A 115,343-nucleotide genomic window follows, 5' to 3' on the forward strand; every position below is an offset into this window, starting at 1 on the left:
GCAGGTGTGTCGATCTGCCGTCTGACGGCCAACACCATCTCCCAGTCGAACGTCAGCTTCCCATCCGGCCTGATCGGTGTGGACTGCTCGCGGGGTCGTGGCACCGGGACATCCTCCAAGACGAGCCGGTCCACACGCCGCGGATGCTCCGCGGCGAACAGATAGGCAACGATCCCGCCCATCGAGTGCCCCATCAGATCCACCCGGTCAAGAGCCAGTGCATCCAGAAAACCGAGCACGTCGTCCCGCATCAGTTGCAGCGAGTAGTCCCCCGGCCAGTCGCTTCGGCCATGACCGCGAAGATCAAGGGCATAGACCCGCCAGCTGCGGGCAAGGACGGGCGCCACGACATCCCAGTCCGCAGCATCCTCGCCCAGTGCATGCAACAGGACGAGCGGTGGAGCTTCCGGCGGACCCGAGACCTCATAGGCGAGCCGAATCCCACCAACGTCAACCGAGCGGTGATCAACCATGTCCGAAACCTAGCCGGGGACCGCCATCGCGGACGCGGCGTTCACCAACGGCCAAACCAGCCACCAGCAGCCTGGTGACAACCAGCCTGCCTTTGTGACAACTGTCGCGCCTCGGCTCAGTACGGGCGGTACGGGCCGGCTGGGGTCAGAACGCGAAGTCGACGTAGTCGATGTCGGTGAACTCCACCAGCAGACCGCCGGCGCGCGCGCCGTTGTCCTTGAAGTAGATCTCCTGGAGCCCCTCCGCGGCGATGGCGCGCAGCTGAGCCTCGCCGGCGCCCGCCTCCTGGGCGGCGAACAGGCGTCCCGCGTACTCCGGCGGCAGGTGCTGGGTGATGCGGCGCATCCGGCCGTCGTCGGTGGTGCCGGGCGCGGCGGTGAAGCCGAAGCGGGCGCGGGTCTCGATGACCAGGCCGGTCGTCTGCGCGGCCCGGGCGCGGGCGCGCTTGCGGACCAGGGGCTGCCAGCGCCGGCGCACCTCCGACTCCAGGCGGGCGGCGAGCGCCGGCTTGGGCTGCCTGATCTGGTCCCTGACGTAGCGCTCGACCGTGCGCTGGGAGATGCCGAGCAGCCGTGCCGCTTCGCGGGTGGACTTCAGCTGCTTGACGAGGAACCGCATCTGGGCGCCCGCCGACTTGGGGACGGCACGGGTGAAGTGCTGCTCGTCGGCGCGGGTCAGGCTGTCGTCGATCTCGGGCATGTCTGCTTATTCTCCGTCGGCTGCCGCGTCGTGGCCCTTGATGTGGCGGGCGGGGTTGAGACCCTGGTCGAGCATCTCCACGGCCCACAGGAGGGACTGGGTGCCCTCGTGCTTGACCATGCCGGGGCTGACGCCGAGACGGAAGCCGCCGGGGAGCGGCTTGCCCTCGGGGGTGCGGGGCAGGAAGTCGAGGGGGCTCGGGCCGTCGGAGAGGTACACGGCGCAGTCGGAGAGGACGGCGACGGGGTACTGGCCGGCGGCCGTGGCGAGTTTGTTCATCTTGCGGTGCATGTTGACCCGGGCCGTGGAGATGACGGCGGCACGGATGTCGGGGCGCCAGGTGGGCCGTTCGAGGGCGGGCCAGGGTTCGCCCGGGCGGTAGGCGGCGCCCTGGGGGCGTTCGCGGAGCTTGCCGATGCCGCCCTTGACGGTGGACTTGATGGCGGAGAGGACCGGTTTCAGGACGGGGTCCGGGTGGTCCTGGAGTTCGGCCATCGCCGCCAGGAACTCGGGCTCGGTAAGTGCCGAGGTGACGCCGAGATCGGCCATGGTGGCCACGTACGCGTCCCGCAGGCGGGTGTACCAGGCGTCCAGGTACGGGCCGTTGTCCGGGCGGAGCCAGGCCTCGACGGGGTGGACGGGGTGCCCGAGCTCCTGGGCGTAGGCCAGGGTCGGGGTCGCGTACCAGGCGGGGCCGGTGGGCGGCCGGCCGGTGGGGGTGAAGGGGCTGGGGAGGCGAGGGTCGAGGGCGAGGCCGGAGAGGTCCGCCAGCCAGCAGCCGGGGGTCTTCGGGTCGAAGCGCGGGCTCGGGGTGTGGACGGCGGGTCCGAGGCCGACGAGGAGGCGGTTGGCCGCCGCGGCGAACGCCATGTTCACGTCGATGCCGACGGCGTGGGTGCGGGTGCACTCGGCGTCGGTGAGGAGCTGGGGGTCGCGGATCCAGTCGTACGCCTCTTCGTCGAGGACCTGGTCCGGGGTGCGCTGGTGGGAGCGGGGGTACAGGGCGGCGACGACCGGGTGCTCGTCGGGGGCCTCCGGAGGGGCCGGGTCGACGGGGCGCAGGAGCGAGCCGGGGACGGGCGCGGACTCCCAGACCTGGGTGTCGGGGTTGCGGGCCGCGCGGGTGGGCGGGCGCAGGGCCGTCATCAGCTCCAGGCCGGACACGGCGGTGGAGCCGCGGGGGGTGAGGACGCGGGAGGCGTACGTGGTGAGCAGCGCGGCGAGTTCCGGTGCGGGGAGGTCGGCGGTGTGCTCGCCCCAGGCGCGGGCGTCGAGGGCGCCCCAGGGGAGGATCGCGAGCTGGACGCACTGGCGGCCGGTGGTGGGTGAGGCCGGGCGGTAGATGCGGGGCCAGGGGCCGAAACCGCGGCGGGTGAGCTGCCACTTGTTCTTGGCCAGGAGCTTGAGGGTGGGGTGGTTGTCCGGAAGGCGGAGGGTGCGGCGGTCTTCGAGGGCGGGGGGCAGACCGAGGGCCTCGGTGGCGGCGGGGGTGAGGACGAGGAGGGGGTCGCCGTCCTTGCCGTTGCGGTGAAGACGGGGGGAGCGCAGATCGGCGTCGGGGCCGAGGGCCCAGGCGATGAGGGTGGGGAGGTCGGTGCGGGCCTTGGGGGGGAGGGGGAGGAGGAGGCCGGATGCGGCGTGGGCCTTGTCGGTGCCGTCCAGGACGACGAGCGGGCCGTTGCCTTCCAGGGGGGTGGGGGCGGGGGTGCGGGGGCGGGTGGGCTTGTGGGGGGCGGTTGCGGGCTGCGGGGACCGGGGCTGCGCGCCGGAGGCCGGTTCCGGGGTGAAGGCCGGGGCCACGGTCGGAGCGTTAACGGCGTTAACGGTGGACGGTTCCGGCGGAGTCGTGGGCGCCTCCGGTGCCGGGGCGTTAACGGCGTTAACGGTGGACGCGGCCGGAGGCGCCGCCGGGGTCGCGGCGTCCTGTGCCGGAGCGGGAGCGTTAACGGCGTTAACGGTCGGCGGAGGTGCCGGGAACGGGGACGGGGGAGAGGTGGGGGCGTTAACGGCGTTAACGGTCGGTGCTGCCGGGTCTGGGACCGGGGTCGGGGCCAGGTCTGGAGACGTGGGCGGTGCCGGGGCGTTAACGGCGTTAACGGGGTGGAGGGTGGCAAGGCCTTCCAGGAGGCGGGCGTAGGCCGCGCGCTTCGGGGCGCGGGGGGCCGTACGGCCGGTCTCCCAGGACGTGACCGTTTCACGGCGGACGGAGAGGGCCTTGGCGATCTGCTCCTGGCTCAGGCCTGCGGCCTCGCGCAGGCGCTTGCGCTCGTCGGGGTGCGGGAGCGGATCTTGGGCGGCTTCCTCGAGCAGCGCGTCGACCGCTGCGAAGAGGCTCTCTTGTTCGTCGGGCATCGGTACTACCTCCGAGTGCAGCCTAGGCGAACCGCACGGTCGAACGCACATGAAGCGCACGTGGGGGCGTGGACGGCGTCAACCGCGTTGACGGCGTTAACGGCGTTAACGCCCCCGGCGTGGGTACCCTTCAGAGGCGCTGCATCAGGAGCTCCGTGACGGCCTTGAGGTCGTCCGGGGTGAGGTGTGCCGTCAGGGCGTCCGCGATCGTTTCCGGGGAGTCCGTCGCGATCGAGATCCGCGGAGCCGCGGGTGTGGGGGTGGCGCCTGGTGCCCGGGTCGGTGCCGGTGCAGGCGCCGGGGTCGGTGCGGGAGCGTTAACGGCGTTAATGGTGGGCGGCGCCGGGGGCTGAGCATTAACGGCGTTAACGGTCGGCGGGGGCGTGTGCGTGCGCTGCCTCGGCGGGTTGACGGCGTTCAGGCTCTCGTCGGCCGCCGCCTCCTGCTGTTCCTGCGGGAGGCGTCCGATCCGGCGGGCCGGTTCAACCTTGAGCTCGCCCGTGTCGACCTTCTCCTGGAGGGCCGGGGTGAGGTTCAGGAGGGTCAGGCGCTGCGAGACCCAGGCCGCCGTCTTGCCCAGACGCTTGGCGACCTGGGCTTGGGAGCCGTGGACGTCGACGAGTTCCTGGAGCGCACGGGCCTGGTCCATGGGGGCCACGTCGACCCGGTGGACGTTGGCGATCAGCGCCGATTCCAGGATGTCCGCCGCGGACGCGGACAGGGCGTCGTTCACGTGGATGTGCATGGTCTTCAGGCCGGCCAGCTGGGCCGCCGCGAGGCGGCGGTTGCCGTCGATGACCACGTATGGGGCACGGCCCAGGCCGTCGGTCTGTCCCGGGTGGGCTTCCATGAAGGCCATGCGGGTGGCGACCGCGAGGGGCTGGAGCTGGCCGCGGGAGAGGAGCGACTGGGCCAGCTCGTCGAGTTCGGTGAGGTCCTCGCGGAGGTTGAACGGGTTGTGCGCGAGTGCCTCGATCGGCACCTCGGACGGGGCCGCGATACCGGACGTGGGTGCTCCGGTGGCCTCCGCGATGGCCGCACGGCGGGAGCTGACGCTGACGGGCTGGGCACGTGCGAACGATGCCGAGACCCCGAGTTTGTCGGCCTTGCTCATGAGATCTCCCTGGCGAGGGCGCGCATCGCGATGGCTTGGTCGCCCTTGGGCGAGTACACGAACAGCGGCTGCTTCACGCGGACGGCTTCGCGCTGTTCCTTGAGGTCGGGTACGACGGCGACGACACGCGGATCCTTTATGTCCATCCAGGCCTGGAGCGAGGAGGTCGCGATGTAGCCGCGACGGCCGTCGTAGAGGTTGACAACGAGACCGAGGTAGTCGATTTCAAGGCTGAGGTCGTCGCGCAGGTCGTTGATCTGCGAGGTGAGGAGGTCGTACGCGTCGGCCGACGAGTCCTCCGCCTGTACGACGATCAGCGCGCCGGAAGCGCCCTGCTGCTCGGTGTGGCGGCGGCGCCCGTAGTAAATCGCGGCGTCCATGCTCAGGCCCAGGCTCGGCGGGCAGTCGATGAGGATGACGTCGTAGTCGGATTCGACGGGGGACAGGGCGCGTTCGAGGGCGGCCTCGCGGGCGCGGACGGTGGAGAGGCGGACGTCGAGGAGGAAGGCGTCCGTGCAGGCGGGCAGGAGGTGCAGGCGGTTGCCGAAGCGCTGGTCCGGGATGGGGACGATCAGATCGGCGAGGGGGCCCTTGGACTCGCCGGCCATGTGGCAGGTGAGGCTGTCGCCGCCGATGGGCAGCGGCTGCTGACCGAGCTGCTTGGTGAGGTGGCCCTGGGGGTCGAAGTCGACCAGCAGGACACGCATGCCGAGACCCGGGAGGTCTTCCAGGTCGAGGGAGCTCGTCTCGGCGTGGTGGTGCGGCTGCTGCCGACCGCCGTCCTCACCCTCCTCGGCCGCGGACATGCGGGCCAGCTGGCGGGCGATCCGGACCGGGTGGAGGCTGTCCGGGTCCTCGGCGAGGGCCTCGGCCGTGCCTGCGGTGATGGCGGTCTTGCCGACGCCACCCTTCTGGTTGCACACGATGATGCGGCGCACCACGGAGGGCCGCTTGACCGTCGGGGCCGGATTCATCTCCAGCCAGAGGCGGACCGCTTGGGCGAGACCCTGGATGAGGGAGACGCCGCGGTCCTTGGAGTCGGCGCGGAAGGACTCCCACTGGCCGGCGGGCAGCCAGGTGGAGAACGATTCGGCGCCCGCGGTGTCGACGGGGGAGGGGGCGGAGGCGAGGGCGCTCCACTGAGCGATGCCCTGGTGGACGGCGTCCTGGATGTCGACCCGCAGTTGGGCGGTGCGGATCTTCAACTCCTGGCGGAGCCACGGGGGGAGCTTGGAGACGACCTTCTCCCGGTCGTTCTGAGATGAGGGCGAAGTCATGAGAGGGACTTTACTAACGTTCGCGGGCTGATGTGGGCGCCACGCTTGGGTTTTGCTAACGAAATGGCGTGAGAAGCATTCCAATCGGCCCCTGGGTACGCCACAGGGCGGCCTCGCACACGCCGTAGCGAGCACCCCCGTGGTTCGCCACGGCGTATGCGAGGCCGCCCTGGATACGCCGTCAGCCGACCGGAACCGCCGGGGAGTCCGGCGCGTTCAGCCCGAGTTCGGCCCGGCACTCGGCTGAGCCGGCCGGGTCGAAGAGGGGGATGCGGTCCGCGGGCACGATGCCGGGGAGGAGGAAGTTCCAGAGGTCGATGACCCGGGTGTGCAGGTCGTCGCGGCCGGTGCGGACGTGGGAGGTGACCTGGATTCCGGTGAACGAGCCGACGAGGAGCGTCGAGAGGTCGTACAGGTCGAGGAAGGGGAAGACGTCGCCACGGTCCTGGGCCGGCTTCAGGCAGCCGTGGCAGGTGTCGATCCACGCGTTGTAGGGCGTCGGGTCCGGGTTGGTGAAGGAACCGAACTCGATGACCAGGCGGATGCCGGCGCGGATGCGGACGTTGGCGCGCAGGCCGTACGCCATCTGGTGCGTCAGGTCGATGACCGTCTGCAGGCCCGGGTCCTCGATGGCCGGGACACCCGCGGAGACCTGGAACTGTTCGTCCATCAGGGTGCGGGCGAGGGCTTCCTTGGACTGGAAGTGGAAGTACAGGGCCCCCTTGGTCACTCCGGCGTGCTTGACCACGTCGCTGAGGCTGGCACCGCCGAAGCCGAAGCTGTCGAAGGCGATTGCCGCGCCGTCGAGGATCGCCTGCCGCGTGATTTCGGCACGTTCCTGCCGGGCCCTTGCCATGTGGGGGTTCTCCTGCCGCTGGTGCCGTGCCGCTGCCGCGTGCCGCTGCCGTGTGGGGGATGGGGTCGTCGGTGGTTCAAGGATCAATCTAGTGGGACGGAGGGAAAGAAAACCAGTCGACAAGTACTTTTTCGTTGACGGCGTTAACGCCGTTAACGGTCTGCCGGGCCGGGCGCCGAGCCGACTGGGGCGTTAACGGCGTTAAGAGTCTGGCCGGGAGGGCGTGGGGGGCGTCAGGCCGGGGGGCGTTAACGCCGTTAACGGCGTTAACGGTCGGCCGGGCTGGGATGGGGGTCGGCCAGCAGAAGCGTTAACGGCGTTAAGGGTCCGGCCGGGAGGGGGCCGGGCGTTAACGGCGTTAACGGTCGGCCGCGGGCGCCCCTAGCATGCGGGGATGAGTGATCTTGGGGAGTGGGCGCAGGCGTTCCGGGTGGATGTGGCCGAGCGGGAGCTAGAGGATCTGGCCGAGCGGCTGGACCGGGTGCGCTGGCCCGATGAACTGCCGGGGGTCGGGCGGGCGTACGGGATGCCGCTCGGGGAGATGCGGGAGCTCGCGCGGTACTGGCGGGACGAGTACGACTGGCGGGCGGCCGAAGCACGGTTGAACGAGTGGCCGCAGTACACCACGGTCATCGACGGGGCCCGGGTGCACTTCGCGCACGTCCGCTCGCCCGAGGCCGGTGCCACGCCGCTGTTGATGACCCACGGCTGGCCCGGGTCGTTCGTGGAGTTCCAGAGGGTGGCCGGGCCGCTGACCGATCCCCGGGCCCACGGCGGGGATCCCGCGGACGCCTTCCACCTGGTGCTGCCGCACATCCCGGGCTTCGGTCTGTCCGGGCCGACCCGGGAGAGCGGCTGGGAGTTCAAGCGGACCGCTCGGGCCTTCGCGGTCCTGATGGAGCGGCTCGGGTACGCGGCGTACGGGGTGCAGGGCGGCGACTGGGGGGCGGCCGTTTCGCGGGAGCTCGGGAGGATCCGGCCGGGGAACGTGCTCGGGGTGCACCTGAACCTGCTGCCCGGGGGAGGGGCGACCGAGGAGCCGCGGGCCGAGGAGCTGGCCGGGCTGAGCGCGGCCGAGCGGGAGCGGACGCTGGCCTCGTGGGAGAGGTACCGGGTCTGGGCGCGGGACCGGCAGGGGTACGCCGACATCCAGGCGACCCGGCCGCAGACCCTCGCGTACGGGCTGAACGACTCGCCGGTCGGGCTGCTCGCCTGGATCGGGGAGAAGTTCGCCGAATGGAGCGATCCCGGGTGTCCGATCGACCGGGACCAGATGCTGACCAATGTGATGCTGTACTGGCTGACCGGGACGGCGGGGTCTGCCGCGCGCATCTACTACGAGCGCGCGCACGCCGACTACCACGGACGGCCGCCCGAGGTGTCGGCCACGCCGACCGCGCTGGCCGACTTCCCGCGGGACAACTTCATCCCGCTGCGGCACGTCGCCGCGCGCACCGATGCGGTCGTGCGCTGGACCTCGTACGACCGGGGCGGGCACTTCCCCGCGATGGAGGTGCCGGAGCTGCTGGTCGGGGACGTCCGGGCGTTCTTCCGGCAGCTGAGGTCCGGTCTCTGAAATGTCGTGCGGGCGCCGCCGTGTGGCTGTGAGTTCCACGTGGAGAACGCCGGCACGCGGACCTGTTGCGCGAGGCGATCGACGGGGTGACGGGGGAGTGGGCGCGGCTCATGCGGAATGCGCGGTGCCGGCGGCGTCCAGGGCGGTGAGGGCCACCGGCCACGGGAAGTGGGCCGGGGCGTCGGGGCCGGCCGGGCCGGGGACGAAGCCGCCCTCGCCGTAGAGGACGGTGACGCCGGCACCGCGCAGGGTGGCGAGGGACTGGTCGAACTGCGGGTGGGCGGCGAGGGCCGCGTTCGCGCAGGGCATGGTCACCACAGGGGTGCCCTTTCCGATGGCCTCGGCGGCGACGCCGACGGCGAAGCGGTCGGTGAGACCGAGGGCCCAGGCGTTGAGGGAGTTGAAGGTGGCCGGGGCGAACAGCAGTGCGTCGGCCGCGGGCCACACGTCGGGCTCGCCGGGGAGCTTGTACTGCCAGCGCACGGGGTGCCCGGTCAGGGCGGCCAGGCCGTCGAGGCTTCCGGCGAGCCAGTGCGCGGCGGTCGGGGTGAGGCCGAGACAGACGTCCCAGCCGCGGGCCTGGGCGTCCTCGATCACATGGGCCACGTCGAAGACGGGCGGGGCGGCGGAGCAGAGCAGGTAGAGCGTTCTCGTGGGGGTCATACCGACATGTGATCACATTGCTTGATCTCTGCCCTAGTTGAGGTGGAGTGATCGGCTGGATGTGAGTGATCGGGTTTCATCGCCTCGGCCGCGAGGAACCCGGTCACGATGGCGTTGAAGGCCCCGGGGCGGTCGAGGTGGACGTCGTGAGCGGCGCCCGGTACGCAGACCGCCGTCGTGGGCGGGCCCGGCGGGGTCAGCATGCGCTGCGACTCTTCCGGTCGGATGATCCCCTTCTCGCCGAACACGAGCAGGGTCGGGCACGCGACCCGCTGCCACTCGGGCCACCAGTCGCGGGTGGTGTTCTCCGTGATGGCGGCGACCATGACGTCCCGTTCGAAGCGGGGGTACCAGCCGTCCGCGCGTTGTTCCAGCCCGGCCGCCCAGGCCTCACTGCCGAGGAACGCACGTGCGGCGTCGAGGGTGGGGAACGGGAGCGGCCAGGAGTCGAGCATGGCTCCGATCTCGTCCGGGGTGGCGGGGTCGGCGGCCGCCGCGCCCGCCTCGACGAGGACGAGGGCGCGGACCAGGTCCGGGTGGGCGGCCGCGGTGAGCAGGGCGGTGTGGCCGCCGAGGGACTGGCCGATCAGGACCGGCCGATCCAGGCCCAGTTGTGCGGTGACGGCGAGGACGTCGGCGACGTGGGCCGCGCGGGAGACGTCCGCCGGGCGGCGTTCGCTCGCTCCGTGGCCGCGCTGGTCCACTGCCACCACCCGGTGGTGCGGGGAGAGGTGCCCGGCGGTCGCATCCCATTCGCCGGCGTGTCCCGCAAGGCCGTGCAGGAGGACGACCGGGACGCCGGTGCCGCCCCAGTCCCGGCAGGAGAGGCGGACGCCGTCCCGCGGGCTGGTGACGATGCGTTCGGTCCAGGTCGTGGTCATCGGGACATCTTCCAGGATTTTCCGGTGGTGGGCGATGAGTTTCGGTCGGGAGCGCAGTCCTACCCTGTGACCGCGCAACACGACGCATCCACCGACAGGAGCACCGCAGACATGAGCGAGCCGGTGAAGGGCCCCGCCAGCTACTTCCCTTCGATCGAGAAGAAGTACGGACGCCCCGTGGCGGAATGGAAGGACCTGATCCGGTCCTCACCGCTCAGCAAGCACATGGAGCTCGTCTCCTGGCTCAAGGCCGAGCACGGGCTGGGGCACGGCCACGCCAACGCCCTCGTGGCGCACACCCTCGCCGAGGACGCGGGCCGGGCCTGACGGCTCGCGGCCTGACGGCTCGCGGCCGGCGGGTGGGCCCGAGCCGGCGGCCGGACCGGCGGGCGGACCGGCGGGCGGACCGGCGGGCGGACCGGCGGGCCGGCGTGGACGTACGCGTATGCGGCTGAGCTTTTCGGCGATGTTCCGTCTCGCCGGCAAGGGCTTGACTGAAGCCATGACACAGACACCGCAGGCATCGCAGACACAGACCCTCGTCATCGGGGGCAACGGCAAGACCGGGCGCCGCGTCGCACAGAAGCTCCGGCTCCGGGGTCTCCCGGTGCGGATCGGTTCGCGCACCGGAGCCCCCGCCTTCGACTGGAACGCCCCGGGCACCTGGGGGCCGGCACTGGAAGGCGTCGACCGGGTGTACGTGACCTACTACCCCGACCTGGGCTTCCCGGGGGCCGCCGAACAGATCGGCGCGTTCTCCGAGGCGGCCGTCGCCGCCGGGGCGCGCCGTCTGGTCCTGCTGTCCGGGCGGGGCGAGGAGGCCGCGCAGCGCGCCGAGGAGGCTCTGAAGGCGTCCGGCGCCGACTGGACGGTCGTCAGGGCCAGCTGGTTCGCCCAGAACTTCGACGAGGGCTTCTTCCTGGAGTCCGTACGGGCCGGGGAGATCGCCCTGCCGACCGCGGACGCGGTGGAGGCCTTCGTCGACACCGACGACGTCGCCGACGTGGCGGTGGCCGCACTGACCGAGGACCGGCACATCGGCAGGACGTACGAGCTGTCCGGGCCGCGGCTGATCAGCTTCACCGACGTCGCCGCCGAACTGTCGAAGGCGACCGGGCGCGCGATCACGTACGTGCCCGTCTCGAACGAGGAGTACCGTGCGGTGCTCCGCGAGAACGGCCTTCCGCAGGAGTTCGCCGACCTGTTCACGCTGATCCTGGACGGGCGCAACGCCCACCTCGTGCACGGGGTGGAGGAGGCTCTCGGACGGGGGCCCAGGGACTTCGCCGACTACGCCCGCGAGGCGGCGGCCACCGGTGTCTGGGACGTCTGAACTCCTGCCGCGGGGCGGGACGCCGGGGGAGGATGGGCCCATGGACACGCTGACCGGCCTCCTCGAAGGCCCCAAGGCCCGGGGCGCCTTCCTCCTCAAGTCCGTCTTCAACCCGCCCTGGGCGGTACGGATCGAGGACCGGGCCCCGCTGTCGGTGGTCACGATGGTGCACGGGACCGGCTGGCTGCTCCCCGACGGGGGCACACCGGTGCTGATCGGCCCCGGGGACGTGGCCGTCGTACGGGGGCCCGAGCCGTACACGGTGGCGGACGCGCCCGGGACACCGGTCCAGATCACGGTGGACCCCGAGCAGCGGTGCAGCACGCCGGGGGGCGAGGACGTCAGTGAGTCGATGGCACTGGGCGTGCGGACCTGGGGCGCGGAGCACCAGGACGCCGGGTCGGCGGTGATGCTGAGCGGTACGTACATGGCGCCGAGCGAGATCGGCCGCCGGCTGCTGGCCGCGCTGCCGACGATCCTGGTCCGGCCGGCGGCGGCCGCGGACGCCACGCTGATCGGACTGCTCGGCTCGGAGATCTCCCGGGACGAGCCCGGCCAGGAGCTCGTCCTGGACCGGTTGTTGGACCTGCTGCTGATCGGCGTGCTGCGCACCTGGCTCGCGGACCCCGGCTCGGGGGCCCCGGGCTGGTACCGGGCGCAGGGCGATCCCGTGGTCGGCCGGGCGCTGCGGCTGCTGCACGAGAACCCGGCGCACGGCTGGACGGTGGAGGAGCTCGCGCACAAGGCCGGGGTTTCCCGGGCCTCGCTGGCGCGGCGGTTCACGGACCTGGTCGGGGAACCGCCGATGGCGTACCTGACGGGGTGGCGCCTGGCCCTGGCGGCCGACCTGCTGCGGGAGCCGGACGCCACGGTCGCGACGGTGGCCCGGCGGGTGGGCTACGGCTCGGCGTTCGCGCTGTCGACGGCGTTCAAAAGGGTGCGCGGGATGAGCCCGCAGGAGTTCCGTACGGGGGCCGCGGCCGTGACCACCGGTCCGGTGGCTGCGGGGCCCTCGCGCACGGTAGTCCTGCCGGATGACGGGGCCTAGTCGGCCCGGAGGTCCAGGACGGCGACGGTCTGGCCGCCGCTGAGCTCGCCGGTGAGGCGGAAGCCGAGGCCCAGGTAGAACGGCTCGGGGGTGCCGGGGCCGCGCTCCCAGGTGACGTACACGCGCTCGGTGCCGCGGCTGCGGAGCTCGGCGGTGAGGGCCTGGACCGCGAAGCGGCCGTAGCCCTTGGCCTGGTGGTCGGCGGAGACGTTCAGGCGCCAGATGCCCGAGCGGATGTCGGAGGGGTCCCGCTCCGGGTCCCAGGCGATGTCGACGAAGGCCATGACGAAGCCGACGACCTGGTCGCCGTCGACGACGGCGCGCGGCCAGGCGGTGTCCCCGTGGACGTAGGCCTCGGCGAGGGACTTGACCACGGGGGAGACGAGACGGGCCTGGTCGGGGCGTACCTGTACGGCGCACACCGCGTCGAAGTTGGCTGCGGTGACCGGCTCCAGGCGGAGGGCGGAGGTGCTCATGGCCGCACCCTACCGGGGGCGCGTCCCGCCCGGGCAAGGGGATTGACGGCCGGCCGGACGGCTGGTCAGGCGGATGACAGAGGGATGACCGGAGGAGCGTTTCATGCACGGGAACACAGCCGGCGGGAGCCGGATCGCGACCGCCCTTCTCACGGTGTCGGCCGTGCTCATGGGTCTGATGGCGGGGCTGTTCTTCGCCTTCGACGTCTCGGTGATGCCGGGGCTGGCCCGGGGCGACGAGCGGACGTACGTCACCGCGATGCAGAACATCAACGCGGTCATCGACGGGAACGGGCTGTTCGGCACCGTCTTCGTGGCGGCCCTGCTCGCCACCGCCGCCTCGGCGGCGGTGGAGTTCCGCGCGGGCCGGCGCGGGGTGGCGCCGTGGGCGGGGGCGGCGGCCGCGCTGTACCTCGTCGTCCTGGTGATCACCTTCACCGTGAACATCCCGCTGAACAACGAACTCGCGGACGCGGGCGACGCGGCGGGGCTGACCGACTTCTCGATCGTGGAGAAGTTCAAGGGGACGTGGGTGACCACGAACATCATCCGCACGCTGCTCTGTACGGCGGCCCTGACGGCCCTCTCGCGGGCGCTGGTGCTCCACGGGCGGGCCGCCGCCACCCGGTGACGTCCAGCGCGTCCGGTGCCGCCACGGCCAGCGCGACGACCGGGGCGTCCGGTGACGTCCGGGGCCTCAGAGGTGGCCGTTCAGGACCAGGGCCCAGGCCAGGCAGCCGAGGGCGACCGTGCACAGCAGCGTCCGCAGACGGTTGGCCGGCACCCAGCGCGACTCGAAGGCCCGGCGGACGGCGGCCGGATCGGCGATGTCCTCGACGGGGCCGGCCTGCTCCAGGGCGTTGTTGAGCGGGATGTTGACCCCGCCCGTGACGCCGAGCTGTAGGACGTACGCGACCAGCGCCACGACGAGCGGCACCGCCACGGCGCCCCCGCTGGAGGCGAGGTGCAGGGCCAGCGCGAGGCCGGTGAACAGCAGGGCGCCGAGGAAGCCGGTCAGGAACCAGCCGTTGACGATGGCGAGGTTGACGCGCTGCATCACCCGGATCAGCGTCCGGTCGTCCGAGCGCCGCAGCGCCGGCATCACCGACACGTCGAAGGCGAAGAACAGGCCGGCCATCAGGCCCGTCGTGACCGTCGCCGCGATGAGTGAGACGAGTCTTGCGATGTCCACGTCCGTTGCTCCCCTGCTGGTCGTCCGGTGGTCGTCCGGTGGTCGTTCGCCGGTCGGTCCGCTGATCGTCCTGCCGCGGTCATACCCCGCGGAGGGATTTTTGTCCGCAGGGCAGAAGCCTTGCCCAGAGCGGTGCTGCGCACGATAGCCTCCGAAAAGGGCCGTGATCCGGAAAAAACTTTCCGAAAATGCACGTACGAGAGGCGCTCCGCTCGGAAGCGACCGGTACTCGCGGACCTGCAGGCACCATGCACCTGCCGTCGTCTACGCACCGCGCACTCCCTGGAGGGACATCCGTGAAGGACTCGAAGGACAGGCTGGAAGCACTGCGGGCCGAGATCGAGCGCCGCAACCCCGCACAGCCGGAGTTCCACCAGGCGGTGCGGGAGGTGCTGGAGAGCCTGGCGACCGTCTTCACCGCCCGGCCGGAGTACGCGGACCCGGCGGTCGCGCTGGTGGAGCGGCTCACCGAGCCGGAGCGGCAGATCCTGTTCCGGGTGCCGTGGCAGGACGACCGCGGTCGCGTCCACGTCAACCGCGGCTACCGCGTCGAGTTCAACAGCGCGCTAGGCCCGTACAAGGGCGGCCTGCGCTTCCACCCGTCGGTCGACATCGGCGTGGTGAAGTTCCTGGGCTTCGAGCAGATCTTCAAGAACGCCCTGACGGGGCTGGGGATCGGCGGCGGCAAGGGCGGCAGCGACTTCGACCCGCACGGCCGCTCCGACGCCGAGGTCATGCGGTTCTGCCAGTCCTTCATGACCGAGCTGCACCGCCACATCGGCGAGCACACCGACGTGCCCGCGGGTGACATCGGCGTGGGCGGCCGCGAGATCGGCTTCCTCTTCGGCCAGTACCGGCGCATCACCAACCGCTGGGAGGCCGGAGTCCTGACCGGCAAGGGCCAGAACTGGGGCGGCTCCGCGATCCGTCCCCAGGCCACCGGCTACGGCAGCGTCCTGTTCGCCGCGGAAATGCTGCACGTGCGCGGCGAGTCCCTCGACGGCCTGACCGCGGTCGTCTCCGGCTCCGGCAACGTCGCCCTCTACACGATCGAGAAGCTCCAGCAGCTCGGCGCGAACCCGCTGACCTGTTCCGACTCCCAGGGCTACGTCGTCGACGACAAGGGCATCGACCTCGCGCTGCTGAAGCAGATCAAGGAGGTCGAGCGCGGCCGCGTCAGCGAGTACGCGGAGCGGCGCGGCGCCTCGGCACGGTACGTGCCCGGCGGCCGGGTCTGGGAGGTCCCCGCGGACGTGGCCTTCCCCTCCGCCACCCAGAACGAACTCGACGTGCAGGACGCCCGCACGCTCATCGCGAACGGCGTCAAGGCGGTCTCCGAGGGCGCCAACATGCCGACCACTCCCGAGGCCGTGCGCATCCTCCAGGAGGCCGGGGTCGCCTTCGGGCCCGGCAAGGCCGCCAACGCGGGCGGAGTCGCCGTCAGCGCCCTGGAGATGAGCCAGAACGCCGGCCGGGTGGCCTGGAGCGCGGAGCGCGTCGAGGACGAGCTCGCCGCCATCATGCGCTCGATCCACGCCGTCGCGTACGAGACCGCCGAACGGTACGGGGCCCCGGGCGACTACGTGACCGGCGCCAACATCGCCGGTTTCGAGCGGGTCGCCGACGCGATGCTCGCGCAGGGCGTCATCTGACCGACGCGCTGTCGGGGCGACGGGCCGGTGGGCTGTCGGGCTGACGGGCTGACGGGGCGATCGGCCTGACCGGCGTGACCGGCCTGACCCGGCCGGCCGGCCGTCGGGGCGTGCGGGGTCCGGGGCTGTGGCTCCGGGACCCGCACGGCTCCGCCGGGGCCGTAGCCTGGGCCCCGACCTGGCCGGATGACCACCGAGGGGGACGAGACCGTGCTGACGGCATTGGACGGGGTGTACGGGGACCGCAAGGACGCGATCGAGGTCGCGGGGCGGACCGCCTCCTACGAGGACCTGCTGGGGGCGGCCCGCGCTGTGGCCGCCGACGTGGCCGGGGCGAAGGCGTTCGCGATGACCGCCACGGCCTCCCTGGAGACCGTCGCCGCCGTGGTCGGTGGGCTGCTGGCCGGGGTGCCGTTCGTACCGCTGCCGCCGGATGCCGGGCCCGCCGAGCGCGAACACGTCCTGCGGGACTCCGGGGCGCAGCTCGTGGACGTGGACTTTGCCCGGCGCTCCGACCGGACCGGGCCCGCCGCGGCGCCCGAGGACCCGGCGCTCGTGCTGTACACCTCCGGGACGACGGGGGCGCCCAAGGGCGTGGTGCTGACCGCCGCGGCGCTCGCCGCCGACCTGGACGCGCTCGCCGGGGCCTGGCAGTGGAGCGCCGAGGACACACTGGTGCACGGCCTGCCCCTGTTCCACGTGCACGGGCTCGTGCTCGGCGTGCTCGGCGCCCTGCGCACCGGAAGCCGCCTCGTCCACACCGGACGGCCCACGCCCGAGGCGTACGCGGCAGCGGGCGGGAGCCTGTACTTCGGGGTGCCGACCGTGTGGTCCCGCATCGCCCGGGAGCCGGCGGCCGCGGGCGCACTGTCCGGGGCCCGGCTGCTGGTCTCGGGCAGCGCCGCGCTGCCCGCGCCCGTCTTCCGGGACCTGGAACGGCTGACCGGGCTGCGGCCCGTGGAGCGGTACGGGATGACGGAAACGCTGATCACGATCAGCGGCCGTGCGGGCGGCGAGGTCCGGCCCGGGACGGTCGGGACCCCGCTGCCCGGCATCCGGACCCGGATCGCCGCCGAGCCGGGCGCCGAGATCGGGGAACTCCAGCTGACCGGCCCGACGTTGTTCGCGGGGTACCTGGGCCAGCCGGATGCCACGGCGGCCGCGTACACCGAGGACGGGTGGTTCCGTACGGGCGACATCGCGGCCGTCGATCCCGCGGACGGGGTCCACCGGATCGTGGGCCGCGCCTCCATCGACATGATCAAGTCGGGCGGGTACCGGATCGGCGCCGGGGAGATCGAGAACGCACTGCTGGACCACCCCGCGGTCAGCGAGGCGGCCGTGGTGGGGGTCCCGGACGCGGACCTGGGGCAGCGGATCGTCGCGTTCGTCGTCGCGGAGGGCGTCACGGGCGCCGAACTCACGGACTTCGTCGCGGCGAACCTGTCGGTGCACAAGCGGCCGCGGGAAGTGCGGTTCGTCTCCGCGGTGCCGCGGAACGCGATGGGCAAGCCGCAGAAGAAGCGGCTGTTGGAGCAGTACGGGGCCTGAGCCCGGCCCCGGAGCGCCCGTGCGGCGCCGGCACCGTTGCGGGGGTGCTGCCCCGAACCCTCCACCGGCTACCGCTGGGCGTCCACCCGGCGCCCCGAACGCCGGGGGGAGGGGGCTGGATCTGCCCGGTGGCGTTCAGTCGCCGGTGGGGTGCGGGTGGGGTCCTGGTGGAGGCGGGGTTCAGGGGGCCTTGAGGGGGCTCGCGAGGCGCAGCGACTGGCGCGGAGCGACTGAGCGACGCTTCGGTCGCTTCGGTCGCTGGAAGAAAAGGGCAGGTCAGAGGGGTCGTTCAGAGGGAACAGCGACTGAAGCGACTCAAGGTCCGGGTATATGGAGACATTGGCGTGCGTGCGCGTGTGCGCGTGTGCGCGTCATATATGGGGGTCTTGAGTCGCTTCAGTCGCTGTTTGTGCTTGCGCAGGCCTGTGACCTGGTGTTCTGTGAGCTACTCAACGAGCGACCGAACGACGCCGAGTCGCTGTCCCTTCAGTCGCTCGGTCGCTGGTGCCTTCGCCGGGACCTTCGCCGGGACCTTGGGCGGATACGTACATCCGTTCTGGCTCGTACGCCTCTCCTCTCCCGGTGGTTTCGCTAATCTGTTGTTGGGCGTTGAGTCGCTTCAGTCGCTGATGGGGGAAGTGAATGGCAGCTGAGCTGCGGGTTTCGCGCAGCGACCCAAGGCGGTCACAGCCTCTGGCGACTGCCGAGTGGTGCGCGCGCCAGGGGTGGCCGGTTCACCCCCTTGCGCCGGGCCGCAAGACGCCCGTCGGCAACTGCGACGCGTGCCGCGCTCCGGGCCATGACCGGGGCGCGTGCGACTGTCTGCGGGCGGGCCGCTGGTGCCACGGGTTCCACGCCGCCACGCTCGACTCCGAGCGGATCCGCCAGTGGTGGGGTGCCCGTCCCGATCTCGGGGTCGGCGTCGCCACCGGCCCCGCAGGCCTCGTCGTGATCGACATTGACGCGCACGCGCGCGAACTGCCCGGCCGCGAACGGCTGCTGCCCGGCGTCGGGATAGCCGACACCGTCGACCTGACCGGGCTGGCCAACGGATTCCACACCCTGGGCGTGCTGGCCGCCTTACGCGGTGCCACGAGCCCGGCGGACGACGAGACGACCCTGCGCGTGCGCACCCCCTCCGGCGGCCTGCACGTCTGGTACCGCAACGGCGGCGGCCGGCGCTGGCAGTGCTCCGCCGGATCGGGGAGCGGCCGGGCCCTCGCCTGGCAGGTCGACGTACGGGCGCACGGCGGCTACATCGTGGCCCCGGGGACCGTCACCCCCGCCGGGGTCTACCGCCCCCTGGGAGCCGTACGGATGCCCGCGCCGCTGCCGGGCTGGCTCGCCCGCGAACTGGAGCGCACCGGGCACCTGCCCGCCGCGGCCGCTCCCGGGCCCCGGCCCGTGCCGCCCCGGGCCCGGCAGGCCGTCATCGCGGCCGGAGGGGGACGCGGGTCCTCGGACAGGGTCCTCGCCGGAGTGCTGGCCGAGGTGGCCGACTGCGGCCTCGTACCCGAAGGGGCCGCGTTCTCCGAGAAGTTGAACCGCGCCGCCTACACCGCCGGGGGACTCGTCGCCGCGGGCCACGTCACCGAGGCCCAGGCCCTGCGGGCCCTGGAGGACGCGGCCGGCCGGGCCAGGCCCGGGCAGGAGCGCCGTTGCCGCGCCATCATCCGCAGCGGGCTGAGTGCGGGCCTGGCGCGTCCCCTGGCCCTCCGAGGCCGCGGGTGAGCGTGGAGAACGACAGCATGCTGGCCGGCTTCGACGTGCAGGCCGTCGCGGCCCAGATCCTCGCGCAGCCCGTTCCGGCGCCGCGGGGCTCGGGGGAGTGCCTGGGCTCAGAGGAGGGCCTGGAGTCCGAGCAGGGCCTGGAGTCCGAGCAGGGCCTGGAGTCCGTCGAACGCTCCACAGGCCGGGAGACGGCCGTACAGGGCCCCTCAACCGTCCTGACGGCGGCCGGCGGTGAGGCGACGGCGGACGGTGGGGCGAGAGCGGACGGTGAGGCGAGAGCGGACGGTGAGGCGACGGCGGACGGGCTGCTGCCCGACACCCTCACCGACCGCGGCAACGCCAAGCTGTTCGTCAAGCTGTACCGCAACGACTACCGGAACGTTCCCGGCATCGGCTGGTACCGCTGGGACGGCACGCGCTGGCAGATCGACGAGGACGACACCGTCATGTGGTCCGCGGGCGACCTCGCGGAATCCATCGCCGGCACGGACCCCCGGGGCGTCCACACCACGGCCGCACTCCAGCAGCACCGCCGCCGCACCCTCAGCACCAGCGGGATGAACGCCATGCTCACCCAGGCGAAGTCCGCCCCGGGCATGGTGCTCAACGCGGCGCGCCTGGACGCCGACCCGTACGCGCTGTGCACACCCGCCGGGGTCGTGGACCTGCGGACCGGGCGCGTCCGCCCCGCCGAGCCGACGAAGGACTTCCACTCCCGCTCCACCTCGGCGGCGCCGCAGCCGATGCCCACGCCGCGCTGGAACCGCTTCCTCACCGACACCTTCGGGGAGGGGACGGAGGGCGCTGAGATGATCGACTTCCTCCAGCTGCTGCTCGGCTACTCCGTCACCGGGGACGTCGGCGCCCAGGTCATGCCGTTCCTGTTCGGCTCCGGGAAGAACGGCAAGTCCGTGCTCCTGGACGTCCTGATGAAGCTGCTCGGGGACTACGCCGACGCGGCGCCCCCCGGGTTCCTCATGTCACGGCCGTACGAGGGGCACCCGACCGACCTCGCCGAACTGCACGGCCGCCGCGTCATCGTGTGCAGCGAGGTCAAACCGGGCGACCGCTTCGACGAGGCCCGCGTCAAACTGCTCACCGGCGGCGACCGCATCAAGGCGCGCCGGATGCGGCAGGACTTCTTCAGCTTCGAGCCGACCCACAAGATGTGGCTGCTGGGCAACCACCGGCCCGAGGTGGGCACCGGCGGGTTCGCGTTCTGGCGGCGCATGCGGCTGATCCCGTTCGAGCGGGTCGTCTCCGACGACCGCAAGATCGACAACCTGGCCGACGTCCTCGTCACCCAGGAGGGCCCGGGCATCCTCAACTGGCTGATCGACGGGGCCCGTCGCTACCTGAGCGGCGACCGCGACCTCACGGGCCCCGAGCGGGTCCGCATCGCGACCACGGCGTACGCGGAGACCGAGGACCACACCGGGCGTTTCATCGGCGAGACCTGCCGCCTGGAAGCCGATCTGAGGGCCGAACAAGCGCAGCTCTACGCGGCCTACAGGGGCTGGTGCCAGAATGAAGGGGCTCCGGCGATATCGTCCCGGGCCTTCGCGGCACGCGTCCGCGAGTCGGTGGGACTTGCCTCGCCGAAGGAAATGATCCTGTCCAACCAGCGCAAGTACTACCCGGGCATCGGCCTGCTCGCGGACGAGGAGACAGCATGAGCGCCCTCATCGCAGAAGACGAGATCATCCACGAGGTGGACCTCGTCTGGCTGGAGGACATCAGCCGGCTCGACTACGTCCGCCAGAGCCTGGACCGGCTGCCGACCCGGCGCGGCCGGCCCGCGTACCACCGCGACGGGCGGATGGTCGGGTACGCGCTGCTGGGGCCGAAGGCCAAACCGTCACGCTCCTCGGGCACGTTCCGGCGGCGGGTGTTCTGGCTGCTCCCGCACGACCGGGACACCGCCCCCGACGGGCTGTACGCGACGGGGGCGCCGGCCGAGGCCGTGGACGCCCGGACGCTGGCACCGGGCAACAAGGGGCGCAAGACGGAGCGTTCGGAGGGCGGCCCCATGTCGTCGGCGCTCCGCGGCCTCCTGCCGTAGCCCTGCGGGTGGCTCCGCCGTTGCCAGGGCGTTGCTCTGGCGTAGCTCTGGCGTGGTGCCCCGTCGGGGCTCTCGCGGTGGCCTCGTGCCGAGCCTGGGGCGGTGGCCTTGTGCGGGTCGGGCCGCGCCTCTTGCCGTGCCTCTTGCCGTGCCTTGTGCGGTGGCCTTGGGCGGTGGGGTCGTTGCCGAGCCGCGTGCGGCGGTCTCCTGCGGCGGTCTCCTGCGGTGGTCTCGTGCCGCGCCTCCGACGGCCGCGGCAGGGCCCCTCAACGGGTCCCCGCCTCAACCGGTCCCCGTCGGCAGCTGGCCCGGCGCGGCGCGGCCCGTGGGCTTCTGCGGGGATGCGTCCAGTGCCCCTCACGGCCTCGGCACGGACCGCCCGCCCGGAGTGGTCGGCGGCCCGCCGGGCCCCGAGGGGTGCCCGGCCCTGCCCGGCGCAGGCCACGGCCCCGGCACAGGGCCCACCGATGGCTGTGGGTTCACACCCTGCTGCACAGCTGCGCGTGGACTCGGAGCAGGCGGCAGCTCGCTTCGGTGCCCGGCCGGGGGCGCCCGGGCCGCGCCGGGAGCCGGGGGCAGCCCCCGCACAGGCTCCCGAGTGGCTGCGCGGACAGTCGTCTGCCTGCAGCGCTGCACCCGCCCGGTGGCCTCGGAACGGCTGGTGGCCCGACACCGTGCCGGGTGCCGAGACGTGGCTCTGTCCGGCGCCGGGCACGGCCGCGGCACAGACTTCTGGTGGCTGTGGCCCCATTACGCCGTCGCGCCGCTGCCCGTGGCCCCGGCGTGGCCGGCCGCCCTTGGGGCCCGAACAGGGTGCCCGCCCCTGCCCGGCGCCGGGCAGGGCCCCGCAGCCCCCGGTGGCTGCGGGGCCATTACCCCGCTGCAGCATTGCGCGTGACCGGATGCCCGCCGGGAGTCCGGCTGGGGCGTCAGGCGCCGGGCCCGGCCCGCCCAGACTCCCAGGCCGCTGTGGGCCATCAACCTGCTGCGCCGTGCCTTTGGCGCGGCCGGCTGCCCGCCGGGAGTGTCCGGCCGGAGCGCTCGGCGCCGAGGCGCACCCCGCCTGGTGCCGGGGGCGGCCCCGGCCCGGACTCCCGGATGGTCGTGGGGCCACTCCCGCTGCCCAGCCCGTGCCCCGGGCGCGGGTGGCCGCGCGGTCTCGCCCAGCGGCTCCGCCACGGCGGAACCGCGTCCGGCCGCGCCCTACGCCGGGACCCGCGCAGACCTTCGGGTGGCGCGGGTCCACCCCACGGCACCGCTTTGTATGGCCTCGCCGGGCGCCCGGTGAGGGCGCAGCCTCACGCGGTCCCGCCGCAGCCCCGCTGGCTCCGCGTGCGGCTTTGCACGAAGCCTCCCCGCGGGCTGCGGGGCGACCCTCGTGCTGCACCGCTGTTGTGGCCCGGGCCTGGCCGGTCACCTGCCGGGTGTCCCTCCCTGTCGGGTGGCGGATGCCCGGCACGCCCTCCCCGGGTGGCTGCGGGTCCATCGGCCTGCTGCACCGCTGTCTGTGGCCTCGGCGCGGCCGGTCACGTCGGGTGTCCGGCCCTCTCCGGTGTCGGGCACCCGGTACAGACTGCCCCGTGGACGAGGTCCATCAGCCTGCTGCACTGCTGCACTGGCTGTCTGTGGCCTGGGCGTGACCGGCTACCTGCCCTGTCCGGTGGCGGGCGACCGGTACGGCCTGGGTGGCGCCACAGTCCATCACCCCGCTGCCGCGCGTGGACTCGGAGCGGACGGCTGCCCGCTCGGCGCCCGGCCGGGGGCGCCCAGCCGGGCCGGGGGTCGGGGGCAGCCCCCTGCCCAGAGTCCCGGGTGGCTGCGGGGCCTTCGGCCCGCTGTAGCGCTGTGCCGACTGGGGCGTCAGCGGCCACTGGAGGTCGGCGCAGAGCCTCCCGTGGCCGATGACCACCATTCCGTCGTACCGCTGCCGGTACGGCCGCAGCCGTGGCCGCCGTCCTCGCTTGGACCGCGACCGCAGAGGGTGGCCTCGGCGTGGTGGGGGCCGGAGCCCTCGGGGACGCGGTTCGCGTCATCCGGCTTGCCGGGTGCCGGAGTTGATCGGGTCAGCCATGGAAAAGAAACGGGACACCCGGTATATTTCTGTGTCGTACGGAGTCGGGCCAATGGGGGAGGCGCCGCTGTGCAGCGGGAGCGTCGTATGCGGGTGCAGGTGGCGGTGGTCGGCGGGGGGCCCGTCGGCATGTTGGTGGCGGCCGAGTTGGCCGCGTACGGGGTCGACACGGTGGTCCTCGAATCCCGGGCCGGGGTGTCCGACCGGCCCAAGGCGACCACGCTGCACGCCCGGGCCGTGCAGTGCCTGGCCCGCCGCGGGCATCTGCCGGAGCCGGCGGCCCCGTACGGGCGCGCCCGCGCCGGGGGCAGCCCCTTCCACTTCGCCGGGCTGCCCGGCCTGGTCATCACGGCTCCCGACACCGAGCCGGAGCCGATCCTCAAATGCCCCCAGGCGCAGCTGGAGCGGCAGTTCGAGGCCCGGGCCGCCGCGGCCGGTGCGCGGATCCTGCGTGAGCACCGGGTCACCGCGCTGGTCAGGGAGCCGGACGGGGTGCGGATCGAGGCGGAGGGGCCGCACGGGCGCGTCGTCTGCACCGCCGGGTACGTGGTGGGGGCCGACGGTGCGCGCAGCACCGTCCGCGAGCAGGCGGGCATCGGCTCCGAGACCCACCCGGCCACGGTCTCCGCGCTGATGGGCGCCGTCACGCTGCCGGAGCCGGACGCGCTGCCCGCGGGCTGGCACCAGACCCCGCGCGGCTGGATCGTCGCCAGGCGGGACCCGGACGGGAGGACGCACCTGCGCACGCTCAACTGCGCCGGGGCCCACGCAGACCGGCACGCTCCGCCCACGCTGGAGGAACTGCGCCGGGAGGTGTCCTGGATCGCCGGGCGCGAGATCGCGATGGAGGAGCCGCGCTGGCTCGGCAGGTTCAGTGATTTCACCCGGCTGGCCACGGCCTTCCGGGCGGGACGGGTGTTCCTGGTGGGGGACTCGGCGCACGTCCATTTCCCGATCGGCGGGCAGGGGCTGAGCACCGGCGTGCTGGACGCCCTCAACCTGGCCTGGAAGCTGGCGCTCGCGGCGCACGGGCAGGCGGGCCCGGGCCTGCTCGACACGTACGACGCGGAGCGCAGGCCCGTCGCCCGGCGGGTCATCGAGAACACGCGGGCCCAGCTCGCCCTGATGCGGCCGGGGCCCGAGCTCGACGCCCTGCGCGGGGTGTTCAGCGGGCTGTTGGCGCAGGACGCGGCCCGGGGACACCTCGGCGGCCTGATCAGCGCGCAGGACACGGTGCTGCCGGAGCACACCGGCGGGCACTGCGCCGGCCCAGGTGCAGGAACGTTTCTGCACAATGCCCTGCTGACCACCTCGACCGGCGACGCCGATGTGATCGGGCTGCTCCGGGCCGGCCGGCCGCTGCTGCTGCTCCTCGGGGAGAAGGGCGAGCGCCACCGCGAGGAGGCCCGGGCCTGGGACGGGATCCTGCGCGTGGTGCGGGCCCGGCCCACCCCCGAAGTGCCGTACGAGGCGCTGCTGGTGCGGCCCGACGGCTATATCGCCTGGACGCCGGGCGGTACCGGTCTGGCCGCCGCGCTGTCGGTGTACTTCGCCGTGGGCGCCCGCGCGGTGCGCCCGTGACGGAGCCCGGCTCAGCCGACGGCGGCCGCCAGTTCCAGCTCGTCCGCGGCCTTGCGTGCCTCGGCGTAGACCGCGGCCCCGCGGGCCTCGGTCAGGTCGAGCGAAGCCAGGACGGAGGGCACGGCGATGCTGGGCAGCAGGTGGCGCATCAGGGCGGAGGCCCTGGCCGCCAGGTCGCGGTAGTCGCAGATCGCCTGGGACATGGACTGGACGCCCGCGAACGTACCCACCACGACGTCGGCGGTCTCGACCGGTACGACGTGCGGCAGCAGTTCGCCCTGTTCCTGGGCCCTGCGGAGCGTCAGGGTGGTGACCTCGGCCCAGCGCAGGAACGGGCCGCTGCGGTCCAGGCCCTGGGCCAGCTGGTCCATGGTCAGCCGGACGCCGGCGCGCACCATGGGGTCCGTCTGCAGGCGGTAGGCGTGGAGCATCACCATGTCCACGATCTCCTGCACCTTGGACGCCCGCTCTGGGACCATGATCCGCTGGTCCTGCTCCGCGAGGACTCCCTGGGCCAGGTCGTCCTTCGACTGGAAGTGGAAGTACAGGGCTCCCTTGGTCACACCGGCTTCGCTGAGGATCTGGGAGATGGTGGCGGCTTGGTAGCCGTGTTCCTCGAAGATCTTGGCCGCTGCCGTAAGGATCGCCTGCCGTGTGCGGATGGCCCGGACTTGCTCAGCCACGCTGCCTCCTCCCTTCCCTGGTGATGGGGCTCAGTAAAAAACCGCCCAGTTCGTATCTTACAGCGGGTGACGGTCATCGGCTGATGTGCCGGACGAAAAATGTCAGGTCAGAGAGGGAAAATCATGATTCTGGTCACCGGTGGCACGGGGACGGTAGGGCGTGAAGTGGTCCGTCGCATCCCTGCTGACCTGCGCGTTCGCATGATGTGCAGGAATCCGGAACGAGTTGTGGAGGCATCGGCGAGGTATGAGGCCGTATACGGCGACTACCGGGATCCGCAGTCGCTCGTACACGCCCTGCGCGGGGTGCGCACGGCCTTCCTGGTGACCACGGGGGTCGGAGGGGATGAGGATGCGGTCTTCATTCAGACCGCGCGGTCGGCCGGCGTGCGGCACGTCGTGAAGCTCTCCGCCGCCGCCGTCGAGGACCCCGGGGCGAACGACCTGATCACCCGCTGGCAGCGGCGCAACGAGGAACTGCTGCGCTGCTCCGGGATGGAATGGACGCTGCTGCGCCCGCGGTCGTTCATGTCCAACACCCTGTCCTGGGCGTCCTCCCTGCGCTCGGACGACGTGGTGCGGGCCCTGTGCGGGTCTTCGGCCAACGCCTGCGTCGATCCCCGGGACATCGCGGACGTGGCGGTACGGGCCCTCACCGGGGACGGGCACGCGGGCCGGGCCTACACGCTGACCGGGCCGGAGGCCATCACCGCAGCCGAGCAGACTGCCCAGCTCGGACGACTGCTGGGCCGTCCGCTCCGTTTCGAGGAACTGGAACCGGAGCAGGCGCGCACCGCACTGCAGGCACGCCATCCGCACGACGTCGTCGAGGCGCTCCTGGACAGCGCGCAGCGCCAGCGTGCGGGGGCGAAGGCGCGGGTGGACCCGGCGGTGCCCGCGCTGCTCGGACGGCCCGCGGGATCCTTCCGCGCATGGGCGGGGGAACACCTGGGCGCCTTCCGGTGAGGTCGTGCCGGCACCTCCCTGCCCCTGCTGGGTACCGGCCCCTGCGGCCGCTTCCGGCCCTCCGGCGCGGTCGGGCCTTCCGGCGCAGGCTGGGTACCGGCCCTTGCAGCCGCTTCCGGCCTGCCGGTGCGGTCGGCCCCCAACAGCGCGGTCGGGCCTTCCCGGTGCGGCCGGTCAGAGGTCGTACGAGGCCGCGGTCACGATGGAGCTGAACACCCGGCTGCCGTTCTGGTGCCCGGTCACCCGGACGGCCTTGCGGTTCTCGGGGACCGCTCCCGCGGGGAGCTCGTGCGCCTCGATCATGCAGGGGGCGTCGAGTTCGGCGTACAGGTCGAACGTGCTGTCCATGCCGAGCGGCAGGAAGGCGAAACGTTCCAGCAGGGCCGAGGTGGCCTGTCGGGCGGCCTCCAGCAGCACCATGCCCGGGATGTGGTCGACGGGGTGGTCGAAGAGCACGGGGTGGCGCGTGTCAGCCCGCAGGAACCAGCGGTCCGACTGCTCCGTGGGGGACAGGACCACGTCCATGGGGGATATGCGTCCGACGCTCTGCGGAGCGGCCGGGGCGGTGAGGGGCAGCCGACGCTGCTCACCGCTCAGCGGGCGGTCCCCGCGCAGCCGTTGGTAGACCGCCGGCGCGATGCAGGTGTACGAGGCGGCCGCGGTCGCCGCCAGCCGGCCGTCCCGGCGCAGGGCGGCCTCGTAACGCAGTCCCACCAGGCGGCCGCCGCGCCGTTTGACTTCGGTGCAGGTGACGTCGATGTCGATGGAGGCGGGCGCACCGCCCATTTCGAGCTGCTCGTGCTGCACCGTGATGGAGAGGTCCTTCATCAGGAACTGGTGCCCGAAGGGGACGCCGAACTCCGCGTGCCCGAGCAGGGCGCCGACCTGGCGGAAGGTCTCGACGGCCATCAGAGGATCGTGATGGGTGCCGTGGACCGGGGTGAAGAAGCTGTGGCCGCGGGGCCACTGGGCGGTCACCGTGAAGTGGGTGTCGTCCCGGCGCTCCCAGTCGGTGAGCATGACCTCGGCGACGGCGGCTCGGTGCACTAATTCCTTGGGGACGGTGGTGGTCCACGTGGACGGGGCCCCGGGTCTCGGCGCCACCCCGGTGGCCCGTCTCGTCATTTCTCCGTCGAACCCGGTTCGTTCAACTTGAAACGTGCTCGCAGACATTGCTCCCCCTGGGCTCCGCTGGCGAGAAGGGCGTGTGTGCCTCTGGCCGGGAAAGATACATACCAACCGGTTTAATTTCTAGCGGTATCCGACCATCCGCTCGGGCAAACGGCGGATGATTTTCTTCCGAAAAACACGTTTCCGCTGGTCGGAGCGGTTCTTCCAGCCTCTGCCCCACTCTAACCGCACCCGCCGCGCCCGGTGGTGTCCCCGGGTGAGTCGAGTGTCGCCAAAGCGATCCTCGAGTCGGGTGATCAACGGTGTCCGAATGTCTTCGGCAGATCGGCCCGGCTCGGGCCGCTGTGGAGGCCCTGGGGGCACCCACCAAAAACCGCACAGACGGTTTGTTATAGTGGGGGTTGGAGCACGTGATGGTCGGGAGCGCGTGGCGGTCGCGGGGCGGCCGACGCACGGAGCTCCGCAGCAAGCACCCGCCGGCCTGCCCTTCGCGGGCGCGGCAACCCCTCGCGATGACGGAGCAGTCGATGGTCAAACAGGAGCGCGCAGCACGTACGCGCGAAACCCTGATCCGGTCCGCAGCCGAGACCTTCGACCGGGACGGGTTCTCGGTGGCCTCGCTCACCGCGATCAGTTCACTGGCAGGGGTCAGCAACGGGGCGCTGCACTTCCACTTCCCCAGCAAGGCCGCGCTGGCGAACGCCGTCGAAGAGGCGGCGCTGGTCCGGCTGCTGGCCCTCGCGGGCGATGTGCCGTCGGCCGGCGACGGCCGCCGCGTACAACTGCTCATCGACGTCACCCACCGGCTCGCCGCGGCGCTGCGCGCCGACCCGGTGCTGCGGGCCGGGTTCGCGCTGAGCGGCGAGCTGCCCCGGCCGCGCCGGGGCGACCTGCGCGGGCGCTGGCGCGGCTGGGTCGAGGAGACGCTGCAACAGGCCGAGGCGGAAGGCGAGTTGCGCCCCGAGGCGGCGGCCGGGGACGTGGTGACCGCCGTGGTGGCGGCGACCGTCGGATTCGAGGTGCTCGGCGCCCGGGACGGGGTGTGGCTCTCGGCGGCCACGGTGACCCGCTTCTGGCGGCTGCTGCTGCCGACGCTCGTACCGGCGGACCGGCTCGGCGGCTTCGAGGCCGCCGGAAGCCGGGCCCTGTAGGGATGGACGGGACGGCGCCCCGGCTCTCCACGCACGCGCGTGGAGAGCCGGGGCGCTTCTGTGTTCACCCGCGTCGTTCACCTCCACCGTCCGGAGACTTTACGGTTTGTTTTGCCAAATCTAGGGCCGTTCTGGAGGGGGTGCGGAGTGGGACTGAACCGTCCTCCGCTCCCGATGGATTGGCAAAATCGCAGGTCAGCAGCGCGACTTGAGTGGACGTCAGGGCCGCCAGGACATAAAACAGCACGGTCGGTTTCATATTGACAAACCGCCGGTCCTGTTTTTTACTGGCGAAGGCTCATCCACGGACAGGGGAGTACGGCGTGGACATCGAAGTACTGGGCACACTGGCGGTGCGGGAACACGGAGTCTCCGTTACGCCGACCGCCCCGAAGCCGCGACAGGTGCTGGCACTGCTGGCGCTCCATGCCGACCAGGTCGTCCCGGTGTCGGCGCTCATAGAGGAACTGTGGGCGGGAGCACCGCCGCGCAGCGCACGCACCACCCTGCAGACCTACGTCCTGCAGCTGCGGGCCCTCATCGCGACCGCCCTGGAACAGGGCGAGGCCGCCGGTGACGGCGAGGGCGGGACGGCCCCCGCGGGCCGGCGCACCGCCAAGGACGTGCTCGTCACGCTGCCCGGCGGCTACCTGCTCAACAGCGGCGGCGGCACCAGCGACGTCCGCGAGTTCGACCGGCTCGCCGGCATGGGGTACCGGGCGATGGACGCGGGCGACTTCCCCGGCGCTGCCCGGCTGCTGCGCGAGGCGCTGTCCCTGTGGTCCGGACCGGCCTTCGCCGACGTACACGGCGGAATCCAGCTGGACATGGAGACCCGGCGGCTGGAGGAGACCCGGCTCTGCGCGCTCGACCAGCGCATCGAGGCGGACCTGCGGATCGGACGGCACCGCGAACTGCTCGCCGAACTCACCGTCCTGGCCAGCCGGTACCGCACCCACGAGAACCTGCACGGCCAGTTCATGCTCGCCCTCCACCGCTCGGGCCGCCGAGGCGAGGCCCTCGACGTGTACCAGCGGCTGCGCGCCACGCTCGTGCGCGAGCTCGGGCTGGAGCCGTCGGCCGCCCTGCGCCGGCTCCAGCGCTCGATCCTGATGGCCAGCCCCGAGACTCCGGTGGTGGCGGAGACCAACAGCGAGCGACTCGTCCGCGTCGGCTGAGATGGCCGCACGTGACACCAGGAGCGCGGCCGCGACCGGCTCGCCCGGCCGTACGCGCGTCCGGACCACCACGGGCCGAGGAGGCAGCGCGGTGCAGGAGAGGTCGGAGCGGACCCGCAGGAAGCTCGTGCACGCGGGGGCCGAGATGTTCCACCGCAACGGCTACGCGAACGCGACCCTCGGGGAGATCGCGGCGTACGCCGGAGTGACCAAGGGGGCGCTGTACTTCCACTTCGCCTCCAAAGACGAACTGGCGGAGGCCGTCCAGCTGCGCGGCTGCGAACTGCTGCGCGCGGCGGTGCGGGAACTGCGTGCGGCCGGCGGCTCCCCGCTCCAGACCCTGGTCGACACGACGCACTGGCTCGCGCTCAGCCTGCGCGAGGAACCGGCGGTCCCGGCCGGTTTCCGCCTCGCCAAGGAGTGCGCGGGGTCGCCCGCACCCGCCACCGACTTCCACCACGTCTGGCTCGCGGAGGTCTGCGGGCTGCTGAGCCAGGCCCGGGACGCGGGCGAACTCCGCGCCGAGGCCCGCTGGGAGAGCATCGAATCGCTGGTCGCCGCGGCGGCCTGCGGCATCGAGGCGCTCGCCGCCACGGGCATGCCGTACGCCGAACTCCAGCGACGGGTCTCGGGACTGTGGGCGCTCCTGCTGCCCAGCCTGGTGCCCGAGGGCGCGGAGCGGGACTTCCAGGTGGGGATGCCGGATCCCGACACCGCGCCCCGCCGGGTGGGCGACGTACGGGGCGGCGACGTGCCGGGCGGGGTCCTGGGCGGGTTCCCGGGCGATGTACGGCCGGTGTTCTCCGGCAGCACCGCGTGACCGTGTGCCAGCGACGGCTTGGAGGAGCCTGCGATGATGAATGAACACCCTGCGGACGTACTGACGGACCTCATCGGAGTGCTCGGCGACGTCCTGCGGGTCAAGGCCGAGAAGATCGACCCCGAGCAGACCTTCCAGTCCATGGGGCTCGACTCCCTGCTGGTCGTGGAGTTCGTGGCCGTCGTCAACAGCCGGTACGGACTGCGCGTCCTCGCGACCGACCTGTACGACTTCCCCACGCCGGCGTCCTTCGCGCGGGAGGTCGCGCGGGCGGCGGCGGAGAGTGCGGTCGCCGCAGCGCCCGCCGTCGCACCCGCCGTCGCACCCGCCGGCGTGGCCGTTCCCGCCGCGGCCGGCGTTGCGGCGGCCGCCGCGGGGTACGAGGCGCCCGCGCCCGCCGCCGCCCCGGCCCGGCAGTCACCGGCGGCCGCCGCGGCGACCGGGATCGCGGAAGTGCTGCGCGAACAGCTCGCGGGGATCCTGTGCTGCGACCCCTGGGACATCAACACCACCGCCGCGTTCAACGTGCTCGGCGTGGACTCCATGGTGGGCGCCGAGTTCATCGCGGTCGTCAACCGCACCTTCGGCCTCCAGGAGCGGTCCGTCCTGCTGTACGAGCACCCCAATCTGGCGGCCATGGCCGCCTACATCGCGACGCGGACGGGTGCGGCCGCACAGGCCGTGCAGGCGGCGCGGGCCGCACAGACCGGGCACTCCGTGCCGGAGATCGGCGCGGCGCCCCGGACGCCGGAGCCGGCGTTCCGTCCGGTCGCCGTCGCCGTGGCCCCCGCCGTCGCCCCCGCCCCCCGTGCCGTACGGCCCCTTCCGGCCGGCGACCTCGACGTCCTGCTGGACGCGATCCGCGACGACCGGCTCACCGTGGACGAGGCACTCGTGCTGCTCGGCCGCCGCGGCTGAAGCCGTATTTCCATCCCCAGAAGGAGCGCGTCCAGATGGACGAGAAGGAAGTCCTGACCCGGTTCAAGAACGGCCATCTGGACCGGGCCCAGGTGGCCGCGCTGCTGACCGGCGCCGCCACCGGTGCGGGACCCGTCGTCCTCGAACGGCCGGAGCCTGCTCCCGCGGCGCCGCGACCCGCCCCCGGCCGGGGCGGCCCCGGCTCCGAACCCGCACGGCGCGTCGGCGCCGCCGCGCACGGCCCCGCCGGACCGGCCACCGCGGCACCGACCGCTGTGGGCGGGGCGGATGCCGGAGCGCACACCGTTGCCGGGGCGGCCTCCGTGGGCGGGCCGGGTGTCGGGGCGGGCGGCGGTGCCGGGGCGGGCGCCCTGGCCGGGGCGGGTGCGGGGCCGATGACCGTGGGCGCCTCCGGGGCCGGGGCCGTTGCCGTCGTCGGGTTGGCCGGGCGGTATCCCGGGGCGCCCGACCTCGGTGCGTTCTGGCGGCAGGCGCGCGGCGGGCACGGCGGTGCGTCGGCCCCGCCGGCCGGGCGGCCCGGCGACGAACCCGGCCACTACCTGGAACGCGTACAGGACTTCGACCCGGAGTTCTTCGGGATCGACGCGCACGAGGCCGCCCTGATGGACCCCCAGGAACGGCTGTTCCTGGAGACCGCCTGGGAGGCCCTGGAGGACGCCGGCTGCACCGGCGGCCGTCTCGACGCGCTGACCGCCGCCGACGGGACGCCGCGCAGCGTCGGGGTGTTCACCGGCGCCGGGACCGGCGACTACGCCCTGCTCGCCGCCGCGAGCTGGCGGCGCGAGCGGCCCCGGCCGATGCCGGACGGGGGCCAGTGGAGCCTGCCCAACCGGCTCTCGTCCCTGCTCGGCCTCACCGGCCCCAGCCAGGGCGTGGACACCGCGGAGTCCTCGGTGCTCGTCGCCCTCCATCAGGCCGTCGCCGCCCTGCACCGCGGTGAATGCGCCGCCGCGCTCGTCGGCGGCGTCCGGCTGCTGCTGCACCCCTCCGGCCGGCGCCCCGGCGCCGGCGAGGGCGTCGGCGCACTGCTGCTCAAGCCCCTGGCCCGGGCCCTCGCCGACGGCGACGACGTGCACTGTCTGGTGCGCGGCAGCGCGGTCGGCCACACCGCGCCCGATCCCACGGCGGGCGGCCCCGGCCGCAGGTCCCGGTCCGGCGGGCGTACGGGGCCCGCCGGACCGGCCCGGACGTTGGCGGCGGACGCACCGGCGGACGCACCGGCGCCGCGCGTGGTGCGCGAGGCGCTGCGCGCGGCCGGCGTCGACGCGTCGGCCGCCGCCGTCCACGAGGACGCCGGTTCGGTACGCGCACTCGTCGGCGACGCCGGCGCGGCGACCGGCGCAGCGGCCCTGACCCGGGCCGTGCTCCAGCTGCGCCACCGGACCCTGGCGCCCGCGCCGGGGCGCGCCGAGGCGCAGCCCTGGCAGGCCGACGGGGACGTGCCGCGCCGGATCTGCGTCGGCGTGCGCGGGGCCGGCGGCGCGGACGCCCTGGTGGTCCTGGAGGAGTACCCGCCCGCCGCCACGGCGCACGGCGCGGAGCCGGCCGGTGGCGGCGGCGCCGAGCTGTTCGTGCTGTCCGCTCCCACCCCGGCCCATCTGGCCGCCACCGCCCGGCGGTTCGCGGAGCTGCTCGGCGGGTCCGGGCCGGTGCCCCCGCTCGCCGGGCTGGCCCGCGCCCTGCGCACCGGGCGGGCCGCCATGGACTGCCGGTTCGGGGCCGTCGTCGGCGACACCGCCGAACTGCTGCGGGTGCTGGAGCAGTTCGTCCGGAACGGTGCGCCCTGCGCCGATCTGCGGGACGGCGGCGCCGACCCGCTGGGGCTGGGCTCCGTACCCGAGACGGACGGGTACCTCGCCGCGCTCTGGCAGGCCGGCCACCTGCACCAGCTGCGCGGCCTGTGGCTGTCCGGGCTGGACGTCGACTGGTCCGCACTGGAGCCGGTCCGCGCCGCGGCCGCCGCCGGGGTGCCGCTGCCCCCCTCCGCGTTCCTGCGCGTTCCGCTGTGGCTGGGCGCCGAGGAGGGCCCCGCATGACCACGCCGCCCCTCGACCCGGCCGGCCCGGGGGAGAGCGAGCCGGCCCCGGTCAACCTGTGGTTCTGCCCCAACGAGGACCTCGCGCCGGGGATCGCCGCGACGCTGGCCTCGTACTGGCTGGACGAGAACGAACAGGAGGTGGCCGGCCGCTTCCTGTTCGAACGCGACCGCCGCCAGTACCTCGTCGCCCACGCGCTGGTACGGCGGGTACTGGCGCTGGAGACCGGCATCCCCGAAGCCGAGGCGGTCATCTGGCGCTCCTCGCGCGGGCGGCCCTTCCTGCAGACGCCGGCCGGAGGACTGCCGCGCGGGGCGGACGCCCTGGACTTCAACCTCTCGCACGCCAACGCGTACAACCTGCTGGGGGTCTCCCGCGGTTTGCGGATCGGCGTCGACGTGGAGCGGCTGGACCGCGGTGAGCGGGGACTGGACAACATCATCGCGACCTTCGCCGCCGAGGAGCAGGAGTGGATCGCCCGGGCCGCGCCGGGGCGGCCGCGCGACCGGCGGGCGCTGCGGCTGTGGACGCTGAAGGAGGCGTACTCCAAGGCGCGCGGACTGGGGCTCGGCCTGCCCTTCGACTCCTTCGCGTTCACCCTGGCCGAGGACCGGGGCGTCCTCGCGTTCCGGCCGCCGGCCGACGACTCGGCGATGCGGTGGCGGTTCCTGGAGGTGGAGCCGGTACCGGAGGTGCTGGCGGCGGTGGCGGTCGAGGTCGATGCCGCGCGGCCGCCGGCGGTCCACCTGCACCACGGCTTCCCCTGGGGCCGTGCAGCCCCCCGCCGCCTGGTCCTCCCGGAACCGGCGGGGGTCTGACCCGCCCGGCCCCCGGCTTCCTCGCGGTCGTCCTCGCCGCCGCCCCCGGGCGGCGGCTTCGGCGTTCCACGGTGCGGGAGCACCGGCTCGCGGCCGAACACCGCCGGCCCGGCCCGATCCGGACCGGCCGGGCCTCGTGGCCGGCCCCACGGGCGGGCCGGTGGTTTTCTGTTGTGGCCGGAAACCGGCGGGTTGGGAATTCGCTTGAAATGCGATGGAGATGGACCCGGAAAACGGCGACGGGGATGGAATTCGACGGGAATTCCAGGAGGAATCGAGTGGGGGCTCGGTGCTCCGGTTGAGAATTCTCCTCGGAGATCTTCGAGGAAGAGGTGGGCCGTGCGGGGCATGGGTGGTGTGGTCGAGGTCGGGGACGGGGTCCACGCGTACGTGCAGCCCCCGGGGGGCTGGTGCCTGAACAACGCCGGCATCCTCGTCGACGGCGGACACAGTGCGCTCGTCGACACCGCCGCCACCGAGAGCCGGGCACGGCACCTGCGGCAGGCTGCGCTGGGACTGGCGCGGCGGGCTCCGCGGGCGCTCGTCAACACGCACTTCCACGGCGACCACACCTACGGCAACTCCCTCTTCCCCGAGGCGCTCACCATCGGGCACGAGCGGACCCGGGCCATGGTGCAGGCGGCCGGGCTGCACATGGCCGGGCTGTGGCCCGACGTGTGCTGGGGGGACATCGAGGTCCGGCCGCCCGAACTGACCTTCCGGGACCGGACGACGCTCCACGTGGGGGACGTCCGGGCCGAACTCATCCACATCGGACCGGCGGCCCACACCACCGACGACACCGTCGTGTGGCTGCCCGACCAGGGCGTGCTGTTCACCGGCGACCTCGTCATGAACGGGGTCACGCCGTTCTGCGTCATGGGGTCCGTCGCGGGGAGCCTGCGGGCCCTGGAGCGGTTGCGGGAGCTCGGGGCCACCACCGTCGTCCCCGGCCACGGGCCCGTCGCGGGGCCCGAGGTGTTCGACGTCAACGCGGGGTACCTGCGCCGGATCCAGAACCTGGCCCGGGAGGGCGTGGCGGCCGGGGTGACCCCGCTGGAGCTGGCCCGCGCCACCGATCTCGGTCCGTACGCCGAACTGCTGGACACCGAGCGGCTGCTGCCCAACCTGCACCGCGGCTACGCCGAGGAGCAGGGGCTGCCCGAGGGCTCGCCGCTGGACGTCGGAGCGCTGTTCCAGGAGATGACCGTCCATCACGGGCGGCCGCCGGAGTGTCACGCCTGAGGGGGCCCGCTGCCGTCCGGGGCCGCGGCCGTCAGGAGGTCGAAGCGCCGGATCAGGGCCTGCTGCTCGCGGCCCAGGGCCTCGATGCGCTCGCCCAGGCGGGCTATCGCACGGCCCAGTTCGTCCACGGACGACGGCCCGGGGTCCGGCGGCGCGGCCACGGGCGCGGCCACGGCCACGGGCGCGGCCACGGGCGCGGGCGCGGCCACGGGCGCGGGCGCGACCAGGGCGAGGGCCGGCGCATGGTGCAGGATCGCCTCCATCCGCTCGCGCAGGGCCGGGCCGGGCTCCACGCCGAGTCCGTCCCTCAGGCGCCGGCGGGCCCGCTCGTACACGCCCAGCGCCTCCGTCTGGCGGCCGCACCGGTACAGGGCGAGCATCTGCAGGTCGTAGAGCCGCTCGCGCGTCGGGTGGCCGGCCGTCAGCCGCTCCAGTTCCGCCGCCGCCTCGGCGTGCCGGCCGCTGCGCAGGTTCGCGTCGTACAGCGTCTCCAGCGTGGTCAGCCGCAGCTCCTCCAGCCGGTCCGCCTCCGCCGTGCACAGCGGGCCCTGCCCGCTGCCCTCCAGTGCCGGGCCGCGCCACAGGGCGAGCGCCCCGTCCAGCAGCCGTGCCGCGCGGACGGGATCGGCGCCGAGCGCCGCCCGGCCCTCGGCGGACAGGCGGTGGAAGCGCTGCGCGTCCGTGCCGGCCCGGCCCGGGCGCAGCAGGTAGCCCATGGAGCGGGTGGCGATCCGCTCCCGGCCGCCCGCGCCCTCCAGCAGCCGGCGCAGCCGGGCCACGTGGGCGTGCAGCGCGTTGGCCGCGCCGGCGGGCGGCCGGTCGCCCCACAGCTCGTGGATGAGCCGGTCGGCGGGCAGCACCTGGCCGGCCCGGACCACGAGGGCGCCGAGCAGCGCCCGCTGTTTGGCGCCGGAGGGCACGACGTACGTCCCCGAACGGCGGTCGAGCACCTCGACCGGGCCCAGGACGCGGTAGTCCGCCCCGGTGTCGTCCATGGTGCGCGCCCCCTCCCGGCGAAATTGACGATGTGCCGGTTTTAATCCCCTGGGCGGAATCTACCAGCTTGCATTCACCCTGCAACCGTGTGGGCGGAGGGCTGCTCGACGCCTGCTCAAGAATTCCGGAACACCGCAATGGACACCGCTACCGTGCCGGAGTCGAAGGCTGAAAATCGATGGGAACTCGACGAAATGCGGAGGACACCGTGAAGATTCAGGTTCTGGGTCCGTTGAGTGCCGAGGTCAACGGGGGCTCGATTGTTCCGACGGCTGGCAAGCCGCGCCAGATCCTGGCGCTGCTCGCGCTCTATCCGGGGCGGGTGATGCCCGTACAGACCCTCATGGAGGAGATCTGGGGCACCGACCTCCCGCAGAGCGCGCTCACCACGCTGCAGACGTACATCCTGCAGCTGCGCAGGAGACTGGGCACGGCCATGGGACCGGGCGTCCCGGGCAGCGCGAAGGACGTGCTCGCGACCCGGCACGGCGGCTATCTGCTGCAGATACCGCCGGACGCCGTGGACGTGCACGCGTACGAGACCCTCGTGGTCGGCGGACAGCACGCGTACGAGGAGGGGGACGACGAGCGCGCGGCGGACATGCTGCGCAGGGCGCTCGGACTGTGGAACGGCCCGGCGCTGGTCGACGTGCGCGTGGGACCGATCCTGGAGATCGAGGTCATGCGGCTGGAGGAGAGCCGGCTCGTGACCGTCGAGCGGCGCATCGACGCGGACCTGCGCCTCGGCCGTCACGTCGAGGTCATCGCCGAGCTGACCGAGCTGATCGCCCGGCACCCGCAGCACGAGGGCCTGCACTCGCAGGCCATGGTCGCGCTGTACCGGTCCGGCCGCCAGGCCACCGCCCTGGACGTCTACCGCAGGCTGCGCAACCGCCTGATCGACGAACTCGGAGTGGAGCCTTCCCCGCAGCTGCAACGCCTGCACCAGGCGATGCTGACGGTGGATCCGGCACTGGACGTGGTGGCGGGCCCGCGCCGCGGATCGACGTTCGACCTGTACGCCGCATAGGGCCCGGCCCAGCCGCCGCCCGCCCCGAGTCCCCTCCCGGGAGGGGCCGTACACACGGGTTCGAGCCGGTCTCAAGTGAGGTCGGTGAGATTCGAGACCTACGTGGTGCGGTTCCTGGGAGGTGGCGATGGGCGACGGACGGGCCGTGCGGCTGCACTGTTTCGCACACGCGGGGGCAGGAGTGTCCTCGTTCTACCGGTGGGACAAGGTCGCCGGGAGCGCGGTGTCGACCACGCCCTGGCTGCTGCCCGGACGCGACGAGCGGCGCCGTGAGATCCGGCTGACCGGCCGCGACGAGCTCCTGGCCGACCTCAAGCCCCTGTTCGAGCAGATCGCCGGCGAACCCGGCGCTCCCTACATCCTCTACGGGCACAGCCTCGGCGCGACCGTCGCCCTGACCGTCGCCCACGCCGTCCGGGAGTACGGGCTGCCGATGCCCGCCCTGCTGGCCGTCGGCGCCAGCCCGCCGCCCGACCTGCCGGCCGCCCTCGCGAACTCGGCCGAGCTGCCGGACGCCGAACTGCTGCGCGTCCTGGACCGGTTCGACGCGCTGCCACCCGGCGCGCAGCCGGGCGACGTGTGGTTCCGGTCCGTCTTCCCCGTGCTCCGCGCCGACCTGCGGCTCGCCCGCAACCTGCGGGCCGCCGCCACCGGCCCGGGCGCACCCGGCCCGCTGCCCGTGCCCGTCCTCGCCGTCACCGGCCGCGAGGACCCCCTCGTCGGCGCCGAGGCCGCCGCGGGCTGGCAGCGCTGGACCACCGGACGGCTCGTCCGCCGGACCGTGCCCGGCGGGCACTTCTTCGTCCGGGGCGGCGAACTGCCCCGGATGCTCGGCCGGGCCGCGCGCATCGTGCTGCGCGGCCACCGCGACCAGACAGGACAGGGGGAAGGGCGATGAGACGAGTCGTCATCACGGGCATCGGGGTCGTGGCCCCGGGCCGCCCGGGCACCAAGGAATTCTGGTCGCTGCTGACCGACGGCCGTACGGCCACCCGAGCCATCACCCTCTTCGACGCCTCCGCGTTCCGCTCCCGGATCGCCGCCGAGGCGGACTTCGACCCGCAGGAGTCCGGACTGAGCGCCGAGCAGTCCGGCCGCCTGGACCGCGCCGCCCAGTTCGCCGTCGTCAGCGCCCGCGAGGCACTCGCCGACAGCGGCCTGGCCGGCTCGTACGACGCCGCGCGCACCGGGGTCACCCTCGGCAGCGCGCTGGGCTGCACCACCGGCCTCGACGCCGAGTACGGCGTCGTCAGCGAGCAGGGCACCCGTACGCTCGTCGACCACACCAAGGCCGTGCCGCACCTGTACGACTACTTCGTCCCCAGCTCGATGGCGGCCGAGGTGGCCCGTACCGTCGGCGCTCAGGGGCCCGTGGCGCTCGTGTCCACGGGGTGCACCTCCGGACTCGACGCGATCGGGCACGCCGTCGACCTCGTCCGCGAGGGCAGCGCCGACGTGATGGTCACCGGCGCGGCCGAGGCGCCCATCACGCCGATCACCGCCGCCTGCTTCGACGCCATTCGCGCCACCTCCACCCGAAACGACGATCCGGAGACCGCCTCGCGGCCCTTCGACCGCACGCGCAACGGGTTCGTCCTCGGCGAGGGCTCGGCCGTCCTCGTCATCGAGGAGTACGAGCACGCCCGCAGCCGCGGCGCACACGTCTACGCCGAGATCTCCGGTTTCGCCTCCCGCAGCAACGCGTACCACATGACCGGACTGCGGCCCGACGGAGTCGAGATGGCCGCGGCCATCACGGCCGCGCTCGGCGAGGCGGGGCTGGGACCCGAGCACATCGACTACATCAACGCACACGGCTCCGGCACCAAGCAGAACGACAAGCACGAGACCGAGGCGTTCAAGCGGAGCCTGGGACAGCGGGCGTACGAGGTCCCCGTCAGCTCCATCAAGTCGATGATCGGACACTCGCTCGGCGCGATCGGGGCGCTCGAAGTGGCCGCCTGCGCCCTCGCCATCGAGCACGACACCGTGCCGCCCACGGCGAACCTGCACGAGCCCGACCCGGCCTGCGACCTCGACTACACCCCGCTGACCGCCCGCCGGCAGCGCACCGACGCGGTCCTGACCGTCGGCAGCGGCTTCGGCGGGTTCCAGAGCGCGATGATCCTGACCAGCCCGAACCTGAAGGCGGACCGATGACCACCGCAGTCACCGCCCCTGCCCCTGCCCCTGCGCTCGTTTCCGTACCCGCTGCCACCGGCTCGCGGACCGCGGCCCCCGTCGTCACCGGCATCGGCGTCGCCGCCCCCAACGGGCTCGGCACCGAGGCCTGGTGGTCCGCCGTCCTGCACGGCCGGTCCGGCATCCGGCCGGTCAGCCGGTTCGACGCGAGCGGCTACCCGGCGAAGCTCGCCGGGGAGGTGCCCGGATTCGTCGACGCCGAGCACGTGTCGAGCCGGCTGCTGCCGCAGACCGACCGGGTCACCCGGCTCTCCCTCGCCGCGGCGAAGGAAGCCCTCGACGACGCCGGGGCCGACCCCGCGCAGCTGCCCGAGCACGCCGCCGGCGTGGTCACCGCCAACTCCTTCGGCGGCTTCGAGTTCGGCCAGCAGGAGCTCCAGGCACTGTGGAGCAAGGGCGGCCAGCACGTCTCGGCGTACCAGTCCTTCGCCTGGTTCTACGCCGTCAACAGTGGCCAGATCTCCATCCGGCACGGCCTGCGCGGCGCCTCCGGAGTGATCGTCTCCGAGCAGGCCGGCGGCCTCGACGCGATGGCCCACGCCCGCCGCCAGATCCGCAAGGGCGCCGAGCTCGTCGTCACCGGCGGCATCGACTCCGCCCTGTGCTCCTGGGGCTGGGCCGCCTACCTGGCCGGCGGCGGGCTGACCGACCGGGAGGACCCCGCCCGCGCCTACCTGCCGTTCGCGGAGGACGCGAGCGGTCACGTCGCGGGCGAGGGCGGCGCGCTCCTCGTCCTGGAGGGCGCCGAGGAGGCGCGCCGGCGCGGCGCCCGCGTCTACGGCACCCTCGCCGGACACGCCGCCACCTTCGACGCCGACGGGACCTCCCGGCTCGGCGCCGCCGCACGGCTCGCCCTCGCCGACGCGGGCGTGCACCCCGACGAGGTCGACGTCGTCTTCGCCGATGCCGCGGGCGAACGCGGCGCCGACCGCGCCGAAGCCGAGGCGATCACCGCACTGTTCGGCCCCCGCGGGGTGCCCGTCACCGCGCCCAAGTCGATGACCGGGCGGCTCGCCGCCGGCGGCGCGGCCCTCGACGTGGCCGCCGCCCTGCTCACCCTGCGCGACCAGCTGATCCCGCCGACCACCGGGACCCGGCTCCCGGCCGAGGAGTACCGGCTGGACCTGGTCACCGGAGCGCCCAGCCCCGCCCTGGGGCTGCCGCTGCGGACCGCGCTCGTGCTGGCCCGCGGCCGCGGCGGCTTCAACTCCGCCGTCGTCGTCCGCGCCGCGGACGCCTGATCACGGACGCCTGATCACGGACGCCCGATAACCGCTCACCCCCACCATCACCCACCAGAACAAGAGGGAGACCATGGACCGGCTGGAACTCGACGACCTGAAGCGCATCCTGCGCGAGTGCGCGGGCGAGGAGGAGGGCGTCGACCTCGACGGCGACGTCCTGGACATGAACTGGTTCGAGCTGGGCTACGACTCGCTCGCCGTCCTCCAGACCACCGGCTACATCGAGCGCGAGTACGAGGTCCTGCTCGACGAGGAGGCCCTCGACGACGCCGACACCCCCCGCCGCTACCTCGCCATGGTCAACGAGGTGCTGTCCGCACGGGCCGCGGTCTGATTCCGGTGCGCGAACAGGCAGCCACCGCCCGCCCCCCGGCCGGCGCCGACGACGCCGTCGACACCGACGTCTGCGTCATCGGCGCCGGACCCGCCGGGCTGGCCCTGACACTCATGCTGCTGCGCTCGGGCGTCCGGGTCACCCTGGTGGAACGTTCCACCGCGTTCCACCGCGACTTCCACGGCGAGATCCTCCAGCCCGGCGGCCAGCGGATCCTCGACGAACTCGGCGTGCTCGCCGCGGCCACGGCCCACGGCGCGGCGCGCCTGGAAGGGTTCCAGGTACGAGAGCGGGAGCGGGTGCTCCTCGACATCGACTACGGGCGGCTGCCCGCCCCGTACGACCACCTGCTCGCCCTCCCGCAGCCGCACCTGCTCCGGGAGCTCCTCGCCGCCTGCCGGCGGCTGCCCGGTCTCACCCTGCTCGAAGGCCACCGGATCGCAGCCCTCCGCCAGAGGCGGCGGTACGGACCCTGCACGGGCGCCATCGTGAACGGCCCCGACCGCAAGCCCGTCACCGTGCGCGCCCGGGTGGTCGTCGGCGCCGACGGCCGGTTCTCCAAGACCCGCGCGCTCGCCGGGATCGACGCCGGCCGCCGCGAGTCCTTCGCCCACGACGTGGTGTGGTTCGCGCTCGACGCCCCCGGCCGGGCCACCGGGCGGGTACGGGTGCACCGCGCGGACGGCAGCGCCCTGCTCGTCCACGACACCCACCCCGACCGGCTGCGGATCGGCTGGACCCTGCCGCACGGCGCCTGGCGCGGCGTCGTCCGGCGCGGCATCGAGGACGTCCGGCGGGAACTGGCCGCGGCCCTGCCCCCGTTCGCGGACCTCATACACGATCAGATCACCTCCCTGGCCGACCTGACCCTGCTCGACGTGTTCGCCTCGCACGCCGCGGAATGGGTGCGCGACGGGCTCGTCCTGCTCGGCGACAGCGCCCACACGCACGGGCCGATCGGCGCCCAGGGCATCAACCTGGCCCTCCAGGACGCCGCCGCGCTGCACCCCGTACTCGTCTCCGCGCTGTCCGCGGGGGAACCGACCGCACAGCGCCTCGCGGCCTACCGGGACCGGCGCGCCCCCGCGGCGGCCGCCGTGCACCGCATGCAGGTCGTGCAGGCCCGCATGATGTTCGGCGGGGGCGGGACCGCCGCCGACTTCCTGCGGGCGCGGGCGGCGGCGCTCGTCACCCGCACCCCCATCGGCGCGAAGATCACCCGGAGGGTCGCGCACGGCTCCGACCCGGCCGGGGTCCGCACCGACCTGTTCACCGCGCTGCCCGCCCGCCAGGACGCGTAGCCCCCGAACCCGCCCCGGGCGCGCCGGCCCCGGGCGGGTCGTCCCCGGGCGGCCCGGCCCCCCCCGGCGTGCCGGTCAGGGCAGGTCGTCGCGCGTCACCACGCGGTGGGCGACCTGCCAGCCGCCGGGCCCGGGCACCAGTACGTCCTCCATCACGCACACCCGGTGCACCTTCGACTCACCGCCCCGCGGGGTCAGGTACACCAGGGCGTAGCTGCGCGTGTGCACCGAGCCGTCGGGCTGCGGCCGCGCGTCCAGCATGCCGAGCCAGTGCCGCAGCTGCTCACCGCTGCCGGCCTGCACCTCCGCGTTGCGCCGGACGTTCGCGGCGAGGGCGGCGCGCCCCACCACCGGCGCCGGCAGCGTCGGCACGTCGAAGACCGCATCCGGCGTGAACGTGTCCGCCCACGGCTCGGCCTCGAAGGAGTCGAACAGCTGCATCTGGCGGGAGTAGAACTGCTGGACCTCGGCGTACAGCAGTGCGGACTCCCGCTCCCGGGGCGGGCGCAGGGACGCTTCGGCGGCGGTCGTCGTGGTCATCGGGGACTCCGTTCCATCGGTTCCCCGCAGCATCTGCGGCGCGGATCGAGCGCTCTTCGAAGACTCCTCAAGCGCCGCTGCCCAGGCTGGGCCGACAGGGTCTGGGGTGCCGCCGCAGCCGCGGCCGCCCGTTCGGGAGCCAGGAGGAGAGCACCATGCCGAGATTCGTGTACCCGGAACTCCCGCTCGACGGCCTGCTGCGCCGGGCGGCGGTCCGCGACCCCGCCGGGCGGGCGATCCGGACCGCGACCGGCGCCGGTGTCACGACGACGGTGACCTTCGCCGAGCTCGACGCCCGGGCCGACCGCTTCGCCGCGTACCTGGAACACACCCTCGGCCGGCGCGGGGCGCGGATCGGCGTCGCCAACGTCCTCGACCCCGTCTTCGCCGCCGCCTACTACGGGACCGTGCGCAGCGGGAACACGGTGGTGCTGGTCAACCCGCTGATCAAGGAGGCGGGCCTGGTCCACGTCCTGCGGACCGCCGAGGCCGAGGTGGCGTTCGTACCGGCCGGCACGGCCGAACTCCTGGCCAAACTGGGCGACCGGCTGCCGCACCTGCGGTCCGTCGTCGTCACCGACGCGCCCGACGGCGTGGTTCCCGGTGACGCCGTCCCGCTGGCCGTGGCCCTGGAGTCGGCGCCGGAGCGGACGGAGCTGCCCGGGGCCGTCGACCTCGACGGCGACGTGTGCATCCAGTTCACCACCGGCACCACCGGTCGCCCCAAGGGCGTCCGGCTCACCCACCGCAACCTGGTGGCGAACGCCGCCCAGACCGCCGCCGCGCACGACCTCGGCAGCGACTCGGTCACCCTCAACCACCTGCCGCTCTACCACACCATGCACCTCAACTCGGGTGTGTACGCCGGCGCCTGCCAGGTGCTGTACACCGACCCCGACCCGGTCGCCTCGCTCGCCGCCGCCGCGCGGGCGGAGGCCACTCACTACTACGGGCTGCCCGCCCGGCTGCACCGGCTGGCCCAGGACGAGCGGCTCACCCACGACTTCCCGGCCGGGCGCCGCCTCACCGCCGTCCTCTCCGGCGGCACCGCCCTGTCCCCGACCGCCGCCCGCACCCTGCGCGCACGCCTGGGCGTGCCCGTCATCCAGGGCTACGGGCTCGCCGAGCTCTCCCCGCTGTCCCACAGCCAGGACCCGCATCACCCCAAGAGCGGCTCGGTGGGCGCCGCCGTACCCGGCACCGAGTGCCGGATCGTCGCCGTGGACTCCAGCACGCCGCTCGACGTGTACGCCACCGGCGAGGTCCAGGTCCGCGGGCCGCAGGTGATGGCCGGCTACCTCGACGACAGCCTGCCCCCGCCCGTCGACGCGGACGGCTGGTTCGCCACCGGGGACGTCGGCTACCTGAGCGAGGACGGCGTGCTGTTCCTGGTCGACCGGCTCGACGACGTCTTCAAGTACGACAACGAACTCGTCTCGCCCAGCGGGGTCGAGGACGTCATCGGCGCCGACCCGCGCGTCGCCGAGTGCATCGTGGCCGGCTGGCCGGACCCGGTCCACGGCGCTCTCGTCTGGACCGGCATCGTGCTGCGCGACCCCACCGCGCCCGGCCTGCTCGACGTCGTCGACTCCATCGTCGAGCGCGCCAACGCCCGCCTCAACGACTTCGAGCAGATCCGCCGCGTCGAGGTGCTCGACGCCGTGCCGCGCAACCACGTCGGCAAACCCGAGCGGCGCGCGCTGCGCCAGAGCCTGCGCGGCCGCGCCTCCGCGGAGGCCGCGGCCGTCTGACCCCGGCCCCCGACTTCCCCTTCGCAACCCGTACGACCAGAGGAGCAGCCACGTGGCGAGCAGTACCGGCACACCGTCCGGGGGCGGACCCGCCCGGGTCCTCGTGGTGGGGGCGGGCCCCGTGGGCCTGACCGCCGCCCATGAACTGGCCCGGCGGGGGCTGCGCGTACGCCTCGTCGACGGGGCCCCCGGGCCGGCCCGCGAGAGCCGGGCCGTGGCCGTCCACCCGCGCACCCTGGAGACGTTCGACCAGATGGGCGTCGTGGACGGGGTGCTCGCGCGGGGCCGCAAGAACCGGGCCTTCACGATGTACGCGCGCGGCAGCCGCCTGGTCCGCCTCGACGCGGACTACCGCACGATGCCCACCCGCTTCCCGTACAGCCTGATCATCGGGCAGGCGGAGACGGAACACGTGCTCCGCGAGGCCGTCGCCCGGCTCGGCGTCACCGTCGAATGGGGGGTGCGGCTGGCCTCGTTCGAGCAGGACCGGGCCCGGGTGCGCGCCCGCCTGGAGCACCCCGACGGCAGCACCGAGGAGTACGAGGTGCCCTGGCTGGTGGGCTGCGACGGCGGCCACAGCACCGTGCGCAAGCAACTCGGGCTGCCGCTGATCGGCGAGTCCAGCGAGACCTGGGCGCTCGCCGACGCCCCCGTCTCCACCGACCTGCCGCCCGACACGATCTACTGGGTCCACACCGGCAGCCAGGCCCTGATGATGGTCCCGTACCAGCGCGAGGGGTACTGGCGGCTGCTCGACACCGCCCCCGGAGCCCGGCCCGGGGATGCGGCGCAACGCTTCTCGGAGAAGCTCGGCGCCGGGCTCGGCCGCCCGGTCCGGGTCGGGGAACCCGAGTGGACCTCCGTGTTCACGTTCCAGCAGCGGATGGTGCCGCGCATGCACGACGGCCGCTGCTTCGTGGCGGGCGACGCGGCCCACGTGCACAGCCCCGCCTCCGGGCAGGGCATGAACACCGGCATCCAGGAGGCCTACAACCTGGCCTGGAAGCTCGCCATGGCCGCCCGGGGGCAGGCCGGCCGGGAGCTGCTGGCCACGTACGGGCAGGAACGGGTCCCGATCGGCGAGGCCCTGATCGGATCGACCCGGAAGGCCACCTTCCTGGTCCAGTTCAAGAACGCCCTGGCCGGGCTCGCCCTGCCGGTCGTCTTCACCGTCGTCCGCACCGTCGGACCACTGCGCCGGGCCATCCAGCGCAAGGTCCTCGGCGGTATGTCCGGCCTGCTCCTGTCGTACGGGGACAGCCCGCTGAGCACCGCCGACCCGCTGATGGGGCTGCCCGCCGGGACCCGGGCCGCGGCGGCGGCCGACCGGCGCGGAGACCCCGGCTCCGAGGCGCTGCGCGCCGAACTGCGCGACCCCCGCTGGTCTCTGGTGTGGGAGGCGGGCGGCCCGGGCGGGGTCGGCGCGGCCGTGGCGGCCGCCGCCGCCCGCACGCACGGCGCCTGGCTGTCGGTGCGGACGGTGGAGGACGGCCCGGCCGGGGACTGCGTGGACGGTGGCGGGCCCCGGCCGCTGGGGGATCCGGAAGGGGTGCTGCGGCGTGCGCTGGGGATGCGGCCCGGCGGCTGGCTGCTGATCCGGCCCGACGGCTACGTCGCCGCGGGCGGCGCGGCCCTGACCCGGCGCGCCCTCGCGCAGGCCCTGGCGCCCCTGGGCCCCCAGGCCGCCCCGACGGCTGCGGACCCCGGCGCGGGAGAACCCGTACCGGCCCTCGATCCCGCTTCCACCGCACCTCCAGTGCTCCGCGACACGGTCGAACTCCCACCACGGGTTCTGGAGGCTCAACGATGACCACGACGTCCACGACGGCCACGACGGCCACGACGACAACGGGGCGGCCGGTGGTGCCGACGGCGCCGGACAGGCCGGTCGCCCTCGTCACCGGCGGCACCAGCGGTATCGGCCTGGCGGTCGTACGGGACCTGGCCGGCCGCGGACACCGGGTGTTCCTGTGCGCGCGGACCCCCGAGAACGTCAAGCGGACCGTCGAGGAGCTGCGCGCCGAAGGCCTGGACGTCGCGGGCACCGCCGCCGACGTCCGCTCCCGCGAAGCGGTCGCTGAGCTGGTGGCCGCCGCCGTCGCGGAGTGGGGGGCCCCGGTCTCCGTCCTCGTCAACAACGCCGGGCGCAGCGGCGGCGGTCCGACCGCGGACATCACCGACGAGCTCTGGTACGACGTCATCGACACCAACCTGAACAGCGTCTTCCTGCTCACCCGGGAAGTCCTCAAGCACGGCGGCCTCGGCGGCGCCCCGTGGGGCCGGATCATCAACATCGCCTCCACGGCCGGCAAGCAGGGCGTCCTGCTGGGCGCGCCCTACTCGGCGTCCAAGCACGCCGTCGTCGGCTTCACCAAGGCCCTCGGCAAGGAGCTGGCCCCGGCCGGGATCACCGTCAACGCCGTGTGCCCCGGCTACGTCGAGACGCCCATGGCGCAGCGCGTCCGGGCCGGCTACGCGGCCGCCTGGGACACCACGACCGAGGACGTGCAGGAGCAGTTCGAGGCGAAGATCCCGCTGGGCCGCTACGCGACCCCGGAGGAGGTGGCGGCCATGGTCGGCTACCTGACCACGGACCTCGCCGCCTCCGTCACCGCGCAGGCGCTGAACGTCTGCGGCGGGCTGGGGAACTTCTGATGGCGGCCGAGCGGGTGCACCGCACCGTGCACGAGACCGAGGTGGCCGCCCCCGCGGGCGTGGTCTACGGACTGATCGCGGACCCCGTGCAGTGGCCGCTGTACTTCCCGCCCAACGTGTACGTGGAGCGCCTGGAGTTCGACGGCGTCCACGAGCGGCTGCGGATGTGGGCGACGGCGAACGGCCGGGTCAAGTCCTGGACCTCGCGCCGGGTCCTCGACGCCGCCGCCCGGCGCATCGAGTTCCGGCAGGAGGTCCCCGCTTCCCCGCTGTCGGCGATGACCGGCACCTGGATCGTCGAGCCGCTGGGCGCCGAACGCTCCCGGCTGGTCCTGCTGCACGACTTCTGCGTCGGGGGCGACCGGGCCGAGGACGTCGAGTGGGTCGAGCGCGCCACCGACACCAACAGCCGTGCGGAGCTGGCGAACCTGGCCGCGCTCGGCGAGCGCTGGGGCAGGCTCGACGACCTCGTGATGTCCTTCGAGGACACCGTCCGCGTCGACGCCCCGCCGGAGCTCGTCTACGCCTTCCTGGAACGGGCCGAGCAGTGGCCACAGCTGCTGCCGCACGTGTCGCGGCTGGAGCTCACCGAGCCCGACGAGCTGCCGGGCGTCCAGGTCATGGCCATGGACACGCTCACCGCCGACGGGTCCTCGCACACCACCGAATCGGTGCGGGTGTGCTTCCCGGCGGCCGGCCGCATCGTCTACAAGCAGACCCGCACGCCCGCCCTGATGTCCGCCCACACCGGGGTGTGGACGGTCACCGGCGGCGCGTACGGCTCGACCGTCACCTCGCAGCACGGCGTCGTGCTCCGCGAGGAGGCGGTGCAGCAGGTGCTGGGGGCCACGGCCGACCTGGCGGCGGCTCGCCGGTACGTACGGGAGGCGCTCGGCCGCAACAGCACGGCGACGATGACGTACGCGAAGCAGCACGCGGAATCGGCGCTCGCGCGCTGAGGCCCGCACTCCAGGGCGTTTCGAGCGGAGTTCAGGCCGGTACGGACAGACTTTTGATCACTTGTGAGGGAAGGGTGTGGCGATGTCGGTCCAGCAGGTGCACCGCACGTCCTATTCCGTGGACGTGAACGCGCCCCCGGGCGTTGTCTACGGGCTGCTCGCGGACACCACCCGGTGGCCGCTGTTCTTCCCGTCGGTCATCCACGTGGAACGGCTCGACTTCGACGGCTCCCAGGACCGGTTCCACATCTGGGTCACCGCGAACGGGACCGTCAGGTCCTGGCTCTCGCGCCGCACCCTGGACGCGCCCGGGCTGCGCATCGACTTCCGCCAGGAGGTCCCCGCCGCCCCCGTCGTCTCGATGGGCGGCAGCTGGATCGTGGAGCCGCGCGGCACCGGCCGCTCCCGGCTGGTGCTGCTGCACGACTTCGCCGTCGCCGGCGACCGGCCCGCCGACGTCGAATGGACCAAGGAAGCCACCGACACCAACAGCCGCGCCCAGCTGGCCACGCTGAAGGAGGCCGCGGAGCGCTGGACCCGGCTCGACGGCCTCATGCTGTCCTTCGAGGACTCCGTACGCGTCAACGGCCCCGCGGAACTCGTCTACCAGTTCCTCTACGGGGCTGCAGACTGGCCGGAGCGCATCCCGCACGTGGCGCGCGCCACCGTCACCGAGGACGAGCCCGGCGTCCAGCTGCTGAGCATGGACACGGTGACCGCCGACGGCTCCGCGCACACCACCGAGTCGGTGCGGGTGTGCTTCCCGCACGCCGGCCGCATCGTCTACAAGCAGACCGCGACCCCCGCCCTGATGGCCGCGCACACCGGCGAGTGGTCGCTGATCCCCGACGAGCGCGGCGTCACCGCCGTCTCCCAGCACAGCGTGCTGCTGCGGGAGGAGGCGGTCGAGCGGGTGCTCGGCCCCGGCGCCGACCTGGCGGCGGCCCGCCGGTACGTGCGCGAGGCACTCGGCCGCAACAGCACCGCCACGCTCGGCCTGGCCCGACGGCACGCGGAGACTGCCGTCCGCACCCTCTGACGCCGGGGCGCCCCGCGCACGGCCCTGCGCTCCGCCGGGACTCCGGCGGGGTGTCAGGCCCGCGTCAGCGAAATGTGGAACCCCCGCGCATACTCGACCCCTTTGAAGTGCGAGGCCGAGACGAGGGGGAGAGGATGAGCGTCGGCTCCGAGCAGACCGGCCCGCCCGCACACCCCGGGCCCGGACGCCCGGACCCCGTACACCCGGGGCCCGGACTGCCCGCCGGGGCACGGCAGCGCGAGGTGCTGCTCGATGCCATGGCCGCCCGGCCCGGCTCCGGACTGCACGTCGGACAGCTGCACTGGCGCTGGTACGGCTCCCTGGACACCCGGCGGTTCCAGGCCGCATGGCAGACCGTGTACGACCGCGAGGCGGTGCTGCGCGCCGCGTTCGCCCCGTACGGGACCCGCGGCGGACCGCGCGTCGTCGTGTACCCGCGGGTCGTCGCGCAGCCGGTGCGCCACCCGCAGGGCTCCGCCGACTGGCAGGCCCTGCTGCTCAGCGAGCGGCAGCGCGACTTCGACCTGACGCGGCCCGGGCCGCTGCGCATCGCACTGCTCGACGAACAGTGCGGTGCGGGCGGTGCGGGCGGTACCGGGGGTGCGGGCGGTGCGGGTGGTCCGACGCGGGTCATCCTGACGTACCACCAGGCCCTGCTCGACGGCCGCAGCGTACGCCTGCTGCTGCGCGCCTTCGCCCGGGCCTACCTCGCCGAAGGTGCCGCCACCGGCGGCGAGCGCCGCCCCGACCTGCGGGACCACCTGCGCTGGCTGGCCGGCCAGGACCTCGGCCCGGCCCGCGCGTTCTGGTCCGCGGCCGCGCCGCCCGCCGGATCGGCCACCCTGCCGCCGACCGGGGACGCAGGACGGCCGCGGGCCCGGACCGGACCCGTGCGCACCACCGTCCGGCTGGACCCGTACGAGGCCTCCCGGCTGCGGGACTGGGCCGCCGTGCGGGGCGTCACCGAGAGCACCGCCCTCCAGGCGGCCTGGGCCCTCCAGCTGCGCCGGGCCGTCCCCGACGCGGGCCCGGTCACCGTGGCGTTCGCCATGGCCGTGTCCGGCCGCGGCATCCCGCTGGACGGGGCCTCCCGGCTGCCCGGCCCGCTGCGCAACCCGCTGCCGATGTCCGTGGACGTCGACCCCGGTGAGCCGTTCGCCCGGCTGCTCGCCGACCTCGGCGACCGGGCGTTCGACCTCGCCGCGTACGAGTGGGTCTCCATGGGACAGGTGCACGCGTGGAGCGGCCGGGAGCCGGACGAGCCGCTCACCGGGACACTGCTGGCCTTCGACCCGCCGGCGGCGAGCGGCCCGGATCCGCTGGACGAGGAGTTCGCCGCCCAGGGGATCCGGGTGACCGCGCCCGAGACCGTCGACGCACACAGCGGCTTCGCCCTGTCGCTGACCGCGCACCACGACCGCGACGGCGGCCTGGTGCTGACCGGGGTGCACGACCGGACGCGGATCGCCGACGCGGCCGACGCCGCGGACGCCGTCCACCGGACCGCGCTGCTGCTGCGGGAGTTCCCCGCCCGCGTACGGGAGTCGACGACCGTCGGCGAGGCCCTGCGGCTGCTCGGCCCCCGGCCGCAGCCGCCGCTGCCGCGACCGGCGGGCGGTGCACGCCTGGTCCTGCTCCGCCCGGCCACCCGCCCCGGAGCCGGCACGGTGGTCCTGGTCCCGTCCCCGGACGCGCCCGCCGCCACCCCGGCCCCGGCCGAACCGGGGCACCGCCGGCTGGTCGCCCTGGACGGCCCGGCGGACGCCGCGGACTGCCTGGCCGCGCTGCGCCCGGTCCTGGCGCGGGGCGAACCCCTGACCCTGAGCTGCCCCCCGGCCGCGGCCCCCCTGGCCCGCGAACTCGCCCACCGCATCACGGCCCACGCCTGGCCCACCCCACCGATCACGATCACCCCGCCCGACGCCCCCTGACACATCGGCCCCGCCCCACCGGCCCGAAGCCCGGTCGCCCGGCGCGCCAGGCCATGACGGGCCGGTGCGGCCATCCGCCGTCGACGCCCGCGCGCGCGTCGCCCGCTGGGGCGGGCGTGGCGGACCGGGAGGGCGAACGCCCTCGGCGTACCCGCGGGGTGGGGTGTCGCGCGGCGGGTGGGCTGCTGCGCCGCTGGTGGGCTGCCGGCGGTGGCTGTCGCGCCAGCGGTGGGCTGTCGCGCGGCGGGTGGGCTGGCGCGGGGCCGATGGGCTGTCGCCGGTGGTGGGTTGCCGGTGGTGGCTGTCGCGCCAGCGGTGGGCTGCCGCGCGGCTGGTGGGCCGTCGCTGGTGGGGCCGAGGCCCTCGTTCGGCCGCCCGCGGCGCCGGGCGGGGGCCGTCACCGGGGTCGGCGGGCGCGCCGGGGGACAGGGTGCCCTGGGCTCGGTTTTCGGCGACGGGCGACCGGCAGGTGCGGCGTTCGGCTGGGCTTGTCGCGGCGGCGCCGCTGCCGGGGCCCGGCGCGGGCGGCGGGAGGCGGCGAGGCCCGGTGGCCGCTGCTGTCGTGGCCCGTCCGTGCTGCTGCCGCACCTGCCCGTCAGGGGGCGGCCTCCGCGCAGAGGAGGCCCGCGTCGCGCATCTCCTCGATCCAGACGTCCAGATCCGCGCGGGCGTTCTCGGGGCCGGTGTTCCAGAGGCGGGCGAGCAGGGCCGCCGCCGCCGTGCTGTCGCCGTCGTGCTGGCGCAGGGCGATCCACATGGCGGTGCCCACCGGCCCACAGCGGTAGCTCTCCGGGCCGGTGGACGACGCGGCCAGCAGTTCCAGACGGCCGTCGGCGTCCACGGAGGTGACACGCACCCCGGGCATCGGTCGGATCCGCACGGGCACCTCCGGGGCCGGCTCGGCGCCGGCCTTCGGGCCGGTCGAGGAACCCTCAAGCTATTACGGAAGCCGGGCAGGATCCATGGGACCGGCCGCAATCTGGGGTTCCCCCCACGACACCCCCTGTGGGCCCACATTCAGGAGTTAGGGGGGTTTACCGGACCGCCACGCCGGGCTCCGGCCGGTTCCCGTGCACCCTGGAGAAGGGGTCGAGCCGTCTTCCAGGGCTCTTCGAGCCGCTCCGCCGAGCGTGGCATCCGCAACCCCAGTCCCCCAGAACCCCACACAGGGCGGCGACCCCGCCGTGGCAGACCCGAGGAGCCCTCATGGTGACCTTCGTCAACAAGCTGACCGTCCACGGCGACATCGACCGCTTCCTGGCCGTCAAGGACCGCCTGACCGCGTACATGAGCAGCCAGCCCGGCTACATCGGCCACGAGGCCCTGCGCCACCTCGGCGACGAGCGGATCTTCCTCGAACTCGCCGTGTGGCAGGACGCCGAGGCCCACCGCAATGCCGTCCGCAGCGAACAGTTCCAGGCCCTCGTCAAGGACCTGGGCCCGCTGGCCACCCCCGAGCCCGGTCTGTACGAGACCGTGGAGGCGGCGCCCGGTGTCCGATGACGCGGCCGCCCTCCTCGCCCGCCGGCCCCGCGGGCCGCATCCGTCGCGGCGTTCCGCGGCCCCGCCGCTGACCGTCCTGTTCACCGGTCACGCGGGCCGGCGTCTCGCCCTCGGCCGTGAGCTGTACTGCTCGGTCCCCGACTTCCGGGCCGCGTACGACGTCGTGCGCGACGCACTGGACCCCTGGCTGCGGCTGCCCCTCGCCGCCGTGGTGTTCGCCCCCGAGGGCGGCGTCGACTCGGGCCTGATCCGCCGGGCGGAGTTCGCCCAGCCGGCGCTGTTCGCCTTCCAGGTGGCCGTGTACCGGCTCTGGCAGAGCTGGGGGCTGCGCGCCGACGCCGTGGCCGGACAGGGCGCCGGGGAACTGACCGCCGCGCACGTGGCGGGCGTGCTCAGCCTGGCCGACGCGGCCCGGCTCGTCGCCGCGCTCGGCCGGCTCGTCCCGCCGCGGCCCGCACCCGGCGCCGCCCGGGCCGCCGAGGGCGAGTTCCTGAAGGCGGCCCGCGAGAGCGCCCCCGCGCCACGGTCCTCCGTCGACCTCGTGTGCACGGCGACCGGCCGGGCCATCGGCCCCGGGCCGGACGAACGCCGGCTGCGGCCCGAGCGGCTGCTGCTCCAGGCCCACCAGGTCATCCGCACCGCCGATGCCGTACGCACCCTCGAAGCGGCCGGGTTCACCCGCCCCCACCCCTGCGGACCCGACCCCGAGGACACCCTCCCGGGCTGTGAACTGCGCGCCGCCCGCGCGGTGCTGCTCCACATCGAGGGACGCACCGCGGACCGCCGCCACCGGTGACCCCGGTGGCCGGTCTGCGGCCGTGCTGTACGAAGCCTCAAGCGGGCATCGAGTCGACGCCCGCACGCTGAAGATCCGCGCACGAGGACGGACCAGCCCCGCGGGCTGCGTACAGCGCAGGCCGGGAGTCCCGGACGAAGGAGCTGATCTCCGCCACCATGGCCACCACCACCGAGACCACCACGCGTCCCGAGAGCGGGCCCGCCGGTCATGCCCCCGGGGGCCGGGCCGCCGGGCGCGCCGCCGAGGAGACCGAGGCGTTGCGCCGGGCCGCGCGCCTCGAAGCCCTGCTGGGCGACCCCTACGATCCCGCGAACCCGCACGGCCTCGGCGCCCTGTTCGCCGCCGACGAGCGGCGCGAGCCGCCCGCGGCCACCGAGCGGCTGCTGGTGGGGGCGGGCCTGGGCGCCGAGTTCGTCCCCGCCGAGTTCGGCGGCCGGCTTACCCGCGCCGACCTGCTCGTCAAGGTGCTGCGCCCGGTCTTCCGCCGCGACCTCGCCCTGGGCTTCGGCTCCGGCATCACCTCGCTGTTCGCGACGTCCGCCGTCTGGGCGGCCGGCAGCGCCGTGCAGCGCCGGGCCACGGCGGACATCCTGCTCGGCGGCGGCCGCGCCTCGATCGTCCACCACGAGCTCGCCCACGCGAACGCCATCCTGCGCGACGAGTTCACCGCGGCCCCCCGCCCCGGCGGCGGGTTCTCGCTGAGCGGGCGCAAGGACGTCATCATCAACGCCGCACGGGCGGACGCGTACGTCGTCTACGCCCGGACCGACCGCGCCCGCAGCCCGCTCAGCCACTCCGTGCTGCTCCTCGACCCGGACGCTCTCGCCGCCGCCGGCGGTCTCGCCCACCTGCCGCGCGTCCCGACCGCCGGCATGCGCGGATCCCTCTTCTCCGGACTGCAGTTCACCGACTGCGAGGTCCCGGAGGGCGCCCTCGTCGGCCGGGTCGGCGAAGGCGTCGCGCTGGCGCTGCGCACGTACCAGGTCAACCGCTGCGTGATCTCCGCGACCGCCGTCGCCGCCGCGGGCACGGTCCTGCACTCCGCGGTGCGGGCCGCCACCACGGGCCGCAGCCGTCCCGTGGCCCGCCGCTTCCACAAGCCCCTCGCCGGGGTCTTCGCGGACCTGCTGGCCTGCGACAGCATGGCCACCGTCGCGCTGCGCGCCCTGAGCCTGCTGCCCGACCGCACCCACGTGCTCGCGGCGGCGGTCAAGTACGTCGTCCCCGACCTGCTCCGGGAGAGCCTGGAGGAGCTGGCGGCCGTGCTCGGCTCGCGCGGATACCAGCACGGCACCCCCGAGTACGGCGCGCTGGACAAGCTCTCCCGGGACCTGCCGGTCGCCGGGCTCGGGCACGCCGGGACCGCCGCCTGCCAGGCCGTGATCGTGCCCCAGCTGCGCGCCCTGGCGGAGCGGGCCTGGTTCAAGGAGGAGGAGCCGCCGCCCGAGCTGTTCCGCTCCGCGGCGAGCCTGCCGCAGCTCGACTACCGGCTCCTGGGCATCGCCGACGGCGGGGACTTCCTCGCCGCCTCGCTCGTCGGGTCGGCCGCCCGGCTGGCGGAGGTCCGCGGGGTCGGCGGCCAGCTCGCCGTCCTCGCCGACCTCGCCGAGGCGTTCGTCACCGAACTGCGGGCGCTGCGCGAGCAGTGCCGGGCGATCCCCCAGGGCGCGGCCGCCCTCGCCGATCCCGCGTGGTGCGTGCTCAGCGACCGTTACGCGCTGGTGCTCGCCGCGGCCGCGGTCCTGGGCACCTGGGAGGGCCAGGACGGCAGCGAGCCGTTCCTCGCCTCACCGGCGTGGGCCGTGCTCGCGCTGACCCGGATCGGCGGCCGGCTCGGCATCCCGGTGCCGGAGCTGCCCGACGACTGCCTCGGGCAGGTGCTGGAGGAGCTCGTGCGCCGCTACCGGGCGGGCCGCAGCTGCGACCTCGACGCCACCGAACTGGCCCAGTGAGCCGGGGGACACGCGATGAACCACCACGACCGGTACGAGCGGCGCAACTCACCGCTGCTGAGCGCGCCCGTACACGCCGCCGGACCCGACGGGCCCTGGGCGGACGTGGCCGCGGGCATGGTCCGCAACGGCAACGCCTGCGTCCACACCACCTGGGACGAGTGGCCCGCGGAGCCGGCCTCCGGGGCCGGGCTGCGCCGCCTGCTGGGCCGGGACTGGCTGCGCTACCGGGACACCGCCGACCCCACCGCCCGGCACCGCTTCGTCGCCTCCCGGCTGGCGATCCGGTACACGGCCGCCGCCGCGCTGGGTACCGGGCCCGCGGAACTCGACCTTTCGTACAAGCCCGGTGGACGCCCGTACCTGCGCGGCTTCGACCAGATCGACCTGAGCCTGACCCACACGGACGATCTGATCGCGGTCGGCATCAGCCGCAACGGCCGCATCGGCGTGGACACCGAACCCGCCGACCGCAGGCTGGCCTTCGACCTGCTGCAGGACCAGGTCTGCACCCCCGCCGAGCGCGCCGAGCTCGCGGCGCTGGGGGAACGCGGGCGGGCGGCGGGCATGCTGCGGCTGTGGACACTGAAGGAGGCGTACACGAAGGCCCTCGGGCAGGGCCTTCGGATGGGCTTCTCCGAGTTCGGCTTCGCCACGGCGACCAGCGGGGAGACCGGCCTGCTCGCCCCCGACGGCTCGCCCGCCACGCACGGCGAATGGGCCTTCGCCACCTTCCCCGTGGCCGGGCGCTACCTGCTCAGCGTGGCCTGCCACGACGCCGGACTGGACACGTCCCGGGACAGTGCCGTGGCCACCATGCTCGACGAGGGTTTCGTCGCCATGGTGTCGGCGGCACTCCTGGACCCGGCCTGACCGGGGAGGGGGAGTCCCGGCCGCCCCGCCGGTCAGGCCGTTGAACGCCCGGAAGCAGGGCACATGACACAAGAAACGTGCCAAGTTCCCTGGGGAATCAGACAATCCGATGCCTGAGGCATGTTGTTTGACCTCCTTTTGCCTTATTCTTGACTTCGACTTGACTCGCCTGCTTCAGGGGCGTTTCCGTGGCGTGCGAAGGGAGGAGGGCCGATGGACGACGCCATCACCGTGGTGATCGCCCCCGGCACGCCACCCGCACTCGACCTGGTCGGGCCCCTGGACGCCCCGGTCATGGCCACCGCCCTCGTCATGGCGGCGTCCTGCGGGCCGAAGCTGCGCCGCCACACCGCGACCCACCACACGCTCCAGCTGACCTGCCGGCCGGGCGAAAGGCCCACCGACCGGCCCTCCCTGGCCGGCCGGCTCGCGGACCTGCTCACCGACCCCGCCGCGCGCGACGGCCGCCCGGCGCGGCCCGGTCCGCTGGCCGCCCTGCCGCAGCAGCCCGCTCCCGGCCGGGCCGCACACCTCGCCGGCCCCGCCCCCGGGCTGCCGGCCTCCGCCCGTCAGCGCGAGATCCTCCTCGACACCATCACCGCCCCGCCGGGGCCGCAGCTCCACGTCGGACAACTGCACCTGCGCTGGTACGGGCCGCTGGACCGGCGCCGGTTCGATGCGGCCTGGCAGTCCGTCACCGACCGCGAGGCCGTCCTGCGCGCCGCGTTCGCCCCCGGCCCCGGCCGGGGCGGCAGCGGGCCCGTCGTCAGGGTGCACGAGCGCGTCGAGGCCCGGGTGCGGCACGCCCCGTACGAACCCGACGGGCAGGCCGACTGGGCGGACGTGCTCCGCGGCGAGCGGGAGCGGTCGTTCGAACCGGGCCGGCCCGGCCCGCTGCGCATCCTCCGCGCCGACGGGGAGCCCGGCGCCCACGGCCCCGACGCCCGGATCGCCCTGACCTACCACCAGGCCCTCCTCGACGCCCCGAGCGTACGGGCGCTGCTGCGCGCCTTCCTGCGGGCGTACGCCGCCGACGGCCGCCCGGCGGGCGGCGAGCGGCGCCCCGGGATACCGGACCACCTGCGCTGGGTCGCCGGGCAGGATCCGGGCCCGGCCCGGGAGTTCTGGTCCCGGGCCACCCCGCCCGCCGACGCCCACACCCTCCCGGCGGCCCCGGTCGCCGGTCCGGTCCCGGCTACGGGGTACGGCCACACCCGGGTACGGCTCAACCCGTCCGAGGCGGCCCGGCTGCGCGGATGGGCGGCCGCGTGCGGGGTCCCGGAGAGCACCGCCCTGCACGCCGCCTGGGCCCTCCAACTGCACCGCGCGGCCGCGGCGACCGGCCGGGGCCCCGTCCCGTCCACCGTCGCGTTCGGGGTGACCGTCTCCGGCCGCGGCATCCTGCTCGACGGCGCGGACCGCCTCCCCGGACCGCTCGGCAACCCGCTCCCGCTGTCCGTGGACGTGGACCCGGCGGCCCCGCTGACGCGGCTGCTGACCGACCTGCGGGACCGTGCGCTGGGCCTGTCCGCGTACGAGTGGGTCTCCGCCGGGCAGATCAGCCGCCGGGCCGGGCGCTCCGCACGGACACCGCTCACCGAAACGCTCCTCACCTTCGAACGGCCGCCCGCCGCCCCCGGGCCCGACGGCGCCGCGGACCCGCTGGACGAGGAACTGGCCGCGTCCGACGTGCGCGTGGCCCCGCCGGAGACCGTCGAGGCGCTCACCGGACTGCCGTTCGCCCTCACCGCCCGCCACGACTGGGCGGGCGCCCTCGTACTGACCGCAGACAGCGACCGGACCCGCCTGAGTGACGCCGAAACGGCCCGGATCCTCGGCCACACGGCCCTGTTGCTGCGCGGGCTCCCGGCGGCCGGCCCCGCCGGGACCACCGTCGCCGACGCACTCGCGCTGCTCGACGGCCTGCCCGTACCGGATGCGGTGGCGGTGCCGTACGAGTCCGTGCCCGCGCTGGTCACCCTGCGTCCCGCCGCGCACCCCGGCGCCGGGACGGTACTGCTCGTACCGCCGCCGCAGGCCCCGGACGACTGCTACGCGGCCGTGGCCCGCGCCCACCGGGGCCCGCAGGCGCTCGTCACCCTCGACGCGCCGGCCGGTGCCACGGCCTGCCTGGCGGCGCTGCGGCCCCTGCTCTCCGAGGCGGAACCCTTGCTGCTGGGCTGCTTCTCCGGTGGCGGAGCCGTCGCGTACGAGGTGGCGGAGCGCATCGGCGCCCAGGGCTGGAGGGCCCCACTGGTGTCGATCGGCGGCAGCGCCGACGGCAGCCGGGCCTCGGCCCGCGACCTCGCCCGCGCCCTTTCCGCGGCCATCCGCCAGGAGTCCTCGTAGGCCGTCCCGCCCCGCGGCGGCGGTGCACCCGTACGGGTGGCCGGTGCGCGTGTCCCGGAGGGGATCTGCCAGGGTGGTGGGCCATGTGGACCGGCGGGGTCCTGATGAATGCGAGAGGGGAACTCCATGACCGAGGCCGAACTCAGGGCGCTGTTCGACGAGATCGACACGGACGGCGACGGGCGGATCAACATCGTCGAACTGGCCGAGGGATTCAAGGCCGAGGGCGCCCAGGGGCACCTCGCGGAAGAGGTCAGGAAGGCCATGGCGGCCGATGCGAACGGTGACGGCGTCCTCGACTTCGAAGAGTTCAAGACCCTGCTGAAGTAACGCGATGTAGCGGCATCCGGACAGCCCCCGTCGGTCCCGGCAACGGTCCGTACGGGGGCTGCGTGTCCGGCGCGGCCCGTTACGCGCGGAGGCGGCGGCGGGGGCGCAGGGAGAGGGCCGTCAGGAGGGCCGCTCCCGCGAAGGCCGCACCCGCCGTGAAGCCCGCGGACATCGTCGCGGAGAAGTCGGAGCGTCCCGAGGACGCCGTCACCATCAGGGCGATGCACAGGGAACCGCCCACCGACTGGAGGGCGTTGAGGACGGAGGCCGCGGACCCCAGCTCCTCGGCGCGCAGACCAGACGTGGCGAGCACGGTCGGCGGGATCACGCAGAACGCCATGCCCGCGCCCAGCAGGACCAGCGCCGGCAGCACCCCCGTCGGGTAGGCGCCGTCGGGGCCGAGGGCCGACAGCCACAGGTTTTCGAGGACCAGGGCGGCCGTGCCGATCGCCATCGTCGTCTTCGGGCCGATCGCCCGTTCCACCCGGACGGCCACACCGGCCGTCGCGGCCATCGTCACCGGCACCGGCAGCAGACCGAACGCCGCCTCCAGCGGGGACCAGCCGTGGTGCTGCTGGAAGGACTGGCTCAGGAAGAAGTACGCCCCGATCAGCGCACCGGGCAGGACCAGCATGCTCGCGAAGGCCAGGGCCCGGTCGCGGTCCCGGAACAGCCCGAGGCGCACGATCGGCTCGGCGGCCCGCCGCTGCGTGGCGACGAACGCCGACAGCAGCAGCAGGCCGGCGAGCAGGGGACCAGCGACGAGGGCGTCGCTCCAGGGGCGTTCGGCCGCCTGGGACAGCCCGTACACGAGCGAGGCGGCGCCCAGCGCGGACAGCAGCGCGCCGCGCAGGTCGAAGCGACCCCGGACGCGTGCGGTCTCCGCGATCACCCGCGGCGCGAGCAGGACGACGGCCAGGCCCATGGGGACGTTGAGCAGCAGCACCCAGCGCCAGGAGCCCGCCGAGGTCAGCGCGCCCGCCAGCAGCAGGCCGCCGGCGGTGGAGGCCGCGCCCACGGCGGTGCAGACGGCGATGGCCCGCTTGCGGGCCGGCCCCTCGGCGAACGTGCTCAGCATCAGCACGAACCCGTTGGCCGCGGCGAAGGCGGCGCCGGCGCCCTCCACGGCCCGTACGGCGATCAGCAGTTCACCGGTCGGGACCACCGACCGGACCGCGGCGGCGGCCGTGAACAGCACCACGCCCGCGACGAAGACCCGGCGCCGCCCGAGGATGTCTCCGGCCCGGCCGCCGAGCAGCAGCAGGCCGCCGAACGCCAGCAGGTAGGCACCGACCACCCAGGACGCGGCGAGCGCCGACAGTCCCAGATCGGCGCGGATGCCGGGCAGGGCGATGTTCATGATGGGGTCGTCGAGCTGGATCATCGCGTTGCAGCCCGCGACGACCGCGAGCGCGAGCGCCTGCCGTGCGGGGTGCGGGGCGGGCGCGGCCGCCGGCGACGGGGTCGCCGTCCCGGCCGCCGCCGCGGCGGGGCGCTCGGTTACGGACGCGGACATGCGCTGCCTCCCGTGGTGCACTCGACATCCCGTTGAGGGGGAGTCCTCACGCTTCCAAGGGCCGCTGGAGAAGTGGTGCAGCGCGCACCGAGGGAGGGGGGACGGGTACGGGCGGGGCGGGTGCGCGCGTCGGGACGGGTGCGCGCGGGGCGGGTGCGCGTGGGGACGGGTTCAGGACGGACCGCGCCGCGGCCGGTGCGCCCGTCTACGCGTCGGCCGGTGCGCCGTCTACGCGTCGGCCGGTGCGGCCGACGGTGCGTCGGCCGCCGCCTCGGCCGGCTCCTGCGCCGGCTCGCCCTCGCGGTGGCCGGCCGTCCGGCGCGCCCAGGCCACGGACGGCCCGATGGCCGCCGAGCCGGCCAGGAAGACGGCGCCCATCGCCAGCCAGCCCAGCGAGTCGTCGGCCGACACCAGGAACGACACCACGGCCGGGCCCAGCGTGGCCTGGACGACCACGTGCAGGTGGAAGGCGCCCAGGTACTCGCCCCGGTTCGCGTCGGGCGCCAGGCCGAAGCCCAGCCCGAACCCGCTGGCGGACTGCCACAGTTCGGCCGCGGTGAACATCAGGACGGCCACGATCGCGGCCACACCGGTGAGCCACGCCCCGGTCCAGCCGGCCACCGCGAGCGCCGCGCAGGCCGCCACACTGACCAGGCCGGCCTTGCGGGCCGCGCCGACGGCGCCGTCCAGCGTGTCCGCGCCCTTGGCCGCGGCCACCTGGCACAGCACCACCAGCACCGTGTTCACCGCGAGGATCAACGGCACCATGCCGCGCGGCAGGTCGGTGGTCCGCACGATCCACAGCGGGATGCCGACCAGCAGGACCGCGCTGTGCAGGGCCAGCAGGCTGGACGCGCCGATCACGCTCAGGAAGGGCCGGTCCCGCAGCACCTTGAAGTGCCCGCCGCCGCCCGCGTTCGGCCGGGCCTGAGACGCGGGCAGCCGCAGCACCAGCGCCGCGGCCGCCAGGAACGTCAGGCCGTTGCCGAGGGGCAGCAGCTCCAGCCAGCCGCCGCCCAGCCCGATCAGGGCGGCCGAGGCCAGGGCGCCCCCCGAGAAGCCGACGTTGAACAGGGACCGCAGCGCCGCCCGGGCGGTGACCCGCTCGGCCTCCGGCACCAGATCCATGATCAGCGCGCCGAAGGCGGGCCCGCAGCCGAACTCCAGTGCCCCGATGGCGATCACCACCGGGAAGAACGTCCAGGCCGACCCGACCAGCGGGTACAGCACGTACAGCCCGGCCAGCAGCGTGAGCAGCACGGCCAGCATCTGCCGGGCCCCGAACCGGTCGGCGACCCGGCCCAGCAGGATGCTGGAGACGAACCCGCTGAACCCGGCGAGCGACAGGCCGAGGCCCACCGTCGTGACGGGCAGCCCCGCGACGACGACGAAGTACACCGCCGAGCCCGCCATGAACAGGCCGCTGCCCAGGCTGTCCACGAAGTGCAGGGCGCCCAGGGTCCGCGCCGGGCCCCGCAAGGAGGCGAAATTGCCCTGGAGGAAGGATTTCAGCACGGCAGGTCCGATCGTCGCATGCGGTCAGGAGGGGGAGGGGAGGGAGCGCACCGGCGGCAGCCCGTCGGCCGGTGCCGGGGCCACCAACACGCCGGTGAGGCCGGGCTCCAGCAGGTACGTGCGGGCAGCGCGCGCCACGTCCGCGGCGGACAGCGCCCGCACCCGTTCCTCGTAGCCGCCGAGCCACCCCGGGGGCAGGCCGCTGACCAGCGTCCCGGCGAACACCGAGGCCAGCCCCGAACGGGACGAGCAGGCCATCGCCATCGAGCCCACGGTGAAGTTCTGCGCGCCGAGCAGCTCGGCGGCGCCGAAGGCCCCGGCCGCCAGCCGTTCCAGCTCCTCGTCGATCAGGGCGAGGGCCCGTGCGGCGCCGTCGGGCCGGACATCGGCCTCCAGGGTGAACGCGGCCGAGCCGCCCAGCGGGTCGAGGACCGCGCGCGGGGCGTAGGAGAGCCCCTCGCGCTCGCGCAGCACGGCGGTCAGCCGGCTGCCGAAGTAGCCGCCGAGCATGAGCACGGCCACCTGGAGCGCCGGATAGTCCGGGTGGACCCGCCCCGGCACGTGCCCGCCCAGCCGGATCAGCGTCTGGGGCACACCGGGGGAGAGCAGGGTGGCCGTGCCGCCCGCCGGGCGGCCGTGCGGCGCGGCGGCGGCCCGCGGGGCGAGCCGCGGCGGGGCGGGCAGCAGGGGGCGCGCCGCGTCGAGGAGTTCGCCGGCCGGTCCGCGCCCGACGACCACGGCCCGCCGCGCCGTGACCGGGGCCCCGGCCAGCAGGGCGGCGAGGGCCTCGCCGGTCACCCCGGGCAGGCGGGCGGCGGTGGCCGTGCTCCCGTAGGCGTGGCTGCCGTACACGGCGGCGAGGAAGCCCGCGCGGGCGACCACCGTGGGGTGGCGCTCCGCCGCGGACAGCCGGGCGGCCACCGCGGCCCGGGCCCGGTCGACCCGCTCGGCGCCGAACAGGCCGCCCGGTCCCGGGTCGTGGGATCCCACGCCGCCCGCGCCCCGGTCCTCGGCGCCCGGCCCCTCGGAGCCCAGGCAGGCGCCGATCCGCGCGCACACCTGCGCGAGGTCGCCGGTGAAGGAGCGCGCCGAGACCACGATCCGGTCCGGGCGCGCCTCCGCCCGTACGACGGCCAGCGCGCCGGCCGCCTCCTCCAGTGCCTCGCGCAGCGCCTCCGCGGCCACGTCGACCTCGGTGGCGTGCGCCGCCGCGGGCCCGGGTACCAGCGGCAGCAGCAGCCGGGCCTCGGCGAGGTCGCCGGTGCCGGCGCGGTCCACGGCGACGAGGGTGCCGCGGTCCAGCCCGTGCTCCCGGTGCGCGGGAGCGGTGAAGTGCGGTACGGGTGCGTGCGTGGCCGGGTTCGCAGTCGTCGTGGCCGTCATGCCGGGGCTCCCGTGGTCGTGGGCATCGGTTCCGGTACGGGCTCTGCGGCCGCCGGGAGGCTGGTGATCCGGGCCGCCGGGGCAGTCGCGTACACCCCGGCGAGGCGGGCCACGTCGGCCGCCGACACCGCGTCGACCGCGGCGGGCAGTGCCGCCAGGTGGCCCGGGTCCCCGTGCACGGCCGCGCCGACGCCCAGCCAGGACGCCTGGCCCGCCACCGAGTCCAGCTCGGCGTGCAGGTGCATCGCCAGCCTGCGGCGCAGGGTCGACAGCGGGGCCTCCACCGGCAGGGACCCGTCGGCGATCCGTGCGAAGACGGCGCGCAGGCACTCCTCGGCCGCGTCGGGGGAGGTGTCCACCGGATGCGGGAACTCCACCGCGAACAGCGAGGCGCGGGCGACGTCGAACGGGTTGCCCGTCCGGTTCACGCGGGCCCGGAACGCGCCCCAGGGGTGCCGCCCCGCCTCGTGGCGGGCGCAGTCGCCGCCGACCGTTTCCAGCAGCTCACTCAGCAGGACGGTCGCCAAATGGTCCGCGGGCGCCGCCTGCGGATCGGGGACCCGCCAGCCGAGCACCGTACGGCCCGCGGGCGCCACCTTCTCCGCGCGCTGCCCGTACCGGCTCCCCGCAAGCGGGGACTCGACGGCCGGCCCGCGCTGCCAGGTGGGCCGCGCCGGCACCGGGCCGAGCAGCCGCTCGACCAGCTCCCGGGCCCGGCCGGGGTCGAAGTCGCCGACGACCGCGAGGTGGATGTTGCCGGGTGCGTACGACCGGTCGAAGAAGGCGCGCAGCTCTGCGGGGCCCAGCGACTCCAGCGCCTCGATGTCCCCGTAGCCGTTGTGCCGGTTCTCCCAGGTGTCGTGCAGCAGCTCGGGGAGGTCGAACAGGACCAGTCCGCCGTGCGGGCGCTGGAGCACGTTGCGCCGGATCTCCGCCTGGACGACGGCGATCTGGCCGCGGACGTGCTCCGGGCTCAGGTCCGGTGCGGTCAGCCGGTCCCGCTCGATGCGCAGCCCCAGCTCCAGCCCGTCGGCGGGCAGGATCTGCGTGTACTGGGTGTGGTCGGCGGAGGTCCGCGCGTTCATGGTGCCGCCCATGGCCGTCACCGCCGCGGTCAGCGGCCCGTCGGCCGTGGAGCCCTGGACCAGGACGTGCTCCAGCAGGTGGGCCGCCCCGGCGACGGGCTCGTTGCGGAAGCCGGTCCCCACGTGCAGGCAGGTGGCGACGACCTGGCAGCCGGGCAGCGGCTGGAGCAGCACGCGCATCCCGTTCGCCAGCGTCAGGTCCGTCAGGTCCGCGGTCTCCGTCATGACATCCCCTCGTCGCCGCGCAGGATCGAGAACAGCACCTGGTCGTGCCAGCGGCCGCCCCGCCACTGGGCGGCGCGCAGCAGGCCCTCCCGGGCGAAGCCGGCCTTCTCCAGCGCCCGCTGCTCGGCGAGATTGCGTACGTCGGTCCACGCCTGCACCCGCTCCGCCCGCGTGTGGTCGAACAGGTAGCGGGCCAGCTGCCGCTGCGCCTGCGTGCCGAAGCCGCGGCCGCGGGCGCCGGGTACCAGGCCGATGGCCACCGTCCAGCAGAACGAGGTGTCCATCCGGCCCCAGGTCGACTTGAACCACTCCACGCGGCCCACGGTGTCGCGGCCCGCGACCACGCTCAGCACGCCCCCGTCCGGGCCGAGCAGCCCGTCCTCGGCGTGACGCCGGCGCACCCGCAGGGCGGTCGTGAAACCGAACCACTGGAAGGCGCCCGTGCCCTCCTCGCCGGTGAAGCCCGTCTCGAACAGGTCCAGGTCCTCGCTGGTGACCGGGCGCAGCGACACTCCGCCGGCCGTCATGCGGGCACCCCCGGGGCCGGCTGGGGCCGCGGCTGCGGCCCGCGGTCCAGGACCAGCCGCGGCAGGGGCAGCGGGCCGTCCGCGTCGACGACCTCGCGCCAGCCGGGCGGGGCGACACCGCGCCGCAGGTCGCGGTGGCCGGGCAGCCAGCCGGCGGCGAAGTCCACCAGGGGGCGCAGCGGCACGGCCCGGCACACGGCCGTGCCGACGGCCGTCCGGGCCAGCGGGCCGCCGCAGGCCTCGTACTCCGCGCCCACCCGGTCGAAGTCGCCTTCCCAGACGAGCAGTTCGGGCACCTCGTGCCAGCGGGTGCCGGCCGGGCCGGGACCGGGCAGCGGCCACAGGCCGGCCCGCCGCCCCGGATAGGCGACGGCGTACTCGGCCAGGTGCAGCGCCGTGCACTTGTCCCAGCCGGTGCCGAGCATCAGGACCGTGGCGTCAAGCCGCCACAGCTCACCCAGCGGGCTCTGCGAGGACAGCCGGTACGCGTCCGGGTGGGACCGGGTGATCTCCCGCGCCCGCGGTCCCTCGGCCACGAACGACACCTGCGGATGCGGCGAGCGCAGGCTGCCCGGCAGCGCGCGCAGCAGTTCCGGCAGCACGCCCATGGTCCGCGAGACCGGCGTGCGCAGCGGATCGAAGACCGGCATCGCGGCCGCGGCGGCGGACAGGTCGGTCCGCGCCAGGTCCGCCGCGCGCCAGGTGGCCGGATGGCACAGCTGCGGGGTGAACGCGGGCATGACGAGCGTGCCGTCGGGCCCGACGGCCTCGCGCAGGGCCTCGTACACGGCCTGCGCGCCGCCCACCACGAAGCCGAAGGCGCGCAGCGAGGAGTGCACGATCGCCACCCCACCGGGGCGGACGCCCAGTGCGGCCAGCGCGTCGGCGAGCTGCCGCCGGGTGACGACCGTACGCCCGGGTCCGGTCTCATGCCGCGTCATCGAGGCCTCCCATGGCCAGTTCGGCGAACCGCGCCGCCAGTTCACCCGTCAGCTCGTCGGCGGGTTCGCCGCCCGCCTCGCCCGCGAGGGCGCCCGCGCAGGCCGTCAGCACCCACCGGTACCAGGCCCGGATGTTGCGCGGCCGGCTCAGCGGATGCGCCTCCGACCGGAAGAACGCCACCTCGGAGCGGACGCCCTGGCGGGACAGCTGCCGGTGGACGCGCAGCGTCTCGGTCGGCGGCACCAGCCCGTCGTGCATGCCGTGCGACAGCAGGACGCGGGTGCCCTCCGGCACCGGCCGCACCGGAAGGCTGTTGTCGCGGTAGCCATGGAGCCGCGCCGAGGCGGGCTCCCCGTACTCGCGCAGCCACTGCCAGCCGACGTCGCTGCTCTCCGCGACCTGGACGAGGTCCAGCGGCGCGGCGTGCGAGGCGATCAGCCGCGGCCGCAGCGCCGCGGCCGTGCTCAGCGACAGGTAGCCGCCGAAGCTGCCGCCCATCAGCGCCAGCGGCACCTGCGCCAGGCCCGCCTCGGCCCGCAGCTGCTCCACCTGGCGCACGGCCACCGCGGCGATCCCCGACCGCCAGTTGGCCCAGCCGCCCGGGACCGCCGAGACGTAGCCCAGCGACATCGGGGGCTCGATCAGCGCCACCGCGTACCCGGAGGCGACGAACGGCCACGGGTTCCACCGCCAGGACCACTCGGTCCAGCTCTTGAACGGACCGCCGTGGAAGAACACGACCAGCCCGCGCACCGGGCCGTCCGCGGGCCGGCACAGCCAGCTCGCCAGCGCCCCGGTCGCGCCCGGCACCGCCTGCCGGTGGTACGACAACGTGCCCGGAAGCGGCGGCCGTTCGCTGGCCTCGACCCGCTCGGTGAGCCCGTCGGCCAGGGTGACGACGTCGACCGCGGGGGGCGTGTCCGGCGCGGACACCAGCACCGCGGCCTTGCCGCCGCGGACCAGCACGCTCTCCGCCGATGCCGTGAGCGGGACGTCGCGCCAGCGGTCGCGGGCCGTGTCGTACGCGTACAGCCGGCGCCGCGGGCCGTCCTCGGCCGTGCACACGAGCCGGCCGGGGCCGTCCCAGCCGACCGGGCGCTGCCAGGTGCCGGCCGGAGCGTCGAGGACGGCCGGCTCCAGGGTGCCGGGGCGGATCAGGCAGGCGGACTGCACGGGCGGGGCGTCGGTCGTCGCCGCCGAGGTGGCGAGGTAGGCGACCTGGCCGCCGTCCGGGTCCGCCACCGGGTAGCAGAGGTCGATCCCGTCGAAGAGCAGGCTGCGCACGGTGGCGCCGTCCGCGGCGGACACCGCGAGGAGGCCGAACCGCCGGGTCCCGTCGGGGCGGTGGTGGGCGAGGCCGAGCAGCAGGGTGTCCGGTCCCGACCAGGCGGCCTCGCCGGTGAGGGAGGCGCCGTCCGGCACGGTGACGGACAGGTCGCGGCCGGCGGCGCCGGTGGTGGAGCCGGTCGTGGAGCCGGTGGTGGCGCCGGGGGCGGCGACGTCGACCAGGCGGACCTGCCAGGCGCCCTCGGGCCGGCGGACCGCCGCCAGGCTCGCGTCCGCGCCCGCCGACCAGACGGCGTCGGACCCCTGGAGCAGCCCGTCGGGGTGGGCGCCGAGGGGACCGGCGGTACGGATCACACAGGCGACGGCGGTGGTGCCCGGCCGCGGGGCCAGCGTGGCCACCTCGCCGGTGACGTGCTCGACGACGCGCTCGGTGCCGTCGTGGGCGTACCGGAGGGTGACGGCCCTCCGGCGGACGTAGAGGAAGCCGCCCGGCACGGCGACGGTCTCGCCGGGCTCGGTCACCGACCAGTCGGCCGCCCAGGTCCCGGCGGGGCCGCGACGGTATCCGACCAGGGTGGGGACGAGCGAGCCGAAGCCGTCGGGGGCGTCCGCGCGCAGCAGCAGCCACCCCTCGCCGTCGAAGGCGGCGACGGATTTGGGGCGGGGCTCGGCGGCGAGCGCCTCGACGAAGGCGGTGGCCGGGTCCGGCGCGGTGGCGGGGGCGAAGGTCGTGGGGGTCATCAGGCGGCCGCCCTCTCGGTGAGCAGGGCGACGAGCGCCGGGTTGAACGCGGCGGCGAGCCGGGCGGCTTCGGCCTCGTCGCGGAAGCCGCGCTCCAGGGCGCACAGCCGGTACTCGTGCGGGTGCTGCGCCCCCCACAGCCGGCGCAGGAGCGCGTGCCAGCGGGCGGGCGGTACGGGGGGCGGGCCGGCCGGGGCCGCCAGACGCAGGCACCACTGCTCCAGCTCGGCGGTGCCGGTGCCGGCCAGGGCCTCCGGCGGCAGGTCGGCGTACACGAGCCGGCCCGGACGCAGCCGGAACGTACGGGTCAGCAGCCGGTCCTCGGCGGACCAGTGCGCGGTCGCGGCGGTCGGCCGGGCCAGCCGGGCGTCGGGCCGGGTCGCGGGCGCGAACCCGGCGGCGCCGAGCAGGGCGCCGGAGCCGGCGCCGGCCGGCAGGCCGACGGCGGCCGCGGCCATCCGGCGGGCGTAGGCGCGGTGCCGCTCGGGGAAGTCGGCCTCGAACAGCTGGAGACAGGCCAGGGCGTGCCGCGACCCGACCGCGGACCCGCCGCGCACGGGCCTGCGCTCGAACGCCCACTCGCTCCCGTACGAACTCTCCCAGACGGCCCCGGCCACGGTGGCACCGCCCGCCGCTCCGCCCTCCCCGGCCGGTTCTCCGGCGCGGTCGTCGACCGTGCGGGCCGCGGGGCCCCAGCCGGAGTCGTCGGCGGGCTGCGCCGCGAACTCCGCCTCCAGCAGGCGCAGCGCCGCGAGGGCGTCCTGGGTCTTGACGTCCCCGTGGGCGGCCAGGTGGTCGACGAGGCGCTGCATCGCGGGGCGGGCGGGGCCCGCATGGTGGAGGAGGGCCCGTTCGGAACGCTCGGTGAAGTGCAGGGAGTCGGCCACCTGCCGGATGCCTGCCGCCTCGGCGGCGGAGAGCCGGCCGGCGGCCGTCAGTTCGGCGACTGCGTGCCGGACGGCGACCGTCGCCACCGTGAGGCGGCGCCCTCCGTCGCCGTCAGCGGCATGCAGCACACCCACATCGGCGTCCGCGACCAGCTCGCCGCAGCGGGCCGCCGTGTACACGTGGCCGAGGCCGCGCATGCCGAAGCCGGCCAGCTCCGCGGCGCGCAGCGCGCCCAGGCTGGCCGTGCCCGCGACGCGCACCCCGAGGGCGAGCATCGCGAGGATCTCCTTGTGCCGGATCGGAGCGAAGTGCTGGTAGACGCCGTCGATCACGAGCACCTGGTCTCCGGGCCGCAGGTCCAGCGCGAACAGGTCGCCGTGCCGGATCGGCGGCAGGTACGTGAAGGAGCCTGCGGGCCGTTCGGCCGGAGCCAGCGTCGGGCCCACGAAGGCGAAGCGGGCAGGCGGACGGGCTGTCACGTGAAGCTCCTGCTCGTGAGTTCCTGGGGGCGCGGGTGTTCGAGCACGAGGCCCAGGCCCGGGGCGAAGACCTGGACCACCGCGGGCCACGGCCGGCCGGCCGGGGTGAGGTCCACGGCGATGACGGGCCGCCCGGTGCGGGCGTGCACGGCGTCGACGAGCCCGTCCAGGACCTCGTCCAGGGTGCGGGCGGACGCGGCGCCCGGCGCGGGCAGCGGCTCGCTGCGACCCGGGACCGGGCGGGGGCGGCCCGCGGGGGCGCCCTGGAGCCGGAACGTCCATTCGGGGATGTCGTCACGGCCGCCGCTGACCGTGGAGCCGCGGCTCTGCACGGCCTCCAGCAGCGCCCGTTCGGCCGCGATGGCCGCGTCGGTGTGGCAGCCCGACCCGGCGAAGACCTGCCACATCTCCGGCTGGGTCAGCCGGCAGGTGTACGTGTACGTCCCGGGCAGCGACGGGATCCGCTCCAGCACGGCGTCGGCGCCCGCCTCGCGGATCCGCTGCACGACCGGCCCCAGCCGGTCGCCCAGGCTGCCGGGTTCCACCCGTACGGCGTCGGTGTCGCCGAGGCGCGCCAGCGCGTCGCGCTCGCACAGCTCCAGCAGCCCGTGCAGCGCGGCCTCCACGTGGTCGTTGCCGCCGGCCAGGCCGTTGGTCGTCGTCACGAAGGTGCTCGGCTGCCACTGCCCCGCCGCCCAGCCGCGCAGGCCGACGGCCGCCGCGGGCAGCAGGGCCGGGGCACCGGCGACCAGGTCCCAGCCCGCCACCCAGTCGAGTTCCGTACGGTCGTCGGCCAGCGAGACGGGATGCAGGGACAGTTCGGCGACGCCGTAGCCCGGCTCCAGGTCCCGCGCGCTGCCGTGGGCGACGGTCTCGGGACGGGCCTGCTCGGAGGCGGCGACCTCCAGCGACTCCATCACGGCCGAGATCCGGGCCGACGCGTGGTCGATGCCCTTGCCGGCGCTCGCCACCAGGGTGGCGGCCGCGGGCCGGATCGCGGTCCACACGGGAGTGCCGAGGGTGTCCAGACCGGTCAGGTCGGCCACCCGTGTGATGCCCCGGTCGGCGAGCAGCGGCTCCAGCCGGGCCCACGTCTGCTCCGCGGTGGTGCTGCGCAGGGTGCCCCGGGTGACGGCTGCGGGTCCTCCGCCGGTCAGCCAGGACGGACGCCGGGAGGCCCGCAGCCGGTTCACCGGTGCTCCCTGCGCAGGGTGACGGCGGCCCGGGTGACGGCCTTCTCGTCGGCGTCGGCGAGGTGGGCGAGCAGGGCCTCCCGCAGCAGTTCGGTGCGCTCGGCGGGGGCGTGCCGGTGGTGGTTCTCCTCGAACGCGGTGAAGCGCGGGTCCGCCATGAACGTGGCCAGCAGGACGTTGGCGAGGTTCTCGGCGGTCGGCTCCTCCACCGTGATCGCGATGTGGATGGAGTTGCCCTCGCGGGCCGTCGCGTAGTGCGGCGTTCCGTGCGGCATGTACAGGACGTCGCCGGGGCGCAGGGTGACCTCCACCCGCTCCTCGTCGGCGATCGGGCCCTCGTGGATGGTCGAGTCGCTGGTCGAGCCCGGGTGGATGCGGCCGAAGACCCAGTCCTTGGTGCCGGAGACCTGGAGGACGAAGACGTGCGCGCCGTCGTAGTGGGCCTGCATGGCGGTCTTGCCGGGCGGGCTCAGGAACACGAAGGACTCCAGGCCGCCGCGGAAGTGCGGCTGCATGCCCTGCACGAGCGTGCGGATCCGCGGGTGCCAGTGCTCGGCCTGGTTGAACTTGAAGGTCGCCCCGGCCTCCCAGTCCCGGTGGATCTGCTCGGCCCGGATGAAGCCGGTGAGGTCGTGGCCGACCACGCGCCGCTTGGTGGACATGTCGCTGATCGCGGTGCGCACGCCCTCGTTGAACACGGTGAAGTAGGGGCGGGACAGCAGGCCGCACTCGACCTCGTCCCACATCTCCTGCTCGGTGATCAGGCCGGACAGGTCGGTCTGCGCGCGCAGCACCACGGGCTGGTTCGCCCAGTGGTCCCGGAAGAACACGGCGGGGTCGCCCACCAGATGGTCCAGGAGCGTGGGCAGCCCGTCGGCGGCCGGTGCGGCCTCGGTCCGGGAGGGCGTCCCGGGGGTGTGGGTCGTGACAGTCATCAGCCGATCGCCTCCCGCATCATGTCCACCGCCGTGCGCGTCCACCGCGCGCCGTCCAGGTTCTGGGCCTGCTCGTACAGGGCCGTGCGCACCGCGCTCGTCCGCTCGTCCAGCGGGCGCTGGTGGAAGTGGTGCACGAGCTCCGGCTGGTCCTCCAGGAACCGCTGCAGGAACGCCTCGACCAGGTTCTCGGGGGTCGGGTCGGTCAGCGTGAACGTCAGGTGCAGCGAGGGGCCGTCCACGGCGACCGCGTCGTGCGGCCAGCCGTGCGGGAGGTAGAGCACGTCGCCGGGCTCCATCGTGAACACGTGCGTCGGGCGGGACGCGTCGACGTCCAGTCCCGCGCCGGCCCCGACCTGGTCGGGCTCGGCGTACAGGTGCCACTCCTTGCGGCCCTCCAGCTGGATGGCGACCACGTGGGCGGCGTCGCGGTGCGGCAGCATGCCGCGCGACTCGTCCGGGGTCCAGAAGACGTACGAGTTCGCCGCGACGGGGAGGAACTCCTCCAGTCCGCGGGCGATGTCGCGGGTCTGCCGGTGCCAGTCCTGGAGCTGGTTGAGCTTGAGGGTCGCGCCGCGGTCCATGTGCCGGCGGACGGCGACCGGGTCGGGGAACCCTTCCCGCTTCTGACCGATGACGTCGCGCACCGACGTGTACGAGGTGACGGGGGGCACTTCGCCGTGCTTCAGCAGCGTGAAGTACGGCCACTTCAGCAGGCTCGCGTCGAGCCAGCGCTCGATGTCGGCGGAGCCGAGCAGATCCGACACGTCCACGGCGTTCTTGAGGATGCGGTGCGAGACGCCCCAGGCGTCTTCCAGCAGCCTGTCGCGGAGCGTGGCAGTCAGGGAAGCGGCTGCGGTCATGCGGGGAGCCAGCCTTTCGGTCGGGAAGGGTCTTCGGGATCAGAGGCGCCCGGGAGCGGGATGCTCCCGGGCGGCCTTCTACCTGCTGACTGCCGAGCGATCAGGCCTCGTTGATCTGGCTGAGGACCATCATCGGGGCGTCGTACGCCTCGTCGTTGCTGAGGACCGCGGCCTTGGCCGGGTCGATGACACCCTCACCGGCGAGGCGGGCCTCGGTCGGGTTGGCGACGAGCTCGGTGTCGTTCAGGTTGTTGAGGACATCGCGCAGAGCCATGGGAGAGACCTCCTTGGTGCGCCACTGCGGATCAGTGGCGGCTTGTTAACAGCATGTTCATGTCGACTTGACCGGCCCTTACGTGCGACTGGAGTCCGGGCGGCGCCGCGGGCCGGTCCCGCTGGGGCGGGGAACGCGCGCGGGTCCCGGTCGGGCGGGGACGCACGCAGGCCCCCGCCACGGTGCGTGGCGGGGGCCTGGGCGGCGGGTGTGCCGGGGCTGCTACTGGAAGATCTCCTCGCCGTCGAGGATGTCGAACAGCTCCTCGGCGGTGGCGGCGCTCAGGTCGTCCTCGGGGTCCTCCGCGCCGAACAGCAGCTCCCGCAGGTGCGCGGCGAGCTTGACGGGCGACGGGTAGTCGAAGATCAGCGTGGGCGTCAGCCGGCAGCCGGTGAGCGCGCCGAGCCGGTTGCGCAGCTCCAGGGCCGTCAGCGAGTCGAAGCCGAGGTCCAGGAAGCCGCGGTCCGCCCGTACCGCGTCCTGCCCGGCGTGGCCGAGCACGGCGGCGGCGTGCGCCCGCACGACGTCCAGCAGTGCCTGTTCGCGCTCCTTGGCGGGGAGGGCGGACAGGCGCTCGACCAGCGCCGCGGGGTCCGTTCCCCGGTCGGCCGCGCGGGCCGTCGAGCGGGTGGGCTGGGGGACCAGGCCCTTGAGGAGTGCGGGGAGCTCGTCCGCCCGCGAGCGGAGCGTCGCCGTGTCCACCCGGAGCGGCACCAGGGCCGGGCGGCCCTGGGCGTGGGCCGAGGTGAAGAGCTCCAGGGCCTCCTCGACCTCCAGGGCGGGCAGGCCGCGGGCGGCCATCAGGCGGATGTCCTCCTCGATGGACTCGGTGAGTCCCGTCCTGGCCGCCCAGAGTCCGTACGCCAGGGCCCGCGCGGGCAGGCCCTCGGCGTGGCGGTGGGCGGCGAGGGCGTCGAGGAAGGTGTTCGCCGCCGCGTAGTTGGCCTGGCCGGCGGCCAGCGTGAGCCCGCCCGCCGAGGAGATCAGCGTGAACAGGGCCAGCGGCAGCTCGCGGGTCTGCTCGTGCAGGTACCAGGCCGCGTCCGCCTTCGGCGCCAGGACGGCGCCCAGGCGCTCGGCGTCCATCGTGGCGATCAGGCCGTTGTCACCGGTGCCGGCCGCGTGGACCACACCGGTCAGCGGGTGCGCGGCGGGGATTCCGGCCAGCAGGGCGGTGATCGCCTGCGGGTCGGAGACGTCGCAGGCCGTGATGGTGACCTGCGCGCCGAGCCCTTCGAGTTCGGCGGCCAGTTCCGCCGCGCCCTCGGCGGCCGGACCGCGCCGGGAGGTCAGCAGCAGCCGGCCGGCGCCGTGTTCGGTGACCAGGTGGCGGGCCAGGTGGGCGCCGATGCCGCCCGTGCCGCCCGTGATCAGGACCGTCCCCTCGGGGTCGAGGGCCGGCCCGTCGGCGGCCGGGTCCGTGACCGGGGCCAGACGCGGGACCAGGAGGCCCGCCTCGCGCACGGCGCTCTCCGGCTCGGCCGAGGCGACGACCTCCGTCAGGCCCTCGAGGCCGGTGCCGCCCGCCGGAAGGTCGGTGAGCAGGATGCGGCCCGGGTTCTCCGCCTGGGCGGCGCGTACGAGACCCCACACCGGGGCCTGCACCACGTCGACGCCCTCCCCGGCGCCGGCGGCCACCGCACCGCGGGTCGCCACGACCAGCGTGGACCGTTCGAACCGCGGGTCGGCCAGCCACTCCTGGACGACGTCCAGGGTGCGGCCCGCCACCGAGCGCACGGCCTCGGGGACGGGACCCCCGGCCTGCGGGACCGCGAAGACCACCGCACCCGACACCGCGCCCGCGGGCACCTCGTCCCATGCCTGGAACCCGGATCCGGCGGCCGGCGCCACGGGTGCCGCCGCACGCCAGTCGATCTCGAACAGGGTGTCCTGCCGGCCGCCGCCGAGCTGCTCCGGCGAGACCGGGCGGAACGTCAGCGCGCCGATGGAGGCCACGGGGGCGCCGCTGCGGTCCGCGAGGTCCAGCGACAGGTTGTTCTCGCCGTGCCTGGTGATCCGCACCCGCAGCGAGGTGGCGCCGACCGCGTGCAGCGACACGTCCGACCAGGAGAACGGCAGCTCCGTCTGCTCCTCGCCGGTGACGCCCTCGCCGACCCCGAGCGCGTGCATCGTGGCGTCGAGGAGGGCCGGGTGGATGCCGAAGAGGGCGGCGTCCTCGTGCGCCTCCTCGGGCAGTTCGATCTCGGCGTACACCGAGTCGCCTTCGCGCCAGGCGGCCTTGAGCCCCTGGAACACCGGCCCGTAGTCGTAGCCCTGCCGGAAGAGGAGCTCGTACGCGTCGCTGACGCGCACCTCCCGCGCACCGGCCGGGGGCCACGCGGTCAGGTCGGCGCCGGCGGCGGCGGGCGCCGTCCCCAGCAGGCCCTCGGCGTGCAGCAGCCACGGGGTGTCGGGCAGCGCGTCCTGGTGCCGTGAGTGGATGCGGATCGTACGGCGGCCCAGGTCGTCGGGGCCGACGGAGACCTGGAGGGCCACCCCGCCGCGGTCGGGCAGGACGAGCGGCGCCTGGAGGACGAGCTCCTCCAGGGCCGGGTAGCCGACCTGCTCACCGGCGTGCAGGGCGAGTTCGACGAAGCCGGTGCCGGGCAGCAGCACGGTACCCAGGACGTCGTGGTCGGCGAGCCAGCCATGCGTGTCGACGGAGAGGCGGCCCGTGAAGGTCACCCCGTCCGTGTCCGGGGAGGGGATGACCGCGCCGAGCAGCGGGTGGCCGGCCGGGGTCAGGCCGAAGGCGGAGGCGTCCCCGCCGAGCGGGTTCTCGATGATCCAGTACCGCTCCCGCTGGAACGGGTACGTAGGCAGGGCCACGGGCCGGGCCGCGGTGCCCTCGTAGAACGCCGCCCAGTCGATCCGGGCGCCCGCGGCGTGCAGGTGCGCCAGCGCGGTCAGCAGGCTGCGGGATTCGGGGCGGTTCTTGCGCAGCACCGGCTCGACGACCGCGTCCTCGGAGTCCAGCGTCGTGCGGGTGAGCGCGGTCAGGACCGCGTCGGGGCCCAGTTCGACGAACCGGTTGACGCCCTTGCCCGCCAGGTGGCGGACGGCGTCGGTGAAGCGGACCGCCTCGCGGACGTGGCGCACCCAGTAGGCGGGCGAGGCCAGATCGGCGTCCGTGGCGAGCCGGCCGGTCACGTTCGAGACGATGGGGATCAGCGCCGGCCGGTACGTGACGCTCTGCGCGACCAGGTGGAACTCGGCCAGGGCCGGCTCGACCAGCGGGGAGTGGAAGGCGTGCGAGACGCGCAGCCGGGTGGTCTTGCGGCCCCGGCCGCCGAACTCCTCCGTGATCGCCTCGACGGCCGCCTCGGCGCCGGAGACCACGATGGAGCGGGGACTGTTGATGGCCGCGATGCCGACGACGTCGCCGACGTACGGAAGAACTTCCTCCTCGGTGGCCTCGATGGCGGCCATGGCCCCGCCGGCCGGGAGCGCCTGCATCAGGCGGCCGCGGGCGGTGACCAGGCGGGCCGCGTCCTCCAGCGACAGCACCCCGGCCACGTGGGCCGCGGTGATCTCGCCGATGGAGTGCCCGGCCAGGAAATCGGGCCGCACGCCCCAGGACTCGACGAGGCGGAACAGGGCAGTCTCGATGGCGAACAGGGCGGGCTGGGTGTAGGCGGTGCTGTTCAGCAGCGCCTCGTCCGCGCCCCAGACCACCTCGTAGAGCGGGGTGTCCAGGTACGTGTCCACCGCGGCGACGACCTCGTCGAAGGCGCGGGCGAACACCGGGAAGGCGGCGTGCAGTTCGCGGCCCATGCCCAGGCGCTGCGCGCCCTGGCCGGTGAACAGGAAGGCCGTGCGGCCGTCCCGGACCTGGCCCTCCACCACGCCGGCGTCGGCGATCGCCCCCTCGGCGAGGGCCGACAGGCCGGAGAGGAGCTCCTCGCGGTCCGCGCCGACCACGACCGCCCGGTGCTCGTGCGGGGTCCGGGTGGTTGCGGTGGAGTAGCCGAGGTCGGTGAGCGCGAGCGCCTCGTCCGCGGCGACCCGGGCGTGCAGCTGCGCGGCCTGGTCGGTCAGGGCCCGCGCCGAGCGGCCCGACAGGACGACCGGGACCAGCGGGAGTTCGCGGGCCCCGCCCTGCGGCTCGGCGGGCTCCGTGGCCGGCGCCTCCTCCAGGATGACGTGCACGTTCGTACCGCTGAGGCCGAACGAGGACACGCCCGCGCGGCGCGGGCGCTCGCCCGCCGGCCAGTCGACGGCCTCGGTCAGCAGCTGGACGTTGCCCGACTCCCAGTCCACGTGCGGGGTCGGCTCGTCCAGGTGGAGGACCTTGGGCAGCAGGCCGTGCCGCAGCGCCTGCACCATTTTGATGACGCCGCCGACGCCGGCCGCGGCCTGCGTGTGGGCCAGGTTGGACTTGAGCGAGCCCAGGTACAGCGGCTTGTCGCCGGCGGGCCGCCGGCCGTACGTCGCCAGCACGGCCTGGGCCTCGATCGGGTCGCCCAGCGTCGTGCCCGTGCCGTGGGCCTCGACGGCGTCGACGTCGGCGATGGTCAGGCCGGCGTTCTCCAGGGCGCTGCGGATGACGCGCTGCTGGGAGGGCCCGTTGGGGGCGGTCATGGAGCTGGAGGCGCCGTCCTGGTTGACGGCGGAGCCCTTGATGACGGCGAGGACCTCGTGCCCGTTGCGGCGGGCGTCCGAGAGGCGTTCCAGGACGATGACGCCCACGCCCTCGGAGCAGCCGGTGCCGTCGGCGTCGGCCGAGAAGGACTTGCAGCGGCCGTCGGCGGCCATGCCGCGCTGGTGGCTGAAGTAGAGGAACATGTCCGGCTCGGTCATCACGGTGACCCCGCCGGCCAGGGCGAGCGTCGACTCGCCCGAGCGCAGCGACTGGGCCGCCAGGTGCATGGCGACCAGCGAGGAGGAGCAGGCCGTGTCGATCGTCAGGGCCGGGCCCTCCAGGCCCAGGCTGAACGCGACGCGGCCGGTGACCAGGCTGCCGTCGCTCGTACCGGGACCGTAGTCGTGGTACATCACGCCGCCGAACACGCCCGTCTTGCTCTTGCGCAGGGTGTGCGGGGCGATGCCGGCGCTCTCGATGGCCTCCCAGGAAGCCTCCAGGAGCAGGCGCTGCTGGGGGTCGAGGGTCAGGGCCTCGCGCGGGGAGATCCCGAACAGGGCCGCGTCGAAGTCGCCGGCGTCGTAGAGGAAGCCGCCCTCGCGGGTGATGGTCCGTCCGGGCTTGCCCGGCTCGGGGTCGTAGAGGGCGTCGGTGTTCCAGCCGCGGTCCTCGGGGAACGCGGAGACCCCGTCGCGGCCCTCGGCCACGAGCCGCCACAGGTCGTCGGGGGAGTTGACCCCGCCGGGGTAGCGGCAGGCCATGCCCACGATCGCGATCGGCTCGGAGGCCCGGTCGGCCCCCTCGGCGAGCTCGCTGTTCTCCCGCTTCAGCCGCTCGTTGTCCAGCATGGACTGTCTCAGAGCGGTGACGAGTTGTTCCACTGATGCTTCCACGATGACCTCAGCCCTCGTTCGAATTCGGTTCGGCGGACGCAAGCGCGGCACGCACCAGGTCGTCGATGTTCATGCTCTTGATCTCTTCGCTCCGGTCGGCGGTCTGCGGGGCGGCAGGCGTACCGGACGCGGCCGGTGCGGCCGGCGCCCCCTGCTGCTCCGCCGGGCCGGCGAGCCTGAGCAGCGCGTCCAGGAGGCCCGCCTCGCGCAGCGCGGCGACGGGGATCGAGGAGAGCGCCTCGCGGATGGAGTGGTCGTCCCGGTCGGCGACGGTCGCCGGCTCGGGTTCCGCAACGTCCTCGATGGCCGGGAGGATCTCCTCCAGGAGGAACTCGGCCATCACGACCGGGCTCGGGTAGTCGAACATCATGGTCGCCGGCAGGCGCATCCCGGTCGCGGTCTGGAGCCGGTTGCGCAGGTCGATCGCGGCCAGCGAGTCGAGCCCCAGGTCCGTGAAGCCCTTGTTGACGTCGATGGTGTCCGGGTCGCTGTGGCTGACCGCCGCGACCTGGGCCCGGATCAGGTCCAGCACCGCCGGCTCCCGGTCGGCGGGCCGCATCCGGGCCAGCCGCTCCTCCAGGGAGCCCGAGCCGGCCGCGGCCGCGGCCGCCACGGCCGGGGCCCGTACGTCCTGGCGCTGCTGCGCCGCCGGTTCGGCCTTCAGCACGTCCCGCAGGAGGACCGGGGCCGCGCCGGGGTTTGCACCGCGGCCGGCGTTGTCGACACGGATCGGGGCGATCATCACCTCGTCGAGGGTCATCGCCTCGTCGAAGAGCTGGAGCCCCTCCGCGGTCGGCAGGGCCGGCAGGCCCAGCGACTTCATCCGGCCGAGGTCGGAGTCGGTGACCCCGCCGCCCAGTCCGGTCTTCGTCTCCCACAGGCCGAACGCCAGCGAGGTGGCGGGCAGGCCGAGCGAGCGGCGGTGCGCGGAGAGCCCGTCCAGGAACCGGTTGGCCGCCGCGTAGTTGCCCTGCCCGGCGCCGACCACGAGACCGGCGCATGAGGAGAAGAGGACGAAGGCGGACAGGTCCAGGCCGATCGTCGCCTCGTGCAGGTGCCAGGCGGCGTCCGCCTTCGGCCGCAGCACGGCGTCGACCTGCTCCGCCGTCAGCTGCGCGGTCAGCGCGTTGTCCATCAGCGCCGCCGCGTGCACGACGGCGGTCAGCGGCTGCTCGGCGGGGACGCCGGCCAGCAGCGCGTCCACGGCGCCGCGGTCCGACACGTCGCAGGCGACGACCGAGACCTGGGCCCCGAGCCCGGCCAGCTCGGCCCGCAGCTCCTTCGCGCCCGGTGCGTCCGGGCCGCGGCGGCTGGTGAGCAGCAGGTGGCGCACACCGTGCTCCGCCACCAGGTGGCGGGCGGTGATCGCGCCGAGGCCGCTCGTACCGCCGGTGATCACAACGGTGCCCTCCGCCGACCAGGGCAGCTCGGAGGCGACCTGGCTGGAGGCGATCCGGGCCAGGCGCGGGACCTTGACCTCGCTGCCGCGTACGGCCGCCTCCGGCTCCCCGGTCGCGACGATGGCGGGCAGCACCTGGTGGGCGGCGGCCGAGCCGTCGGTGTCCACCAGGAGGAAGCGTCCCGGGTTCTCCTCCTCCGCCGAGCGCAGCAGACCCCAGACGGGCGCCTGCGCCAGGTCGACGGTGTCGGTGTCCTTCGCCTGGACCGCGCCGCGGGTGACCACGGCGAGCCGGGACCGGCCGAAGCGGGGTTCGTCGAGCCAGGTCCGCAGGACGTCGAGGACGGCGCCGGTCACGGACCGGACAGCGTCCGGAACCTCGCCCCCGCCGGCCGGTACGGGCAGCAGGACCACCTCGGGCAGCTGCGCGCCGCCGTCCAGGGCCGCGGCGAGCGCCGCCAGGTCCGGGTAGACGGCCATGCCTTCGCCGAAGGTGTGGTCCGCACCGCCGCCGAGCAACGCCCAGCGGTCGGCGGTCGCCGTGTGGCTGGCGCCCAGCGGCAGCTGGTTCCACACCAGGTGGAACATCGACGGGCGCTCGCCCTGCCCGGCGGCCGCGGCGGCGTTGACGCGGGCCGCCGTGACGGGGCGGACCACCAGGGAGTCGATCGTCGCGACCGGGGTGCCCCGCAGGTCGGACAGTTCGATGCGGACGGCGTCGGAGCCCTGCGACTTGTGCGACTCGACAGCCGTGATCCGGCCCCGGAGCTGCGAGGAACCGGCGGCGTGCAGGGTCACTCCGGCCCAGGCGAACGGGAGCTGGGTGCCCCCGACGTCCTGCGGGCGGCGCCCGTCCATGAAGTCGGTCGCGCTGAGCGAGCCGTCGAGGATCGACGGGTGGATCCGGTACTCGGTGCCCACCGCCAGGTTGTCCTCGGGCAGCGACACCTCGACGAAGGTCTCCTTGCCGCGCGTCCAGATCCCGCGCAGGCAGCGGAACATGGGCCCGTACCCGTAGCCCTGGCCGGTGAGGTAGTCGTACACGCCGGAGATGTCGACCTCCTCCGCGCCCTGCGGCGGCCAGACCCCGGTCCCGACCCCGAACGACTCGGGAGCCGGCGGGTGCTGGGCCCCGGGAGCGAGGACACCGCTCGCGTGCCGCGTCCACGGTGTGTCCGCCGGGCCGTCGTCGGGCCGCGAGTACACCGCGAGCGAGCGCCGGCCGGTGGCGTCGGCCGCGTCGACGGTGACCTGGATGGCCAGGCCGCCGCCGTCCTCGCGCATCGGCATCAGCGCCTCGATGGTGAGCTCGTCGATCACGTCGCAGCCGACCTCCTCACCGGCGCGGATCGCGAGCTCCACGTACCCGGTGCCGGGCAGGAGCACGGTCCCGAGGACGTCGTGGTCGGCCAGCCACGCGTGCGTCTTGACCGACAGCCGGCCGGTCAGGACCACGCCCCCGCCCTCCGGGGAGGCCACCACGGCGCTCAGCAGCGGGTGCTGCGCCGGCTGCTGGCCCATGCTGGTGACATCGCCGGCCGGGGCCGCCGCCGGAGCGTCGAGCCAGTAGGGCCGCCGCTCGAAGGCGTACGTCGGCAGCTCGACCACCTGCGCACCGGTGCCGGCGTGCAGCGCCGTCCAGTCGACGGGGGCGCCGGTGGTGTGGAGCCGGGCGAGCGCCGTCAGGAGGGTGCGGGCCTCGGGGCGGTTCTTGCGGACGGCGGGCTCGACCACGGCGTCCTGCCCGTCCAGGGTGCTCTGGGCGAGGGCGGTCAGGACCGCGTCGGGGCCGAGCTCCAGGAAGGTCCGGACGCCCTTCGCGGCGAGGTGCTGGACGGTGTCGGAGAACCGGACGGCCTCGCGCAGGTGGCGGGTCCAGTAGTCCGGGGTGCCCCAGTCCTCGCTGATCGCGCCGTGCACACCGGCCACGACCGGGATCGCCGGCTCGTGCCGGGTCACGGACTCGGCCACGAGGTGGAACTCGGCGAGCGCCGGGTCCATCAGCGGCGAGTGGAAGGCATGCGAGACGCGCAGCCGGGTCGACTTGCGGCCCTGCTCGGTGAACGCGGCCCGGATCGCCTCGACGGCCTCCTCGGTACCCGAGACCACGATGGAGCGCGGGCTGTTGATCGCGGCGATGCCGGCCTCGTCCGAGAGGAACGGCAGCACCTCCGGTTCGGTGGCCTCGATCGCGGCCATCGCGCCGCCGGCGGGCAGCGCCTGCATCAGGCGGCCGCGGGCGGTGACGAGGCGGGCCGCGTCCTCCAGCGACAGCACCCCGGCGGCGTGGGCGGCCGAGATCTCGCCGATCGAGTGACCGGCCAGGAAGTCCGGCCGCACGCCCCACGACTCGACGAGCCGGAACAGCGCCGTCTCGATCGCGAACAGGGCGGGCTGCGTGTAGGCGGTGCTGTTCAGCAGCGCTTCGTCCTCGGCGGAGTCGCCCCACATCACCTCGTACAGCGGCCTGTCGAGGTACGGGTCGACCGCCGCGACGACCTCGTCGAGGGCGGCGGCGAACACCGGGAACGCGGCGTGCAGTTCACGTCCCATGCCCGGGCGCTGCGCGCCCTGGCCCGTGAACAGGAACGCGGTGGCCCCGTCCACGCGGCCGCCGGTGACGACGTCCGCGGACTCCGTCCCGCCGGCCAGCTTCGCCAGCTCGCGGATCGCCGCCGCACGGTCGTCGGCGAGGACGACCGCACGGTGCTCCAGCGCCGCCCGGGACGCCACCAGCGAGTAGCCGACGTCGGCCAGGGACTGCTCCGGGTGGGCCTCCAGGTGCGCGCGCAGCGCCTGGGCCTGCCGCGGCAGCCCCTTGGCGTTCTTCGCGGACACGGTCAGGGCGACCGGAGCGGCGGCCCCGGCGGGCGGGGTGGCCGCCGCCGGATCGGGCTCCTGCGTACGCTCCTGCGCCTGCGGTGTCGGTGCCTGCGGGGCCTCCTCCAGGATGACGTGGGCGTTCGTACCGCTCAGGCCGAACGAGGAGACACCCGCACGGCGCGGGCGCCCGCCCGCCGGCCACTCGACCGGCTCGGTCAGCAGCCGTACGTTGCCCTCGGTCCAGTCGACCTGCGGCGACGGCTCGTCCACGTGCAGCGTCTTCGGCAGCACGCCGTGGCGCAGCGCCTCCACCATCTTGATCACACCGCTGACACCGGCCGCCGCCTGGGCGTGCCCGATGTTCGACTTGATGGAGCCCAGCCACAGCGGCTTGTCCTCGTCGCGGCCCTGCCCGTAGGTGGCCAGCAGCGCCTGTGCCTCGATCGGGTCGCCGAGGCGGGTACCCGTGCCGTGGCCCTCGACGGCGTCCACATCGGCCGTCGTGAGCCCGGCCGCGGCCAGCGCCTGCTGGATGACCCGCTGCTGGGACGGCCCGTTGGGGGCGGTGAGGCCGTTGGACGCGCCGTCCTGGTTGATGGCGCTGCCGCGGATCACGGCGAGCACCGGGTGGCCGAGCCGTTCCGCGTCGGAGAGCCGCTCGACGAGCAGCAGGCCGATGCCCTCCGCCCAGCCGGTGCCGTCGGCGGCCCCGGCGAATGCCTTGGAGCGGCCGTCGGCGGCGAGTCCGCGCTGCTGGCTGAAGTCGACGAACAGGTCCGGCGTCGGCATGACGGTCACACCGCCGGCCAGCGCCATCGTGATCTCACCGGAGCGCAGCGCCTGGCAGGCCATGTGCAGGCTGACCAGGGACGAGGAGCACGCGGTGTCGACGGTGACGGCCGGGCCCTCCAGGCCGAGGGTGTACGCGACGCGACCCGAGGCGATGGAGCCCGCGCTGCCGTTGCCCAGGTATCCCGCGAGGTCCTCGGGGACGTCGGTGAGCCGGCTGCCGTACTCGTGGTACATGATGCCCGCGTACACGCCGGTCCGGCTGCCGCGCAGCGTCTGCGGGTCGATCCCGGCCCGCTCGAACGTCTCCCACGCGGCCTCCAGCAGCAGGCGCTGCTGCGGGTCCATCGCGAGCGCCTCGCGCGGCATGATCCCGAAGAACTCCGCGTCGAACTCGGCGGCGTCGTACAGGAAGCCGCCGTCCTTGGCGTACGTCTTGCCGGGTGTTCCGGGCTCGGGGTCGTAGATGGCGTCGGCGTCCCAGCCGCGGTCGGCCGGGAACGCCCCGACTGCGTCCCTGCCCTCCGCGACCAGCTGCCACAGGTCCTCGGCGGACCGCACGCCGCCCGGGAAGCGGCAGCTGATCGACACGATGGCGATCGGGTCCGTGTCGGACGCAGCGGCGGAGCGGGGCGCGGTGGCGGCGGCCGGGGCCGCCTGGGCGGTCGTCGCCGACAGCTTGTCCACCACGAAGCCCGCGACCGCCCGGGAGTTGGGGTAGTCGAAGACCAGCGTGGCCGGCAGCCGCAGACCGGTCGCCGCCTGGAGCAGGTTGCGCAGTTCGACGGCGGCCAGCGAGTCGAAGCCCTGCTCGCGGAAGGCGGTCTCCGGTCCGATCGCGTCCGGGGACGCGTGCCCGAGCACCGATGCCACCTGGGTGCGGACGAGTTCGAGGACGATCCGGTCCCGCTCCTGGGCGGAGGCCCCGGCCAGGCGGCGCTCCAGCTCCGAGGTCTCGGAGCCCTGCGCCTGCACGGTCCGGCGGACCGGGCCGCGCACCTTGCCCCGCAGCAGCGCGGGCAGGTCCCCGCCGCGGGCGGCGAGCGCCGCGGCGTCGGTCTTCAGCGGCAGCACCACCGCGTCCTCGCCGGCGACGGCCGCGTCGAAGAGGGCGAGGCCCTCCGCGACGGTCAGCGCCGGCAGGCCCAGCCGCTTCATCCGCTCCAGGTCGGCGTCGGTGAGGTCACCGCCGAGACCGGTGCTGATGCCCCACATGCCGAACGCGGGTGACGTGGCCGGCAGGCCGGAGGCCCGGCGGTGCGTGGCGAGGGCGTCCAGGAAGGAGTTGGCCGCCGCGTAGTCGGCCTGGCCGGCGGCCAGTACGGAGCCGCCCGCGGAGGAGAACAGGACGAACGCCGAGAGTCCGGCGTCCCGGGTCAGCTCGTGCAGGTTCCACGCACCGTCGGTCTTCGGCCGCAGTACGGAGTCGAAGCCCTCGGCGGTCAGCGAACCGACGAGCCCGCCGCCCGCGACGGCGGCCGCGTGCACCACCCCGCGCAGCGGGTGGTCCGCGTCGACGCCGGCCAGGACGCCGGCGAGGGACTCCCGGTCCGTCACGTCGCAGGCCGCCACGGAGGCGTGCGCGCCCAGTTCCGCGAGCTCGGCGACGAACGCCGAGGCGTTCGGCGCCGCCGGGCCGCGGCGGCTGGTCAGCAGCAGGTGCCGCACCCCGTGCTCGGTGACCAGGTGGCGGGCCACCAGCGCGCCGAGGCCGCTGGTACCGCCCGTGATCAGCACGGTGCCGGTCGCGCTCCACGGGGAGGCCGGCGCGGGGGAGGCGATCCGGGTCAGGCGCGGGACGCGCACCTCGCCGGAGCGCACCGCCGTCTCGGGTTCGCCGGAGGCCAGCGCGGCGGCCGCGTCGGCGTCCGGGTCTGCGGCGTCGGCGGCCACGTCGACCAGCACGAACCGGCCGGGGTTCTCCGCCTCGGCGGCCCGGACCAGACCCCACACGGAGGCCTGCGCCGGATCGGCGTCCTCGCCGGGCAGCACCGCGACACCGCCGCGGGTGACCACGGCGAGGCGGGTGGCCCCGGACTCCGGACCCGCCAGCCACCCCTGGACCTTCGCGAGCACCTCGGGCACCACCGCACGCACCCGGGCCGCGGCGTCGTCGCCGGCCGGGACGGGGGCGAACCACACGGCGGCTCCGGCCGCTTCGGCTCCGTTCGGCGCCGTACGCAGCCACTCCACGCGGTGCAGGGCCGCGGACGCGCCACCGGAGGCGGCGGCGAGCTGCGCCTCGGAAACCGGACGCGACACCAGCGACTCCACGGTCGCCACGGGCGCACCCGTCTCGTCGGCGACCATGATCGCCGACACTTCGTCGCCGCGGACACGGCGGATGTGCACCCGCAGCACGGACGTACCGGCCGCGTGCAGGGTGACCCCGTTCCAGGAGAACGGGAGCAGCGTCGCCCCCTCGGCGGCGCCGTTGCCGCCGAGCAGGTCCGCGTGCATCGCGGCGTCGAGGAGCGCCGGGTGCAGACCGAACCGCGCGGCGTCGGCGTGCGCCGACTCGGGCAGCGCCACCTCGGCGAACACGTCGTCGCCCCGGACCCAGGCGGCCTTCAGGCCCTGGAACACCGGGCCGTACGCGTACCCGCGCTCCAGCAGCCGGTCGTACGCGCCGTCGACGCCGAGCGCGGTCGCACCGGCCGGGGGCCACTGCGACAGGTCGAACGCCGGAGCGGGTGCACCGGGGACCACCGTGCCGTAGGCGTGACGGGTCCACGGGGCGTCCGGGGCGGAGCCGCGGGAGTGGACGGAGACCGAGCGGGCGCCGGAGGAGTCCGGGGTACCGACCCGCACCTGGAGGGCCACGCCGCCGCGGGCGGGCACGATCAGCGGTGCCTCGAGGAGCAGTTCCTCGATCCGGTCGCAGCCGACCTGGTCGCCGGCCCGGACGGCCAGCTCCACGAAGCCGGTGCCCGGCAGCAGGATCGAGCCGAGGACGTCGTGGTCGGCCAGCCAGGGCTGGGTGTCGACCGACAGGCGCCCGGTCAGGACGACTTCACCGGAGTCCGCGGCGGCGATCGCGGCGCTGAGCAGCGGGTGCCCGACGGATTCGAGACCGGCGGAGCCGAGCCCGGCACCGCCGCCCGCCGTGGCGCCCGCCAGCCAGTACCGCTGGTGCTGGAAGGCGTACGTCGGCAGATCGGCCCAGCGGTCCTCGGCGGCCCGGTAGAAGGCCGCCCAGTCGATCGGCGTACCGGTGGTGTGGAGCTGTGCGAGCGCGGCCAGGAGGGCCGGCGCCTCGGGGCGGTTCCTGCGCAGCACCGGCTCGACGACGGGGGCGTCCGCGTCGGTGCCGGTGTCGGGAGCGGTGTCGGGAGCGGTGTCGAGGGTGGTGCGGGTGAGTGCGGTCAGGACGGCGTCGGGGCCGAGCTCCAGGAAGGTCTGGACGCCCTTGGCGGCGAGGTGCTGGACGGTGTCGGAGAAGCGGACGGCTTCGCGCAGGTGGCGGGTCCAGTACTCCGGGGTGCCCCAGTCCTCGCTGATCTCGCCGTGGACCCCGGCGACGACCGGGATCTGCGCGGGGGCGTACGTCACGGATTCGGCGACGGCCCGGAACTCGGCCAGGACCGGGTCCATCAGCGGTGAGTGGAAGGCGTGCGAGACGCGCAGCCGGGTCGTCTTGCGGCCCTGCTCCGTGAACTGCGCCTGGATGGCGTTGACGGCCTCCTCGGTACCCGAGACCACGATCGAACGGGGGCTGTTGATCGCCGCGACCCCGACCGTGTCGCTCAGGTGCGGGAGGATCTCCTCCTCCGTCGCCTCGATCGCGGCCATCGCACCGCCCGCGGGCAGCGCCTGCATCAGGCGGCCACGGGCGGCCACCAGACGGGCCGCGTCCTCCAGCGACAGCACCCCGGCTACATGAGCCGCGGTGATCTCGCCGATGGAGTGCCCGGCCAGGAAGTCCGGCCGGACCCCCCAGGACTCGACGAGGCGGAACAGGGCGGTCTCGATGGCGAAGAGGGCGGGCTGGGTGTAGGCGGTGCTGTTGAGGAGCGCCTCGTCCTCGGCGGACTCGCCCCACATCACCTCGTACAACGGCCTGTCGAGGTGCACGTCCAGCGCGGCGACCACCGCATCGAGAGCGTCCGCGAACACCGGGTATGCGGCGTGCAGTTCGCGGCCCATGCCCAGACGCTGAGCGCCCTGGCCGGTGAACAGGAAGGCGGACTTGCCCTCCCGCACCTGGCCCTGCACCACGCCCGGCGCGGTGGCGCCCTCGGCGAGGGCGGTCAGGCCCGCGAGGAGCTCCTCACGGGTCTCACCGAGGACGACGGCCCGCTCGTTCAGCCGGGCGCGCCGCGTGGCCAGCGCCCGGCCCGTCACGGCGAGGTCCGCGTCGTCCAGGGTGCCCAGGTGCGCGACCAGGCGCTCCGCCTGCGCCCGGACGGCCTGCGCCGTGCGGCCGGACACCACCCAGGGGAGCAGCCCGCCTGCGGTCTCGGGGGCCTCCGCGGGCGCCTCGGCCGGGGCCGCCACCGGCGGCTCCTCGAGGATCAGGTGGGCGTTCGTACCGCTGATGCCGAAGGAGGAGACGCCCGCCCGGCGCGGTCGCTCGCCCGCCGGCCACTCGACCGCGTCGGTCAGCAGCTCCACCGCGCCCGCCTCCCAGGCGACCTGGGGGGAGGGCTCGTCGGCGAACAGGGTTCGCGGCAGGACGCCGTGTTCCATCGCCTGGAGCATCTTGATGACGCCCGCGACACCGGCGGCGGCCTGCGTGTGGCCGATGTTGGACTTGATCGAGCCGAGCAGCAGCGGCCGGCCGTCCTGCGGACGCTCCTGGCCGTACGTGTCGAGCAGGGCCTGCGCCTCGATGGGGTCGCCCAGCGTGGTGCCGGTGCCGTGGCCCTCGACGACGTCGACGTCGGCGGCGGTCAGGCCGCCGTCCTGGAGGGCGCGGCGGATGACGCGCTGCTGCGACGGGCCGTTGGGGGCGGTCAGACCGTTGGACGCGCCGTCCGAGTTGACCGCGGAACCGCGCAGGACACCGAGGATGCGGTGGCCGTTGCGCTCGGCGTCCGACTGGCGCTCCAGCAGCACCAGGCCGACGCCCTCGCCCCACCCGGTGCCGTCGGCGCCGCTGCCGAAGGACTTGCACCGGCCGTCGGCGGCCAGGCCGCCCTGACGGCTCATGTCGATGAAGGTGTCCGGGGTGGACATGACGGTCACGCCGCCCGCGAGCGCCAGCCCGCAGTCGCCGCGCCGCAGCGCCTGCGCCGCCCAGTGCATGGCGACGAGGGACGAGGAGCACGCCGTGTCCACCGTCACCGCTGGGCCTTCGAGGCCGAGCGCGTAGGCGACGCGGCCCGAGACCACGCTGGCGAGGCTGCCGTTGCCGTGGTAGCCGGCGAGCTGCTCCGGCAGCGGGCCCAGGCGCAGGCCCCAGTCGTGGTACATCACACCGGCGAACACGCCGGTGTCGCTGCCGCGCAGGGCGTGCGGGTCGATGCCGGCCCGCTCGAACGTCTCCCAGGAGACTTCGAGGAGCAGTCGCTGCTGCGGGTCCATGGCCTGCGCCTCGCGCGGGCTGATCCCGAAGAACTCGGCGTCGAACTCGGCGGCGTCGTAGAGGAATCCGCCCTTGTCGCTGAGGCTCTTGCCGGGCTTGCCCGGCTCCGGGTCGTGGATGTCGGAGTCCCAGCCGCGGTCGGTCGGGAACGAGCCGACGGCGTCGACCCCGCCCTGTACCAGCTGCCACAGGTCGTCCGGCGTCGAGACGCCGCCCGGGTACCGGCAGGCCATGCCGACGACCACGATCGGGTCCTCGTCGGCCGGGGTGAGCGCGGCGGCGGGCGCCGCGCTGCGGGCCTCCCGGCCCGGGGCGCCCAGCTTGCCCGCCAGGTGGTCGGCGAGCGCGCTCGGCGACGGGTAGTCGAAGATGAGGGTCGCCGCGAGGGGGAGGCTGATGGCCGAGCTCAGCCGGTTGCGGAGCTCGACGGCCGCGAGCGAGTCGAAGCCCATCTCGTTGAACGCGCGCGTCGGGTTGATCCGGTCGCCGCTCTCGTGACCGAGGACGGCCGCGACCTGCGTACGGACCAGGTCCAGCAGGGCCTCGCCGCGCTCGGCGCGGGACAGGCCGGCCAGCCGGCGGGCCAGGGACTGCTCGACCGGGACGGCGCCGGTGCCCGCGCTGCGGCGGGCGGGGCGGACCAGGCCGCGCAGGACGGACGGGACCTCGGCGGCCCGCGCCTGGAGGGCGCGCAGGTTGAACCGGACGGGTACGACCGCGGCCTCGCCGCCGGTCGCCGTGAGCGCGGCGTCGAGCAGCGCGAGGTTCTCGGCGGGGGACAGCACCTGGAGGCCGAGGCGCTCGATGCGGCGCAGCGCGGCCTCGTCGAGCTGCCCGCCCATGCCGCCGACGCCGGTCCACAGACCCCAGGCGAGGGAGGTCGCCGGGAGGCCGGCGGCGCGGCGGGTGGCGGCCAGCGCGTCGAGGAAGCCGTTGGCGGCCGCGTAGTTGCCCTGGCCGGCCCCGTCGAGCAGGGTCGCCGTGGACGAGAAGAGGACGAAGGCGGACAGGTCCAGCCCCCGTGTCAGTTCGTGCAGGTTCCAGGCGCCGTCGGCCTTGGGCCGCAGGACCGTGTCCAGTCGTCCGGCGTCGAGGGAGCCGATCAGGCCGTCGTCGATGACACCGGCCGCGTGCACGACGGCCGTCAGGGGCCGGTCGGCGGGTATCGCGGCGAGCAGTGCGGCCACCGCGTCCCGGTCGGACGCGTCGCACGCGGCGACGGTCACCGAGGCGCCGAGCCCGGTCAGCTCCTCGGCGGTCTCCCGGACGCCCGGGGCGTCCCCGCCGCGGCGGCCGGTCAGCAGCAGGTGGCGTACGCCGTGCCCGGTGACGAGGTGGCGGGCGACGGCGGCGCCGACCCCGCCGGTGCCGCCGGTGATCAGTACGGTGCCCTGCGCGTCCCACGGGGACGGCTGCGGGTCGGCCGACGGCAGGGTGGCCAGCCGCGACACGTACAGCTCGCCGCCGCGGACGGCGGCCTCGGGCTCGTCGAGGGCCGCGGCGATCCGCAGGAGCTCGTCCGGCTCCAGCGAGCCGTCGGAGTCCAGCAGGACGAACCGGCCCGGGTTCTCCGCCTGCGCGGAGCGCACCAGGCCCCACACCGGGGCCTGGGCCAGGTCGACGTCCTCGCCCGGGGTGACGGCGAGCGCCCCGCGGGTCACCACGACCAGCCGGCCGGTGGCCGACTCCTCGTCGTCGAGCCACCGCCGCAGTGCGCCCAGTACGTCCTCGGCGACGGCGCGCACCTGCGCGGGAACCTCGCCCGCAGCGTCCCGCAGGGCGTGGTGGGCGACGACGGCCGGCGCGTCCTGCTGCGCCGCGGGCAGCGGCCGGGAGGTCCAGCGGAGGTGGAACAGCGCGTCGTGGGCCTGCGGGCGCAGCTGCTCGGCGGTGACCGGGCGGACCGTGAACGACTCGACGGAGGCGACGGGCCGGCCGTCGGCTCCCGTCAGGTCGATCGCGACGGAGTCGGCGCCGGTCGCGGTGATCCGTACCCGCAGTGCGGAGGCGCCGGCCGCGGCCAGGGTCACGCCCGACCAGGCGAACGGCAGCCGCGGGCCGTCGGCGACGGGCTCGGGGGAGGCGAAGTCGGTGGCCTGGAGGACGGCGTCGAGCAGAGCCGGGTGCAGCCCGAACCTTGAGGCCTGGTCCACGACGCTGGCCGGCAGCGCGACCTCCGCGTAGGCCACGCCGTCGGCGCCCTGCCAGACGGCCTTGAGGCCGTGGAAGGCGGGGCCGTAGCCGTACCCCTGGCCGGCCATGTCCTCGTACAGGTGCGCGGTGTCCACGGCGCGGGCGTCGCGCGGCGGCCACACGGTCGCGTCGAACGGCTCGCCGGAGGGGGCCGCGGCCGCGGTCAGCACGCCCGAGGCGTTGCGGGTCCACGGCGCGTCGGCGGGGGCGTCCTCGTCGCGGGAGTAGAAGGCGATCGGACGGCGGCCGTCGTCCCCGGCGGCCTCGACCACGATCTGGAGGGCCACCGCACCCGTCGCGGGCAGCAGCAGCGGAGCCTCCATGATCAGCTCGTCGAGCCGCTCGCAGCCGGTCTCCTCACCCGCGCGCAGCGCGAGTTCGACGAAGGCGGTGCCCGGCAGCAGCGTGCTGCCGGCGATGACGTGGTCGGCCAGCCAGGCCTGCGAGCGCGGCGACACCCGCCCGGTCAGCACGGAGGCGCCGGTGTCGGCGAGGGACACGACCGCACCCAGCAGCGGGTGGTCGGCGGCCACCTGCCCGAGCCCGGCGGCGTCACCGCGGGAGACGGGCGCCGCCAGCCAGTACCGCTCGCGCTGGAACGCGTACGTCGGCAGCTCCACGCGGCGCGCGCCGCTGCCCGCGTAGTACGCCTCCCAGTCCACCCGTGCGCCGCGGGCGTGCGCGGTGGCCAGCGCGGCCGACAGCTGCCGGACGTCGTCGTGGCCGCGGCGCAGGGCGGAGACGAACACCGGTGCCCCGCCGGGGAGTTCGAGGCCGTCCAGGACGTCGCGGCCCAGGCCCGACAGGACCGGGTCGGGGCCGATCTCCACGAACGTGGTCGCGCCGAGCTCGGCGAGGCGGCGTACCCCGTCGTCGAAGCGGACGGCCTCGCGGACGTGGCGCACCCAGTACTCCGGCGAGCACAGCTCGGCGGCCGTCGCGGCGCGCCCGGTCAGCGTCGACACCAGGGGGATGCGCGGGGCGCGGTAGTCGAGGATCTCGGCGATGCGGCGGAACTCCTCCAGCATCGGCTCCATGAGCGGCGAGTGGAAGGCGTGGCTCACCCGCAGCCGCTTGGTGCGGTGCCCGTCGGCCTCCAGCTGCGCCACGACCGCGGCGACGGCCTCGGCCTCGCCGGAGACGACCACGGACGCCGGGCCGTTGACGGCGGCGATGGCCACCCGGTCGGCGACGGACGCCAGCAGCGGAGCGACGGTCTCCTCGGAGGCCGTCACCGCCACCATGGCGCCGCCCTTGGGAAGTTCCTGCATCAGGCGGCCGCGCGCGGCCACCAGCGTCGCGGCGTCGTCCAGCGACAGCACGCCCGCGACGTGCGCGGCGGCCAGCTCGCCGATCGAGTGACCGGCCACGTAGTCGGGGCGCACGCCCCAGGACTCCAGCAGCCGGAAGAGGGCCACCTCGACGGCGAACAGGGTCGCCTGCGCGTACACCGTCTCGCCCAGCAGGGCGCTGTCGGCGCTGTCCTCGGCGGCGAACAGGATCTCGTGCAGCGGCCGGTCCAGCTGGAGGTCGAGGTGGCCGATCGCCTCGTCCAGGGCGGCGGCGAACACCGGCTGGGTGTCGTACAGCCCGCGGCCCATCGCGGCGCGCTGGCTGCCCTGCCCGGTGAAGAGGAACGCCAGGCGGCCGCTGTCGGCGGTGCCCGGGAAGACGTACGGGGACTCCTGGCCGCCGGCCAGGGCGCGCAGGCCCGCCAGCACCCCGTCGCGGTCCTCGGCGGCCACCACCGCACGGTGGGCGAGGCGGGCGCGGGTCGTGGCGAGGGAGTAGCCGAGGTCGGCCGCGGCCGGCGCGTCCTCCTCCTCGGCGCGGGCCAGCAGCCGGGCGGCCTGGGCGCGCAGCGCGGTCCCGCTCGCGGCCGACACCGGCAGCAGCACCGGGGCGGCCTGCGGCGCGGCCCCGGGGGCGGCGGTCCCGGCGTCCGCGGCGGGCTCGGCCGGGTCGGCGGCCGGCGGCTCCTCGATGATGACGTGCGCGTTGGTGCCGCTGACACCGAAGGAGGAGACACCGGCGCGGCGGGGCTCCTCGCCCTTCGGCCAGGCGCGGGACTCGGTCAGCAGACGGACCTCACCCGCCGACCAGTCGACGTTGGGGGTGGGTTCGTCCACGTGCAGCGTGCGGGGCAGCTCGTCGTGCCGCATCGCCATCAGCATCTTGATGACGCCGGCCGAGCCGGCCGCGGCCTGGGTGTGCCCGATGTTCGACTTGGCGGAGCCGAGCCACACCGGCCGCTCCGCGGGGCGGCCCCTGCCGTACGTGGCGAGCAGGGCCTGCGCCTCGATGGGGTCGCCGAGCGTGGTGCCGGTGCCGTGCGCCTCGACCGCGTCGACCTGCTCGCCGGTCAGCCCGGCGTTGGCGAGGGCCTGCCGGATGACCTGCTGCTGGGCGCGGCCGCTGGGCGCGGTCAGGCCGTTGGAGGCGCCGTCCTGGTTGAGGGCGGAACCGCGGATGACGCCGACCACCGGGTGGCCGTTGCGCTGCGCGTCGGACAGCCGCTCCAGGACGAACACGCCGACGCCCTCGGCGAAGGCGGTGCCGTCGGCGGCGGCCGCGAAGGCCTTGACGGTGCCGTCGGGTGCGAGGCCACGCTGCCGGCTGAAGGCGGTGAAGGTGCCGGGGCTGCCCATGACGGCCACACCGCCGGCCAGCGCGAGCGTGCACTCGCCGCGCTGCAGCGACTGGACGGCCAGGTGCATGCCGACGAGGGAGCCGGAGCAGGCGGTGTCCACGGTGAGGGCCGGACCCGCGAGCCCCAGGACGTAGGAGACGCGGCCGGAGATGACGCTGGGGGCGTTGCCGCTCAGCAGGTAGCCGTCGAGGCCGTCGGGGGCCTCGTGCAGCCGCATCGCGTACTCCTGCGGTTCGGCGGCGATGAACACGCCCGCCTCGGTGCCGCGCAGCTCCGCGGGGTCGATGCCGGCCCGCTCGACGGCCTCCCACACGGTTTCCAGCACGAGCCGCTGCTGCGGGTCCATCGCGAGGGCCTCGCGCGGGCTGATCCCGAAGAAGTCGGCGTCGAACTCGGCGGCGTCGGGCAGGAACCCGCCGTGCCGGACGTAGGTGGTGCCGGGCGTCGACGGGTCGTCGGAGAACAGGGCGTCCAGGTCCCAGCCGCGGTCGGCGGGGAACTCGTCCCGGACGTGCTCGCCGTTGCTGACCAGGCGCCACAGGTCCTCGGGGGAGGCGACCCCGCCCGGGTAGCGGCAGCCGATGCCGACGATGGCGATGGGCTCGTCCGAGACGGCCACCGCGCGCACGGGCGCCTCGGGGCGGTCGGACAGGCCCAGGACCTCGGTGCGCAGGTGCGCGGCGAGCTCGGCCGGCGAGGGGTGGTCGAAGGCGACGGTCGGCGGCAGGGCCAGGCCGGTGGCCGTGTTCAGCCGGACCTGGAGCTCCAGCAGGGCGACGGAGTCGAGGCCCAGGTCCTTGAAGGACCGGTCGGGGTCCACGGACACGGGCAGGTCCGCGGGCGCGTCCGGGGCATCGGCGTACTTCGACCGCAGCACGGCGAGCGCGTGATCGCGTACCAGGTCCAGCAGGACGTGGGTCTGCTCGGCCGTCGGAAGCGCTCCGAGGTCACGCACGAGCGCGGACTCCGTCGCCGCGTCCGCCGCGGTGTGACCGGTCGGCACACCGTCGGTGCCGGAGACAAAGTTTCCGGGCTCAGTCATCTGTACTCCAACACTCGTTGTCCGCAGCGGACGAAAAGGACGTAAAGAGGTACGTTCGAAAGGACTCCGATGTGACGGAGCATCAACAAGCTCGCCGTCCGTCCGGAGACGACGGGGCGTCTCCGGACGGACGGCCGGGTCCGTTCGGGCGGACGGGGGACGGCCGTCCGAACGGCTCGGGCGGCGGCCAGGGGCGGTTCCCGGGCGGGGACCCGCCCCCGGTCGTCCAAGCGGGTGGGGTCACTCGGCCGCGGCGCCCGCGTGCTCGACGAGGCTCAGCGCCTGCACCGGGCAGGCCTCGATGGACTCCAGGATCTGGTCGCGCAGCGACTCGCCGGGCTCGTCGACGACGAGGACGGCCTGGCCGTCCTCGTTCTGGTCGAAGACGTCCGGCCCCGAGAGCACACAGGCCCCACAGGCGACGCAGACGTCCTTGTCGATGATGACCTGCAGCATCTTCGTCCTCTTCCTTTACCAGGTGACCGGCAGCTCGTGCAGGCCGTCGATGAGGGCCTTTTCCTTGAACGGGAGCTCCTCCACCGGCTTGGCGAGGCGCAGCCCGGGGATGCGGCGCAGCAGCGTCGTGAACACGACCTCCATCTGCATCCGGACCAGGACCTGGCCGGCGCAGCGGTGGTGGCCGTAGCCGAACGCGATGTTCTGCGCGGCCTCCTTGCGCGTGATGTCGAGCGTGTTCGGGTCCGCGAACACCCGCGGGTCATGGTTGGCGGAGGTCAGGGAGCAGATGACGCCCTCGCCCTTGCGGATCAGCTGGCCGCCGATCTCCACGTCCTCCTTCGCGACCCGGACGGTGCCGTGGTCGGAGACGCTGGAGAAGCGCATCAGCTCGTCGACGGCCTGGCCGGCGAGGTCCGGGTTGTCGCGCAGGAGGGCCGCCTGCTCGGGGTGGCTGAGCAGCACCAGGACGGCCATGGTCATGCCGTTCACGGTGCTTTCGTGGCCACCGGCGATCATCGTGCGCACCAGGGCGCTGATCTCGCCGTCGACCAGTTCGCCGCCGCGCTCCTTGTTGCGCAGGATCAGGCTGCTGATCAGGTCGTCACCGGGCTGCGCCGTACGCTCGGCGATCAGCCGGTGCAGCAGGATCTCCACCTCGGTGTTGGCGGCGGCGTGGTCCTCGGGGGAGCCCTGGGCGACCAGCAGGTTGATCCAGCGGTGGAAGAGCTCGGTGTGGCCCTCCGGGATGTCCAGCAGCTCCACCATCGCGCGGGAGGGCAGCGGCATCGTCAGCGCGGAGACGATGTCCAGCGGGCCGCCCTGGGCGAGCATCGCGTCGATCAGCTCGTCGACGAGCTCCTGAGTGCCGGGCCGCATGGCCTCGACCTTCTTGGCCGTCATCTCCGGCATCAGCATCATGCGGTGCTTGGTGTGGACCGGCGGGTCCATGTGGAAGAGGGTCCGCTGCACGATGCCCTGCTCCAGCAGCTCCAGGGGGAAGCCGAACTGGAGCGGGTAGCCGGGGTCGGCGATGTCCGACTCGAAGCGGCTGTCGCGCAGCATCTGCTGCATGTCCTCGTAACGCGTCAGCAGCCAGGCCTCACGGCCGTTGAACGTCAGCTTCACGCGCGAGACCGGCTCCGTCTCGCGCAGCACGGCGTACTCCGGCGCGGGCTGCATCGGACAACCGGTGCGGGCCAGGGGAAACGCGCGGACCGTCGTCTCCGGCTGCGCGGTGGTGAGTTCCGTCATGGGTGGGTCCCTCTCTCAACCGCTCCGCACCTCATGTGCGGTCACGGCCTGGATCGATCGCGTGGGTCGTCGTCGGGCTCGGGCTCAGCGGGTGGCAGTGGAAGGGCGCACGCACAGGTGCGTCACCGCTCGACGGAAAACGCCTGCGCATTCCTCCCCCGGACTCTCCCCCAGCTGTCGCTGGGAGGTGCCCCATCCGGGGACCCCAACCGGAGTTCACCCCATTCAGGCTGCTGTTCCCACCCCCTGCTGAAAACCCCTAAGCCGCCGCGCCCCTGGTGGGAATGGCGGGGACCGGCCGAAATTAGGGGTGGTGAAGGGTGGTCACAGGGGGCGGCGGCAATGGCGGCGGGGCCCAGGGCGCCGTTTCGATGGAACGAGGGCAACGGGATACCGCCCGGTTGCCGGGAAGGGAAGTCAAGAGTCATGACGGAAACGCTCCAGGGCACCAGCGCATGGATCCGGCGGTTCCAGCCCTCGCCGGACGCCCCCCACCGCCTCGTCTGCTTCCCGCACGCGGGCGGCGCCGCCACGTACTTCTTCCCGATGGCCCAGGCGCTCGCGCCGGACGTGGACGTCCTGGCCGTCCAGTACCCCGGCCGCCAGGACCGCCGCAGCGAGCCCTGCATCGAGGACATCGGGACGCTCGCCGAGCACGCCGCCGAGGAGGTCCTGGGCTGGTCCGACCGGCCCGTGACCCTGTTCGGGCACAGCATGGGAGCCCTGATCGCCTTCGAGACCGCCCGCCGTCTGGAGGAGCGGGGCAGGCCGGCGGCCGGGCTCGTGGTCTCCGGCATGCGCGCCCCGTCCCGCCGCGGCGGGACCGGTGGCGGTACGGGTGGCGGGACGGGCGGCGGGACGGGCGACGGCGGTACGGCCCGGGCCGAGACCGAGGAGGAGCTCGTCGCCGGCATCCTGCGCCTCCAGGGCACGGACGCGGCCGTCCTGGACGACCCCGAGCTGGTCCGCATGATCCTGCCCACCATCCGCAGCGACTACAAGGCCGCCGAGAGCTACCGCTGGCGCCCCGGCCCGCCGCTGCGCACGCCGATCGCCGTGCTGACGGGCAGCGAGGACCCGCACGTGAGCGCGGACGGGGCCGCCGCCTGGCGGGAACACACCGCCGGGCCGTTCACCCTCTCCCTCTTCACCGGGGGGCACTTCTTCCTGAACGAACACGCCGACGACGTCCGGAGGGTCGTGAGCGACCACATTTCCCGGTCGTTCCAACCGAACTCAGTCTGAATTCAAGCGACACCTGAAAAGAAGGATGTCCTGTCTCCCTCGGCTCTTTTCCAGCCGGTTCCACGGGGGGACGAACCGAGCCACAACTCGAGGCAGGAGTGGGGCGTTGGTCAGCCTCTCGTATTCGATACGCGAAGAATCCCGAACGACCGGAATTACTCACGGAGCGTCCCTGGGCGAAACCGTCCACGGACTGCTGGACGCAGCCGCCGCGGCGGCGCCGGACGCCCCGGCCATCCGCGACGGCGCGGGTGCCTGGACCTACCGGCAGCTCGACGAGTACAGCCAGGCCTTCGCCGCCTGGCTCGCCGGCCGCGGCATAGGCGTGGGCGATCCCGTCGTCCTGCAGCTGCCGACCAGCCGTGAGCTGGCGGCCATGTTCTACGGGGCCTCCCGGGCGGGAGCGGTGTTCGTACCGCTCAATCCCACGATGAAGCCCTACCACCTGCGCCAGGTCAGCGAGAACGCCGGGCCCAAGCTGGCCGTCGGCGACGCCGCGACCGCGGCGGGCCTGGGCGAGGCCGTCGGTGCGGTGCACCTGCTCGCCGACGTGTGGGCCGAGGTCGAGGAACTGCGCGCCCGCGGCGCCCGCACCACCTCCGAGGTACGCCCCGAAGACGTGGCGACCCTCATCTACACCTCCGGCAGCACGGCCGCCCCCAAGGGCGTCGTCTGCCCGCACGCCCAGGTCGCCTTCGCCTCCCGGGGCCTGGTGGAGGCGCTCGGGTACCGGTCGGACGACATCGTCTTCTGCCGCTTCCCGATGTCCTGGGACTACGGCCTCTACAAGGTCGTCATGACCTGCATCGCGCGCTGCGAGATCGTCCTCGCCGACCAGGACTCCGACCTCACGCTGGTGCGCCGGATGCGCGAGACCGGCGCGACGGTGGTCCCCATCGTCCCCTCCTTCGCCTCCATGATCGTCAGCCTGGCGAAGCGGGACACCGAGCCGCAGGCCCCGGTGCGGATGTTCACCAACACCGGCGCGGCGCTGCCGCCCGCCACCATCGACGCGCTGCGCGAGCACTTCCCCGGGGCCCGGGTGGTCCGCCAGTACGGCCAGACCGAGGCCAAGCGCATCACCGTCATGCCGCCCGAGGAGGACCGCGAGCGCCCCGGCGCCGTCGGCCTTCCCCTGCCCGGCACCCGCGTGCTGATCGTCGACGCGGACGGCAACGAGCTGCCCGCCGGCGAGGTCGGCGAGATCGTCGCCGTCGGCCCGCACGTGATGCCCGGCTACTGGAACAGCCCCGAGATCACCGCCAACACCTTCCGCACCGACCCCGCGAGCGGGCAGCGCAGCCTGCACACCGGGGACTACGGCAGCCTCGACGCCGACGGCTACCTGTACTTCGAAGGCCGCCGCGACGACATGTTCAAGCGCAAGGGGCTGCGGATGAGCACCCTCGAAATCGAGGGCGCCGCCATGGACATCCCCGGCGTCCGCGCCGCCGCCGCCCTGGCGCCAGGTGAGAAGCACGACCTCGCCCTCTTCGTGGAGAGCGACCTGACCCCCGCCGAGGTGCTCAAGGGCGTGGCCCAGCGCCTGGAGCCCGCCAAGGTCCCGGCGATCGTCCGCGTGCTGAGCGAGTTCCCGCTCACCCAGCACGGCAAGAACGCCCGCAAAGAGCTGGCCCTGCTGCTTGAGGGAAGTGGAAAATGAGTTCCCCGTCCATGGAGCCGACCGAGCTCGCCCGTCAGTACGGTACGCCCCTCTACGTGTACGACCTCGACCGCGCGCGCGCCGCCCGCCGGGACCTCTTCGGCTGGCTGCCCGAGGGCTTCGAGGTGTTCTACGCCTTCAAGGCCAACCCGCACGTCGACCTCGTCCGGGCGCTGCGCGACGGCGACGGCCCCGCCTGCAAGGCCGAGATCAGCTCCACCGGTGAGCTCGCCGCGGCCCTCGAAGCCGGCTACCCCGGCGCCGACATCCTGTACACCGGGCCCGGCAAGACTCCCGAGGAGCTGTCTGAGGCCATCGCGGCCGGCGTGCGCACCTTCTCCGCCGAGTCCCTGAGCGACCTGGTGCACATCGGCCGGGCCGCCCTCGCACAGGACACCGTCGCCGACTGCCTGCTGCGCATCAACAGCGCCTCGGCGAGTGCCACCACCAGCATCCGGATGACGGGTGCCCCCACCCAGTTCGGCATCGACAGCGAGACGGTGCCCGGCATCGCCGAGCAGCTGCGCTCGGTGCCCGGCACCCGCATCGCCGGACTCCACCTGTTCTCCCAGAGCAACGCCGCGGACGAGGAGTCCCTCATCGGCGAGCTCACCCACACCATCCGGGTGGCCGCCGCGATCCAGGACGACCTGGGCGTCCCGCTGCGCCTGCTCGACATCGGCGGCGGCTTCTCCGTCCCGTACGCGCAGCACGGCGAGCGGGACCGCTACCCCAAGCTCCGCACCGAGCTGGAGGCCTCCCTCGACGTCCACTTCCCGCAGTGGCGCGAGGGCGCACCGCGGCTCGCCGTCGAGTCCGGCCGCTACCTGTCCGGCGACAGCGGGACGCTCGTCGCCCGCGTCAGCAACGTCAAGATCAGCCGGGGCAAGAAGTTCGTCATCCTCGACGCCGGCATCAACACCTTCGGCGGGATGTCCGGCCTGGGCCGGCTGCTGCCCGTCTCCGTGCAGGTCGAGGCGGACGACGAGACCGAGAAGGCGAGCCTGGTGGGCCCGCTGTGCACCCCCGGCGACGTCCTCGGCCGGGGCATCGACCTGCCCCTGCTGGAGGAGGGCGACCTCGTCCGCATCCCCAACGCCGGCGCGTACGGGCCCACGTCGAGCCTCCTGATGTTCCTGGGGCGGCCGGCCCCGACCGAGGTCGCCGTGTCCGGCGGCAAGGTCGTCTCGGTCTCCCGCATCGAGCACGTACGCACGTACCGGACCGAGGAGGGCGATGATGCGTGACCTGCCTGCGAGAACCGCGGAGGGGTTCGTCGAACGGTCGAAGGGGACCGTGGTCGTCACCACCCTGGCCTCCGACTCCCACACCTGGAACCTCGTCTTCCTCCAGCTGCTCATCGAGGAGTGCGGGTACGACGTGGTCAACCTCGGCCCCTGCGTCCCCGATGAGCTGCTCGTCTCCGAGTGCCGCGACCGCAATCCCGAGATGATCGTGATCAGCAGCGTCAACGGGCACGGCTACCAGGACGGGATGCGGGTCATCGGCCGGCTCCGCGACTGCGGCCCGCTGGCCGCCACGCCGATCGTCATCGGCGGCAAGCTCGGCACCGACGGCGGCGAGGGCGCCAGCCGCACGACCGAGCTGATGGCCGCCGGTTTCGACGCCGTGTTCGAGGACGGCCAGGACCCGATCGCCGCGTTCCACGCCTTCCTCGCCACGCTGCCGCCCGCACCGCAGCGCGCGGTGGACCACGCCCGGGTCTCCGCATGAGCGGACTCGCCGCCGTCCGCGAAGGGCGGCCCGCCGGCCCGGCCCCCGTCGACTTCGGGGAGTTCGTCCGCAGGGAGGGTGGCAACGGCCGCCTCGTCGTCCAGCCCCGCATGGGCTTCGGGGACCCCGGCCGGATGCGCACCGGGCTCGTCGCCACCAAGGCCGCCGACGCCGCCACCGTCGGCACCCTCACGCTCGACAGCTACACCCGCGTCGGCAACCTGGAGGCCGTCGAGACCGCCCTGCGCGACGGCATCGACCTCAACGGCTACCCGGTCGTCAGCCATCCGGCGGCCACCACCGCCGCCGTCCTCGGCGGCGTCCGCGACGCCGGGTTCCCCGTCCAGGTCCGGCACGGCTCGGCCACGCCCATCGACATCTTCCGGGCGATGATGCGCCTCGACCTCAACGCCACCGAGGGCGGCCCGGTCTCGTACTGCCTTCCCTACGGGCGCACCCCGCTCGCGGACGCCATCCGCAACTGGGAGGACTGCTGCGAGCTGTACGTCCGCATGCAGGACGTCGGCATCGAGCCGCACCTGGAGACCTTCGGCGGCTGCATGATGGGCCAGCTGTGCCCGCCCAGCCAGCTCGTCGCCATCAGCTTCCTCGAAGCGATGTTCTTCGCCCAGCACGGCCTGCGCTCGATCTCGATGAGCTACGCGCAGCAGACCGACCCGGTCCAGGATCGGGAGGCGGTCACCGCGCTGCGCCGGCTCAGCGCCGAACTCCTGCCGGTCGACAACTGGCACGTGGTCATCTACGCCTACATGGGCGTCTACCCCGAGACCGACCACGGTGCGTACGGACTGCTCGCCAGCGCCGCCGAACTCGCCGTCAGCACGGGTGCGGAACGCCTCATCGTCAAGACCGCCGCGGAGGCCCGCCGCATCCCGACCGTCGCGGAGAACGTCCAGGCCCTCGAGTACGCCAGCCGGACCGCACTGCGCACCGGCCGCGGCCCCGACGACGCCTTCCTCGACTCCCCGACCTACCAGGAGGCGCGCGCCCTGGTGGACGCCGTCCTCAACCTCGACGACGACCTCGGGCGCGCCCTGCTCAAGGCGTTCCGGCACGGCTACCTCGACGTCCCGTACTGCGTGCACCCGGACAACGCGGGCCGCGCGCGCAGCTACATCGACTCCCGCGGCCGCCTCGCCTGGGCCGACACCGGCAAGCTCCCGCTGGCCGGGATCGCGGAGCGCGGCCCGTCCCGGAAGATCGGCTCGGCCGACCTGATGAACGACCTCTTCCATGTCCGGTGCAAGTTCGACGCAGGTCCCCGCGAGCTCGACCCCGTCACCGCGGAGCTGATCCGCGGACAGGCGGCGGTCGGGCCACGGACGAAGGAGTACACCGCATGACCACCATCCAGACCCCCGTGGAGACCGGCGCGTGGGTGCGCCGCTTCCACCCCGACGGCCAGGACGCCGCGCACCGGCTGATCTGCTTCCCGCACGCGGGCGGCTCGGCGTCGTTCTACTTCCCCGTCTCCCGCGCGCTGACCCCGGGCGTGGACGTCCTGGCGATCCAGTACCCGGGCCGCCAGGACCGCCGGCACGAGCCCTGCATCGACTCCATCGCCGGCCTGGCGGACGCCCTCGCCGAAGAGGTGCGGCCGTGGTGCGACCGGCCCGTCACCTTCTTCGGGCACAGCATGGGCGCGACCCTCGCGTTCGAGGTGGCCCGGCGGCTGGAGGCCGAGGGCATCGTCCTGCACGGACTGTTCGCCTCCGGCCGGCGGGCCCCGTCCACCGTGCGCGACGAGCGGGTGCACCTGCGCGACGACGACGGGCTGCTCGCGGACATCACCCGCCTCGCCGGCACCGACACCGCGGTGCTCGGCGACCCGGAGATCGTCCGCATGATCCTGCCGGCGATCCGCTCCGACTACCGGGCCGCCGAGACCTACCGGTACGCGCCCGGCCCGCAGCTGACCTGCCCGCTCTTCGTCCTGACCGGCGACAGCGACCCGCACGTGACGCCCGAGGAGGCGCGTGCCTGGGAGCAGCACACCACCGGCCCGTACGCGCTGCGCACGTACCCCGGAGGTCACTTCTACCTCAACTCCCAGGCGGGTGCCGTCCTGGGGGAGATCAGCGCGCACCTGGGCTGACCGGCCCCGGTCCGGGCACCGGCTCCCGCCGACTCCGGCGGGAGCCTTTCCCGTATCCCGGCCGGGGTGCGGGAAAACGGCCTGGTGACGCATAACATGTCACCTATGCGTGCGTGATACGCATAGGTGATCCGTGAATCCGTGAAGAGGACGAATGAAGGCGGGACGCTCCATGACCAGCAACGAGGGCAGCGGCCTGCCGGGCAGCATCGACGTGCTGTGGGAGCTGCGCAGCCGTGAACAGCGCGGAGCACGCGCGGGCCTGAGCGCGGCACGCATCGTCACGGCGGCGATCGAGTACGCGGACCAGTTCGGGCTGGGGTCCCTGTCGATGGCCCGGGTGGCCGAGCGGCTCGACTTCGCGACGATGTCCCTGTACCGGCACGTGTCGAGCAAGGACGAACTCCACTCGCTCATGGTCGACATGGCGTACGGCAAGCCGCCGCTGCTCGAAGGCAGCGACAAGGACTGGCGCGGCGGCCTGGAGCTGTGGGCCCGCGCGTTCCTGGAGATCTTCCGGCGTCACCCGTGGATGCTCCAAGTGCCGGTCAGCGGGCCGCCGCTGGAGCCGGGCCAGATGAGCTGGCTCGAATGCGGGCTGCGCACGCTCGGCCGCACGGGGCTCTCGCCGAACGAGAAGCTCTCGGTGATGCTGCTGATGGTCGGCTACGTGCGCAACAACGCGCAGGTGTCCATGCCGCTGACCAGCCAGGACGAGAGCGAGGAGGAGCTGATGGCCGCCTACGGCCGGGCCATGGACAAGTTCGTCGACGCCGAGACCTTCCCCGCGGTCCGCGAGCTGATCGAGGCGGGCACCTTCCAGGAGACGGACGACGACTTCACCTTCGGCCTGGAGCGGGTGCTCGACGGCATCGAGGTCCTGGTGCGCACGAAGGCCGGCGAGAACCCGCTGGGCTGACCCCGCCACTGCCGGTGCCGGCGGAGGCATCGCGTTCACGACGGGCAAGATCCGCGTTGTGCCCCCGCGGCCGAGAGGCGGCGGGGGCACACGTGTTCAGGAGGCGTAGCGGGTCACCTTCGTGACCTTGCACGTGATCTTGCTCTTGATCTGGTCGAGGCCCTGGGCGGTGTTCTGGGCGCTCTGACCGGGGGCAAGGTTGTTGGTCGCGGCGAGGGCGTCGCCGAGCCGGGTTCCGGATGCATCGACGAACTCGACCTGGACCATGTAGTTGCTGGTCTTCGACGACCTGTTGGTGATCGTCAGGCCCGCCTTGGCCCAGCCCAGGCTTGGGTCGACTTCGCACGTCTTGATCTGGACGTCGCCCTCGGCGCCGCCCGGAGGGGCTGCTTTCGCGACGGGTGAGGGCGCTGCCCCGACCCCGGCGGCAGCGGGCGGAGCCGCTTCCTTCTTGGGGTCGCTGCTGCCCGCGAGCCCCGCGACGGCTGAAATGACGACGAGGCCGACGATGCCTAGGCAAGAGAAGCCGACGATCTTGCCGGCGCCCACCTTCTTGGGAGGTGGCCCCTGGGGCGGCGTGGGCTGGGCGTATTGCTGGGACATGCGACTCCTACGGTATGTGTTCCTATGTGAACGACGTACCGGCGGCTCGGGCTCGGGCTGGGGGCCCGGTGTCGCAAATCCGTGACATCAGGTCTGGCGTTGCCGGCCCGCTGGCCCGCTGGCCCGGAACCGACGGGAACGCGACCCGGCGCTCCCTGTGAGGGCGTAAACGTGAGGGCGTAAACGCGTCCGCCCCGGCCACCTGGTGGTGGTCGGGGCGGACGTTTCTTTCCCGTGCCCTTCGGGCCTGTCGCGGATCAGTGATAGGCGACCGAAGAGTGCGGTGCGGCGGCGGGGGTGGAAGCCGCACCGGCGGTGGTCGGGACGTGCTGGGGCTCCTGCGACTGGGCGGCCTCGAGCGAGCCGGGCAGCGCCGCCTCGATCGGGGTCTTGCGGAGCAGGAGGGCGGCGATCAGGGCGGTGAGGAGCATGAGGCCGGCGCCGGCGAGCGTGGCCACCTGCAGGCCGTGGGTGAAGGCCTCCCGGCTCGCCTCGATGATCTGGCCGCCGATCTGCTGCGACTGGTGGGCGGCCACGTCGGCCGCACCACCGATGGTGCTGCGCAGCGAGTCGAGCGCCTCGCCCGTGACGCCGTCGGGGCTGACCTTGGTCATGTCGGCGCGGTAGATGTGGGAGCCGATGGAGCCGAGCGTGGCGAAGCCGAAGGCGATGCCGAACTCGGTGAAGGTCTCGGACGTCGCGACCGAGGAACCGGCCTCCTCCGGCGGGGCGGACGTGACCACGATCTCGGCCGCCAGGGTCTTGGCGGCGACCATGCCGCCGGCCAGCAGGCCGACGCCGACGAGGATGACCGCGATGCTGGAGTCCACCTCGACCATGGTCAGGACGCCGAAGCCGGCGGCCATGATGACCAGGGCGGAGCCGATGAGGACCGCGGGGCGGACCTTGCGGCCGAGCGAGGCGGCGAGGGCGACCGCGATACCGATGGCGGGCATCGGTGCCAGCGACCACAGCGAGGCCTTGAGCGCGGAGTAGCCGAGCACCAGCTGGAGGTACTGGTTCGTCAGGACGCTGCTGCCCATGAGGGCGAAGGCGACCATCAGGTTGACGATGACGGCGCCGCTGAAGCCGCCGCTGCGGAACAGCGAGATGTTGATCATCGGGTGGGCGGCCGTCTTCTGGCGGATCACGAAGGCGACGATCAGGACGGCGCCGGCCACGGCCCAGATGAGGGCGCTCTGGCTGTAGCCCTCGATGACGAGCTCCTTGAACCCGTAGATCAGCGTCATGACGCCGGCCAGGGAGAGCGCGGTGCTCAGCAGGTCGAGCTTGCCGCGGTTCGGGTCGCGGTAGTCGGGCAGGAGGAACGGGGCCGAGAGCAGGACCAGGACCATCACCGGGGTGTTGATCAGGAAGACCGAGCCCCACCAGAAGTTGTTCAGCAGGAGACCGCCGACGACGGGGCCGATGGCGGCACCCGAGGTGAGCGTGCCACCCCAGGCCGCGATGGCCGTCTTGCGCTCCTTGGCGTCGTGGAACATGTTGCGGATCAGCGCCAGCGACGTCGGCGTCAGGGTCGACGCGGCCAGGCCGAGCAGCGCCCGCGAGGCGATGAGCATCTCAGGGCTGGTGGAAAAGGCGGCGAGGGCCGAGGCCACGCCGAACAGGGCGGCACCGATCAGCAGCAGCTTGCGACGGCCGATGCGGTCGCCGAGCCAGCCGACGGTGACCAGGGTGCCGGCCAGGACGAAGCTGTAGATGTCCATGATCCACAGCAGCTGCGAGGCGGTGGGCGAGATGTCCTCGCTCAGTGGCGCGATCGCGAATCCCAGCACGGACACATCGACAGAGACCAGCAGGGTGACCAGAACGATCACTCCTAGGCCGATCCACTCCTTCGTTCCTGCTTTGGGCTTCAGTTCCGTCATGGCTATCGTCCATATCCTCTCGGCGTACGCGGCACGCAGAGCGTATCAGGTACGCACATGCGTGTCACGTACTCGTTGGGGGGTGGAGGGTGGGGTGGGGGGTTGCGCCGCGAGCGGTGGAAGCGGGAACGGGTCCTGCGTGGAGCGGCGGAAGACAGCGTGAGCGCCGTGGGGTGCGGTACCCCAGGCGCTCGATGGAACGGATATGAGTGAGATCCGGCACGGAAATCGGATCGCCGGTACGGAGTGCTAACGCCGGGTCTTTGCAAGACATTCTGTATCCCTGAAAGCAGCGTATTTCCGGTGGACGATTCGTCTGGCTCTCGTCAGAGTTTCCGCACTGAACGCTAACGGAGCCATTTGCCCCGGAGCCACCCCTAACCACCCCTAAGCCGACCCCTGGCATGCCCTTGCCGGCGTCAAGGGGTCCGGCCGGCGCCGGGGGCCCAACTCGGGCCGCTCCCCACCGGGGAGGGGTGGGACGGTCGTGATCCTAGGGGGCCCGGGGCCGCGCTCAGGGGTGGGCGGACCACCCGTCACCGAAGTAATTTTCGAGAGATCTCAGTCCGCTGCGAGTTTGTGAAACGTACGTGCCGGCTCGGCGCAGTATCGGAATTACTGCCCCCGAGCGCGCGGAAAACTCATCTCGCCCCGGCGTCGTCGAATGGCATAGGAGGGTGTGCTCGGTGAGCAACGAGGAGAAGCTTCTCGGGTATCTACGCCGGGCGACCACCGACTTGCGTGAAGCCCGTAAACGGCTCGCCGCGGCGGAGCGCAGGTCGTCGGGCGAACCGATCGCGGTCGTGGGCATGGCCTGCCGCTACCCGGGTGGGGTCACCTCCCCGGACGAGCTGTGGCAGCTCGTGGCCGAGGGCCGTGACGGCGTCTCCGCGTTCCCCGAGGACCGCGGCTGGAACACCGACGCCCTGTACGACCCCGAGCCGGGCAAGCCCGGGCGGACGATCACCCGCGAGGGCGGCTTCCTCTACGACGCCGGCGACTTCGACGCGGGCCTGTTCGGGATCTCCCCGCGCGAGGCCCTGGCGCTCGACCCCCAGCAGCGCCTGCTGCTGGAGACGTCCTGGGAGGCCATCGAGAACGCGGGCATCGCCCCGCACACCCTCCGCGGCACGAAGACCGGCGTCTTCGGCGGCGTGATGTACCACGACTACGCGCTGGGCACCGAAGCCGCGGCCACCACCGGCGGCAGCCTCGTCACCGGCCGCGTCGCGTTCAGCCTCGGCCTGGAGGGCCCGGCCGTCACCATCGACACGGCCTGCTCCTCGTCCCTCGTCGCCCTGCACCTCGCCGCACAGTCCCTGAACTCCGGCGAGTCCACACTCGCCCTGGCCGGCGGCGTCACCGTGATGACCGAGCCGGACATGTTCCTCTACTTCAGCCACCAGCGCGGCATGGCCGCCGACGGCCGCTGCAAGCCGTTCGCCTCGGACGCCGACGGCACCGGCTGCTCCGAGGGCGTCGGCGTCCTCGTCCTGGAACGGCTCTCCGACGCCCGCCGCAACGGCCACCGGGTCCTCGCCGTCATCAAGGGCTCCGCCGTCAACCAGGACGGCGCGTCCAGCTCCATGACCGCCCCCAACGGGCCCTCCCAGCAGCGCGTCATCCGCAGCGCCCTGGAGAACGCGAACCTGACGGTCGCGGACGTCGACGCCGTCGAGGCCCACGGCACCGGCACCCGCCTCGGCGACCCGATCGAGGCGCAGGCCCTGCTCGCCACGTACGGCCAGGGCCGCGACGAGGACAAGCCGCTCTGGCTCGGCTCCCTGAAGTCGAACCTCGCCCACACGCAGGCGGCGGCCGGCGTCGGCGGCGTCATCAAGATGGTCCAGGCGCTGCGCCACGGCGTCCTGCCCAGGACCCTGTACGCCGAGGACCCCACCCCGCACGTCGACTGGACCGCGGGCAACGTCAAACTGCTGACCGAGCCGGTCGCCTGGCCGGCGGGCGAGCGCCCGCGCCGGGCGGGCATCTCCTCCTTCGGCCTCAGCGGTACGAACGCGCACGTCATCGTCGAGGAGGCCCCGGCCGCCGAGACGGCGGAGGCCGAGGCCGAGCCCCGCGCACTGCCGCTGGTCCCCGTCGCCCTGTCGGGCCGTACGCCGAAGGCGCTGGCCGAGCAGGCCGGGCGGCTGCACGCGCACGTCACCGGGCACCCCGATGTGTCCCTCACCGACCTCGGGTTCTCCGCGGCCACCACCCGCACCCCGCACGAGCACCGGGCCGTCGTCGTCGGCGCCGACCGCGAGGAACTCCTCGCCGGCCTCGCCGCCCTCGCCGAGGGCACGGCCACGGGCGCGGTGCAGGGCGTCGTACGGGAGGGCCGCTCGGCGTTCCTGTTCACGGGCCAGGGGGCGCAGCGCCCGGGCATGGGCCGTGAACTGCACGCCGCGTTCCCGGTGTTCGCGGACGCTCTGGATGCGGTGGTCGCTGCGCTGGACGTGCACCTCGACAGGCCGTTGTACGAGGTGATGTGGGGTGAGTCCGCCGAGGACGAGGCGCTGCTGAACAGCACCGCCTACACGCAGCCCGCCCTGTTCGCGATCGAGACGGCTCTGTTCCGGCTCGTCGAGTCGTGGGGTGTGCGGCCGGACTTCCTGGCCGGTCACTCCATCGGCGAGATCACCGCGGCCCATGTAGCCGGGGTGCTGTCGCTGGAGGACGCGGCCCGTCTGGTGGCCGCCCGTGGCCGCCTGATGCAGGCGCTGCCCGCGGGCGGTGCGATGGCCGCGATCGAGGCGACGGAGGAGGAGATCCTCCCGCTCCTGAGCGACACGGTCGGGATCGCGGCGATCAACAGCCCCCGTTCGATCGTGGTCTCGGGTATCGAGGAGGCCGTCAACGCCATCCAGGCGCAGTTCACGGAGCAGGGCCGCAAGACGACCCGGCTGCGCGTCTCGCACGCCTTCCACTCACCGCTGATGGACCCGGTCCTGGCCGAGTTCCGGGCCGTCGCCGAATCCGTGACGTACGCCCCCGCGCAGATCCCGGTCGTCGCCGGGGTCCACGGCGAGATCAGCGAGGACTGGGGCACCCCGGAGTACTGGACCCGCCACCTGCGCGAAGCCGTCCGCTTCTCCGACACCGTCCAGCACCTCGCCGCCAAGGGCGTCCAGACCTTCCTGGAGCTCGGCCCCGACGCCGTCCTGACCGCCCTCACCCGCACCACCCTCGACGGCGGCGACGCCGTGGCCGAGCCCGCCGTCCGCAAGAACCGCCCCGAGGCCCGCACCCTCCTGACGGCGCTCGCCCGGCTCCACACCACCGGCACCCCCGTCGACTGGGCCGCCTTCCACGCCGGTACCGGTGCGCAGGTGGTCGCGCTGCCGACGTACGCCTTCCAGCGCGAGCGGTACTGGATGACCGCCGAGCTCGCGGGCGGCGGCGACGCCTCCGCCCTCGGCCTCGCACCCGCCGACCACCCGCTGCTCGGCGCGGTCATCACCTCCCCCGACACGGACGGGGTGACCTTCAGCGGCCGGCTCGCCGTCGACGCCCAGCCCTGGCTGGCCGACCACGACGTCCTCGGCGCCGTGCTGCTGCCCGGCACCGGTTTCGTCGAACTCGCCCTGCACGCCGGTGAGCAGGTCGGCCACACCACCCTGGAAGAGCTCATCCTCCAGGCCCCGCTCGTGCTGCCCGAGCACGGCGGCGTCGCCCTCCAGGTCTCCGTCTCCGGCGCCGACGAGCTGGGCCGCCGGACCGTGCTCATCCACTCCCGCCCCCAGGACGCCACTCCCGAAACCCCCTGGCTGCTGCACGCCCAGGGCCTCCTGGGCACCGCGCCCGTGGCCCCCGGCGCCGACCTCACCGCGTGGCCGCCCGCCGATGCCGCCGAGGTGCCCCTGGACGACGCGTACGCACTGCTCCAGGAGCGCGGCTACCACTACGGGCCGGTGTTCCAGGGCCTCCAGGCCGCCTGGCGCCAGGGCGACACCGTCTTCGCCGAGGTCGAACTGCCCGAGCAGGCGCACGAGGACGCCGCCCGCTTCGGCGTCCACCCCGCCCTCCTCGACGCGGCCCTGCACGGCTCGCTGCTCGACGACGGCTCCGGCGACACCACCGGCGGCTCCGCCGGTTCCGGTGTGCTGCTGCCGTTCGCCTGGAAGGGCGTCCGCTTCCACGCCGTCGGCGCGACCCGGCTGCGGGTGCGGATCGCCCCCAGTGGCCCCGACGCCATCACCCTCGACGGCGCCGACGCGGAGGGCCTGCCGGTCTTCTCCGTCGAATCGCTCGTCTCGCGGGCCGGCGCCGCCGCCGACGCCGCGGGTCAGGCCGCCCCGGGCGGGTCGCTGTTCGCCGTCGAACTGCAGCCGCTCGCCGCTGCCGCCGCTCCCGCCCCGCTGACCTGGGGCCGTTGGGAGGCGGACGACCGGACCGGGCCCGCGCAGGACGTACTGGTCCTCGACGACTTCGACGACCTCGGCGACCACGACGACCTCGGCGCCGCCGCGGCGGGGGGCACCGCCGCCCGCGTGCACGCGGCCACCGCCCGGGCCCTGGCCCGCGTACAGGAGTGGCTCGCCGACGAGCGGTTCGCCGAGTCCCGCCTGCTCGTGGTCACCCGCGGCGCCGTCGCCGCGCCCGGCGAGGGCGTCACCGACCTGGCCGGCGCTGCGGTCCGCGGCCTGATGCGCTCCGCCCAGGCCGAGAACCCCGGCCGGATCGTGCTCGCCGACCTCGAACCCGGCTCCACGGGGCTCACGGTGGACCCCGCCGTGCTCCTGGCCGCGGCCGAGCCCGAGATCGTCGTACGGGGCGGTGCGCTGTCCGCGCCGCGCCTGGTCCGCGCGACCTCCTCCGCCACGGCGGACGAAACGGTTCGCTTCGACGGCCCGGGCGCCGTCCTGCTCGCCGGCGGCACCGGCACGCTCGGCCGCCTGGTCGCCCGCCACCTCGTGACCGAGCACGGCGTGCGCGAACTCCTGCTGGCCGGCCGCCGCGGTCCCGAGGCCCCCGGCGCCGCCGAGCTGCACGCCGAACTCACCGCCCTGGGCGCCGAGGTCACCCTCGCCGCCTGCGACCTCGCCGACCCGGAGCAGGCACGCGACCTGCTCGCCCGGCACCCCGTGTCCGCGGTGATCCACCTCGCCGGCGTCCTCGGCGACGTCACCATCGGCTCGCTCACCCCCGAACTGCTCGCCGGGGCGCTGCGCCCCAAGGTCGACGCCGCGTGGAACCTCCACGAGCTGACCCGGGACCGGGACCTGACCGCCTTCGTGCTGTTCTCCTCGGTCGCCGGCGTCCTCGGCAACCCGGGCCAGGGCAACTACGCCGCCGGCAACGCCTTCCTCGACGCCCTCGCCGCCCACCGCCGCGCCGAGGGGCTGCCCGGCCAGTCGCTCGCCTGGGGCCTGTGGGCCACCGAGGGCGACGGCGGCTCCGTCAGCGGCGACGGCATGGCGGAGGAGCTGAACAGCACCGACCTCCAGCGCATGCGCCGCTCCGGCATCGGCGCGCTGTCCGCCACCGACGGCCTGGCCCTGTTCGAGGCCGCCACCACCGCGGCCGACTCCGTCCTGCTGCCGCTCGCCCTGGACCTCGCCGCCCTGCGCGCCGCCGACGACCTGCCCGCCCAGTTCTGCGCGCTGGTCCGCCGGCGCGCCCGTACCGCGGGCCGTACCGTCGCCCGCGCCGCCACGCAGGGCGGGCAGCTCGCCGCGCTGCCGGACAAGGAGCGCCGCCGCGCCCTGCTGGACCTCGTACGCGGCCAGGTGGCCTCGATCCTGGGGCACTCCTCCACGGCCGAGGTCGGGCCCGACCGGGCCTTCAACGAGCTCGGCTTCGACTCGCTGACCGCACTGGAACTGCGCAACCAGCTCACCACCGCGACCGGGCTGCGGCTGACCCCGACGCTCGTCTTCGACCACCCGAACGCCCAGGCCGTCGCCGAGCACCTCGACACGCTGCTCGCCGGCTCCGCCGCCACCGCCACGGCCACGGCCGCCGCCACAGCGGGCCCGGCGGCCGGTGACGACGACCCGATCGTGATCGTCGGCATGGCCTGCCGCTACCCGGGCGGCGTCCGATCCCCCGAGGAGCTGTGGAGCCTCGTCGAGGACGAGGTCGACGCGATCACCGAGTTCCCCGTCAACCGCGGCTGGGACATCGACGGGCTGTACGACCCCGAACCGGGCACCCCCGGCAAGGTGTACGTGCGCCACGGCGGCTTCCTGCACGACGCCGACGAGTTCGACCCCGCCTTCTTCGGGATGAGCCCCAACGACGCGCTGACCACGGACCCGCAGCACCGGCTGCTGCTGGAGGTCGCGTACGAGGCGCTGGAGCGCGCGGCGATCGACCAGGCCTCGCTGAAGGGCACGTCGACCGGTGTGTTCGCCGGGATCATGTACCACGACTACACCGGCAACAGCGCCGCCGGCTCGCTCGGCTCGGGCCGCGTCTCCTACACGTTCGGCCTCGAAGGCCCGTCCGTGACGGTGGACACCGCCTGCTCGTCCTCGCTGGTCGCCCTGCACCTCGCGGCGCAGGCCCTGCGGTCGGGCGAGTGCCCGCTGGCCCTGGTCGGCGGCGTGACCGTGATGTCCTCCACGGAGACCTTCGTGGAGTTCTCCCGGCAGCGCGGCCTGTCCAAGGACGGCCGGTGCAAGTCGTTCTCCGCCGCGGCGGACGGCGCCGCGTGGTCCGAGGGCGTCGGCGTCCTCGTGATCGAGCGGCTGTCGGACGCGCGGCGCAACGGGCACCAGGTACTGGCCGTGCTGCGCGGCAGCGCCGTCAACCAGGACGGCGCCAGCAACGGCCTGATGGCGCCGAACGGCCCCTCCCAGCAGCGGGTCATCCGCCAGGCCCTGGCCAACGCGGGCCTGTCCACCGCCGACGTCGACCTCGTCGAGGCGCACGGCACGGGCACCACCCTCGGGGACCCGATCGAGGCCCAGGCGCTGCTCGCCACGTACGGACAGGACCGCGGCGACGCCGAGCCGCTGTGGCTGGGGTCCATCAAGTCGAACATCGGGCACACCCAGGCAGCCGCGGGCGTCGCCGGCGTCATCAAGGTGGTGCAGGCGCTGCGGACCGGCATCATGCCGAAGTCGCTCCACCTGGACGCGCCGTCGGCCCAGGTCGACTGGGAGGCGGGCGCCGTCCGCCTCCTCGACGAGGCCCGCAAGTGGCCCGAGTCGGACCGCCCGCGCCGGGCCGGCGTCTCCTCCTTCGGCATCAGCGGCACCAATGCCCACGTCATCCTGGAGGCCCCGGCCCTCCCGCAGCCGCCTTCCGCGGCTGCCCCGGGCTCCCCGGCCGCCGCCGGCGGCGTCGGCACGTCGGCTGCGCCGAGCGCCTCGGGTGGCCCCGCCGCGGCGGACGGCCCGGCCGCATCGGCCGGGGCGGCAGGTGCCGCCGCGCGGGTCGTGCCGTGGGTTCTGTCCGCCCGGGACCCGGAGGGCCTCGTGCGGCAGGCCGGGCGGCTGCTGGGCCACCTGGACACGCTGCCCGCGGCGCAGCCGCGTGACGTCGGGTTCTCCCTGGCGACCACGCGGGCGCCCATGGAACACCGGGCCGCGCTGATCGCGGGCGACCCCGCGCAGGCCCGCCAGGCACTGGCCGCGCTCGCGTCCGGCGCCCCGGCCGCCGTGCCCGCCGTCCGGGCCGCCACCGGCGGACTCACCGCCTTCCTGTTCTCCGGCCAGGGCGCGCAGCGCCCCGGCATGGGGCGCGAACTGCACGCCGCCTTCCCGGTGTTCGCCGAGGCCTTCGACGCCGCCCTCGCCGAGCTCGACCGGCACCTGGACCGGCCCCTGCGCGAGGTCGTCTGGGGCGAGGACGCGACCGAACTCAGCCGAACCGTCCACACCCAGACCGGACTGTTCGCCTTCGAGACCGCCCTGTTCCGGCTGCTGGAGTCCTGGGGGATCCGCCCGGACTTCCTCGCCGGCCACTCCATCGGCGAGATCGTCGCCGCCCACGTCTCCGGCGTGCTCTCGCTGGCCGACGCGGCCAAGCTGGTCGCCGCCCGCGGCCGGCTGATGCAGGCCCTGCCCGAGGGCGGAGCCATGCTGGCCGTCCAGGCCTCCGAGGACGAGGTGCTGCCGCTGCTGACCGACGCCGTGAGCATCGGCGCGGTCAACGGACCGCAGTCCGTGGTGGTCTCGGGAGCCGAGGGCGAAGTCGAGGCGATCCGGGAGCACTTCACGGCCCTGGGCCGCAAGACCTCCCGGCTGCGCGTCTCGCACGCCTTCCACTCGCCGCTGATGGACCCGATGCTCGCCGAGTTCGGCGCCGTCGCGGACGCGCTCTCCCCGGCGGAGCCCCGCATCCCGCTCGTCTCGAACGTGACCGGCCGGATCATGACCGCCCAGGAGATCGCCGACCCGCAGTACTGGGTCCGGCAC

77 protein-coding genes and 1 pseudogene (2 of these 78 cut by a window edge) are annotated in these 115,343 nt (G+C 74.2%); 45 read left to right on the forward strand and 33 right to left on the reverse strand.

Annotated elements, in window-relative coordinates:
* The 6 genes from ACIPK4_RS25975 to ACIPK4_RS26000 all read right to left on the reverse strand — a co-directional run.
* On the reverse strand, positions 1 to 473 hold the 5' portion of the coding sequence (locus ACIPK4_RS25975) for an alpha/beta fold hydrolase (protein WP_402316418.1). Its footprint begins 241 nt before the window's first position; the window shows 473 of its 714 coding nt (coding positions 1–473); the start codon lies at positions 471 to 473; its stop codon lies beyond the left edge, outside the window.
* 145 nt (positions 474 to 618) lie between these two features.
* Positions 619 to 1,173, reverse strand: coding sequence for a telomere-protecting terminal protein Tpg (gene tpg / locus ACIPK4_RS25980; protein ID WP_402316421.1), 555 nt, complete (start codon positions 1,171 to 1,173; stop codon positions 619 to 621).
* 6 nt (positions 1,174 to 1,179) lie between these two features.
* Positions 1,180 to 3,525, reverse strand: a complete 2,346-nt coding sequence (gene tap, locus ACIPK4_RS25985; RefSeq protein WP_402316424.1) for a telomere-associated protein Tap — start codon at positions 3,523 to 3,525, stop codon at positions 1,180 to 1,182.
* A gap of 130 nt (positions 3,526 to 3,655) precedes the next feature.
* On the reverse strand, positions 3,656 to 4,639 hold the full coding sequence (locus tag ACIPK4_RS25990) for a ParB/RepB/Spo0J family partition protein (RefSeq protein WP_402316426.1): 984 nt from the start codon (positions 4,637 to 4,639) through the stop codon (positions 3,656 to 3,658).
* A complete protein-coding gene (locus ACIPK4_RS25995; protein ID WP_402316429.1) occupies positions 4,636 to 5,916 on the reverse strand; it encodes a ParA family protein in 1,281 nt (426 codons plus the stop codon). The genes ACIPK4_RS25990 and ACIPK4_RS25995 overlap by 4 nt, the downstream gene beginning before the upstream one ends.
* 181 nt (positions 5,917 to 6,097) lie before the next feature.
* Complete coding sequence (locus ACIPK4_RS26000) at positions 6,098 to 6,772, reverse strand: ScbR family autoregulator-binding transcription factor (RefSeq protein ID WP_402316432.1); 675 nt, start codon at positions 6,770 to 6,772, stop codon at positions 6,098 to 6,100.
* A 394-nt stretch (positions 6,773 to 7,166) separates the two neighbouring features.
* Between ACIPK4_RS26000 and ACIPK4_RS26005 the strand changes: the two genes are divergently transcribed.
* On the forward strand, positions 7,167 to 8,348 hold the full coding sequence (locus ACIPK4_RS26005; protein ID WP_402316435.1) for an epoxide hydrolase family protein: 1,182 nt from the start codon (positions 7,167 to 7,169) through the stop codon (positions 8,346 to 8,348).
* A gap of 108 nt (positions 8,349 to 8,456) precedes the next feature.
* Here ACIPK4_RS26005 and ACIPK4_RS26010 read toward each other — a convergent pair whose 3' ends face one another.
* Positions 8,457 to 9,011: a flavoprotein gene (locus tag ACIPK4_RS26010; RefSeq protein ID WP_402316438.1), complete on the reverse strand. Its 555-nt coding sequence runs from the start codon at positions 9,009 to 9,011 to the stop codon at positions 8,457 to 8,459.
* Entirely contained in the window at positions 9,008 to 9,892 is an 885-nt protein-coding gene (locus ACIPK4_RS26015; RefSeq protein WP_402316440.1) for an alpha/beta fold hydrolase, read from the reverse strand. The genes ACIPK4_RS26010 and ACIPK4_RS26015 overlap by 4 nt, the downstream gene beginning before the upstream one ends.
* A 111-nt stretch (positions 9,893 to 10,003) precedes the next feature.
* Between ACIPK4_RS26015 and ACIPK4_RS26020 the strand changes: the two genes are divergently transcribed.
* The 3 genes from ACIPK4_RS26020 (at position 10,004) to ACIPK4_RS26030 (ending at position 12,273) form a co-directional block, all read left to right on the forward strand.
* Positions 10,004 to 10,219, forward strand: a complete 216-nt coding sequence (locus ACIPK4_RS26020) for a DUF4287 domain-containing protein (RefSeq protein WP_054223428.1) — start codon at positions 10,004 to 10,006, stop codon at positions 10,217 to 10,219.
* Between the two features lie 175 nt (positions 10,220 to 10,394).
* Entirely contained in the window at positions 10,395 to 11,225 is an 831-nt protein-coding gene (locus tag ACIPK4_RS26025) for an NAD(P)H-binding protein (protein ID WP_402316444.1), read from the forward strand.
* A 40-nt stretch (positions 11,226 to 11,265) separates the two neighbouring features.
* Positions 11,266 to 12,273, forward strand: a complete 1,008-nt coding sequence (locus ACIPK4_RS26030; protein WP_402316447.1) for an AraC family transcriptional regulator — start codon at positions 11,266 to 11,268, stop codon at positions 12,271 to 12,273.
* Here ACIPK4_RS26030 and ACIPK4_RS26035 read toward each other — a convergent pair.
* Positions 12,270 to 12,749: a GNAT family N-acetyltransferase gene (locus ACIPK4_RS26035; protein WP_402316449.1), complete on the reverse strand. Its 480-nt coding sequence runs from the start codon at positions 12,747 to 12,749 to the stop codon at positions 12,270 to 12,272. The genes ACIPK4_RS26030 and ACIPK4_RS26035 overlap by 4 nt on opposite strands.
* A 103-nt stretch (positions 12,750 to 12,852) precedes the next feature.
* On the opposite strand from ACIPK4_RS26035, the gene ACIPK4_RS26040 reads away from it, so the two are divergent.
* Positions 12,853 to 13,380: a DUF1772 domain-containing protein gene (locus ACIPK4_RS26040; protein WP_402316451.1), complete on the forward strand. Its 528-nt coding sequence runs from the start codon at positions 12,853 to 12,855 to the stop codon at positions 13,378 to 13,380.
* A 66-nt stretch (positions 13,381 to 13,446) separates the two neighbouring features.
* Here the strand turns inward: ACIPK4_RS26040 and ACIPK4_RS26045 are convergent, their stop codons facing one another.
* On the reverse strand, positions 13,447 to 13,941 hold the full coding sequence (locus ACIPK4_RS26045; RefSeq protein WP_402316453.1) for a DUF1772 domain-containing protein: 495 nt from the start codon (positions 13,939 to 13,941) through the stop codon (positions 13,447 to 13,449).
* Positions 13,942 to 14,189: 248 nt separating this feature from the next.
* Here ACIPK4_RS26045 and gdhA point away from each other — a divergent pair, with 248 nt between their 5' ends.
* The 6 genes from gdhA to ACIPK4_RS26075 all read left to right on the forward strand — a co-directional run bounded on the left by gdhA (position 14,190) and on the right by ACIPK4_RS26075 (position 24,589).
* Entirely contained in the window at positions 14,190 to 15,593 is a 1,404-nt protein-coding gene (gdhA, locus tag ACIPK4_RS26050) for an NADP-specific glutamate dehydrogenase (protein ID WP_402316456.1), read from the forward strand.
* 186 nt (positions 15,594 to 15,779) lie between these two features.
* Entirely contained in the window at positions 15,780 to 17,144 is a 1,365-nt protein-coding gene (locus ACIPK4_RS26055) for an AMP-binding protein (protein WP_402316459.1), read from the forward strand.
* Between the two features lie 642 nt (positions 17,145 to 17,786).
* Positions 17,787 to 18,875 (forward strand): bifunctional DNA primase/polymerase, encoded by a 1,089-nt coding sequence (locus ACIPK4_RS26060; protein ID WP_402316462.1) that lies wholly within the window; start codon positions 17,787 to 17,789, stop codon positions 18,873 to 18,875.
* Between the two features lie 2 nt (positions 18,876 to 18,877).
* Positions 18,878 to 20,551, forward strand: coding sequence for a phage/plasmid primase, P4 family (locus ACIPK4_RS26065; protein ID WP_402316465.1), 1,674 nt, complete (start codon positions 18,878 to 18,880; stop codon positions 20,549 to 20,551).
* A complete protein-coding gene (locus ACIPK4_RS26070; RefSeq protein ID WP_402316466.1) occupies positions 20,548 to 20,937 on the forward strand; it encodes a DUF6009 family protein in 390 nt (129 codons plus the stop codon). The genes ACIPK4_RS26065 and ACIPK4_RS26070 overlap by 4 nt, the downstream gene beginning before the upstream one ends.
* A gap of 2,158 nt (positions 20,938 to 23,095) precedes the next feature.
* Complete coding sequence (locus ACIPK4_RS26075) at positions 23,096 to 24,589, forward strand: FAD-dependent monooxygenase (RefSeq protein ID WP_402316469.1); 1,494 nt, start codon at positions 23,096 to 23,098, stop codon at positions 24,587 to 24,589.
* An 11-nt stretch (positions 24,590 to 24,600) separates the two neighbouring features.
* On the opposite strand, the gene ACIPK4_RS26080 is transcribed toward ACIPK4_RS26075, so the two are convergent.
* Positions 24,601 to 25,272, reverse strand: coding sequence for a ScbR family autoregulator-binding transcription factor (locus ACIPK4_RS26080; protein WP_402316472.1), 672 nt, complete (start codon positions 25,270 to 25,272; stop codon positions 24,601 to 24,603).
* A 123-nt stretch (positions 25,273 to 25,395) separates the two neighbouring features.
* Between ACIPK4_RS26080 and ACIPK4_RS26085 the strand changes: the two genes are divergently transcribed.
* Positions 25,396 to 26,238, forward strand: a complete 843-nt coding sequence (locus ACIPK4_RS26085; protein ID WP_402316474.1) for an NAD(P)H-binding protein — start codon at positions 25,396 to 25,398, stop codon at positions 26,236 to 26,238.
* A 174-nt stretch (positions 26,239 to 26,412) separates the two neighbouring features.
* Here ACIPK4_RS26085 and ACIPK4_RS26090 read toward each other — a convergent pair whose 3' ends face one another.
* A complete protein-coding gene (locus tag ACIPK4_RS26090; RefSeq protein WP_402316477.1) occupies positions 26,413 to 27,363 on the reverse strand; it encodes a ScbA/BarX family gamma-butyrolactone biosynthesis protein in 951 nt (316 codons plus the stop codon).
* Positions 27,364 to 27,881: 518 nt separating this feature from the next.
* Between ACIPK4_RS26090 and ACIPK4_RS26095 the strand changes: the two genes are divergently transcribed.
* The 7 genes from ACIPK4_RS26095 (at position 27,882) to ACIPK4_RS26125 (ending at position 35,556) form a co-directional block, all read left to right on the forward strand.
* Positions 27,882 to 28,520 carry a ScbR family autoregulator-binding transcription factor gene (locus ACIPK4_RS26095; protein ID WP_402316480.1) on the forward strand — a complete coding sequence of 213 codons (639 nt, stop codon included), beginning with the start codon at positions 27,882 to 27,884 and terminating at the stop codon, positions 28,518 to 28,520.
* Positions 28,521 to 28,843: 323 nt separating this feature from the next.
* Positions 28,844 to 29,698 carry an AfsR/SARP family transcriptional regulator gene (locus ACIPK4_RS26100; protein ID WP_054221309.1) on the forward strand — a complete coding sequence of 285 codons (855 nt, stop codon included), beginning with the start codon at positions 28,844 to 28,846 and terminating at the stop codon, positions 29,696 to 29,698.
* Positions 29,699 to 29,789: 91 nt separating this feature from the next.
* Positions 29,790 to 30,518, forward strand: coding sequence for a ScbR family autoregulator-binding transcription factor (locus ACIPK4_RS26105; RefSeq protein ID WP_402316481.1), 729 nt, complete (start codon positions 29,790 to 29,792; stop codon positions 30,516 to 30,518).
* A 33-nt stretch (positions 30,519 to 30,551) separates the two neighbouring features.
* The gene (locus ACIPK4_RS26110; protein WP_402316483.1) at positions 30,552 to 31,436 is read left to right on the forward strand and encodes a phosphopantetheine-binding protein; all 885 of its coding nucleotides are present in this window, start codon (positions 30,552 to 30,554) and stop codon (positions 31,434 to 31,436) included.
* Positions 31,437 to 31,471: 35 nt separating this feature from the next.
* The gene (locus ACIPK4_RS26115; RefSeq protein ID WP_402316486.1) at positions 31,472 to 33,493 is read left to right on the forward strand and encodes a polyketide synthase; all 2,022 of its coding nucleotides are present in this window, start codon (positions 31,472 to 31,474) and stop codon (positions 33,491 to 33,493) included.
* Entirely contained in the window at positions 33,490 to 34,311 is an 822-nt protein-coding gene (locus tag ACIPK4_RS26120; protein ID WP_402316489.1) for a 4'-phosphopantetheinyl transferase family protein, read from the forward strand. Before ACIPK4_RS26115 ends, ACIPK4_RS26120 begins: the two co-directional genes overlap by 4 nt.
* 348 nt (positions 34,312 to 34,659) lie before the next feature.
* Positions 34,660 to 35,556: an MBL fold metallo-hydrolase gene (locus tag ACIPK4_RS26125; protein ID WP_402316873.1), complete on the forward strand. Its 897-nt coding sequence runs from the start codon at positions 34,660 to 34,662 to the stop codon at positions 35,554 to 35,556.
* On the opposite strand, the gene ACIPK4_RS26130 is transcribed toward ACIPK4_RS26125, so the two are convergent.
* Positions 35,547 to 36,551: a BTAD domain-containing putative transcriptional regulator gene (locus ACIPK4_RS26130; RefSeq protein WP_402316492.1), complete on the reverse strand. Its 1,005-nt coding sequence runs from the start codon at positions 36,549 to 36,551 to the stop codon at positions 35,547 to 35,549. The two genes, ACIPK4_RS26125 and ACIPK4_RS26130, sit on opposite strands and share 10 nt — an antisense overlap.
* A gap of 209 nt (positions 36,552 to 36,760) precedes the next feature.
* Here ACIPK4_RS26130 and ACIPK4_RS26135 point away from each other — a divergent pair, with 209 nt between their 5' ends.
* The 6 genes from ACIPK4_RS26135 to ACIPK4_RS26160 all read left to right on the forward strand — a co-directional run bounded on the left by ACIPK4_RS26135 (position 36,761) and on the right by ACIPK4_RS26160 (position 42,663).
* Positions 36,761 to 37,582: an AfsR/SARP family transcriptional regulator gene (locus ACIPK4_RS26135; RefSeq protein ID WP_054223074.1), complete on the forward strand. Its 822-nt coding sequence runs from the start codon at positions 36,761 to 36,763 to the stop codon at positions 37,580 to 37,582.
* 127 nt (positions 37,583 to 37,709) lie between these two features.
* Positions 37,710 to 38,480: a thioesterase II family protein gene (locus ACIPK4_RS26140; protein ID WP_402316494.1), complete on the forward strand. Its 771-nt coding sequence runs from the start codon at positions 37,710 to 37,712 to the stop codon at positions 38,478 to 38,480.
* On the forward strand, positions 38,477 to 39,742 hold the full coding sequence (locus tag ACIPK4_RS26145; protein WP_402316497.1) for a beta-ketoacyl-[acyl-carrier-protein] synthase family protein: 1,266 nt from the start codon (positions 38,477 to 38,479) through the stop codon (positions 39,740 to 39,742). Before ACIPK4_RS26140 ends, ACIPK4_RS26145 begins: the two co-directional genes overlap by 4 nt.
* Positions 39,739 to 41,025 carry a ketosynthase chain-length factor gene (locus tag ACIPK4_RS26150; RefSeq protein ID WP_402316500.1) on the forward strand — a complete coding sequence of 429 codons (1,287 nt, stop codon included), beginning with the start codon at positions 39,739 to 39,741 and terminating at the stop codon, positions 41,023 to 41,025. The genes ACIPK4_RS26145 and ACIPK4_RS26150 overlap by 4 nt, the downstream gene beginning before the upstream one ends.
* A 73-nt stretch (positions 41,026 to 41,098) precedes the next feature.
* Complete coding sequence (locus ACIPK4_RS26155) at positions 41,099 to 41,362, forward strand: acyl carrier protein (RefSeq protein WP_402316503.1); 264 nt, start codon at positions 41,099 to 41,101, stop codon at positions 41,360 to 41,362.
* A gap of 5 nt (positions 41,363 to 41,367) precedes the next feature.
* Positions 41,368 to 42,663 carry an FAD-dependent monooxygenase gene (locus ACIPK4_RS26160; protein ID WP_402316506.1) on the forward strand — a complete coding sequence of 432 codons (1,296 nt, stop codon included), beginning with the start codon at positions 41,368 to 41,370 and terminating at the stop codon, positions 42,661 to 42,663.
* A gap of 75 nt (positions 42,664 to 42,738) precedes the next feature.
* On the opposite strand, the gene ACIPK4_RS26165 is transcribed toward ACIPK4_RS26160, so the two are convergent.
* On the reverse strand, positions 42,739 to 43,203 hold the full coding sequence (locus tag ACIPK4_RS26165; protein ID WP_402316508.1) for a nuclear transport factor 2 family protein: 465 nt from the start codon (positions 43,201 to 43,203) through the stop codon (positions 42,739 to 42,741).
* Positions 43,204 to 43,358: 155 nt separating this feature from the next.
* Here ACIPK4_RS26165 and ACIPK4_RS26170 point away from each other — a divergent pair, with 155 nt between their 5' ends.
* From ACIPK4_RS26170 to ACIPK4_RS26195, 6 genes are all read left to right on the forward strand, one after another.
* A complete protein-coding gene (locus tag ACIPK4_RS26170; protein WP_402316511.1) occupies positions 43,359 to 44,954 on the forward strand; it encodes a class I adenylate-forming enzyme family protein in 1,596 nt (531 codons plus the stop codon).
* Positions 44,955 to 45,006: 52 nt separating this feature from the next.
* Entirely contained in the window at positions 45,007 to 46,764 is a 1,758-nt protein-coding gene (locus tag ACIPK4_RS26175) for an FAD-dependent oxidoreductase (RefSeq protein WP_402316513.1), read from the forward strand.
* Positions 46,761 to 47,609, forward strand: coding sequence for an SDR family NAD(P)-dependent oxidoreductase (locus tag ACIPK4_RS26180; protein WP_402316516.1), 849 nt, complete (start codon positions 46,761 to 46,763; stop codon positions 47,607 to 47,609). The genes ACIPK4_RS26175 and ACIPK4_RS26180 overlap by 4 nt, the downstream gene beginning before the upstream one ends.
* The gene (locus tag ACIPK4_RS26185) at positions 47,609 to 48,568 is read left to right on the forward strand and encodes an aromatase/cyclase (RefSeq protein WP_402316519.1); all 960 of its coding nucleotides are present in this window, start codon (positions 47,609 to 47,611) and stop codon (positions 48,566 to 48,568) included. Before ACIPK4_RS26180 ends, ACIPK4_RS26185 begins: the two co-directional genes overlap by 1 nt.
* Positions 48,569 to 48,650: 82 nt before the next feature.
* Positions 48,651 to 49,607, forward strand: coding sequence for an aromatase/cyclase (locus tag ACIPK4_RS26190; protein WP_402316521.1), 957 nt, complete (start codon positions 48,651 to 48,653; stop codon positions 49,605 to 49,607).
* 134 nt (positions 49,608 to 49,741) lie between these two features.
* Positions 49,742 to 51,538, forward strand: coding sequence for a condensation domain-containing protein (locus ACIPK4_RS26195; RefSeq protein WP_402316523.1), 1,797 nt, complete (start codon positions 49,742 to 49,744; stop codon positions 51,536 to 51,538).
* A gap of 595 nt (positions 51,539 to 52,133) precedes the next feature.
* Here ACIPK4_RS26195 and ACIPK4_RS26200 read toward each other — a convergent pair.
* On the reverse strand, positions 52,134 to 52,418 hold the full coding sequence (locus ACIPK4_RS26200) for a PqqD family peptide modification chaperone (RefSeq protein WP_402316526.1): 285 nt from the start codon (positions 52,416 to 52,418) through the stop codon (positions 52,134 to 52,136).
* A 326-nt stretch (positions 52,419 to 52,744) separates the two neighbouring features.
* On the opposite strand from ACIPK4_RS26200, the gene ACIPK4_RS26205 reads away from it, so the two are divergent.
* The 6 genes from ACIPK4_RS26205 (at position 52,745) to ACIPK4_RS26230 (ending at position 59,344) form a co-directional block, all read left to right on the forward strand.
* Positions 52,745 to 53,041, forward strand: a complete 297-nt coding sequence (locus tag ACIPK4_RS26205; RefSeq protein ID WP_054223933.1) for an antibiotic biosynthesis monooxygenase — start codon at positions 52,745 to 52,747, stop codon at positions 53,039 to 53,041.
* The gene (locus tag ACIPK4_RS26210) at positions 53,031 to 53,837 is read left to right on the forward strand and encodes an acyltransferase domain-containing protein (protein ID WP_402316528.1); all 807 of its coding nucleotides are present in this window, start codon (positions 53,031 to 53,033) and stop codon (positions 53,835 to 53,837) included. Before ACIPK4_RS26205 ends, ACIPK4_RS26210 begins: the two co-directional genes overlap by 11 nt.
* A gap of 158 nt (positions 53,838 to 53,995) precedes the next feature.
* Positions 53,996 to 55,792 (forward strand): acyl-CoA dehydrogenase, encoded by a 1,797-nt coding sequence (locus ACIPK4_RS26215; protein WP_402316531.1) that lies wholly within the window; start codon positions 53,996 to 53,998, stop codon positions 55,790 to 55,792.
* 15 nt (positions 55,793 to 55,807) lie between these two features.
* Positions 55,808 to 56,665, forward strand: a complete 858-nt coding sequence (locus tag ACIPK4_RS26220; RefSeq protein ID WP_402316533.1) for a 4'-phosphopantetheinyl transferase family protein — start codon at positions 55,808 to 55,810, stop codon at positions 56,663 to 56,665.
* Between the two features lie 213 nt (positions 56,666 to 56,878).
* Positions 56,879 to 59,014 (forward strand): condensation domain-containing protein, encoded by a 2,136-nt coding sequence (locus ACIPK4_RS26225; protein ID WP_402316537.1) that lies wholly within the window; start codon positions 56,879 to 56,881, stop codon positions 59,012 to 59,014.
* A gap of 108 nt (positions 59,015 to 59,122) precedes the next feature.
* A complete protein-coding gene (locus tag ACIPK4_RS26230) occupies positions 59,123 to 59,344 on the forward strand; it encodes an EF-hand domain-containing protein (RefSeq protein ID WP_082410599.1) in 222 nt (73 codons plus the stop codon).
* Positions 59,345 to 59,423: 79 nt separating this feature from the next.
* Here ACIPK4_RS26230 and ACIPK4_RS26235 read toward each other — a convergent pair whose 3' ends face one another.
* The 16 genes from ACIPK4_RS26235 to ACIPK4_RS26310 form a co-directional block, all read right to left on the reverse strand.
* Positions 59,424 to 60,860 (reverse strand): MFS transporter, encoded by a 1,437-nt coding sequence (locus ACIPK4_RS26235; protein WP_402316540.1) that lies wholly within the window; start codon positions 60,858 to 60,860, stop codon positions 59,424 to 59,426.
* 228 nt (positions 60,861 to 61,088) lie between these two features.
* Positions 61,089 to 62,375 carry an MFS transporter gene (locus ACIPK4_RS26240; RefSeq protein WP_402316542.1) on the reverse strand — a complete coding sequence of 429 codons (1,287 nt, stop codon included), beginning with the start codon at positions 62,373 to 62,375 and terminating at the stop codon, positions 61,089 to 61,091.
* Between the two features lie 24 nt (positions 62,376 to 62,399).
* Positions 62,400 to 63,758: a M16 family metallopeptidase gene (locus tag ACIPK4_RS26245; RefSeq protein ID WP_402316543.1), complete on the reverse strand. Its 1,359-nt coding sequence runs from the start codon at positions 63,756 to 63,758 to the stop codon at positions 62,400 to 62,402.
* Entirely contained in the window at positions 63,755 to 65,068 is a 1,314-nt protein-coding gene (locus ACIPK4_RS26250) for a M16 family metallopeptidase (RefSeq protein WP_402316546.1), read from the reverse strand. Before ACIPK4_RS26250 ends, ACIPK4_RS26245 begins: the two co-directional genes overlap by 4 nt.
* Complete coding sequence (locus ACIPK4_RS26255) at positions 65,065 to 65,595, reverse strand: GNAT family N-acetyltransferase (protein ID WP_054222268.1); 531 nt, start codon at positions 65,593 to 65,595, stop codon at positions 65,065 to 65,067. Before ACIPK4_RS26255 ends, ACIPK4_RS26250 begins: the two co-directional genes overlap by 4 nt.
* Positions 65,592 to 66,536: an aminoglycoside N(3)-acetyltransferase gene (locus ACIPK4_RS26260; protein WP_402316549.1), complete on the reverse strand. Its 945-nt coding sequence runs from the start codon at positions 66,534 to 66,536 to the stop codon at positions 65,592 to 65,594. The genes ACIPK4_RS26255 and ACIPK4_RS26260 overlap by 4 nt, the downstream gene beginning before the upstream one ends.
* On the reverse strand, positions 66,523 to 68,565 hold the full coding sequence (locus ACIPK4_RS26265) for an alpha/beta hydrolase family protein (protein ID WP_402316552.1): 2,043 nt from the start codon (positions 68,563 to 68,565) through the stop codon (positions 66,523 to 66,525). Before ACIPK4_RS26265 ends, ACIPK4_RS26260 begins: the two co-directional genes overlap by 14 nt.
* A complete protein-coding gene (locus ACIPK4_RS26270; RefSeq protein ID WP_402316554.1) occupies positions 68,565 to 69,932 on the reverse strand; it encodes a TfuA-like protein in 1,368 nt (455 codons plus the stop codon). The genes ACIPK4_RS26265 and ACIPK4_RS26270 overlap by 1 nt, the downstream gene beginning before the upstream one ends.
* The gene (locus ACIPK4_RS26275) at positions 69,929 to 71,125 is read right to left on the reverse strand and encodes a YcaO-like family protein (protein ID WP_402316557.1); all 1,197 of its coding nucleotides are present in this window, start codon (positions 71,123 to 71,125) and stop codon (positions 69,929 to 69,931) included. Before ACIPK4_RS26275 ends, ACIPK4_RS26270 begins: the two co-directional genes overlap by 4 nt.
* Positions 71,122 to 72,060 carry a JmjC domain-containing protein gene (locus tag ACIPK4_RS26280; RefSeq protein ID WP_402316559.1) on the reverse strand — a complete coding sequence of 313 codons (939 nt, stop codon included), beginning with the start codon at positions 72,058 to 72,060 and terminating at the stop codon, positions 71,122 to 71,124. Before ACIPK4_RS26280 ends, ACIPK4_RS26275 begins: the two co-directional genes overlap by 4 nt.
* A complete protein-coding gene (locus tag ACIPK4_RS26285) occupies positions 72,060 to 72,923 on the reverse strand; it encodes a JmjC domain-containing protein (protein ID WP_402316562.1) in 864 nt (287 codons plus the stop codon). Before ACIPK4_RS26285 ends, ACIPK4_RS26280 begins: the two co-directional genes overlap by 1 nt.
* A gap of 100 nt (positions 72,924 to 73,023) precedes the next feature.
* On the reverse strand, positions 73,024 to 73,197 hold the full coding sequence (locus ACIPK4_RS26290) for a hypothetical protein (protein ID WP_159044106.1): 174 nt from the start codon (positions 73,195 to 73,197) through the stop codon (positions 73,024 to 73,026).
* A gap of 222 nt (positions 73,198 to 73,419) precedes the next feature.
* Positions 73,420 to 78,660 carry a type I polyketide synthase gene (locus ACIPK4_RS26295; RefSeq protein WP_402316565.1) on the reverse strand — a complete coding sequence of 1,747 codons (5,241 nt, stop codon included), beginning with the start codon at positions 78,658 to 78,660 and terminating at the stop codon, positions 73,420 to 73,422.
* A gap of 19 nt (positions 78,661 to 78,679) precedes the next feature.
* Positions 78,680 to 95,095, reverse strand: a complete 16,416-nt coding sequence (locus tag ACIPK4_RS26300; RefSeq protein ID WP_402316568.1) for an SDR family NAD(P)-dependent oxidoreductase — start codon at positions 95,093 to 95,095, stop codon at positions 78,680 to 78,682.
* Positions 95,096 to 95,335: 240 nt separating this feature from the next.
* Positions 95,336 to 95,551: a ferredoxin gene (locus tag ACIPK4_RS26305; protein ID WP_376204153.1), complete on the reverse strand. Its 216-nt coding sequence runs from the start codon at positions 95,549 to 95,551 to the stop codon at positions 95,336 to 95,338.
* Positions 95,552 to 95,566: 15 nt separating this feature from the next.
* Positions 95,567 to 96,805 (reverse strand): cytochrome P450, encoded by a 1,239-nt coding sequence (locus tag ACIPK4_RS26310; RefSeq protein WP_402316572.1) that lies wholly within the window; start codon positions 96,803 to 96,805, stop codon positions 95,567 to 95,569.
* A gap of 426 nt (positions 96,806 to 97,231) precedes the next feature.
* On the opposite strand from ACIPK4_RS26310, the gene ACIPK4_RS26315 reads away from it, so the two are divergent.
* The 7 genes from ACIPK4_RS26315 (at position 97,232) to ACIPK4_RS26345 (ending at position 104,482) form a co-directional block, all read left to right on the forward strand.
* Complete coding sequence (locus ACIPK4_RS26315; RefSeq protein WP_402316575.1) at positions 97,232 to 98,050, forward strand: thioesterase II family protein; 819 nt, start codon at positions 97,232 to 97,234, stop codon at positions 98,048 to 98,050.
* A 172-nt stretch (positions 98,051 to 98,222) separates the two neighbouring features.
* Positions 98,223 to 99,713 (forward strand): AMP-binding protein, encoded by a 1,491-nt coding sequence (locus ACIPK4_RS26320; protein ID WP_402316876.1) that lies wholly within the window; start codon positions 98,223 to 98,225, stop codon positions 99,711 to 99,713.
* Positions 99,710 to 100,960, forward strand: coding sequence for a type III PLP-dependent enzyme (locus tag ACIPK4_RS26325; RefSeq protein WP_402316577.1), 1,251 nt, complete (start codon positions 99,710 to 99,712; stop codon positions 100,958 to 100,960). Before ACIPK4_RS26320 ends, ACIPK4_RS26325 begins: the two co-directional genes overlap by 4 nt.
* Positions 100,953 to 101,447, forward strand: a complete 495-nt coding sequence (locus ACIPK4_RS26330) for a cobalamin B12-binding domain-containing protein (RefSeq protein WP_402316579.1) — start codon at positions 100,953 to 100,955, stop codon at positions 101,445 to 101,447. The genes ACIPK4_RS26325 and ACIPK4_RS26330 overlap by 8 nt, the downstream gene beginning before the upstream one ends.
* Positions 101,444 to 102,811, forward strand: a complete 1,368-nt coding sequence (locus ACIPK4_RS26335; RefSeq protein WP_402316582.1) for a methylaspartate mutase — start codon at positions 101,444 to 101,446, stop codon at positions 102,809 to 102,811. Before ACIPK4_RS26330 ends, ACIPK4_RS26335 begins: the two co-directional genes overlap by 4 nt.
* Positions 102,808 to 103,563 (forward strand): thioesterase II family protein, encoded by a 756-nt coding sequence (locus ACIPK4_RS26340; protein ID WP_402316583.1) that lies wholly within the window; start codon positions 102,808 to 102,810, stop codon positions 103,561 to 103,563. The genes ACIPK4_RS26335 and ACIPK4_RS26340 overlap by 4 nt, the downstream gene beginning before the upstream one ends.
* 172 nt (positions 103,564 to 103,735) lie before the next feature.
* Complete coding sequence (locus ACIPK4_RS26345) at positions 103,736 to 104,482, forward strand: TetR/AcrR family transcriptional regulator (RefSeq protein WP_402316586.1); 747 nt, start codon at positions 103,736 to 103,738, stop codon at positions 104,480 to 104,482.
* Positions 104,483 to 104,578: 96 nt separating this feature from the next.
* On the opposite strand, the gene ACIPK4_RS26350 is transcribed toward ACIPK4_RS26345, so the two are convergent.
* On the reverse strand, positions 104,579 to 105,085 hold the full coding sequence (locus tag ACIPK4_RS26350) for an FxLYD domain-containing protein (RefSeq protein ID WP_402316588.1): 507 nt from the start codon (positions 105,083 to 105,085) through the stop codon (positions 104,579 to 104,581).
* Between the two features lie 257 nt (positions 105,086 to 105,342).
* Positions 105,343 to 106,974 (reverse strand): MFS transporter, encoded by a 1,632-nt coding sequence (locus tag ACIPK4_RS26355; RefSeq protein ID WP_054227090.1) that lies wholly within the window; start codon positions 106,972 to 106,974, stop codon positions 105,343 to 105,345.
* A 686-nt stretch (positions 106,975 to 107,660) separates the two neighbouring features.
* Between ACIPK4_RS26355 and ACIPK4_RS26360 the strand changes: the two are divergent.
* A pseudogene (locus ACIPK4_RS26360) lies at positions 107,661 to 115,343 on the forward strand (beta-ketoacyl synthase N-terminal-like domain-containing protein); its annotated part runs 3,018 nt beyond the window's last position; the annotation flags it as partial.

It is taken from the genome of Streptomyces sp. NPDC086989 (assembly GCF_044745505.1).
Taxonomy (GTDB): domain Bacteria; phylum Actinomycetota; class Actinomycetes; order Streptomycetales; family Streptomycetaceae; genus Streptomyces.

Excerpts from the sequence above, each read along its gene's own strand:
- ACIPK4_RS26180 (WP_402316516.1), top strand. The coding sequence starts at position 46,761 with ATGACCACGACGTCCACGACGGCCACGACGGCCACGACGACAACGGGG.
- ACIPK4_RS26025 (WP_402316444.1), top strand. The coding sequence starts at position 10,395 with ATGACACAGACACCGCAGGCATCGCAGACACAGACCCTCGTCATCGGG.
- tap (WP_402316424.1), bottom strand. The coding sequence starts at position 3,525 with ATGCCCGACGAACAAGAGAGCCTCTTCGCAGCGGTCGACGCGCTGCTC.
- ACIPK4_RS26235 (WP_402316540.1), bottom strand. The coding sequence starts at position 60,860 with ATGTCCGCGTCCGTAACCGAGCGCCCCGCCGCGGCGGCGGCCGGGACG.
- ACIPK4_RS26245 (WP_402316543.1), bottom strand. The coding sequence starts at position 63,758 with ATGACGGCCACGACGACTGCGAACCCGGCCACGCACGCACCCGTACCG.
- ACIPK4_RS26010 (WP_402316438.1), bottom strand. The coding sequence starts at position 9,011 with ATGACCCCCACGAGAACGCTCTACCTGCTCTGCTCCGCCGCCCCGCCC.
- ACIPK4_RS26170 (WP_402316511.1), top strand. The coding sequence starts at position 43,359 with ATGCCGAGATTCGTGTACCCGGAACTCCCGCTCGACGGCCTGCTGCGC.
- ACIPK4_RS26265 (WP_402316552.1), bottom strand. The coding sequence starts at position 68,565 with ATGACCCCCACGACCTTCGCCCCCGCCACCGCGCCGGACCCGGCCACC.
- ACIPK4_RS26185 (WP_402316519.1), top strand. The coding sequence starts at position 47,609 with ATGGCGGCCGAGCGGGTGCACCGCACCGTGCACGAGACCGAGGTGGCC.
- ACIPK4_RS26115 (WP_402316486.1), top strand. The coding sequence starts at position 31,472 with ATGGACGAGAAGGAAGTCCTGACCCGGTTCAAGAACGGCCATCTGGAC.
- ACIPK4_RS26340 (WP_402316583.1), top strand. The coding sequence starts at position 102,808 with ATGACCACCATCCAGACCCCCGTGGAGACCGGCGCGTGGGTGCGCCGC.
- ACIPK4_RS26020 (WP_054223428.1), top strand. The coding sequence starts at position 10,004 with ATGAGCGAGCCGGTGAAGGGCCCCGCCAGCTACTTCCCTTCGATCGAG.
- ACIPK4_RS26190 (WP_402316521.1), top strand. The coding sequence starts at position 48,651 with ATGTCGGTCCAGCAGGTGCACCGCACGTCCTATTCCGTGGACGTGAAC.
- ACIPK4_RS26250 (WP_402316546.1), bottom strand. The coding sequence starts at position 65,068 with ATGACGGAGACCGCGGACCTGACGGACCTGACGCTGGCGAACGGGATG.
- ACIPK4_RS26145 (WP_402316497.1), top strand. The coding sequence starts at position 38,477 with ATGAGACGAGTCGTCATCACGGGCATCGGGGTCGTGGCCCCGGGCCGC.
- ACIPK4_RS26070 (WP_402316466.1), top strand. The coding sequence starts at position 20,548 with ATGAGCGCCCTCATCGCAGAAGACGAGATCATCCACGAGGTGGACCTC.
- ACIPK4_RS26315 (WP_402316575.1), top strand. The coding sequence starts at position 97,232 with ATGACGGAAACGCTCCAGGGCACCAGCGCATGGATCCGGCGGTTCCAG.
- ACIPK4_RS26305 (WP_376204153.1), bottom strand. The coding sequence starts at position 95,551 with ATGCTGCAGGTCATCATCGACAAGGACGTCTGCGTCGCCTGTGGGGCC.
- ACIPK4_RS26130 (WP_402316492.1), bottom strand. The coding sequence starts at position 36,551 with ATGGACGACACCGGGGCGGACTACCGCGTCCTGGGCCCGGTCGAGGTG.
- ACIPK4_RS26055 (WP_402316459.1), top strand. The coding sequence starts at position 15,780 with ATGACCACCGAGGGGGACGAGACCGTGCTGACGGCATTGGACGGGGTG.
- ACIPK4_RS26060 (WP_402316462.1), top strand. The coding sequence starts at position 17,787 with ATGGCAGCTGAGCTGCGGGTTTCGCGCAGCGACCCAAGGCGGTCACAG.
- ACIPK4_RS26260 (WP_402316549.1), bottom strand. The coding sequence starts at position 66,536 with ATGACGCGGCATGAGACCGGACCCGGGCGTACGGTCGTCACCCGGCGG.
- ACIPK4_RS26230 (WP_082410599.1), top strand. The coding sequence starts at position 59,123 with ATGCGAGAGGGGAACTCCATGACCGAGGCCGAACTCAGGGCGCTGTTC.
- ACIPK4_RS26300 (WP_402316568.1), bottom strand. The coding sequence starts at position 95,095 with ATGACTGAGCCCGGAAACTTTGTCTCCGGCACCGACGGTGTGCCGACC.
- ACIPK4_RS26090 (WP_402316477.1), bottom strand. The coding sequence starts at position 27,363 with ATGACGAGACGGGCCACCGGGGTGGCGCCGAGACCCGGGGCCCCGTCC.
- ACIPK4_RS26325 (WP_402316577.1), top strand. The coding sequence starts at position 99,710 with ATGAGTTCCCCGTCCATGGAGCCGACCGAGCTCGCCCGTCAGTACGGT.
- ACIPK4_RS25990 (WP_402316426.1), bottom strand. The coding sequence starts at position 4,639 with ATGAGCAAGGCCGACAAACTCGGGGTCTCGGCATCGTTCGCACGTGCC.
- ACIPK4_RS26015 (WP_402316440.1), bottom strand. The coding sequence starts at position 9,892 with ATGACCACGACCTGGACCGAACGCATCGTCACCAGCCCGCGGGACGGC.
- ACIPK4_RS26310 (WP_402316572.1), bottom strand. The coding sequence starts at position 96,805 with ATGACGGAACTCACCACCGCGCAGCCGGAGACGACGGTCCGCGCGTTT.
- ACIPK4_RS26120 (WP_402316489.1), top strand. The coding sequence starts at position 33,490 with ATGACCACGCCGCCCCTCGACCCGGCCGGCCCGGGGGAGAGCGAGCCG.
- ACIPK4_RS26345 (WP_402316586.1), top strand. The coding sequence starts at position 103,736 with ATGACCAGCAACGAGGGCAGCGGCCTGCCGGGCAGCATCGACGTGCTG.
- ACIPK4_RS26110 (WP_402316483.1), top strand. The coding sequence starts at position 30,552 with ATGATGAATGAACACCCTGCGGACGTACTGACGGACCTCATCGGAGTG.
- ACIPK4_RS26330 (WP_402316579.1), top strand. The coding sequence starts at position 100,953 with ATGCGTGACCTGCCTGCGAGAACCGCGGAGGGGTTCGTCGAACGGTCG.
- ACIPK4_RS26150 (WP_402316500.1), top strand. The coding sequence starts at position 39,739 with ATGACCACCGCAGTCACCGCCCCTGCCCCTGCCCCTGCGCTCGTTTCC.
- ACIPK4_RS26350 (WP_402316588.1), bottom strand. The coding sequence starts at position 105,085 with ATGTCCCAGCAATACGCCCAGCCCACGCCGCCCCAGGGGCCACCTCCC.
- ACIPK4_RS26030 (WP_402316447.1), top strand. The coding sequence starts at position 11,266 with ATGGACACGCTGACCGGCCTCCTCGAAGGCCCCAAGGCCCGGGGCGCC.
- ACIPK4_RS26040 (WP_402316451.1), top strand. The coding sequence starts at position 12,853 with ATGCACGGGAACACAGCCGGCGGGAGCCGGATCGCGACCGCCCTTCTC.
- ACIPK4_RS26140 (WP_402316494.1), top strand. The coding sequence starts at position 37,710 with ATGGGCGACGGACGGGCCGTGCGGCTGCACTGTTTCGCACACGCGGGG.
- ACIPK4_RS26005 (WP_402316435.1), top strand. The coding sequence starts at position 7,167 with ATGAGTGATCTTGGGGAGTGGGCGCAGGCGTTCCGGGTGGATGTGGCC.
- ACIPK4_RS26155 (WP_402316503.1), top strand. The coding sequence starts at position 41,099 with ATGGACCGGCTGGAACTCGACGACCTGAAGCGCATCCTGCGCGAGTGC.
- ACIPK4_RS26290 (WP_159044106.1), bottom strand. The coding sequence starts at position 73,197 with ATGGCTCTGCGCGATGTCCTCAACAACCTGAACGACACCGAGCTCGTC.
- ACIPK4_RS26095 (WP_402316480.1), top strand. The coding sequence starts at position 27,882 with ATGACGGAGCAGTCGATGGTCAAACAGGAGCGCGCAGCACGTACGCGC.
- ACIPK4_RS26035 (WP_402316449.1), bottom strand. The coding sequence starts at position 12,749 with ATGAGCACCTCCGCCCTCCGCCTGGAGCCGGTCACCGCAGCCAACTTC.
- ACIPK4_RS26255 (WP_054222268.1), bottom strand. The coding sequence starts at position 65,595 with ATGACGGCCGGCGGAGTGTCGCTGCGCCCGGTCACCAGCGAGGACCTG.
- ACIPK4_RS26280 (WP_402316559.1), bottom strand. The coding sequence starts at position 72,060 with ATGACTGTCACGACCCACACCCCCGGGACGCCCTCCCGGACCGAGGCC.
- ACIPK4_RS26215 (WP_402316531.1), top strand. The coding sequence starts at position 53,996 with ATGGCCACCACCACCGAGACCACCACGCGTCCCGAGAGCGGGCCCGCC.
- ACIPK4_RS25995 (WP_402316429.1), bottom strand. The coding sequence starts at position 5,916 with ATGACTTCGCCCTCATCTCAGAACGACCGGGAGAAGGTCGTCTCCAAG.
- ACIPK4_RS26165 (WP_402316508.1), bottom strand. The coding sequence starts at position 43,203 with ATGACCACGACGACCGCCGCCGAAGCGTCCCTGCGCCCGCCCCGGGAG.
- gdhA (WP_402316456.1), top strand. The coding sequence starts at position 14,190 with ATGCACCTGCCGTCGTCTACGCACCGCGCACTCCCTGGAGGGACATCC.
- ACIPK4_RS26205 (WP_054223933.1), top strand. The coding sequence starts at position 52,745 with ATGGTGACCTTCGTCAACAAGCTGACCGTCCACGGCGACATCGACCGC.
- ACIPK4_RS26285 (WP_402316562.1), bottom strand. The coding sequence starts at position 72,923 with ATGACCGCAGCCGCTTCCCTGACTGCCACGCTCCGCGACAGGCTGCTG.
- ACIPK4_RS26355 (WP_054227090.1), bottom strand. The coding sequence starts at position 106,974 with ATGACGGAACTGAAGCCCAAAGCAGGAACGAAGGAGTGGATCGGCCTA.
- ACIPK4_RS26195 (WP_402316523.1), top strand. The coding sequence starts at position 49,742 with ATGAGCGTCGGCTCCGAGCAGACCGGCCCGCCCGCACACCCCGGGCCC.
- ACIPK4_RS26085 (WP_402316474.1), top strand. The coding sequence starts at position 25,396 with ATGATTCTGGTCACCGGTGGCACGGGGACGGTAGGGCGTGAAGTGGTC.
- ACIPK4_RS26225 (WP_402316537.1), top strand. The coding sequence starts at position 56,879 with ATGGACGACGCCATCACCGTGGTGATCGCCCCCGGCACGCCACCCGCA.
- ACIPK4_RS26125 (WP_402316873.1), top strand. The coding sequence starts at position 34,660 with ATGGGTGGTGTGGTCGAGGTCGGGGACGGGGTCCACGCGTACGTGCAG.
- ACIPK4_RS26220 (WP_402316533.1), top strand. The coding sequence starts at position 55,808 with ATGAACCACCACGACCGGTACGAGCGGCGCAACTCACCGCTGCTGAGC.
- ACIPK4_RS26000 (WP_402316432.1), bottom strand. The coding sequence starts at position 6,772 with ATGGCAAGGGCCCGGCAGGAACGTGCCGAAATCACGCGGCAGGCGATC.
- tpg (WP_402316421.1), bottom strand. The coding sequence starts at position 1,173 with ATGCCCGAGATCGACGACAGCCTGACCCGCGCCGACGAGCAGCACTTC.
- ACIPK4_RS26075 (WP_402316469.1), top strand. The coding sequence starts at position 23,096 with ATGCGGGTGCAGGTGGCGGTGGTCGGCGGGGGGCCCGTCGGCATGTTG.
- ACIPK4_RS26335 (WP_402316582.1), top strand. The coding sequence starts at position 101,444 with ATGAGCGGACTCGCCGCCGTCCGCGAAGGGCGGCCCGCCGGCCCGGCC.